Source organism: Microvirga arsenatis (assembly GCF_009910705.1).
GTDB lineage: Bacteria > Pseudomonadota > Alphaproteobacteria > Rhizobiales > Beijerinckiaceae > Microvirga > Microvirga arsenatis.
Genome location: NZ_JAAAXJ010000006.1, coordinates 112384 through 227726, shown reverse-complemented (window position 1 = coordinate 227726; position 115343 = coordinate 112384). Strand labels below are relative to the sequence as shown.

Here is a 115343-nt window from a genome sequence, read left to right as displayed (position 1 = left end):
AGCCATTCACTGAATTCTCAACTGCTGCGAGAGGTGTTCCAACTCACACCTGCCGAGCTGCGAGTGGCCTCAAGCCTGTTCCTGGGGATGGATACCCAGCAGATAGCAGCACAACACCAGGTTGGCACACAAACGGTGCGCTTTCACCTCAAATCCATCTTTGCCAAAACAGATACCAGCCACCAAGCCCAGCTTGTCAGTTTGATGGCTCGCTTTGCAGCACACCACCTATGATACGTTTACCAGATGTCGAATGCGTCGGAACTGGCCTCTACTCTCTCCTGAGTGTCAGCATGGCTTAGGTGTATAGCTACTGACCTATGAGATATTGCGAGCCACGATGCACTTTACTCCCTGGTGCATCACAATCTGGATTTGCGTAGCAACATGCAGGCCGGGAAGAGCTTGAGGTGAGCGCTCGTCCCAGCGGCGGCGATGGCATGCAGCCTGTCCCACCACCCCAATTCTTCTCCATGCATGAGAGCGTTGCTTATTTTCCCTCGGACAGCCCTGATTGATGAGGGCTAAGTCTGCGTTCTCGCGATGGTGAACTGCAGGGATCAGCCCAACCGCACCGCCTCGATAGGGCTAAGGGTGGCGTGCATGGCTTAACCGAACATGAGGCGGCTGCATATTTACCGTACACATGTACTAAGACCCTATATAGGCTTAGCAATTTGCCCTGATATCACCATAGGTTAATCAGAATATTATATACCACTTAAAGTGGAAATTTCTTCCAAAGGAGATTTTTGTTGCGCAAGCTTGTTCTTCAATGGTAGATTTAAACATAATAACAGAGCGGGCGGGCCATAGAGCTTAAATTCGATGCTCTACCGATAACTGCCGCATCTGAACGGGAGGATTTCGTGGGGGCTTCAACGGTCGGAACATCGCCGCTTCAGGAATTCCGAATGCTGATCGGCGGCGAATGGTGCGTGTCGTCTTCCAGCGCCTGGTTCGAAACCAAGGATCCCTACAACGGCAAACCGTGGGCCCGGTTGCCCCGAGGCAATGCTGACGATGTCGACCGGGCTGTTCGCGCCGCCCATGCAGCCTTCACATCGGGTCCATGGTCGAAGATGATCGCCAGCGACCGCGGACGGCTGATGTATCGCCTAGCTGATCTGATTGAGCAGAACGCCGAGCGCTTGGCTGATCTTGAAGTCCGCGACAACGGCAAGCTCAAAGTCGAGATGCTGGGACAGATGCGCTACATCCCGCGTTGGTTCCAGTACTATGGCGGACTTGCCGACAAGATCGAAGGCGCCGTAACGCCAATCGACAAGGGCGACATGCTTCACTACATCCGCTACGAGCCTGTGGGGGTGGTCGGGGCGATCACGCCATGGAACTCGCCCCTGCTCCTGACAGTCTGGAAACTCGCGCCGGCGCTTGCAGCCGGCAACACGGTCGTTATCAAGCCTTCGGAGCATGCTTCCGTCTCGATGCTGGCCTTCCTCGAACTCTTCGAGGAAGCAGGGTTCCCTCCCGGAGTGGTCAATGTGGTCACCGGTTTCGGGCATGAGGCGGGTGCTGCACTAGCAGAGCATCCGCTGGTGGACCGCATCGCCTTCACCGGATCCGATGTGGGAGGGCGGCTGGTCTCTCGCGCCGCGGCGGAAAGCTTCAAACGCGTGTCGCTGGAGCTCGGCGGCAAGTCCCCCCACATCATCTTCGAGGATGCCGATCTCGAAGCGGCGGTGAAGGGTGTCATTTCAGGCATCTTTGCCGCGGCGGGACAGACCTGCATGGCAGGCTCGCGCCTCCTCGTTCATGAGAACATCCATGACAGCTTCGTCGAGAAGCTGGTGGAGCGGATGAGGCAGGCACGTCTTGGCGACCCGCGCAGCGATACGACCGATGTCGGCCCCATCGCAACCGAGCCGCAACTGGCAAAGACTCTTGAATACATCCAGATCGCCCGTTCCGAGGGTGCAGTTTGCGCGCTCGGCGGACGGCGGCCGGACACAGACGGACTCAAGGATGGCTGGTTCGTCGAGCCCACCATCTTCACCGGCGTCGACAATTCAATGCGGATTGCGAGGGAAGAGGTGTTCGGCCCGGTTCTCTCGGTCATGAAGTTCCGGACAGACGATGAGGCCGTGGCTCTTGCCAATGACACCCCCTATGGGCTCGCGGCAGGTCTCTGGAGCCAAAGCCTGGAGCGGGCGATCACGATCCCGCGCCGACTGCGCGCCGGCACAGTTTGGGTTAACGCCTATCGCGTCGTCAGTTACATGGCGCCGTTCGGCGGCTTCAAGTCCTCTGGGATTGGGCGCGAAAACGGCAAGGCTGCAATCTACGAGTATCTGGAAGCGAAGAGCGTCTTCATCAATCCAAAATCGCGAATCTCCAACCCCTTCACCCTGCAATAGAGGCGAGAAGGCCCACGGCAGGAAGGCCGGAGAGCTGTAGCTGAGTAATCAGCCGGAACATGGCAGGCAGTTCCGGTGCCGAATGGAAAGAACATCCGCAGCTTGCCGCACATGTGGGAGGAAGACATGAATAACAAGTGGAAGACACTGCTTGGTGCCGCCTTTCTGACGACTGTCATGCCCCTAGCTGCAGTCGCACAGGGGGGACCGCTGCGGATCCTGGTGCTCGACGATATGTCCGGCATCTTTGCGGCGAATGGAGGTCCTGGCACTCTGATGGCCGTTCAGATGGCCGTGGAGGATGCAGGCGGCAAGGTGCTGGGCCGCCCGATCGAGGTCCTTCATGCGGATCACCAGAACAAGCCTGATGTGGGCTCGGCTCAAGCTCAACGTTACATCCAGGAATATGGCATTCGCGCCATGACTTTAGGAGGCTCGAGTGCGGTCGGGCTTGCCGCTCAGGCGCGTGCTGCTGAGGCGAAAGTGTTTACGCTCGCCAGCGGCGCCTATGCGCCCAACTTCTCGGAAGCACAATGCTCGCCTTACGGGTTCCAGTTCGCTCCATCCACTCAGGAGCTGTCACGCGCCGTAACCTCGCGCATCGTTGGGGAGGGCAAGAAGACCTGGTACATGATCGCGGCCGATTACGTTTTCGGTCACACCCTGATCGCCGACGCCACCAAGTCGATCCAGGCCTCCGGTGGGAAGGTGATCGGGCAGACCTTGCATCCGTTGAACTCGAACGACATGGCCTCGGCCCTGCTGACGGCGCAGGGCTCGGGTGCCGATGTCATTGGCCTTGCCAATGCCGGCACCGATCTTGAAACCACCGTAAAGCAGGCAGGGCAGTTCGGCCTCGGCGACAAGCTCGCTGCGATGATGGTCTACGAGAACAACATCGAGGCACTGACCCTCGCGGCCTCTAAGGGCATGCGCATGTCGGTCTCGACCTATTGGGACCTGAACGACAAGACGCGCGCGCTGGCCAAGAGAATGATGGCGAGGAACGGCGGCAAGACTCCGACCATGGGCCATATGGGCGCTTACGGCGCGGTCACTCACTATCTGGAAGCAGTGAAGGCAGCAGGCACGGACGACCCGGACAAGGTGGCGGCAAAGATGCGGGAGCTCCCCATCACCACTGGCATCTGGGAGAATCCGCGCATCCAGGCTAATGGCCGGGTGACCTATGACATGCTGCTGGTCGAAGTGAAGACACCTGCCGAGTCGAAGGGTCCCAACGATCTCTACAAGATCGTCGCCAAGATTCCGGCTGATGGCCTGTTCCGCACTGCCAAGGAAAGCGGCTGCCCGTTCGTGAAGTGATCGCGACCGGCAGGATCGTCTCACCCTGCTTCTAAACGAACCGCGTGGACCTGCTCCCCTGAGCAGGTCCACCAAGAGCGGAGACTTGCCATGAGACTCTATGTCAGCCCGACATCTCCTTATGCACGTCTTGCATGCGTCATGTGCCTCGAGGCTCGCCTTGAGGGGTTGGAGATCGTCATTCTGGATCCCTGGCAAAATCCTCCAGAGCTATTGAATCATAATCCTGCCTGCCGGGTGCCGGCTCTCGTCGTGGATGACGGCGACGGGAACGATCCGCTGGCAATCACCGAGTCGCTCCTCATAGCGGATTTCGCAGCCCGCCGCTCCGGCGAGTCGGACCGCCTGTGGTTCAAGGATGACAGTGAGCGCCAGATCGGGGGGATCTGCCTCGGCATCATCGATGCCGCTGCCGCTATCATGGCAGGACGGATGGTGACATCGGGCTCGGTGAACGAAATCGCTTTTGACTCATCACTCGTTGCCCGCCGGCGGCAAGCGGCCATTCAGCGGAGCCTCGACCGTATGGAAGCCCTCCTCGGCGCACGCGACGAGGCGTTGGGAGCCCAGCCGGGTATCGCAGCCTTCCTTCCAGTGATCGTTGTCGAATATCTGCAGATGCGGTTCGGGAGCGCCTTCGAATCCGCTGATCGTTCGCAACTGGCTTCCCTTGTTGCAACCCTGCGGGATCGCCCGGCTCTTGCCAGCACCCGGCCGCTTTTTACCAAATTCATTCCATATGACGGAGCGGCGGCCCAATGAGCATTGTTCTAGAAGCCCGGCAGGTCAGCAAGAACTTTGGCGGGTTCCATGCCGTCAGGAATGTCAATCTAAGAGTGCAGGAGGGCAACATTCATGCCCTCATCGGTCCAAACGGCGCCGGTAAGACTACTCTTTTCGGGCTTCTGACGCGGTTCCACTCCGCCAGTTCGGGCAGTATCTTTCTTAAGGGAGAGGACATTACGGCGAAGGGGCCTGCCGAGGTTGCATTGCGTGGGCTTTGCCGCTCGTTCCAAATCTCCTCCATCTTCCCAGGTCTAACGCTGCGCGACAACGTACGTGTCGCCCTTCAACGCCGCTATGGATCGAGCCATCAGTTCTGGCTGCCCTCACGCGTGCTTTCCCGCTTCGACGATGAAGCCGAGCAGCTGCTGGACCTAGTCGGCTTGACGTCTCTGGCGCAGCGACTTTGCTCCGAAGTCTCCTATGGCCGCAAGCGTGCTCTCGAGATCGCCACCACTCTGGCCATGCAGCCGAAGGTGTTGCTTCTCGACGAACCGATTGCCGGCATGGCCGCAGGAGACGTCCCGATGATCGTCGAGCTGATCCGTAGCGTCGCGAAGGATCGCACCGTGGTCATGGTCGAGCACAACCTGTCGGTTGTCGAGAGTCTCTGCGACAAGGTCACCGTTCTGGTGCGCGGCGAGGTGATGGCGGAAGGCACCTACAGAGAAATCCGCGACAATCCCGCCGTGCGTGAGGCCTATATAGGAGCCGGCTATGAGGTATGAACCTCTGTTGTGGATCGAGAACCTCCAAGGCTGGTATGGCGAGAGCCACATCCTCCATGGCGTCAACCTAGCCGTTCCACGCGGCCAGACCATCGCCATTCTGGGAAGGAATGGCGTGGGAAAGACCACGACCCTACGCGGGATCGTGGGCCTTCTGACCCGGACGACGGGCTCCATCCGGATGAACGGCAAAGAATTGATCGGCATGCCTCGCCACCGGATCGCCTATACGGGGATCGGCTACGTCCCTGAGGAACGAGGCATCTATGCGTCGCTCTCGGTTCAGGAAAACCTCGATCTGCTGCCGAAGATCAGCAACCGCGGCATGAGCCTGGAGAGGATCTTCGACCTCTTTCCCAACCTGAAGGAGCGGCGCCGCGCCGCGGGGGGAACATTGTCGGGCGGCGAGCAGCAGATGCTTTCCATCGCTCGCGTCCTGCGGGCAGGGCCTGAATTGCTGGTACTTGATGAACCGACCGAGGGATTGTCACCTGTGGTCGTTCAGCAGATCGGCCGCGTCCTGAAAGCGTTGAAGCAAGATGGCCTGACGATGTTGCTGGTCGAGCAGAACTTCCATTTCGCTCGCCACCTGGCCGATCATTTCTACCTTATGGAGGAAGGGAGAGTGGTGGACGACTTTCCTGCTTATCACCTCGAAGCTCGCCTTGAAACCGTCTCCAGCCTGATCGGAGTATAGGCCGTGACGATGATCTTCGGCGTTCCTCTCGTTGCGCTGGCTTCCCAGCTTGTGATCGGCCTATTCAATGGTGCCTTCTACGCCCTTCTCAGCCTCGGTCTGGGCGTGATCTTCGGCCTGCTCCGGGTGGTCAATTTCACGCATGGGGCTTTCTACACGGTCGGCGCGTTTGCAGCCTTTCTTCTGACGACACGTGCGGGTTTCAGCTTTTGGGCTTGCCTTCTGATGGCCCCAGCAATCGTCGCACTTCTCGCCGCTGTGCTGGAACGCGCACTCTTGAGGAAGCTCTATGGCCTGGACGCTCTCTACGGGCTGTTGCTGACCTTCGGCATTGCGCTACTCATTGAAGGTACGCTTCAGCTCTTCTTCGGCGTGGCTGGTCAGCCCTACCAGGTTCCGGCTATCCTCAGCGGCACGAGCAATCTCGGCTTCATGTTCCTGCCGCACTACCGAGCTTTTGCCATCGGGATTTCGCTTCTGATCTGCCTGCTGACCTGGCTGGTCATCGAGTATACCTCACTTGGCGCCAAGCTCCGCGCAGCAACCGAGAACAGTCGTCTGCTTGAGGTCTTCGGTGTCAATGTTCCGCTTCTGCTGACATGCACCTATGCCTTTGGCGGCGCTCTTGCAGGATTTGCGGGCGTCGTTGCCGCGCCGGTGTTCCAAGTCAGCCCTTTGATGGGAGCCAACCTCATCATCGTTGTCTTCGCGGTCGTCATCATCGGCGGCCTTGGGTCGATCACCGGCGCCATCGTCAGCGGGCTGATGCTGGGCACGCTGGAAGCCCTGGCCAAAGTCTACTGGCCGCCATCCGCTAACCTCGTGCCATTCGCTATCATGGCCGTGGTGCTTTTCCTGCGTCCACGCGGCCTCTTCGGCAAAGGGGAGTGACGAAAATGGTTTTCAAAGCCCGATCCCTTTCACTGCCGGAGCGCAGTCGGTTCAAGGTACCACTTCTGCCGATCGGAATTGCGCTCCTGGCTGTGGCTCCCTTGCTGCTCTATCCCGTCTTCCTGATGAAGCTGCTGTGCTTCGGCCTCTTTGCAGCGGCCGTCAATCTGGTTCTAGGCTATGGCGGGATGGTGGCTTTCGGTCACGCCACATTCTTCGGAGGAGCAGCCTATGTCACCGCCCATGCCTTCAAGGAATGGGGGTTCGGTGCAGGTTCGGGGCTCATGATCGGTGTCGCCTTCGCCCTGGTGACCGGCTTCCTTATGGGCCTTATCGCCATTCGCCGGCAAGGCTTCTACTTTGCCATGACGACTCTCGCATTGTCGCAGATGGCTTATTTTGCCTTCTTCCAAGCTCCCTTCACACATGCTGAGGATGGGATTCAGCGTGTGCCTCGTCCCAACTTCCTGGGAGTCATCTCTCTCTCCGACAACATGTCCCTCTATTATTTCGTCGTCATCGTGTTCCTGCTCGGCATGCTGGCGATCTGGCGGGTCATTCACTCACCGTTCGGCGCCTCGCTCACAGCCATCCGTGAGAACGAGACACGCGCTCTCTCGCTTGGGTATCAGGTGAACCGGTACAAGCTGACTGTCTTCGTGATCTCGGCAGCTCTCTCAGGGCTTGCCGGCTCGCTTAAGGTCCTTGTCTTCCAGATTGCGACGCTGACCGACGTTTCCTGGCAGATGTCGGGTGAAGTGATCCTCATGACGCTTCTGGGAGGTGTCGGCACCTTCCTGGGGCCAATCATTGGCGCAGCGCTCGTGCTGACGATCCAGAATTACATGGCGTCCACAGCAGTGCCGGTCACGATCTTCATAGGGGCGGCCTTCATCATCTGCGTCATGCTCTTCCGCAAAGGCATCGTGGGGGAGATCGACAGCTTCATGCGACGCGAGCGGGTCAGCGGCTGGAGCGGGGAGGAGAAGGTGGAACTGCAATGAGTGCCTCGAAGCCCATTGCCGGAGGTCTTCCGCTGGAGGGCCTGAGAGTTCTGGAGATTGGCCACTACATCGCGGCACCGTTCGCAACCCGCGTCCTGGCTGACTTGGGCGCCGAAGTCATCAAGGTTGAGCCTCCGGTTTCCGGTGACCCGGTTCGCCAGTGGGGGCTGGCCCGTGACGGACATGCCTATTGGTGGTCGGTTCATGGCCGGAACAAGAAATGCGTTACCCTCAACCTCAAATCCAAGGAAGGGCGTGCTCTCCTTGAGGAGTTGGTGGCCCGCTCCGACGCACTGGTCGAGAATCTGCGGCCCGGACAGTTGCGCCGTCTCGGATTTGACGATGACCGGTTGCTGGAGCTTCGCCCGAACATGGTCATATGCCACGTTTCCGGTTACGGCCTCACTGGCCCGCTGGCTGACCGGGCGTGTTTCGGAGCCATAGGCGAAGCACTCGGTGGGCTGCGGTATCTGTCGAACCATACACCCGGCACCACGGATCTTCCTCCCGTGCGCGTCGGCGTCAGCATCGGCGACTCAATCGCTGGTCTTTATGCGGTTATCGCAGTTCTTGCGGGGCTCTGGTCCAGAGCCCCCCATGGCAGAGTGGCGGATGTCGCGCTGACAGAGGCAGTTCTAAGCATCATGGAGGGCGTCCTGCCGGAATATGGCGGTACCGGCACGGTGCGTGAGCCCTCAGGAGGCCGCATCAGTACCGCCGCGCCGACGAATGCCTTCCCCACGGCGGACGGCGGCTGGGTGCTGATCGCTGCCAACTCGGATGCGCTGTTCCGCATCTTATGTAAAGTCATGGAGCGTCCGGAGCTGGCAGACGACCCGCAATACCGTGACAATCCTGCCCGTTGCCGGAACGTTGATGCCCTCGAGGCTGAGATTGCAGCATGGACCCGTCGGCATGATGCGAAATCTCTAGAGAGCCGCTTGGCTGAGGCCGATATTCCATCGAGCCGCGTCTATACGGCTGCCGACATCGCAGAGGATCTGCAGTTCAACACCCGTAAAATGGTGCAGTGGGTGGATGACCCACGGCTGGGCAAGGTGCTTCACCCTGGGAGCGTGCCCATGTTCGGAGCCTCTTCGCGCCAAGTTCGCTGGGCTGGACCTGATGTCGGAGAGCACAACCGAGAGGTCTATTGCGACCTCCTGGGGCTCGATGAGGATCATCTCAATCGGCTCTCCAGCAATGGGGTGGTCTGAGCTGTGACCCACCTGCCCAAGCGCGTGTCCATCACCGAAGTCGGGTTGCGGGACGGGCTGCAGATCGAGCCCCGTATTCTTTCAACTGAGGAAAAGCTGTCACTGGCGCGCGCGCTCATAGACGCAGGTCATACCAGCCTGGAAGTCACGTCCTTCGTTTCCCCCACACGCGTTCCCCAGCTTGCGGACGCAGCCGAGCTGTTGGCAGCGTTGCGAGGAACTCCAGGCGTGGAGTTGAAAGCCCTGGTCCCGAATGTACGAGGCGCCGAGCGTGCCATCGCAGCCCAGGCTGATGTTCTCGTCTTTGTTCTCTCGGCCACCGATTCGCACGGGGCGCGGAACCTGAACCGGTCACCTCTGGAGTCGCTTTCTGAGCTCCGTGGGATTGTCGCACAAGCGCTAGCCGCAGGGATCCGCATCGATGCTTCGATTTCCGTTGCTTTCGGCTGCCCGTTCGAAGGCGATGTTCCGGTCGAGCGAGTGATCGGACTGGCAAGCGATGTTCAGCAGCTTGGCATTTCGAGAGTAACCTTTTGCGACACGACTGGCATGGCTACACCGCGCCATGTTCAGGCGCTTGCCCAGGCACTGAGAGACAAGATGCCGGATGTCGACCCTGCCTTCCACATCCATAACACCCGCGGATTGGGGCTGGTATGCGTTCTGGTCGCCCTGCAGAAGGGGATTACCCGCTTTGAAAGCAGCGTTGGCGGTTTGGGAGGGTGCCCTTTTGCTCCGAACGCGGCCGGCAATGTCTGCACCGAAGACATGGTCTACATGTTTCACGAAATGGGCATCGAAACAGGCCTTCATCTCGATCGTTTGCTGGAAGCAGCGCATCTGGCTGAACGACTGGTCGGGCACAGGCTTGAGGGGCAAGTGCTGAAGTCAGGTCCACGCTTGAGCCTTCGCGGTCATGATGCTTAGGAACAACTCAGTAGCGGCAGATGCGAGCGGATCGCCATATCTTGATATCAGCCACCCCTCTTCTGTAAAATGGGCTGCAAAATTGCCTTTCAGGTTCGAGATGAACAGTCATTCGATCAGCAACACTAGGTCATTCTCGCCCGGTCATCTCAGGTCAGGCTTGGTCTGATGCACAATCCCCCAGCGTTTGCAGATAGCGAAGAAATCAGCGACTCCGCTGACGAACTACTGTCCACTCTTGGGACACGTCTCAGGGAACTACGTCGCCAACAGAGTCTCACCCTCGAACAGTTGTCTCAGCGATCTCAGGTCAGCCGGGCGATGATCTCGAAGATCGAGCGCAGCGAGAAGATGCCGACGGTGGGGATCCTTGTTCGCATCGCGACTGGACTCAACATCAGCCTCTCTGCGCTGCTTGGCGAGCAAGCTCCCCCTGCTGCCATTCAGTTGCAGCGTGCAAATCGGAGGAACCGTTTCCGTGACCCCTCGACAGGGCTTGAGCGGGAAGCCGTTTTCTCCCCTGCGGAAGGTGATGATGTCGAACTTGTGCGACACGTTCTGCCTGGATTGCAATCGACAGGATTGCTTTCTCCCTATCCTGTCCCAACCCGTAAACTCATCTTTTCTCCAAGCGGCTCGCTTGTCGTTAAGATCGGCAACGAAACATATTGCATGGAGCCAGGGGACGCGCTGCGCTTCGATGTGACATCCACCTACAGTTTCTCAAATCCGGAAGCGACGCCGGTGAGCTATTATCTGTTCATGTCGAGGCCTGGGACTTCCGTAAAGCCAATTCCATAGCCCGATCGTCCCAAGGCAAGACACCATTGTGATCTACCTCTAGAAGTTTCCAACAGAGATCCAAGTCTCCAGGCAAGGAATATAAGCAAAAAGAAGTATAGCAAATATCATTGCTTGAGTTTCAGCATATTTGTCGCGTGTGCACGATAATTCCTTAACTAGATCATTGCAATATTCTGTGTCTCGGCGATCTCAGAGAGCTGAGATCGGCATCGATCAGACGTTTGCACTCATATATTCCGTTTTTCACTGGAGATGCGACTATGCTGGTTAGCTCGAGGGAGGCTGCAAGCAGCCTTTCTGTTGTCGAAGGTGATACGTACCCTGATCCCTCGGCAGGGCGAACATGGGTACCTTTGCCAAGGCCTCGCCGCAGGGCGCCCTCGATATCCTCGAAAACCGTCGGATTGGCAGGTGCAGAAGCATCCCTCGTATCCTCTTGCCTCACTGATTCAACAAACCAAGTGGCCTTCCTGAGCATTCCACTGAACAGCGAAGACTGCCAGCAGAGGCCCCAAGTACCTCCTCATGGGATGAAGCTGGGATTTTCCGGCGCAGGAAATCGCCTGACGTGGCTCAATATCCCAGCCGAAGGATCCCATGGCAGCGGTCACCCTACCCTCTCGTTCGAGATCGAGGTCGACCAAGAAGAGCCTGACAAGATTTCGATTGGTCTCATGGATATGGATGAGGACGGCTTCATTCGTGAGGTTCACAGGACCGCTCAGTTTCCCGCCCGCCTCCTTGCCGAACTTCTTAGCAGGCGCAAGGCTACAACGGAGGAAGCAAGGGCATGGGAAGCCTCAGGAGACGAAGAATAAAGCAGAAACTGCATCCTCATCATCTCCTCCGCCATCTCTAGCAACTCACCCGATGGTTTTAGCTGTTTGGCCTGATCAGCCAGACTGACGGAATTCGGCCGACGTCGTAAAAGGTAGCCAGCCCTGTCTAAGCGATGGCGTGCAACGAGTGCTTTTCATCACGCCTGGATAGCTGAGTCTTCCGAGCATCCATGATGAAGGCTGCGACTTCCTCGCGAGGCATTGGCTTGGCGATCAGGTAGCCTTGAGCCTGTGACGCTCCGGCGATGCGCAGCGCATTGAGTTGCTCGCTCGTCTCGACGCCCTCGGCAGTCGTGCTCATCTTCAGGTCCTTCGCAAGACCGATTGTTGCCTTGATGATTGCCCGACTGTCCGGTGAATCCATGATGCCGCGGACGAACGACTGGTCGATCTTGATCTTGTCGAACGGAAAGCTTCTGAGATAGCTCATCGACGCATAGCCGGTTCCGAAATCGTCGAGCGAGATCGATACTCCCAAGTCCTTGAGCCGTTTGAGCGTTGCAACAGCCTCCTCGGTAAGCTTGACGGACTCTGTGATTTCCAACACTAGGCGATGAGCCGGAAGGCCGGACAGGCTCAGGGCCTTCTTGACGCTGGCAAGAACATCCCGCCTCTTGAACTGAACGGGTGAAAGATTGACCGATACCTGCAGCGGAAGACCCCAGGTCATGGCCGTCGAGCAAGCCTCCTCAAGAATCCAGTCACCGATCGGCCCAATGAGGCCGGACTCTTCCGCTGCCGGAATGAACTGGAGCGGTGGGATCATGCCCTTCGCCGGGTGCCTCCACCGAATCAAGGCCTCGCAGCCCCACATTTGGTTCGTGGTCAGATCAAGGATCGGCTGATAAAATAATTCGAATTCCCTGCTCTCAAGGGCATTCTTCAGCGCATCGTCGAGTGCGCGTCTTTCTGCCCGTGTGTCTTTTATATCGGCATCATAGAGCTGATAGCTGCCGCTAGCATCCGACTTGACGGCATGAAGAGCGACGTCGGCAGCCTTCATGAGTTCGGTAGGCGTCTTGCCGTCAGCGGGTGCCATCGCAGCACCGATGGCAAGTGCGACCTCAACGTCGGCGTTGGCGGCTGTACACGGGACCTTCATTGCATCCTGAATATTCTTCGCGAGATCCGTGATCTGCTGGCGGCCCCTTACAGGTCTCTGGATGATGGCGAACTCGTCCCCTCCGATCCGAGCGATGAAGTCGCTCTTTCTCAAACGCTCGCGCAGGCGTCGAGCCACAATCTGAATGATCTCGTCGCCCGCTGCATGTCCGTAATTGTCGTTGATGTCCTTGAACTTTGCGACATCGAGAATATGCAACGCAAAGCTTGTGCTTGATCGCTGGCAGACGGCAAATGTCCGCTTCAGTTCCTCGACAAAGAGAAGCCTATTGGGAAGCTTGGTCAAAATATCATGGCGCGATAGGTAGCTCTCACTGGCAGCTCTCAATATTCCGGTCTTGACATGCCTCAGCCCCAGCAGGCTGGCGGTATCGATTGCAAGATCCATCAGATAGGCAATGAACCTGATCAGGCGAGCCTCAAGGCGTTTCCCAGCCATGATGTCCGAAACGGGCCGGCTGACAGCGACGCCCGCAGGATAGTTGGCGAGAGGATCAAGAGCGATCAATCTTTCCTGCTTATCGAGTCGGCTGACGTCACGGATGAGAGTAGAGCTGCCTTTTGCAATCATCCGTTGCAGCGGGGTATCGGGATTCCAGAGCCTGCGTCCAAGAGCTCTCTCTGGAGCCGGACCATGAGCCAGGATCATCCCGTCGCGCCGGTATATCGTGATTGCGAGCGTCCGCGTCTTAAGATGCTCGGCGACGATCTTTTGCATATGGCTGAGATCGATCGTAGACACAATCATGCCGAGGAAGCCACCATCGGCGTCCTTGATCTTTCTGGCAAGGCAGAGAACCCATTTGCCGGTTGTTCTGACCCGCATGGGCTCGCCAAGGAAGAGTATCAGCGATTCATCGGTTGACAGGGCCCGGTAGTAGGAGGTCCCTGTCAGGTAGATCGGGTCATGAATGGGACGCGGGCTCGATGTGCCGATGATCCGGCCGCGGGCATTGACCAGATCGATGCGGACGAGCGAAGGCAGAGAATGGGCTGCTCCTATGAGAACGGCCTTGGTGGCCTGAGACCCGGCGAATCCGTCGAACTCACTCGCGGTGAGGCAAGCCTGCGGTATCCTGCCTATGACGTCACATAGAACGTTCTCGATCGACTGGAAGACTCGGCTCACTTGCTGCTGCACGGCAAGCGCGAGGCTCACCAAGTCACCCTCGGCCTTGGCCAGATCGTCGTTGTGACCGCCCAGAAAGAGAAATGCCGCGCCGATCATAGCCGCAGCTGCAGTAAGGATCCCAATAACAATGATCAAATAGGCTGGCACAACGGATCTCGATCCGGTTCTTGAGCAGTGACCCCGACCAGCCTTCGCGTTAATTTATGGTTATTTCGTTAAGCTGCGTCGATATTCTGTTGATTGCAGATGGGACAACACTGTTACAGGCGCTGATCAGATCGACGGGAACAGGGTGTCTCCTTTGCTCAACAATTTCATGAGTTACAGGCTTGCCACCAGCGATCTTGAATGGCTCGTATCATGAGAACAGTGAAGCAAAACGGCGGGGGTCCGTTGAACACATGCATCCACGGCTGAGCGACCAGCGGCCGCCTCCGAGGCGTCAATGACGAACTGCCTATGCCAGTCCATGTCTTAGGAGAGCCTCCGGCGAGTAAATGATGTTGCAGACGAACTGCAGATGCCCCGTACCCGAAAGATCATAATCCTAGAGATTCGGCATTCAGATTTGCGACAGGCACTTTAGAGCTTGATCTTCCGCTAGGGAATATATCGGTATAGTATAGGTTAATTCTGCACTTCTTTCTTATTGCTCCGGAGGCCCTTGGCAGTGACCGGACATTTTGGGGCAGAGGTTTATTCAAGCCATGCTATGGCGTGGGCCAACCGCGCCGTATTGCTGATCGATGTCGTCGAGTCCGTCCGTCTCATCGAGCACGATGAGAGCGGCGTCATCTCCCGCTGGCTGGACTTCATAGAGCTGGTGAGAGCACAGATCCTCCCGCACCACGGCGGGCGCCTAGTGAAGAGTCTCGGCGACGGCATGCTCCTCGACTTCGATGACGTTCGATCTGCCGTTGCAGCGGCCCTCGAGATACAACAGGCGAGCACCTCCAGGAATGTCGAGCTTCCGCAGGAGCAACGCATACTTCTGCGCATGGGCATGGAGCTGAGCGATGTCATCATCGCGCCCGACGACGTTCTCGGGCGCGGCGTCAATCTTGCAGCGCGGCTCATGGCCTTGGCCGGCCCGGGGGAGATCGTGGTCTCTCAGAGGGTGCGTGATCGCCTGACGCCCGATCTTGACGCCGACATCGAGGATATGGGCGACTGCTTTCTCCGTCACCTGCCTCACCCGGTGAGAGCTTATCGCATTGCTCTTCCCGGTTATCGCCAGGGGTATGCTCCTGTCTCGTCTCTGGAGGACTTGGCTCCGTCCATCGCTGTGGTGCCCTTCGTGCCCATCGGAGGCACTGATCCCGGCGGCACCATTGGGGAAGTGCTCGCCGAAGAGGTCATCAGGACGCTGTCCCATTCATCGGATATAAACCTCATCTCTCGGCTCTCGACATCCGCCGTGCGCGGACGAGATTTCACTCTTCAGCAGATTGGGACCCATCTGAATGCGGATTACGTCCTGTCGGGAGTGTACCGCAGCGACGATCCACAGATCAGGCTAGATGTCGAGTTGGCCGAAACCAAGTCGGGGCGGATCCTCTGGTCCGAATACTTGAAGGCTGACCTGCGCACTCTCCTGGCCGAGGATCAGGAACTGATTGGCCATCTGGCTTCCGGCATCTGCTCGGCCGTCCTGACGCGGGAACTGCAGACGGCACGGTCTCAGCCCTTGCCGACCCTCAAGGCATATACCCTCCTCATCAGTGCCATCGCCCTGATCCATCATCTGTCACAGCCGGATTTCGAGGAAGCACGCAAGCTTCTGGAAGCGTTGGTCGAGCGCAGGTCACGCCAACCCATTCCATGGGCCTGGCTGGCGAACTGGCACGTCTTGCGAGTGCAGCAGGGCTGGTCGGCAGACCCTCAGAAGGATGCCTCTCTCGCCTTGGAATGCACGAAGCGCGCCCTCGACGCTGATCCTGAGTGCTCTCTCGCACTGGCCATCAATGGGTTCGTTCACACAAACCTGCTCAAACGGCTCGATATCGCGCAGCAATCCTACGAGAGCGCGCTTGCCTCAAATCCGAGCAATTCCTTGGCCTGGCTTCTGAAAGGCACGATGCACGCCTTCATGAGCGAGGGCCAGCAGGCGGTTGAGCATACGGAGCGGGCACTGCGACTTTCCCCCTTAGACCCCCACCGCTACTTCTACGACTCCCTCGCTGCAACCGCTTGCGTTGCGGCACGTCAGTATGAACGCGCCGTAGAGCTGGCCCACCGTTCTCTACGGGCCAATCGGAAGCACACTTCGACCTTGCGTGTCCTGACAATCGCTCAGTGGCAGTTGGGCCTACACGACGAGGCACGCCAGACAGCCAAGGAACTGCTCAAGCTCGAACCGGGCTTGACGGTCAACGGCTGGCTCTCGCGTTCACCCGCCGCCCCCTATCCGATCGGACACGAGAGCGCAGAGGCCTTGCGGCAGGCTGGGGTGCCGATTCGATGAGTTTACTGCAGCGGTGAGGGTCTTATGGCATTCGAGTCATATACAGGCGGCCTCGGGGGGCTCGGCGGTTTAGGAGGTCTTGGAGGCCTCGGAGGTCTGGGCGGGCTGGGCGGCCTGGGAGGACTTGGAGGACTTGGAGGACTTGGAGGCTTGGGTGGTCTCGGCGGTCTTGCAGGCATGAACTCGCCCGCTTCAGCCGAAGCACTGATCCGCACCCGTGACGGGATCGTTGGAAGCTGGGCGCCTCCGGGCGCCACGCCCCGCCCGCTCGATCCCGATCATCCCGCCAATCTGGAACGTTGGGAGCCTTGGGTTCGAGCAAGCATCATCGACTTCGAACTCCTCTCGAAACTGGGATTCAGCAAGCCCGCAGCCGGCAGCATGGCGCTATCCCACCTCGACACCACCGGAGCTCAGATCGCCTACCGCCCTTTGGTGACGATCACCCGCCCAACCGAGAACATGTTCAAGAAGCAACTCGTCTTCTTGGATCGGTATGCGGATCTCCGAGGTGATCGCGCATCTGAAATCCTGTCGCAGACGGGAGGAGCTCTTACCTTCCTGTCCTCGATCGCCTTCCTGCACCCATCTCGGACGCCATGGACCTTCGAACTCCTGGCTGCGGCACTCCGTTTGGCAAATTTCGCAGAGATGCGCCTCAAGCATGCATTCGCCTGTCGGCGCCCCAACGAGTTCTCACCGCAGGTGCAGCCGATGATTCTCACGCCGTCACATGGCAGCTATCCAAGCGGACATGCGACGGAGTCGTTCATGGCAGCCTTGGTCCTGTGGGGCTTGCTGCGGGCGTCTCGAAGCCTGCCCCCCAATCCGGTATCGCCCAACCCACCCTATGGACATACGAGTTGGGGCACGCAGCTGATGCGGGTGGCAGCCCGCGTGGCCGTCAACAGAACGATAGCCGGTGTGCATTTTCCCATCGATAGCGCGGCCGGTGCCTTTCTCGGGCTGACGCTTGGACAGTATTTTCTGAATCTCTGCCGCAACACGGGGTCCTACCAGGCCTTCACGTTCGACAGCGCACAGTTTCCGGACCCTACTGCGGGAGGAGCTCCCCCCAATGACGGAGATTTCTACTGGTCTGAATTGTTTGACGAGACGGTTCCCGGGCCCAAACAGCCCCTGCCCGGCTACATCGCCAGCGTCGGCGCCCAGGTACAGTCCCCCAGTCCTTCCCTGGTTTGGCTCTGGGGCAAAGCCAAGAGCGAATGGGTCTGAACTGAAGCATCCAATCAAGTTCGCGAGAGTTCTCGATGCCCGCTGATGAACCTACTGACGAACGGGAGCCCGACGTTCTCGATCCATACATCGACTGGGCGTTTGGGCCAGGACGATCCTACTACTTCAATCCTGAACAGCCATCCGATTGGATCCCAGCCCTCATCATGCTGAACGGGATCGACGCGAGGGACTTTGCGTCTGGCATTCTGTTCATCGACAGCGAGGAAGATCGGAAAAGGTGGCAGCATCTGGTTCGCGTGCCATCTCTTTACACCGAATCTCCTGCCGCAGATTTTGCTTCCCCCTATTGCACCGCCATGATTCTGGAAGACTTCTTCCCGATCCTTAAGAAGAATGCAAAGCTTCGCAGTCTCATCAGCGACATCAGCCTTGGTCTCCCCTTGGATCAGGAGACTTTCTCTCCTGATGCGCAGTCCGCATCCTCGCGAGAGAGGCAGCCATGAATGCGTCATCGGCACCGACACCAGTCGTCGTTGGAGTGATCGATGACGGTCTATGCTTTGCTCATGAGCGCTTCAGGAAAGTTGTCAATCATCAAGTCGAAACCCGCGTAGAGAATTGCTGGATCCAGGATGGCACTCCCAAGGGAGCGCCGCCGCCAGTACCCTATGGCCGTGAACTTCGAAAGGCAGAGATCGATCTTCTCCTGGTTGAGTGCACGCGGGCCGGTGCTGTCGACGAAGACCTCATCTATCGCAAGGCAGGACTGATCGACTTCCGACAATACGGCCATAAGTCCGCCGCTTGGAGAGCCTCCCATGGGACACATGTCATGGATTTGGCCTGTGGGTTCGAACCGGGGCAAGCGCAACCTGAAAACATCATCATATGCGTCCAGCTTCCGACACGAGTAACGGCGGCGACCTCCGGCGCAGGGCTTTACCCCTATGTGTTCGATGCAATCACGTACATCCTGGCCTGCACTGCAGCAATCTCAAAGGAACGTGGGTTGCCGCACCTGCCGGTGGTCATCAATCTGAGCTACGGCCGGCTGGCAGGACCTCACGATGGAACGCTGAACTTGGAGCGCGCGATCGACAACATCGTCGCAAAGTGCGCTGCCCGGGGCGTTTCGCTTCAAGTGACACTTCCCGCAGGAAACAGCTATCTGTCGCGGTGTCATGCTCAGCTTTCCTTCCAGCGCAGAGGCCAAACCAGGACGCTCCGTTGGCGAGTCCTGCCAGACGACCAGACGCCAAGCTTTATCGAGATCTGGATGCCAGCCCGCAACGCCGGATCTGTCGACAGCCGCATACAGATAAGGATCACGTCTCCGACCGGCGAAAGTCGCACTATAGACGAGACGATTGGGGCCGTGCGATGGGGGCCCGGAAATCGGGTTTATGCAAAGGCGTCATATTCGATAGCGCCAGCCTCCCAGCGCGGCATATTCATGATCGCGTTGGCACCGACATTCCACCTCGACCCCAGCAAGCCACTTGCGCCCTGTGGAACTTGGACTCTGGAAATCAAGAACTTGATGCTGAGTCGCAAAGACATTCCTCAGGCCTGGATCCAAAGGGATGACTCACTTTATGGCTTTCCCACCAAAGGTCGGCAGTCACACTTCGATGAACCCTGCTATGAGCGTTATGATCATGCTGGACGTGATAACGAGGTGGACGACCCTGGTTGTGTGGTGCGGCGAGAAGGAACCGTCAATGGCATAGCGACAGGCGAGTATCCGATCGTCATTGGAGGCTACTTGAGGGACGAGATGGTCGCCGCGAAATATTCTGCCGCCGGAGTAGCGGGATCGATGGGCTCCACGCCGCGAAGCCCCGATGCAGTGGCTGTCAGCGAGGACTCGCGCGTGCGGCGCGGCATCCTCGCGGCAGGGACGCGCAGTGGATCTGTTGTGGCCATAGGCGGAACCAGCACTGCAGCGCCTCAGGTTGCGAGGTGGTGCGCACTTGAACTCGCTTCCGGAAACCTGGGGAATCGGGCAAGCGTGCAGGCTAAGGCGACGCAGGATGAAGCCAACCATCCTGCGGGAACTCCTGCCGCTCCCTCGCACCAGCGCAGCGGCAAAGGACGCCTGGATCTTCCTTCGTCTCATCCCCGGACGAGGTGATCGCGCCGGCGCTCCAGAAGCCAGTCGCAACTGGGCTCACTTGAGACGTTGAAGCTTTACTATTGCTCGACTGCTCTCGATCGCAGCTAGCAGGCTGCGCCTAGGACTCTGGTCCTTGCGCCTGACCCAAGCATCACTTGCCGCTCAAAGCGTGTTCAAAGGCGAGCTGAAGGGCCAAAAGGATCATCCTCCCTATTTTCCATCGATGCTGCATGAAGAAGCCACATTACGGATCAGTGATAGGTCGCTGTCCGTAGAAGGCATTCCTTCCAAGTCATCAACGCCACGAGCATTTCGTCAATCGGGAACCGACAAGCGTTGCGACAATCATAGACCAAGGATTTTCTTATGACTTGGCAAACCACCCACAATCCCCTCAAGTCCCGCTTCGGGGAGTCTGTTCAGCACACATTCAAGAGTAGGTGGTGCTGGAGTGCGGCTGGTGCATTGTTGGCTACAGGCATGACTGTGATCATGTTGCCTGGCTTGGCAGATGGGCAACGTATGACGGAGGGTGAGCGCCAGGTGCGGGATGTTGAACTCCAGGTAACGACGGAACCTCGACGGTCTGAGGCAGCTTCATCCCTGTTGTACCCCGCATTTCAGGCTGCATGGCAGAGCTTGCCTTTGCTTGCACTGGAGAGTTCCCCCGATGGCCTTCATGAGGGCGAGGTGAAAGCCGCGGCGCTGGAAGCGGCCATGGAACGTGAAAGAGATCGAGCAGATCTGGCTCAGCGTCAGATTTCGGAGTTGCAAGAGCAGCTTACAGGCTTGAGAGAACGACAGGTCCTTGCAGCCGAGCAGGCTGAAAATGCGCGCTTCAAAGCTGCCCGCCTGGAGGAGGAAGTCGCAAGCTTGAGGGTGAGCGCCGAAAAGGCTCAGCGAACTGCAGAGAGGGAAAAGGAAAAAGCGTCCTCGGCCCTTGAGGAACTGAGAGCAGCAAACGATGGGATCATTTTTCAGCGGCAATGGGCAGCCGCTAAGGAGGCTCGGCAGGTGGAAACTGCTAGCCTGGCAATTGCTGAGGCAAAACAGGAGCTCGAAACCCTGAGAGCGAGCCTCAGGGAGGCTCAGGAAACAGCGGACCGGGAAAAGAGAAATGTGGCTTCCGCCCTCGAGAGACTAGCTGCAGTCAATGCTCGACTTGCCACCCCGGCCGACGCCATCAAGATGAACTCCAATGCTGATGATCAAACACTGCCTCGGACTTCAACTCGGCCGGCACTCGAAAGGCGCGAGCTCCCGACAGCAACTGGCTCCCTGGGTCGCCCGTTATCCGATCCAGGGCGTGCACTTCCGTCAGGTCGAACCAGTGACGGAGTTCGAGTGTCTCCGCAGAAGAGTAGGATCAAGATCTCTGTCCCAATTGAGAAAGCATCGCCTCGAGCCTCGGATCAGAGTTCGAAGCCGGAGGTTAGTGCGACAGGTTCACTGTCTCCCGTTAGGAAGCAGCGTGTTGCTTCTGCGCCTGCAAGAGAAGGAAAGCTAGAGCGACAAGCGTCAAGCCAGGTACCCCGAATTTCAGGCAACGTGGGTTCTAGGCCTAGCCAGCGACAGCGAGTGATCACCCACGACATCTTCATCATTGATAGTCCCAGTCCGCTCAACTTGCCACGAGCTCTGCTGCCTGATGCCGACCTATGGTGAATTGAGCGCTCGGATTCAAAGGTGGCAGTGCGTTTGGTCATACAGGCAGTCCGGAAGCCGCACGGGCTGGCAAGTTCTGACAAAAGGGGCTCAATAAGTGCAAGCACATCTCTGTATCCATAAATGGCTTTAGGAGAAATCATGCGCCCAACATCATTCATCTCCATTGCTGTGGTAGCATTGCTTGCGATCAATCCCTGCTTTGCTAAAGGCGGAGAAGGCAATGGCAAGGGTGGCGAGCACGGTAATAGCGGCGGGAATGACAAAGGCGGGGAAAAGGGTGGCCGCGGCAATGGAGAAGGTAAGGAGGGAGAGCCTGGACAAAGTGAGCGCGGCAGTGATGAAGGAGGAGGCAGAGGAGGCAGAAACGGAGATGGCGGAAGCCCGGGCAGCCGCAGTTCCGCAGATGGGGGTCGAGGCAATCACGGAAATAGCGGTGAGAAGAGCAATGGAGGCTCCGCTGCGGGTGGTCCGAGCCATGAAAGCAGAGCTAACGGCCTGAATGGCTCTGCAGCACGCGAGCCCCCTAGCAGCAGCCTTGGAACGCCTGGGAGAGCATCCTCGACCGCAAGTAACCCTGTGGGCTATCCGGGCAGTCCGCGAGCAGGCACAATTGGGATGATCGGCAGCATCTCAAGACCGGCTTCCCTTTCACCGTCCACGCAGGGAAACTCTACAAGATTGGGTCTACCCTCCACGTTGATCCCACATTTTGAAGCATCTGGTACGGAGACGGCGAGCACGGTTCAACCTTTTACCCCTCGGGGAAGGCTCTCGAGCCCCATCGTTCAGGTCTGTCGCTCTTCCATCATGACAGCGGCGCTTCCATACGGCGCAATCGGAGTGAACGCCGTGGAAACTGGCCGGGCGAGCAGAACAAGAGGTGGCGGGCTTGCAGCTATATTGAAGGTACAGGTTATCTACTCGCGAGGCGTCATCCGTCAGGCCCGCCAATCACAGGTGCGATGCCATCTCAACGCGGCTGGATTGGTTATAGCACTCCAATAGGTGCACATTCAGGGACTTGAACTTGCTCGGCTGTTCAATCTCAGCCATGGCACTTGCAGGGCGCTCACCGCCCGCTTCTAAATCTTTTACATTTCCTCATATCTTCTTTGCGGCTGGCTATGCGCCTCGGCCCTTAAGCTATGCTATGCCAAGCTGAGGGTGAAGCTTTATGGAATTGCCCCTGCCTCAGCGTGTACGGCCTGCCTTAACACATTTGGCACAGGAGTTGCCCTCGCGAGAGACAGCAACCGTGTCGACCCATCTTAGGATGCTGCAACTTAATAACTCGATCCTGGCTCTCGGGTGAGATTGAAAGCAAAATACAAGGATTGGTTAAGGATATATATGTCACTTCAGCCAGTATTTATTACCTAACGTTACCTTATTAACGATTATCTTACCCATAGAGGCGAACACGATAAGCAGGATAATTCACTGGTGTATAGTTCCGGCAAGTCTCATCAACAGCCCGCGATAATCTCGCGATCTCTGATATGACTAGGAGTATCCACGCCCGGGGGGGAGCATGGCACTCGTTCTGATCGTTGATGACCGGAGTACAAATCGTAACATCTTCTCCCGCTTGGCCTTGTCGATCGAGGAAGGCATTACCGTGAAGGCTCTTAGCCGGCCGGTCGAGGCTTTGACCTGGCTTGAGAGCAACGATCCCGATCTGATTGTCACCGACTATCGAATGCCGGAGCTCGACGGCGCGGCCTTTACGCAGCACGTGCGCAACAGCATCAACGGTACCGATGTTCCGATCATCGTAATCACTGCCTATGATGATAGAACCTTCCGTCTTCGTGCCTTGGAGGCAGGTGCTACCGATTTCATCAGTTCACCCGTCGATCACTGTGAGTTCGTGACGCGAGCAAGAAACCTGCTCAAGCTCTCCCGCCACCAGCGTTATATCAAGGACAGGGCAATCCTGCTGGAACAGGAGCTTCGTCGCAAGGAGCGCTCCCACGAGGAGTTGATCCGTAGCAGTCAGGAGGCTCTCGCGCAGGTGATCGATACGATTCCTGCAATGGTCAGCGCGACTGATCGTGAAGGGCGAGCAATCTTCGTCAACGCTCACTACGCCAGTTTTGCCGATGCCGACCCCACGAGCCTGCTCGGGCAAAAACTGGCCGACGTCCTCATAAGCAACAAGCGAGACTACGCCGATAAGGTTGATCAGGCTCTCTTTGAAAAGCCTAGAGCTCAGGTTGCGTTCGAGGAGGATCTCGTCGATCAGAGCGGCACCCGTCGCATGTTCCTGACAACAAAGACACCTATGCGGGACACAAGCGGCAGTGTCACCAGCATCCTGACGACCTCAATCGATATCACCGAGCGGAAGCAGGCTGAAGCTGTCCTTCGGCATATCGCATATCACGATCCTCTGACGGATCTTCCTAACCGAAGAATGCTCCACGAGCGTGTGCAGTTCGAACTGACTGTCAGGAAAGAACCCTTTGCTCTTCACCTTGTTGATCTTGACCGGTTCAAATCCGTCAATGACGCTTTCGGTCACTCGAGTGGCGACAGGTTGCTGCTGCAGGTAACCAGCAGATTGATCGAAGCGGCAACTGAGAAAAACATGGTTGCACGCATCTCTGGCGACGAGTTCATCATCCTGCAGTCCAGCATCGACGGATCTCATTCTGCAGAAGCTTTCGCTCAGGACGTGATTGCCAGGCTGTCTACTCCCTTCATCATCGATGGGCATGAGATCGTGATCGGCTGCACGATCGGAATCGCACTGTGCCCCAACGATGACGCCGATGCCGAGAAGCTGCTCAAGTTCGCCGACTTGGCAATGTACCGCGCCAAGGCTGCCGGCCGCAACACTTTCAGATTCTACTCCCCCGAGATGAACGCTACGGCGCAGCCCAATCTTATCCTCGAGACGGATCTGCGCAAGGCAGTGAGCCGTGAGCAACTCGTACTTCACTATCAACCGCAGATCGACCTCCGGACAGGCCAGATGGTCGGCGCCGAAGCCCTGTTGCGCTGGTCCAAGCCGGGCGTGGGGCTGGTGTCCCCTGCGGTCTTCCTGCCCTTGGCAGAGGAAAGCGGCCTAATCGTCGAGATCGGCGCTTGGGTCCTAGGGGAAGCCTGCTCCCAGGCAATGGTCTGGCGTGAGCGCGGTCTGCCCCCCATGCGCATCGCCGTCAATCTCTCACCGGTTCAGTTCCTGCGCCAGGATCTGGTCCAGTTAGTCGCCGATACACTAGCAAAGACCGGTCTTGAGCCGGACCAACTCGAGCTTGAGCTGACGGAGAGCAGTCTCCTCGACGATATAGGACGAACGACAGAGACCCTGAACCGCCTCAAGAAGCTTGGCGTCAAGGTGTCGGTTGACGACTTCGGGATCGGCTATTCCTCGCTAACCTATGTCAAGAATTTTCCTGTCGATAGGCTGAAGATCGACCGGTCATTCATTTCAAGCCTGACAACCAACAGTCGGGACGATGCAATCGTCAGGGCCATCAGTGGCCTTGCAGGAAGTTTGGGCGTCAAGATGATCGCGGAGGGTGTGGAGACACCGCAGCAACTGGAGTGGCTCAAGGCCATAGGCTGCCATGAGGCACAAGGCTACCTGTTCAGCCGCCCCGTTCCTGCCAAGGACTTCGAGGATCTCCTTAAAGCGCCCGGAATCCTAACGATTTGAGTCAGCATCGTTCAAAGAAGGCCATCAACCAATATGAGCACCCTCTTGCAGCGGTTGAAGAAGAGCCCCGACCGCGAATACGAGATGAGCTTCAACCGGATTGCCTTCTTTCTGGTGATCTGCAGCTACACTCTTTTGGCCGCTCCACCAAACGCGACGCAAGCCCTGACGAGCATGGCGGCGTTCGGTGTGGTGTCTGTATTGGTTGCAGCCCACATAATCGTTCACCCTCAGAGAACCAAAGTGCGCCGTTTGGTGGCAATGGCGAGCGATCTGAGCACGACTTCGCTCCAACTCCACTTTGGCGGTGAGATATCTTCAGTATTCTTTCCTCTCTATCTTTGGATCACCTTTGGCAATGGGTTTCGATTTGGCATCTGGTATCTGCGGGTAGCAACCCTCATTTCTGTAGCTTGCTTCACTGCGGTCATCATCACAACGCCGTTCTGGCGCAATGAGCTTCATCTTTCGATCAGTCTTCTTCTGAGCCTGATCGTACTGCCTACCTACACGGGCACATTGATCCGAAGCCTCTCACAGGCCAAGGCTCAGGCTGAGGCGGCCAACCAGGCGAAGAGCCGGTTTCTAGCCAGCGTCAGTCACGAACTTCGAACGCCCCTCAATGCCATCATCGGCATGTCCGAGTTGTTGAGAATGACCAGGCTCGATGGCGAACAGCAAGGAATCGCTCAGACGATCCAGGCTGCGGGAAGCTCTTTGCTGAGACAGATCAACAGCATTCTGGACCTGTCCCGGATTGAGGCGGGTCAGATGCCAATGACGACGGTTGACTTCCATCTGATGGAGCTCTTGTCGACAACTCGGTCCATGGTTTTGGCACAAGCGCGTGCAAAAGGCCTTCGTATAGCCCTCCATGTTCCACCCTGGACACCTCTCGAACTGAACGGCCATCATCATCACATCCAGGAGATTCTGCTCAACCTCCTCGATAACGCGATCAAATTCACTGACCATGGTACCGTTACGCTTACAGCATCCATTGACGCGACGGTTCCAGAAACCGCCATGCGCTTCGAAGTTTCCGACACCGGAATCGGCATATCTCCCTCTGCAATCGACCATATTTTCGAAAGCTTCACTCAAGCGGACGAAACGATCATCAACAGGTATGGGGGCACGGGTCTCGGCCTGACGATCTGCCGTCAGCTGGTCGAAAATCTCGGCGGCAAGATCGGAGTGGACAGCCAAGTCGGCCAGGGAAGCACGTTCTGGTTCACATTGCCGATGCACGTTCTGGACCCGGTAGCCCTCCACTCTGGAATTGCTCATGTTCCTCACACGGTTCTGATGTGCGGTGAGAGCGGCGCTTCGGAGAGACTGGCCGACAGTCTTGTCAAATTCGGCAATATCGTGAAGCTTCCCACCTACGATAGCATCGCGAATTGGGTCGACGCCCACCCCGGCAGCATTGTAACTGTCATCATGACAGAGGCAGTTCCACCAGATCTCCTTGAGCAGAATGACCTTACTCGCGAAGGAGTAGCAGCAATTTGGATCGATCCGTCAACGAGCCGGATGATCCCGCCTCTACAGGCCCGGAGAAGCTTCGTCAGCACCCTTCCTTCTGACTTCACGCAGCAGGAGGCAGAGGCAGCGTGCCTCGTCGCAACCGCGCAACTCGGATTGCTGAAATCCAAGAGTAAGGAAGTTTCTGAGGACGATCTCGCCAGCACTTCCTTGAGGGGCCTCAAGATCCTTCTCGCTGATGACAATCGCACAAACCGCCTCGTCATCACGAAGATCCTCGAGCGCGGTGGTCATGTGGTGCATGCTGTGACGAATGGAGAGGAGGCAATCGACGCGCTTGATGGCGACTCTTTTGACCTCGTCATCATGGATGTCAACATGCCGGTGATGACAGGGCTGGAAGCTGCCAAGCTGATCCGTTTTGGCGAGGGGTCCGGATCACGCATGCCGATCATAGCCCTTACAGCCGACGCGACCGCGGATATGGCCGCCCGTGTCGCCGAAGCCGGCATCGATGCATGCCTGACCAAACCGGTCTATCCGGCAGTACTTCTCAAGCGTATTGAGGAACTCCTCCTTCGCGATCAATCCACCCTGCCATCTGAAGCGGATAGGCTTGAGCTGAGCGGCGCACCCTTCGTTGGAGTTTCGGCCCCCTTCCTCGTGGCAGGCTCAGAGAAGGTGCTTGATGGGAAGGTTCTTCAAGGCTTGGAAAATCTCGGCGGCAAAGCTTTTATATCGACTTTGCTCGATGAGTTCACCAGCGACGCGGAGACGCTCCTGATGGATCTGATCAAATCTGCTACCGAAATGGATGTGTATGCATTCCGGAGTGATCTTCATGCTCTCCAAAGCACCGCAGCCAATATAGGAGCAAAGGCAGTCTATCAGCTCTGTCTGGATTGGCGCGGGACAACCAGTGATGAGCTCGCCGAATATGGCCTCAAACGTGTTGAGCAGTTGGCAAACGAGGTCGAGCAAGCCCAGAACGCCTTGCGTCATTTCTGCTCCGTACAGCCCGCCCCTGTACATTGAGAAGCGGCATCCATCTCGATCTAGCCCATCCGAGCGGAAGGTTGGCCCGAAGGACAGGCTGCTTCAGGATCATGAGATATGCCGTACCACGACCTCGCCTAGCTGGTTCTTTCGAGGATAACCTGGGTATCCGAAACCATTGCGGCGGCAAGCCGACGGTCTTGGGCGGCTGTCAGACGCAGCATCTTGCGCAGATCCGGCTCACCCAATCCCAGGGTGGCGTCGACCCAGATGTCGACGATGTCGCGCAGCTCGTCATAGGTGATGGGATTTACCCGCCGACGTGCACGGTACATCGCTGTGTGGGCATTGTGCTTGCGGCTGTTGCGCTCGATGTACTCCCTGACGACATTCTCGCCATCTCCATCATCAGCCAGAATGTCGACAACGCCGAGCTGATGAAGTTCTTCCGCTGTATAAACCTTGCCGCTCATGATCAGCTTCTCTGCAGCAGCAGTGCCGATCTTCCGGGACAGGAAGCTGTAGGCTCCCATTCCCGGCATCAGGTTGAACAGCACCTCCGGCAGCCCCATCTTCGCATTCTTCTCTGCAACTAGCAGATCAAACGACAAAGCGCATTCAAGCCCTCCGCCGAGAGCGTCACCCTGCACAAGGCCGATTGTGACCACAGGCGCATAGAATGCGGTTGCATTTCCATAGATGACATCGATGCAGGCATAGGCATAAGCCTGCAAGCTTGCTCTATCCCTGGCGCGGATCCGGTCAGCGAAATGGGCAAGGTCGCCGCCCAGGTTGTAGATTCCTGGCGTCGATGATCCGAAGACGACGTATTCGATCGCTTGACGCGGATGATCTTTCGTCTCTCTGGTGATCTGCCGAATGGACTCCTGCATGAAAAGCATGTCCCTCAGAAGATCCATCGTGAAGATTGGGCGCACACTCGGGCGCATGGCTGCCCAATAGGTCCTATTCTGGAAGTCGAGCTTCACATTGATGTTCGGCAGGCGAAGATGCTGTGCACCTGCTGCCGTCTGAGACGGCGTCTGATTTTCAGGAAGCACAAGCTTGGGATCGAAGACGCTCTTCGGCTCAAGGAGAATATAGTTGTCGGATCGTGCTGTGGCACTGAGCATGATCTTGTCCCTGCAAACCGAATAGAACAGGCGGCGAGTTCGGATCATTCACGCCGCTGCCTCTTTATTCAGGCTTCAGCGGCTCTTTTCAACTGAGATTAACGTTCCGTAAACCTAATTGGAATCGATGGTTAACAGAGGATCTGCGATCTTGAAGGCACATTTTTCAGACAATGCTCCTCGTGACGCCTTGTTGAAGGATGTCCCGGCTTTGATCCCGCCATTGAAAGTTCAATAAATTCCTCAGCCTTCATAATTCTCTAGGAGTTTACGAATAGACTGATCAGGGCTTTGAAATTGGCTATGCATATCGTTGTTGTCGATCCCAGCCGTGTGGCGCTGAAAGTTATCTCAAGTGTCCTCGCATCGCGAGGTCACATTGTTTCTTGCTTTACCGACTCCCAGCACGCCCTCGATTTCGTCAGTACCCATGAAGAGGTGAACGGGCTCATCACGAGCCTTGAGGTTCTTCCGATCAGCGGGCTGGAACTCTGCTGGTCGGCCCGGTTGCTGGCTCAGGCTCATAGAAGCCTGTACATCATCGCTATGTCGTCAATGCGGAATTCCCGCAAACTGTCCGAGGCTCTCGACAGTGGAGCGGACGATTTCATCTCGAAGCCTCCTATTCCGGAAGAGCTTCATGCAAGGTTGAGAGCGGCTGAGCGCCTGACCTTCATGCACAACGAGTTGATCAAGCTTGCCGAAACTGACCCTCTAACGGGTCTCTTCAACCGACGCGCGCTCTTTGAGCGCCTGCAACACAGCATCGGCAAGCAGCCCTGCCTCGCGCATGTTTCCTTCATCATGTTCGATATCGATCACTTCAAGTCCATCAATGATCGCTATGGCCACGATGTCGGCGACCTAGCCCTGAAGGCGGCGGCACAGGAATCCGTGCAGGACGGGCTCATCGTCGGCCGCTTGGGCGGGGAGGAGTTCGGCATTCTGTGTCCCCGAATGGATCGGATGGGAGCCTACAGACTTGCAGATGACCTGCGTCTTCGAATGGCAGATCTTCAGATCAGAGCCGCTCAAGTGGGAGAAATCCGACTCACCTGCAGCTTCGGCGTCAGCGAATGGAAGGAGGGAGAGAGCATCGATGCACTCGTCAAGCGCGCAGACTTGGCTCTCTACCAAGCCAAATCAGCCGGACGAAATCGTGTTGTTCTCATGTAGATGGAGATGACAGACCAATCTGTCGAAGCGCACTTAGCAGAGTTGCATTCGTATTGCAGGCATCCCTCCGACTGAGGGCGTCTTAGCGACGAAGATGCCGAGCACCCTCATTTCTCAAAACGATACCTAATTTCGCGATCTCCATCTTCGACCTAACGGCTCTCTTCTCCCTCCGGCAACTCGCCGATTTAGAGCCTGAAACTCGAGTTCGGACGCCAGCTTTGCTTGGCAGACCTGATTGCCTGGACGAGTCGCTACGAGCATAAGACTTTCTCGATTGGATCCGCTGCCCTGTCGTTTCTTCTCCGGATACCGTCAGGAGGTGAACGCTTGGCGACCCCGGAGGCCGGCCCCGTCGGGGGTTTGAAGCAAGCCTATCCATTGGGCTCGCAACGCATATTGTGGGAACCGCCCCCTTGCTGAGACTGAGTGCGTCTGCATAGATTACAGCATGCACAAGAAATGAATCACATCGCCACCTTGAAAAGAAGAATGGGGAGACTCATCGGTGGAGTACGATCTGGTGATCAAGGGAGGAAGCGTCGCGACCACCGAGGGCGTGTTGGCCATGGACGTGGCCATTCATGACGGTACGATCGTTGCGCTCGGACGAAGCCTGCAAGGACGCCGTTCCATCAATGCCGTCGACCGCCTCGTTCTCCCGGGTGGGGTCGACGCCCATTGCCACATCGAGCAGCTCTCCGGCGGCGGCCTGATGAATGCCGATACCTTCGAAACGGCAACCCGGTCGGCAGCTTTCGGCGGGACGACGACGGTTGTCTCGTTTGCAGCGCAGCATCGAGGCGATAGACTCCGGGATGTGGTCGAGAGCTATACCGGACTTGCGGCCGCGGGCGCGGTGACGGATTATGCCTTCCATCTGTGGATTTCCGATCCCACGCCAGAGGCGCTGGAGGCGGACCTGCCCCGCCTCATCGAGGCCGGCCACCGGTCAATCAAGATCTTCATGACCTACGATCGGGTCCGCCTGCTCGACGAGCAGATTCTCGATGTGATGATGGTCGCGCGCAAGCACGGAGCCCTGGTCTGCGCGCATGCCGAGAATCACGGCATGATTAGGTGGATGTCGGACCGGCTCGTGTCACGGGGTTATAAAGCACCAAAGTTTCACGGGGTCAGTCATCCGCGGGTATGCGAGATTGAGGCTTTCGAGCGTCTCATCCGCTTCTCACAGCTCCTCGATCAGCCCATCATGCTGTTCCATGTGTCTACGGCAGAGGGCGCGGCCGTCATCCGGCGAGCGCGTGGGGAAGGTATCAAGGTCTTTGCCGAAACCTGCCCGCAATACCTGTTCCTGACCGCGGGCGATCTGGACCGCCCAGGTCTTGAAGGCGCCAAGTGGATGTGCAGCCCCCCTCCCCGCACCGTATCCGATCAGGAGGCCTTGTGGCGTGCCCTCGAACTCGGCGACCTTCAGGTCGTCTCCTCGGACCATGCTCCCTACCGCTTCGATGAGAGCGGCAAGCTCTCTGCGGGTCCCGATCCGGATTTCAAGCAGATTGCTAACGGGCTTCCAGGCCTTGAGACGCGCCTGCCGCTGCTGTTCGACGCGATGGTGAGCAAGGGTCGGTCGAGCCTCGAGAAATTTGTCGAGCTGACGTCAACGGCCCCGGCAAAGATCTATGGGCTTTACCCCCGCAAGGGCGCGATCGCGATTGGAGCGGATGCCGACATCGCCATCTGGAACCCGGATCGGGAGGTCACGCTGACCGACGACGGGCTGCATGACAATGTCGGCTACAACCCCTTCGCAGGACGGATAGTGAAGGGCTGGCCCGAGATCGTTCTGCGACGGGGCGACATCGTCGTCGCAGACGGAGCGCTCCAGGCAGTACCGGGTTCGGGACAACTGCTGCTGCGCGACTGCGCCGCATCCATGCGCCCGACCGGCAGGCTGAGCCCTGAATTCGATCCGGCCACCAATTTCGGCGCCCAGCTCCTGTGATTTGCACGTTCCAAATCTCATGGTCTCGGGAGCCAGCCATCCTTAACCTCCTCCGCATGGAACCGACCGATCATGGCTGATGCAATCACCGTCATCCGCAAGGCAGCCTGGGTGGTCGCCTGGGATGAAGGCACTTCCCAGCATGTCTACATGCGGGATGCCGACGTCGCCTTCTCACACGCCGGCATCCTCTTTGTGGGTTCTGAATATGAGGGACATGCCGACGAGGTGATTGCCGGCGCCTCGGTCATGGCGATGCCCGGTCTGGTAAACATCCATTGCCATTCGGGTGACGAGCCCATTGCCAAGGGGTTGTTCGAGGATGTTGGAACCGCAGCTCTCTGGGGCAACGCCCTTTACGAATACTCTGCCCTGATCGACTCGGACCCGGATGCCAAGGCTGCGTGCCAGACCGTCATGTTGGGCGATCTGATGCGCAGCGGTGTGACGACGCACCTCGATATCGCTTCGCCTCATTCCAGGTGGCTGACGCTGGCGGCGGAAAGCGGGCTGAGGGCTTACCTTGCCCCCGGTTTCCGGGAGGCGCGGTGGCGGATGGTCGGCAGCTACCGGCTCGATTTCGACTGGGACACGGCTCGAGGGCGAGAGCGCTACGCCGAAGCCCTGGCCTTTGTCGAGCAGGCTCGGGCCCATCCCAGCGGGCGCATCGATGGCGTCATTGCTCCGTCGCAGATTGAGACCTGCTCCGAGGAGTTGATCCAGGAATCTGTGGCACAGGCCCGCAGCCGCGGCATGCGAGTTACCATCCATGCGGCGCAAACCATGGCCGAGCACGAGGAGCTTCTCCGACGGACAGGAGAGACTGCTCCGGCCATGCTGGAGCGTCTCGAGGTGCTCGGGCCGGACCTGATCCTCGGGCATTGCATCTTTCTCGATCACCATTCCTGGACCCGGCAGCGCAGCCGTGACGATCTGATGCGGCTTGCGCAGAGCGGTACGTCGGTGGCCCACTGTCCGGTGACCTTCGCCCGCAGCGGTATGACGCTCGAGAGCCTCGGCGCCTATCGGCGTGCCGGCGTCAATGTCGGCATCGGCACCGACAGCTATCCTTTCAATATGCTCGAGGAGATGCGGGAGGCTCTCATCTGCTCCCGCGTTACGGGACGCAGCGTCTTCGATCTTGATACGGGCGGCTTGTTTTCCGCCGCGACCACAGGCGGAGCGAAGGCCCTCGGCCGCAAGGACATCGGACGTCTGACCCCAGGCGCCAAGGCCGATCTCGTTCTCGTCGATCTCAGCCACCCTGCCATGCAGCCGATCCATGACCCTCTGCGCAACCTGATCCATTGCGCCGCCGAGCGCGCTGTCCGTGACGTCTATGTGGACGGCCGCCAAGTGATGAAGGACCGCCGCGTCGTGAACCTGGATTATGACGGCGCGGTTCGGGAACTGCAGGATGCCCAGAAGCGGGCCTGCGAGCGAGCCGAGCGCGACGACCCGCAAGGCCGCTCCCTCTCCACCCTGGCGCCCTTTTCGCTGCCGTTGGCAGCACGAGGATGAGACGATCATGGGATCAACGGTCTACGTCATCAACCCCAACTCCTCTCAAACCGTTACGGCCTCGATCGACAAGGCAGTGGCTCCCTTGAGGAGCGCCGATGGCCCGGACATCGCATGCCTCTCCCTTGAGGAGGGACCGCCGGGCATCCAATCGCAGCGTGATGTAGACGGTGTCATTGGTCCCATGCTGCGGAAGGCTGCCGAACTGGAGGAAGACGCGGGTGCTTTCGTCATCGCGTGCTTCTCGGATCCCGGCCTCCACGCGCTCCGCGAGCAGAGCCGTCGCCGCGTCTTCGGGATTGCGGAATGCGGGGTCCTGACGGCGCTCACCCTCGGGCAAAGATTCGGGGTGATTGCCATCCTGCCGACATCAATTCCGAGGCATCTCCGCTACTTTGGCGCGATGGGAGTCATGGATCGTTTCGCAGCCGATCTGCCGATCGGTCTCGGCGTGGCGGAACTGTCCGACGAGACGCGGACCCTCAGCCGCATGATCGAAGTGGGGCGCACATTGAAGACCAGCCATGGAGCCGACGTTCTCGTGATGGGCTGTGCCGGCATGGCCAGGTACCGTGCTGCCCTTGAGGAAGCTGTCGGGATCCCGGTCGTCGAGCCGACGCAGGCCGCGGTTGCCATGGCTGTCGGCCATGTCCGCCTCTCGCAGGATTCGGCTGCCTAAAGACCTTGACCGTTCACCCGTCCATCTCACCCGCTCTCAGGGAGCCCGAAATGTCCAATGCCGCTGCCAAGACGACCCTTTTCAGGAACTGCGACTGGGTTGTCGCGTGGGACGAGGCCGCTCGATCACATGTCTACCTTCGCAACGCCGACTTCGTGATCCGGGGCCCGGACATCCTTCATGTTGGAGAGGGCTACTCTGGAACGGCCGACGTCGAGGTCGATGCAAGCCGGATGATGATCATCCCCGGCTTCGTGAACATTCACAGCCATCCCGGTCACGAGCCCGGCTGGAAGGGAATGCTGGAGGAACTGGGCAGCCCGCGCCTTGGTCAGAGCTCCCTCTACGAGTTCATGCCGGTCTTCCAGATCGGCCCCGAATACACCCGGCCGGCGCTGCGCGTTGCGGCCTCGGAGCTGTTGAAAAGCGGCGTGACGACCATCTGCGATCTCGGCAGGCCCCGCGAGACCTGGGCCGACGAATATGCGGAGACGGGCATCCGAGCGGTGCTCTGGGGCATGTTCCGATCCGGCCCCTGGAAGACGACCAACGGCCATTCGGTCGACTACGATCTCGATCCCGCGACGGGAGACCGCCTGCTGCGCGACGCGATCGCCATCGCCGATGCAGCCTCCAAGCACCCGAGCGGCCGCATCACGGGTTTCATCGGTCCTGCTCAGATCGATACCTGTACGGAAGGACAGATCCGTGACGCTCTGGATGCCGCACGCGAACGGAACCAGCCGATCCAGATCCACGCTGCCCAGAGCGTCGTGGAATTCCAGGAAATCATGCGCCGCTACGGCTGCACGCCCATCGAGTGGCTGGACAAGATCGGTGCCCTTGGACCCGATACGATCATCGGGCATTGCATCTTCCTGAACGATCATCCCTGGCTTCATTGGCCGCATGCCAACGACTTCGAGCGCCTGCGCGACAGCGGCGCCCAGGTCGCCCACTGCCCCGTGGTGTTTGCCCGCCGCGGCATCGCCCTGAATACCCTCAGCCGCTACATGAATGCCAGCATCCGCTGCGGGATCGGCACCGACAGCTTCCCCCACAACATGCTCGATGAGCTCCGCATGGCCTGCTATGCGGGCCGCATCATCGCCGGCAGCTTCACGGCCGCCACTACGAGGGATGCGTTCATGGCCGCCACTGCCGTCGGCGCCGACATGATCCGCCGCCCCGATCTGGGACGCCTCGCCCCCGGCTGCAAGGCGGACTTCTCGGTGGTCGATATGAGCAACCCCTATATGCAGCCCGACTATGAACCCATCCGCAGCCTCGTCTATTCGGCCAATGATCGTGCCATCAGGGACGTCTATGTGGACGGCCGCCAGGTGGTTCGCGGCGGAGAGGTGCTGGATTTCGACATCGGGGAGGACATCGAGATGCTGCGCCGAGGTCAGGCCGAGGCGATTGCGGCAGCGCCCCAGCGCGATTGGGCCGGCCGCAGTCTCGAGCAGTTGAGCCCGCGCGTGTTTCCCATGCGCAGTTGATCTGCGTGCGGGCTCCGGCCATCCCTGTTCCGATTAGGTTCGCGAAACACAAAGGCCCCGAGCTTTCTCGGGGCCTTTTGCTTTCCCGCCCTCTCTCCTCAGGTCGCCCTGGATCAGCGAGCCGTCTCTCCATGGCGGTCGAACACGACCTCGCCGCCGCGGATCGTCAGATCGCAGCGGGTGTCGTGCAGGATCTCCTCCGGAGAGGCCGTCAGAAGATCGCGCGAGAACACGGCAACGTCCCCCGCGAGGCCGGGAACGAGGCGGCCCCATTCATGCTCCGCCTTGTTCACATAGGCGCCGAACTCGGTGAATGCGGTGATCGCCTGCTCGATGGACACCACCTCCTGCTCGTCCATGACGGTGCCATGGGATGTCTTGCGGGTCAGCATTGCATAGAAATTCGGAAAGGGATTGATGTCGCAGACGGGAGCATCGCTGCCGGCCGCGGGCTTGAAGCCGAGATCGATCCAGGTTCTGAGCGGGTAGGACGGCTTGGCCCGCTCCTCACCGACGACGGACACATACAGGTCGCCGAAATCGTAGATGAAGACGGGCTGCGGCACCGGCTGCACGCCCAGACGCTTCATGCGTGCGTTCTGGTCGGCTCTGGCATAACCGGCATGCTCGATCCGGTGGCGTCGATCGGGATCCGGCATGGCCTCCAAAGCAAGTTCGAAGGCGTTGAGGGTCTGCTCGATGGCGGCATCGCCGATGGCATGAACCGCGAGCTGGTAGCCTCTCGCATGGTAATCGTGCACGAGATCGTTCATCTCGTTGTCGTGCAGGAGCATGAGGCCTGTCGTCTCGGGCTCTCCCACATAGGGCTTCGTCATGGCGGCTGTCCGCCCGCCGGCGCTGCCGTCGGTAAAGATCTTCACCGGCCCGACGCGCAGCATGGAATCGCCCACACCCGTAACCACGCCATCGGCATAGGCCTGTTCCACGATTCCACCTGGCCCGCCGAGCAGGCACTGGGTCGTCCGCACCGGCAGCCGCCGGAGACGCTGGGCGGTGCGATAGGCTGCAACCTCCCGATAACCTGCGCGCATGCCGACGCCCGCATCCATCACACTGGTAATTCCATAGGACAGGCACGCGCGGCCGGCATCGTCGATGGCCTGGACGAGTTCCTCATCGGTGGGCTCCGGCAGCACCGCCTTCAAGCGGTCGCGGCCGGTCTCCGCGAGCAGCCCGGTCAAGCGCCCGTCCCGCTGCTCGATTGCCCCTCCCTGAGGAACCGGCGTCGATTCATCGATCCCCGCGAGCCTGAGCGCCATGGAGTTGCAGATCGTCACATGGCCGCAGGCCCTGACGATGGCAACCGGGTGATGGGGTGCGACGGCATCGAGCTCCTCCCGAAGGGGGTGGCGCCCGACGTCGAGCTCGAACTGGTCGTAGCCTCGCCCCTGGACCCACTGGCCGGGCGGCGTGGCCGAGGCGCGCTGCCTCACCTTCTCGAGGAGGGCATCAAGCGTCGGTGCGGATGCAGGGCGCACGTCCACATGACCCATGATGACGCCGTAAGGCAGAAGATGCATATGAGAGTCGCACAGTCCCGGCGTTGCAAGCCGCCCGGCCAGGTCGATCACGCGGGTGGACGGGCCGATCAGCGGCTCCATCTCGGAAGCGCTTCCTGCCGCCAGCACCTGACCAGACCAAAGGGCGATGGCTTCCGTGACATGTTCTGAAAAACCACAGAAGACTCGTCCGTTTGTAAGAACGATATCGGCTTTTGGCAGGATGGGCATGAACGACTCGCGCAACGAAAAGCACTCGCAGCGGATGCTGCGTGCGAAGAATGGCGAGTTTGCATCCCTTTTACCCGGTCAGCAAGCAATCAGATGCATGATGGTGGGAAACTCTGCCCTTGAAACGCTGGCGGCTTCAGGTCTAGCTTTGGCATGTAGCGGCCGGATAAGGCGCACGGAAAGAGGGAATACAATGACACAGTCCAGATCTTTGACACGCTGGCTCGCGGTTGGCCTCGTCGCCGGTGTTGCCGCCATCTCGGCCAGCCCGGCATCGGCGCAGGCAACGCTCGATACCGTCAAGAAGCGCGGCAAGATCCTTTGCGGCGTATCGCCGGTTGCTCCCGGCTTCTCCTATGCCGACGACAAGGGCGTCCGCCGCGGCTTCGACGTGGATATCTGCCGCGCCGTCTCGGCCGCGATCTTCGCCGACCCTGACAAGGTCGAGTATGTCCCGCTCAACACCAACGTGCGCTTCCAGGCCGTTCAGTCCGGCGAGGTGGACATCCTGTCCCGCCAGAACACCTGGAGCTTCACGCGCGACGCGTCCCTCGGTCTCGATTTCGGCCCGGTGGTATTCTACGACGGCCAGGGCCTGATGGCTCCGGCGAAGCTGAACGTGAAGAACGCCAGCGAGCTGGCCGATGCTGCAATCTGCCTGCTGCCGGGCACCACGACGCTCCAGAACCTGGAAGACTTCTTCCGGCCTAAGAACATCAAGTACGAATCCGTCGTGTTCGAAAATTCGGACGAGTGGCGAAACGCCTTCTTCAGCGGGCGGTGCGACGCCATCACGACCGACCGGTCGGACCTGGCCTCCGTGCGCGCCATCGCCAACGATCCCTCGCAATACGTGGTTCTCCCTGAGACCATCTCGAAGGAGCCTCTCGCCCCGGCGATCCGTCAGAACGATCCCAACTGGCGCGACATCATGAACTGGTCGGTCTATGCGCTGATCGCCGCCGAGGAGAAGGGCATCACCCAGGCCAATGTGGATGCGCAGCTCAAGAGCGAAGATCCCGAGATCCAGCGCATGCTCGGCGTGAACGGCGACTTCGGCAAGATGCTCGGCCTCGACAACAAATGGGCCTACAACATCATCAAGTCCGTCGGCAATTACGGCGAAGTCTTCGACCGCAACCTCGGTCCCAAGACCCGGCTGGGCCTGTCGCGCGGGCCGAACGAGCTCTGGACCAAGGGCGGCCTGCTCTACTCCCCGCCGTTCCGGTAATCTGGGACCAGCGGGCGGCCTTGCGGCCGCCCGTTCCGTTCTCGGCGTCTCCGGAAAGGATCATCATGCGTGCTGAATCGCTGAGCGGGACGAGGCTCCTCTATAATCTTCGCTTCCGGGCCATCCTGTATCAGGTGCTCGCCGTCGGCAGCATCGTCCTTCTGGGGCTTTACCTCTTCTCGAATGTCTCGCAGAAGCTGGAAGAGCAGAACATCGCCACGGGCTTTGCCTTCCTGGGACGCGAGGCAGGGTTCGTCATCAGCCAGACCCTGATCGACTACAAGCCCACGGACACCTACGGTCGCGCCATCCTGGCCGGCATCGTGAACACAATCTGGGTGTCGGCATGGAGCGTGGTGCTTGCGACAATCATCGGTCTCTTCGTCGGCATCGCACGCCTCTCGCGCAATCCTCTCCTGTCCCTGCTCGCCTTCCTCTATGTGGAGGCACTGCGCAATGTTCCCCTCCTGCTCTACCTCTTCCTTTGGTATGCGCTGATCGTCACCGGCCTGCCGGGCGTTCGCGAGGCATGGGAGATCCTTCCCCATGTCTTCCTGAGCAACAGCGGCCTGACGGTACCGGCCCTGACGTGGACCGGCGCCCACTCGATCGTTCTCGTCGCACTCGCCCTCGGCGGCGCCCTCGCGCTTGCCGTGCACCGCCGGGCAACGGCCGAGCGCATCAGAACCGGGCGGGACAAAACGACCTGGCCTTTGGTGGCTCTCGCCCTTCTGTTGCCGCCCGTCGTCGCGATCCTGGTCGTTCAGCCCGAGCTGACGATCAGCATTCCCGAAAAGGGGCGTTTCCGCCTCACAGGCGGAGCCCAGCTCAGGCCGGAGTTCACAGCCCTTCTCGTCGGCCTCGCCCTCTCCGCCTCCGCCGGCATTGCCGAGATCGTTCGAAGCGGCATCCTGTCGGTCCGCAAGGGACAATGGGAGGCAGCGCGCGCGCTGGGCCTGAAGGACGGCCTGACCATGCGCCTCGTCGTCCTGCCTCAAGCCCTTCGTGTCATCATCCCCCCTCTCACCAGCAGCTACTTGAGTCTCTTCAAGAATTCGTCCCTTGCCATCGCCATCGGTTATCCGGATCTGGTCATGGTCTCCAACACGACCATGAACCAGACGGGGCAGGCCATCGAGGGCATCGCGATCTTCATGCTCGTCTATCTCGGCCTGTCGATCGCGATCTCCTTGTTCATGAACTGGTACAACAGCCGTGTCGCGCTGAAGGAGCGCTAGGCCATGACGACCGCGACCGACATTGCCGAAGCCCAGTTGAAGATGCCGCTTCGGCGCGATCCGAGCGTGGGGCACCGCCTGCTCCACCGCACGCTGAAGCCACTGGTCGGAACTCCCGTCAATGCCGTGGTCACGTTGGCCTGCCTGTGGATCATCTGGCTTGCCGCCAAGGGAGCCTATGGCTGGCTCGTGACCCGGGCCGTCACGGAAGGAGGAGCCCAGGCCTGCAAGGTGGGACAAGGAGCCTGCTGGCCCTTCTATGAAGCCAAACTCCGCTTCATGATCTTCGGCGTCTATCCGTATGAGGAGCATTGGCGGGTCCTCCTCGCCATGGCTCTCTTCCTCGGCTCCATGGCGATCACGATGATTCCGCGATTTTGGAGCAGAAAGCTTCTGGTCCTGTGGGGCGTCACGATCGTCGCGTCGGCCGTGCTGATCGGAGGCGGCGTATTCGGCCTTTCCTATGTTCCGACGACACAATGGAGCGGCCTGCCCCTCTCCTTCCTGCTTTCGGCGGTGGGGCTTGCCCTCGGCTTCCCGCTCGGCGTCCTGCTGGCCCTGGCCCGCTCGTCCAAGCTCCCGGCCATCCGTGTGATCGCCATCGTCTTCATCGAGGTCATTCGGGGCGTCCCCCTCATCAGCATCCTGTTCATGGCCTCGGTCATGCTGCCCCTTTTCATGCCGAGCGGCATCACGGTCGACAAGCTTCTGCGGGCGCAGATCGCCATCATCATCTTCGCTGCCGCCTATATCGCGGAAGCCGTGCGCGGCGGCCTTCAGGCCATTCCGCGCGGGCAGCACGAGGCAGCGAGCGCCATGGGCCTGCATTACTGGCAGTCCATGCGCCTCATCGTACTCCCCCAGGCCCTGAAGATTGCGATTCCACCGCTGGTGAACATCTCCATCGGATTCTTCCAGGACACGACGCTGGTTACGATCATCGGCCTTCTGGACTTCCTCTCCACCGTGCGCACGGCGATGACGGACCCGAACTGGGTGGGTATTGCCGTGCTGGAAGGCTACGTCTTCGCGGCTGCCGTGTTCCTGCTGTTCTCCTACGGGATGGGCGCCTACAGCCGGTTCCTGGAGCGACGCATGCGCCTGGGGCACGACTAGCAGTCCGGCGCCCCGCTTGGCTTGAGCTCAGAGCTCTCAGTGAAAAGGCGCCTTCACAGGCGCCTCTTCGATCACTTCCAGGCTGAGTTCCAGAGGGGCATTCACTTCAGGCTGCGCCAACCGCGCGGCGCTCCTTGGCAAGATCCATCGCCTGATAGGCCCAGTAGGTGAGCTGCGCCGCGGCAACGCCGAAGGGACCGCCGTTCCAGGCGAGGCCAAAAGGCTCGTACAAGCGGTAGCGGTCGCTCTGACCGAGGATCCCCTCTGCAATCACCCGCCCACCGATGGCTGTGGTATTCATGCCCCGGCCGCCGAATCCGAAGACATACCAGACGCCTGGCTGGAGCCGGCCGATCAGCGGCATCAGATGGCGCGCATAGGCCATGAGCCCCGACCAGGCTGTCTCGACGCGCACGCCCCTGAGCTGCGGATAGGTGGCGACCATGGTCCTCTGCATCATCCCGGCGAGGCGGCGCGGCTCGCTCGTGCGCGTCGTGATCCGCCCGCCCCAGAGTAGCCGCGTTCCTTCGTCGACAAGGCGGTAGTAGTCCCCGGCACGGCGATTGTCGCTGATCGCCATCGGCGTACGCACCGCCTCCGCAAGCCGCTCCGGTGCGGCCTCGGTCAGCAGCACATAGGTTGCGATGGGCAGGATGCTTCGGCGCAGGCGCGGCACGAGATCATCCGTGTAACCGCCTCCTGCCAGGACCACCTCGCGCGCCCTCACCTCTCCGCGGGCGGTGCGGCAGATTTTCTCCGCTCCGTCGAGGTCGCACCCGAGGACTCGCGATCCTTCGAAGATCCGTCCGCCCCGTTCCTCGATGGCCTTCGCAAGGGACCGAGCATAGTTGAGGGGATGGAAGTGGAAGCATGCCGGGTCGTGAAGCGCTTGGTGGTATTTCGTCGAGCGCAGGACGGCTCGAACGGCCTCCGTCGGCATCACTTCGAGGCGATAGCCGAACTCCCGTTCCATCATCTCGCAGTGCTGCTTCAGCCCGTCGGGATCATGATACCGCAGCACGCTGAGCTTGCCGTAGACGCGCTTGTTGTCGCTCATGCCCAGTGCGTCGATGTTCTCCTCGACGATCCGCACGCCCTCCATCGAAAGCCGGTGCAACTCCCGCGCTCTCTCCGGGCCCACCATCCGCGTGATATTGGCATGGCTCGTCGCATAGCCTGGGCCGACGAAGCCCCCGTTGCGGCCGGATGCGCCCCAGCCGACCCGCTGCGCCTCGAGAACCGCCACCGAGCGGCCCGACCGCGCAAGATCGAGAGCAGCCGTGAGGCCCGCAAGGCCGCCTCCGACAATCGCCACATCGGCCTTGACCTGACCCTCCAGCACGGAGCGCTGCGCACCGTCGCTGAGAGTGCGGGCGTAGTAGGTATCTCCGTAGTCAATCATGAATGCCCCCGATCCCTATCGATGGTCCGAGCGTAGCGTGCCGGGTCCCGGCCATAAAGGTCACCTGAGCATCCCCGCAACGATCAATCCCCGTCCGGCATGCCGCCTTGAACTCCAGCCCATCACAGACTCAATGAAGAATGTCGGCCATCGCCCGATCGAGAACCTCCAGCAGCAGATCCGCGTGCTCCCGGCCGAAGATCATCGGCGGACGCAGCTTGATGACGTTGTCATGCGGTCCATCCGTCCCCATGAGAACACCGAGTTCCTTGGCCCTGTTGGAAATCTTGGATGCGATGTCTCCCGCATGCTCCTTGGTCGAGCGGTCGCGCACCATCTCGATCCCGAGGAACAGCCCCCGCCCGCGCACGTCGCCGACGGCCGGATACTTCTCCTGCAGGCGCCGCATGCCTTGGAGGAGGTAGGCTCCCTGATCGGAGGCGTTGGCGAGCAGGCCCTCCTGCTCGATGGTGTCGAGAACCGCAAGCCCGGCGGCACAGGAGACAGGGTTTCCGCCGAAGGTGTTGAAATACTCCATGCCGTTGGCAAAAGCCGTTGCGATCTCGCGGCGCACCGCGACGACGGCGAGCGGATGACCGTTGCCGATGGGCTTGCCCATGGTGACGATGTCCGGAACGACGCCATGTTCCTCGAACGCCCACATGGCGCTTCCGACGCGGCCGAACCCGACCTGCACCTCGTCGGCGATGGCGATCCCGCCCGCGGCGCGGACATGGGAATAGACATCCTTCAGGTATCCCGGGGGCAGGAAGATCTGTCCAGCCACGCTCGGGATGGTTTCCGCGATGAAGGCTGCGGGAACACGGCCCGACGCAGCCATGTCGGCAATGATCCTGCCTGCCTCGCCGGCATAGTGACCACCGATCTCCTCAGGCGTCCCGGCGATGGGGGCGCGGTAGATCTCGGGAATCGGAAGCTCGTGAGTGAAATCCGGGCGCCCGCGCCCTCCCTTCCGCTTATACTTGTAGGGGCTGATGTCGATGAGAGCCTGGGTATGGCCATGATAGGCCCAGTCCAGAACCACCACGTCGTTGCGGCCGGTATAGGTTCGCGCCATGCGCAGGGCCAGATCGTTCGCCTCGCTGCCGGTGCAGACGACGAAGAAGGTGTCGAGTTCCTTTGGCAGGGTCCGGGAGAGCCTCTCCGTATAGTCGATGATCGTGTCGTGCAGGTAGCGCGTGTTGGTGTTGAGAAGCGCCGCCTGCCGGGCGATGGCCTGCACCACGTTCGGATGGCAGTGTCCAAGATGGGCGACGTTGTTGTAGCAGTCGAGATAGGCACGTCCCGTGTCGTCGATGAGCCAGACGCCCTCGCCGCGCACCATCTTCAGCGGCGTGCTGTAAGACAAGCTGACGTTGCGCCCCAGCCGCTCGCGCCGCTTCTCGATCAGCTCCTCCCTCGTGCGGCCGGTGCGCTCGAAGGCTTCGATGGTCAGGCCTGCGAAATCGTAGGGGCGGGGATAGAGGTCGGCCCAGACATCGACATAGGCTTCCTCGCCGACGCCGGGGATGATGCTCACATCCTCGTAACGGGTCGTGCTGAGCTGCAGGTGGACGTGGGGCACCCAGCCGCCGTTTTCCGCGTAATCGCCGAGCCGCGCGACGAAGGCCCCGGCATCCAGCCGCTCGCCGACGCGGCGCTCCCGGACGGAGGCATGGTCGAGATGCCCCCAGAGCGTCCAGAAGCGCAGGCCCGGCTCGGGCTCGTGCTCGAGCAGGATCAGCCCGCCGTAATCCTGCGGCTCCGGGTTGATCGTAGCGGCGACCACGGTCGCGGCCAGAGGCGTGAACATCTCCGTTCCTGCCGGAGCGAAGATGTCGAGGCCGAGATGGACGTTGCGGCGCGTCCCTTCCGCCAGCACGGACTCGAAGAACGGCGCGGTGTAGATGATGCGCCGCTCTCCCCACGGACCGAGGCCGAGGCTAAAGCCATGCCTGCGCACGAGTTCGGCATAGGCGCGGTCTGCGGCCTCGTGATCCTGGGCCGCGCTGGCAGCAGCCAGCGGCTCGTCAGGGCTGCCGAGGTCCAGGACGTGCTTGGCCTGGCGCACAGGGTGCGGGTTCATGAGGGGCGCCAGGTTCCGCCGGTTGGCGGACAGCCACTCCCGGATCCGGCGTGCTCCCGGTGCGGCCTCGAGGCCGCAGGCCTGGCGCAGGATCCCGGTTGCGATGCGATGGTCGACCGCGGAGAGCTTCCGGAGCAGATCCCAGGCGGGCTTTTCGCTCACGAAGAGATAGGGGTCGTCGGCCGCGCCCATGCGGCGGGCTGCCGACATGGTGACGCTGATGGCGAGGCGCGCCATGACCAGATCCAGGATCACGGCGAATTCCGCATCCTGGAGGGGATGCTCGGCGTGATAGCCGGCGACGATCCGGGCCGCCGCCTCGATGGGGCTCCCCTCCTCCAGCATCGCATAGGTGCAGGCGACGGCGATCTCGGCCGCGATGGGCGAGTGCACGGCATCCCCGAAGTCGATGAGCCCGTTCACCCGCCCATCGGCGACAAGCACGTTCCAGTCATTGGCATCGTTGTGGATGACGCCGGAGCGCAGATGCTTCAGGGACGGCGCGACGCGGCTGTCGTAGATGTCGAGGGCCTTCTCCACGAGACGGCGCTGCTCGGGGTCGGTCACCGCATGCAGGCGCCCGCGGGCCAGGGGCGTCGAGCGGATCTCCCAATCGAAGGAGCGGTGCGCTCCGGGATGGCCGAAGCCGGCAAGGGCCCGGTCGAGTCGGCCGAGCAGGCTCCCAAGGCCGCGCAGGACCTCGGCCGTCTTTGCCTCTTGGGCGAGAGGGTGGCCCGGAAGATAGGTGACGAGGCGCAGAGCATGCTGCCCCGCCGCGCCGTCGATCAGCACGTAGTCCCGCCCGCCTGCGCCGGGCACGATTCGGGGCACGGCAAGATCCGGGTCGCAGTCCTCCAGATGGCGCAGGAGAGCGGTCTGAAACTCGATGGCCAGGAGGGGCTCTGCCGCATTCATGATCTTGAACGTCAGGGCCTGCCCTCCCGCCGTCATGACCCGGAAGTTCTGATCCCGCTCGCTCGGCAGGGGGCTCAGTTCACCCTCGACGCCGAAATGTGACCGCAGGAACTCGCGTGCTTCGGCATCCGAGAAGGCGGGACGGGGGTTGTCGAGAATGGTCACGGCGGCATTCCGGCTTGTGGCTTTCCCGGAATCTGGCATCGAGGCGGGGACGGCCGCACCTGCCATTGTGGCGGCTCGGCCGCCATTTCGGCGGCTCAGGCCGGCTTCTCGTCCTTGAGCACCATCGCCGTCGTGACGTCCGCCACATCCGGCATGAGGGCGATCTCGTCCCGGGCCGCGTTGAGGGCGGACATGGCAGCCGCTTCGATCTCCACCACAAGGTCCACATCGCCGCTGACGGAAAGGCAGCGGCGAACGGCCGGAAGGGCCGTGATGCGCGAGACCGCCTCACGCGCCGGGGTCCGCCGGAGGCGGATCATGAGCAGGGCCCGGACCGCTTCCCCTGCCTGAGGGTCCGGCCGCACGTCCGCCTTGTAGCCGCGGATGATGCCTTCCGCCTCCAGGCGGGCGATCCGCTCGCGAACGGAGCTGCGCGCCAAGCCGACCTTGCCGGCCAGAGTCTTGAGGGGGAGCCGGGCATTCTGCTGAAGAAGGCGAAGGATCTGAAGGTTCTTCTCGTCCATGGATCCCGACGCCCAGAGCCGTCCTGAAGGGAAGAGCCCAGTTAAATAACTTCTACGAGCTGCACAATCGCCCGCTCGCGCACCACGGCACTTTTCTGGGCAGGCGGAGGCGCGGAGCGCTTGTTACCATACGTAATCTCTTGCCTTCGCCTTCCTGAGAGCAAACGCCCCGAAAGCTCCTCCCGCAAAAGCGGTAGCGCGGGAACCGCGGCTGCGTTCCTTGGCTTAACAATTGACCGAGATTTCTGCCTCATCCGTGGCTTTCGGCAAGGCAGGAGGTCCGGTCATCGGGAGCAATGCCTTCGGGACAGGAGAGCGGGCATGCTGGTGCCTCTGAAGCTCACGCAGAAGCTGCTGCTGGTTGCCGGGATGGCCCTGCTTGCGATGCTGTCAGCCCAGGACGGGGCCCTCGCCCAGCCGGAAGCCTGCGAGAGGTACAGAGCGGAACTTGCATCCCTGAACCGCAGCGGCGCCTCAACGCGCATGGCGGAAGCCAATGCGGCCCGGCAACGTGCGGAAATCGAGCGCTTGGCAGGCTATTACCGGGCGATCGGCTGCGGCCAGGGAGGCTTTCTCTTCCAGACACCTCCGGCCTGTGGACCCATTGCCGGACAGATCCGCTCCTTGCAGGCAAGCTACCAGGCGCTGCTCAACCAGTCGGCCGATGCCGACGCCGTGAATGAACGCCGGCGCCAGCTCAGGGCCGCCGTCGCCAGGGCCTGCGATGATTTCGCGAGGCCGGAATCCATGCCCTCAACGGGCTTCAAAGGCGGAGGGCAGCTCGTATGCGTCAGGTCCTGCGACGGCGGCTACTTCCCCCTGGACAGCCGGCCGGCAGGAAGAAACAGCGTTGTGTCCCTGTGCAGAGCCTTGTGCCCCAATGCGGAGGTCATGGTCTTTCACGCTCCGAGGGAAGGAAACATCGAAGAGGCCGTCTCAGATACAGGCGAACCGTACATGAGGCTGCCGAACGCGCTGCGCTATCGGAAAGCCTATGATCCGAGCTGCTCCTGCAAGAAGCCCGACGAGACCTGGGCGCGGGCATTGCGCAAGGCCGAAGGCATGATCGAGCGCAGGAAGGGCGACGTCATCGTGACGGAGGCCATGTCGCAGCAGATGGCGAACGCGATGTTGAGGAGACCGAAAGCGAGGCGGGATAGGCTGGAAGGAGGTGTCACCGAAGCATCGCTAACAAAGCCTTCGTCCGTTCCCGATCCGGAGGTCACCGGCACCATCGGGACGTCCTCTCCTCCTGCCGGTCACACCAAGCCCATCCGGATCATTGCGCCCGACATCATCCCCGTTCCCTTGCCGTAGGACCACAGCTTCAGTCGGAATCCTGCCCAGGAAAGGTATCGACTTAAGGAAGAGAGTTCCAAACGGCCCAGCTGAAACGAATGGGCTTAAATGTTGTTGTCCCCTCGCGTCAGGTCGATCCCAAATGTGAGTCAGCGATGCGTCGTTTACCAGTAGCAGTGTTCGTTCTCGGAGTTCTTGCATCGGCCGGCGCGTCGGCGGAGCCCGGAGCGTGGGCTTCCACCCCAGAGGGCAAGGCCCGGTGGGATGCATGTTACCGCGAAACACGTTTGATTCATCGCACCTACAGCTTCTCGTTGCCGGATTACCGCAGGACGATCAAAACAGCCCGCAGGGCGCAGATGAGAGACTGCATGACGCGAGAGACCCCTCCTGCCCCCGTGAGGGTTGCCGTTCCGACCGACAGGAATCCGGAGACATCTCTGGCAAGCTGGGCGCGCAATCCTTAAGGCTGCCAGCCTCCGCTAGACGATGAACAGATCCTTGTGCGTCAGCAACGTTCCGGCTTTAAGCCGCGCGAACTCGATAGCGCCCTTGGAGCCTGATCCATCGGGATCATAGGCCAGGATGCCGGTCTTCCTGTCATAGAGCACATAGTCGTTCTTATCCTTCGCTCTCAGGCCATCGACAAAGAGGTCCTTTTTCAATGGAGCCGGCTGGCTCGGCTTTCCTTTGCCGAGCGCGGTGAAGATCCGATCGTCGAGCCAGATCGAGTCGCTTCCGGCGCTGAAATCCTGGATCCTGTCGAAATTGACGCTCCGATCCGTCTTGGATGTTCCGAGCTTGGTGTCGAACACGAAGACGTCCTTTCCCCCACCGCCGTGAAGAACGTCGTTGCCATAGCCGCTGTAGAAGATGTCCGGGCTGGCCTTGCCGTTCAGGATGTTCTTCCCGGCATCCCCCTTGATCGGCGCAGCCCCCGATTTCTGGGAGATTGCCTTGGCGCTGTGGGAAAAGGACAGGGCATAGAACGATACCTGCCCATAACCTGTGCCCTGGGTTTCATTGACCCCCAGGTAGGCGCCGGCCTTGAAGTAGAAGGCGTCGGACTGCCAGACGCTGTTGATCTTGGAGACGGACTTGTAGATCTGGCCGTCGGCGTAGACCGTCACCTCGAGATTGTCGCCCTTGGCGTTGATCGTGTAGGAGAAGCGCTCGTCGAGCGACACGCTCGGCTGCTGGCCCGAGGCGTTGACGAAGTAGAACTTCTGCTCGGTGTTGTTGGAGCCGGCCTGGTCGTTGGCGAAGTAGAGCTTGCCGTTCTCCCAGTACAGACGCACCAGCTCGTCGTCCTTGCCGTGGATCTGGCCGACGACGATGCGACCCGGCTTGCCGTTGAACTTGATCGGCGCGTGGTCGATCTCGAGGGTTGCGGACATGACGCCCCCCTGCGCCAGTGTCCAGGCGGCCTTCGCCGTACCTTTCATCTCGCGCAGCTCGGAGCGGGCATAGGAGGAGCCGCTGGTGGTGGCGCCCTCCACCGGAGCGACGAAGGTCATCGCGCCGTCGGGACCGGTGAAGAAATACTTGGAATGCTTGTAGCCGGATAGGTTCTTCACCTCGATGGCCCTGCCGGCGAAACCGCCGCCCGTGTCGATGGGAAGGCCGATCTTCCAGTTTGCCAGGTTGAAGTTGCGGCTGGGAGCTGCGCGAGGATCGAGAGGCATGGGAACGACACCGGAGCTGACTGAAAGCAGCTTAAGGCATCAAGATTGCTTGAGCCTGATTTCCCGTTCGGAAGGTTAATGCTCTGCCTCGAACCGGCATCACTTCCGTCTTGTCATCCGTACGCTGCTCTCCGTCTCCACCACGTCCGGCAGCTTGCGGATGGCGAGCAGCACCGTATCGAGCTCGCTCATCGTGCGGACACGGATGTCGACGATCAGATCGAAGCGCCCGCTTAAGGTATGAATGGAGGTCACAGCCTCCATTCTCCTGATGGCATTGATGGTGGGGGCGCTGTCCTTGGCCGTGAGCCGCACCAGCACGAAGGCTTCGATCAGCCTTTCGGCCTCTCCGGTTCCCAGTTCGACCGTGAATCGGCGGATGATGCCGAGATCGACGAGCCTCTCGATCCGGCTTTGGACCGTCGCCCGGGAGATCCGAAGCTTCCGCGCCATGTCGGCAGCCGGGCGGCGGGCATTGTCCGCGAGCAGCAGGAGCAGGTCTTCGTCGAGCCGATCGAGCATGTGAGCATATCGCCAATCTGAGCAGTCATTCTGCTGAATAAGTGGGCTACCTGTTTACAGAAGGATGCTTTCTGCTGCCACCAGGTGATGCCAAGCTGGCGGCCTTCATCGGGAAGAAAGCCAAGACGCCATGAAAGTCACCGTCTGCCAGATCGACTGCCGCCCTGATCGCCTCGATGAGGCCTTGGAGGGCCTCGCCGCCCACATGGCAAGGGAGAAGTCGGACTTCCTGCTCCTTCCGGAGATGTGCTTCAGCGAGTGGCTCGCGGCCGATCCGGTGCCGGACGGCAACCGCTGGCAGGAGGCGGTGGCCTCGCACGAACGTTACATCGCGCGCCTGTCCGCCCTGAACGCCAAGGCCGCCATGGGCACTCGGCCCATCGTCCTGCCCCACGGCAGCCGGCGGAACCAGGCTTATGTCTGGACGGAGGCCACGGGCGCCGTTCCCGTTCACGAGAAATACTACCTCCCGGACGAGGAGAGCTATTACGAGCACCGCTGGTACGAGCGCGGCGAGCGCGCCTTCGACATCGCCCGGGTGCTGGACATGCGGGTCGGCGTTCAGATCTGCACGGAGATGTGGTTCTTCGAATGGGCGCGCCACTATGCGGCGGGCCGCGCCGATCTCCTGTGCGTTCCCCGTGCGACGCCGCACGGCTCCACCCGCAAGTGGCTGGCCGGCGGCCAGGCGGCGGCGGTCTGCTCGGGCGCCTATTGCCTGTCCTCGAACCTCTGGGCGCCGGAAGGATACAAGGCCAATTGCGGCGGGCTCGGCTGGGTGGTGGACCCGGAGGGCAACGTGCTGGCCGAGACCACCCCGGAGGCGCCCTACGCCACCGTGGAGATCGACCTCGCCTTCGCGCGCGCCAGCAAGAGCACCTATCCGCGTTACGTGCCGGAATAGCCGGGCAGCCCCTTCCGGAATGTGGACGCTGCCGCGCCCTTTCACTGCGATGCGGTGAACCCTGTAAGCTTCGACAGGGCGCCGAGGCTCTCCGCAAGCTCGCTCTGCCGGAACGGCTTGGTCAGCCTCGGAAGATCGAGGCTGATGCCCTCGTCCTCGGCATAGCCGGAGATGATCAGGACCGGCATCGCGGGCCGCCTTGCCTTCAGAAGCCGGGCGAGGTCCGTGCCGGTCAAGCCAGGCATCAGGTGATCGGTGAGGACCACGTCGGGCTCCAGTCCGCCCTCGATGAGCGCCAGCGCCTCCTCGGCCGACGATGTCTCGACCACCGCGTAACCCAGATCCGAGAGCATGTCCGCCGTGCTTGCCCGCACGATGGGCTCGTCGTCGACGAGCAGGGCCGTTCCTGCCGCGGCAAGGGGCACCGCGTCCGGCGCCCTGTCCAGCTGATGACCCGTCTGTGTCGCCACCGGCAGCCACAGCTCGACGCTCGTTCCCATGCCGGGCTTGCTCCGGATCGTGAGCGCCCCGCCAAGCTGGGCGGCGAGGCCATGCACCATCGAAAGGCCAAGGCCTGTGCCTTTGCCGATCCCTTTCGTGGAGAAGAACGGCTCGATGGCCCGTGCCAGCGTCGTCTCGTCCATGCCGATCCCCGTGTCGGAAATCGACAGCCGCACATAGCGGCCGCCCGGCAGATTCGAACGATGCCCTTCCTGCAGCATCTCCTCCGCCGCGGCAATCGTGAGCTGGCCCCCATCGGGCATGGCATCGCGCGCATTCACGGCCAGGTTCAGAATCGCCATTTCGAGCTGGTTGGGGTCGGCCTTGACCGGCGGCAGATCCTTCTTGACGTCGACCACCACCTTCACCCGCGGACCCGAGGTGCTGGCCACGAGGTCCGCCATGCCTCCGACGAGCTGCGGCAGGTCGACGGCCATGGGCTGCAGCGGCTGGCGGCGTGCGAATGCCAGGAGGCGCTGCACCAGCGTCTTGGCGCGCTCGGCCGACTGGAGCGCTCCGTCGACCAGCCGCCGCAGACGCTCATCCGCGACCCGGCGCTGGAGCATGTCGAGACCGCCGATGATCGGGGTCAGCAGGTTGTTGAAGTCGTGCGCCACACCACCCGTGAGTTGGCCCATGCTCTCCAGCTTCTGGCTCTGGCGCAGCGCCTCCTGCACCTGCTCGAGTTCTGCCCGGCGCTGCTTCTCCTCGGTGACGTCTCGGCCGTAGGCATAAACGAGGTCGCCCTCGACGGCCGTGTGCCAGGAGATCCAGCGATAGCCTCCATCCTTGTGGCGGTAGCGGTTCTCGAAGTCGGTGAGGTCGCGTCCGGCGGATGCGTCGTCGAGGCCGCCCTGCGTCAGATCCGTATCGTCGGGCCAGATGAAGTCGAGATAGCTCTTGCCCACCACCTCCTCCGGCGTATGGCCGAGGACGCGTTCCCATGCCGGGCTGATGGCGCGGAAGATCCCGTCGGAACCCACCACCACGAGAAGATCGCGCGAGTTGCGCCAGACCCGGTCGCGCTCGGCCGTGGCTTCGGCAACCCGCTGCTCCAACGTCTCATTGAGCCGGCGCAGCTTCCTCCGGCTCTCCACGAGCGCGGCTTCAGTCCGCTTGCGATCGGTGATGTCGATCGATGTCCCGATCAGCCCAATGACCTCCCCGGCCCTGTTCCGAAGCGGCGCTTTGGTTGACAACCAGATTGCGGGCGTACCGTCGGGTCTGCGAACCTCTTCCTCGATCTGCTCCGATACGCCGGCTTCCATGATGCGCCGGTCGTTGGCCATGACGATTTCGGCCTGGACCTTGTCGTCGAGGAACTCTGCATCCGTCCGACCAAGATATTCCTCCGGCGGCTTGCCGATGAGTTCGGTCGTCCCGTGATTGGCCATGAGCATGCGGCCCTCGCGGTCCTTGGCATAGACCACGCCCGGCACCGCTTCGATGAAGGTGTGCAGCAACGCCGTTGCCCGGTCGCGCTCGGCCTCCGCCGCCCGTCGCTCCTCGATGTCGAGCAGCACGCCCGGGAAGCGCACGGGGGATCCATCGTCCGCGAGCTCGACGCGCCCGTTTGCCTCGATCCAGCGGAAACCGCCATCGTGCTGCCGCACCCGGTACTCGCAGCGGTAGGGCCCACCGCGGCCCAGGGCTTCGGCGACCGCGCCCGCCACACGGGACCGATCCTCCTCATGGATCGAGGTCATCACCTGCTCGAGCGGCAGGCCGATGCGGCAGAGTTCCGGATCCAGGCCGAAGGACCGGGCAAAGCGCTCGTCGGCGGTGAACCGATCACCCGGCACATCCCAGACCCAGGTACCGACGATCGCGCCGGCATCCAGCGCAAGCTGGATGCGCTCGGAGGATTCCCGCAGCCTCGCCTCGATCTGCTTGCGCTCGGTGATGTCGCGGGCAAGCCCCAGGATGCCGATCACCGTTCCGTCGGGCGAGCGAAGCGGGACCTTGGCGCTCAGGAAGGTGCGCTCCTCGTTGCGGGTGCTGTCATGCACCACCTCCTCGTTGTCCAGGGCAGCGCCGTCGCGGAGGATACGCTCGTCCTCCGCATCGTAGAACAGGGCGCGTTCTTCCGGCAGCAGGTCGCGATTGCGCAGTCCAGGCAGCTCCTTGCGGGATCGGCCGATCACCCGGGCTGCGGCGGAGTTGACGAGCACAAAACGCCCGTCCTCGTCTTTGGTCCAGATCGGATCGGGGGCGGTTTCGATCAGAAGCTCCAGCAAGGTCGCCGTCCGGCGCGCCTCGGCCTCGCTTGCGCGCAGCCGCTCCTCGGCATGCCGCTGCTCGGTGACGTCGGCGTCGTAGCCGACCATCCGGACTGCTTGGCCGCTCTCGTCGCGAACGACCCTCCCGCGGGTCGATGTCCATCGGATTGAGCCGTCGGGCTTCAGCATCCGGAACTCGGCGGCGTAGTCGGCATCGCCCATCAACGCACGCTTGAGTGCCGCCTCGACTTCGAGTCGATCGTCGGGATGCACAAGCTGGAGAAAGTCCTGGAATGTGCCGCCGAAGCCCTGTTCCCTCAGCCCGGTTGCATCCAGCAGACTGTCGGACCAGGTCACCCTCCCGGAGGGAATGTCCCATTCCCAGGCTGCGAGGCCACCGGCGGCGAAGGCGAGCCGCAGTCGCTCCTCGCTCCCGCGTACCTGCAACTCAGTCCGGCGGATCTCGGAGAGATCCGCGAAGGTGACGGCGAAGCCGTCTCCGACCTTGGCTGCGATGACGCGGATGAAGACGTCCACGCCTTCATGCCGGTATGTGAACTCGCTCGTCCAGGGCCTGCCGGTCTCGACCACGCGGGCATAGGCGTCGAACAGCCCCTCGTCGCGGTTGGCGGGCATCTCCTCGAGCAGACGGCGGCCGACGAACCAGTCCCGCGGCTTGCCAACGATCCGCTCGGCGGCCTCGTTGGCATAGACCCAGCGGAAATCCACGAGCTGGTTGCTCCCGTCCCGTACGGCCTCAAGCACCATGAAGCCGTCGATGGAGGTCTCCTGCACCGCCCGGAAGCGTGCCTCGCTCTCGCGCAGGCGCCGCTCAGCCAGAACTTGGCGCGTGGTCTCGGTGCAGGCGCAGAACAGGCCGGCGACAGCTCCAGTCTCATCGCGCACGGGCGAGTAGAAGAACGAGAAGTGGGTTTCTTCCGGATAGCCGCGACGGTGCATGGTGAGTTCGATCTCGTCCATCTGCACGGGCTCGCCTTGATAGGCCTGCTCGACGATCGGCACGAGATCGGCTCGGATCTCATGCCATACCTCGAGAAAGTCGCGGCCCAGGGCGGAGGGATGCTTGTTGGCGAGAATCTCGCTGTAGGGATCGTTGTAGAGCAGCGTGCGAGTCGCACCCCAGGCGACGAACATCGGCTGGTTCGAGCCCAGCATGATGCTGACCAGGGTCTTGAGGGCTTGCGGCCAGCCCTCCGGTGGCCCGAGGGGGGTTGCGGACCACCGGTGCGCACGCATGAGCGCGCCCGCGGCGCCTCCGCCGGACAGGAAGCTGAGAACCGACGGTGACCGGCCGGAAGCCTTCTCGGAAGACGGCGGGAGCGAGTGTCTCATGGAGAAGGCGCACCAGGGTTGATGGCGGCGAAGGGTTGCCTCCGAGCCTTAGATCGGGCCGCGCCGCTGCAAGTCAACGCTTAGCTGCCGACTTTCCAGGAGGATCCGGCAGGTCAGGTTGCTCCGGGTTCAGAACGGGGTCCGCATGAGAGCCCCGTTCTGCCGTCTCCTTCAGGTCCAATGAACCCTGTTCGCCTCGACCTGAAGGGGATCGATCCCCTGAACAGGATCGGGCGCAGGCTGGCTGAGGTCCGCAGCCGCTTGCGCTTCAGACCCCGGAGCGCCGTCGGCGTCGATCTGCTCCGTCCATGAGCCGGCCTCGCTGGCGCCGGCCTCCTGCGTGTCGTCGGACATCAGGACGAGGTAGTCCATTCCGGCGTCGCTCTGCGTCTGCTGAGAGGAGGCTGCGGCTGCCGAGGCACGGGCTGGAGCGGGGGGTGGCTCCGCCTCGTCCACGATGACGTCGACGCTTCTTTGCGTGGAGGCCGCTCCCTCGCTGTCGAACAGCGTCACCGCGATCGTGCGGGAGCCTGCCGCAAGACCGGAGGTATGGCCGCTCTCGAGCACCAGGGATTGCAGAACCGCCGCATAGGTCTCCGGAGGGGCCTGGCCGCTCAGGGTCAGCGTGCCTGCCGCAAAACCGCCGCCGACAACCTCAATTCCCGTATCGCCGACCATCATGCGCCCATTCTCGACATGAAGGGTGTAGCCGTCGAGGTCGAGGCTGTCGCCGGGCTGCCCCCCCGACAGGGTGATCGTCGCCCCGCCGAGCCGGGCGCTGTCCCGGTCGTCCGCCTCCACGAGGCTGAACGCGTCGGCCTGGCGAGCTCCTGCATCCACGGGGCTTGCACCGGTGACAGCGAGATCGGGCGCATCGTTCACCGCGTTTGCGGTCACCGTGAACGAGCGCGTGGTCGTCGCCGACTGCCCGCCGGTCTCCGTGCCGGTGGCACGAAGCGTCAGATGCAGCGTGCCGTTCCAATCGGGCGCCGGTGTCAGCGCCAGATGCGGCAGGTCGGCGGAGTTTACGCTCCAGCTGCCGTCCGGCTGGCGGGTGCCATGGGAGAGCGTAGCGCCCGAGGGCACCCCGAGGATCGCCAGCGACAGAACCTCCGAGCCGTCGGTGTCCGCCAGCACGGCCGAGAGTTCGAGCGGGATCGGCTGGTCCTCCCGGCCTGCCGCATCATGCACGGTCACCACCGGCGCATCCGCCACCGCCGTGACCACCACATTGTGCGTGCCTGTCACCACGCGACTCGCGCTCGTCCCGGCGCCGCTGTCCGTCACGGTGGCCGTGAGCGTCAGGGTGAAGTCATTGTCGCTGTTGGCAGCCGGCTGCAGCAGCACCCGTCCTGCCTGCAGATCCGCGGTGGCCACCTGCCACACCCCCGGCGCGGTTTGCGTGCCGTGGCTCAGGCTCGCGCCCGCCGGCACGCCCGACACCTGGGTGAAGGCCGACCAGGCCTCCGAGCCGTCCAGGTCCTGCAGGGTGAAGGTGGGCTTGATCAGGATCGGCGTGTCCTCCGCCCCCGTGCTCGACCCGCTGGTAGTGGCCGCATCGACGACTGGGTTGACGCTCACCGTGAAGGTTGCGGCCGTACGGGCGCTGCCGCCGGTGCTCTCGGTGGCGATGCCGGTGAGCGTGAGAGCATACTGGCCCGAGAAGTTGGCGGGCGGGGTGAGGGTCAGCCCGGTGAGCTGGGCGGGGGTGAGCAGCCAGGAGCCGTCCGCCTGCTTGGTGCCGGCCGAGAGGCTGGCGCCTGAGGGCAAACCGCTGAGCACGAAGCTCAGGCTCTCCGAACCGTCCGTGTCGCGCAGCGCCCCGCCCAGGCCGGCAAGGCTCACCGCCTGGTCCTCCGAGCCCTGCAAGTCGCGAACAACCACATCGGGCGCATCCGCCACGGCTCCCACCTGCAGGCGCAGGGTGGTTTCGGCAGTAGCGGTACCTCCGGTGGCGCCCTCACGAGAGATGGCCCGCAGGGTCAGCTCGAACGATCCGGAGAAGTTCTGCGGCGGCGTGATGGCCACGTGCGGCAGATCGGCAGGATCGACGCTCCAGCTGCCGTCCGCCTGGCGGGTGCCATGGGAGAGCGTGGCGCCTGCCGGCACCCCGAGGATCGCCAGCGACAGAACCTCCGAGCCGTCGCGGTCGGTCAGGGCAGCGGCGAGACTTAAGGGAATCGGCTGGTCCTCGAGGCCGGTGGTGTCGCGCGCGCTCACCACGGGGGCATCCGCCTCCGCCGTCACCTGCACCTGGAACGTGGCGCGCGTTGTCGACACCGAGCCGTTGGAGGTCTCGCGGGCATGCGCCAGCAGGGTCAGGGAGACGGAGCCGCTCCAGTCGGCGGGCGGGGTCAGCGTGAGGCCGGAGAGCTGGGAGGGGGTAAGGGTCCAGGAGCCGTCGCCGTTGTTGAGCCCGGCGGAAAGACGCGCCCCCTCCGGCAGGCCGGTGAGCACCACCGAGAGCACCTCAGAGCCATCCCTGTCAACGAGAGCCGCCGACAGGTTGAGCGCCACCGGCCGGTCCTCCTGCCCTGTAGCGTCGTGGACGACGACATCCGGCGCATCGGCCGCAGCCGTCACTCGAACGGACACCCGCTCGGAGGTGCTGCGGGTGTCTCCGTTGCTCACCTCCCGCACGGTTGCGGTCACCGTCACGTCGAAGGTGCCGAACCTGTCGGCAGGCGGGATCAGGCGCACGTCCGACAGGCGAGCCGGATCGACCGACCAGGTGCCGTTTCCGTTGTCCGTGACGCCGGCGCCTTCGATGCGCGCTCCTGCCGGAAGGCCTGAGAGCAGCACGGCGGTCACGGTCTCGCTGCCGTCACCGTCCCCGGGCCGGATGTTGAGGTTGAGCGCCACCGCCGCATCCTCTGCCGCCGTGGCAGGTGCAGCACTGATGACAGCGCTGTCGGCCACCGCCGTCACAGCGATGTCGAGCTGCTGCATCGTGGTCGCCTCGTCGCCTGTTGCCTCCGTGGAAACGGCGGTCACTGTTAGGGAGATCGTGCCAGAGTAATTGGCAGGCGGTACCAAGCTGACGCCATCGAGCTGATCCGGCTGCAGCACCCAGGCGCCTGTCGCGGGATCCCGCACACCCGCCGTGAGGCGCGCGCCAGCGGGCACGCCGTCGATCCGGATGCCTAGAGTTTCACGGCCGCCATCGTTGTTGGCGAGATCCGCGCTGATCGCGAGGGGCACCGCCCGATCCTCGAGGGTAGCCGCATCCGAAACCTCCAGGACGGGCTCTTGGGCGGCCGGAGCAGTCCCGGGCCCGGTTCCCGATCCGTCCCCTCCCCCGGTTCCGCCGCCTGCAGGCGCCGTCACTGTCACCGGGAGCATCTCGGTTCGAACAGCCTGGTCGCCCTCCCGCTCGGTGGCCACCGCCGTGACCGTCAGGGTGAAGCTGCCGCTGAAGCCCGCGGGTGGGCGGATCTGCAGGGTGGGGAGGGAGGCGACCGGCACCAGCCACACGCCGTTGCCGGCGGGAATGCCGGCCGAGAGGGAGGCGCCCTGCGGCACGTCCCTGATCCAGATCGTCAGCGATTCGGATCCATCGGTGTCCGACGGTGCCGCCGTGACATCCAGCGGGATCCACCCGTCGTCCGCGCTGGTGCTGTTATGACCTGATCCGGTCGACGGGTCGGGAATGAGAACCGGATTATCCGCATCTCCTGCCGGATCGACCACCATCCGGCCGCCGATCGTCGTCAGCACGCCGCCGGAATCCTCCACCGTCATGCGCACCGTGAGGGTCGCCGCTTGGTCGCTGTCATGCGGCATGGTCAGGGTGACGCCTTCCATGCGGCTCGAGGGAACGCGGTAGAGGCCATCCGGACCGGCATTCACCACGCTGTTGTCGGCAAGCCTCAAGACTGCGCCCGGAGGGATGCCGCCGATGAGGATGTCGCCCACCACCTTTTCGGACCCGTCGCGGTCCGCCAGGCCCGGATCGAGGCGCAGCGGGATCGGCTGATCCTCCGCTCCGCGCATGGAGCCCCAGTTGCCGGACGTTCCGTCGAGCCCGCCCACGGCGGGCGCGTCGAGGACGGCGCCCACGGTGACCGGGAAGGTGACCCGGGTGGAGGCCTGATCGCCGCCGTTGCGCTCCTGCGAGACGGCGGTGACGGTGAGGTTGATCGTGCCGGCAAAATCGGCCGGAGGCGTCAGCACCACCGTTCTGGCTTCTTCGGCAGTCAGCGACCAGACGCCCGGGCCCCGATAGGTGCCGGCGGACAGGTTGGCGCCCTCCGGCAGGCCGGAGATGACGAAGCTGAGCGTCTCCGAACCGTCGGCATCCGGCAGGGTCGCCGCCAGGTTCAGCGGAATGCCGGTGTCTTCCGATCCGCTCGCGCTCGCCACCGTCATGACGGGAGCGTCCGCGTCGGCCCGGACGGTGACCGGCAGGGTCATCGGGGTGCTCTCGGCGCGGCTGCCGTTCGGCTCTGCCGAGATGGCGGTGACCCGCAGCGTGAAATCAGCGTCGGAGTTGGGCGGCGGCGTGACCGTCAGGGTGCTGATCGCCCCAGGCTGCACGAGCACGGAGCCGTCGGGCTCACGCGTCAGCACGAGGCCGCCGGCCCTCACCACCGCGCCGTCCGGCACGTCCATGAGCCTGATGGCAACGAGGCTCTCGGAATTGTCGCGATCGGTCGTCCAGGCGCTCACATTGAGCGGAATGGCGTGGTCCTCGTCGCCCACGGCAGGGCTGACACGCAGCCCCGGCGCATCGGCGACGCCTTCCACCTGCACCTGGAAGTTTACGGTCGTCGTCCGCTGCGCCCCGCCATTGGTCTCTCGCGAGGTGGCTTGCAGGGTCAGGTTGATCGGGCCGGAGAAATCGCGCGCCGGCGTAAGCGAAACATTCGGCAGATCGGCGGGCTGAACGACCCAGTTCCCGTTCGAAAGACGCGTTCCGTGCGAGAGCATTGCACCGGCAGGAACGCCGAGAATCGTGACCGTGAGCGTCTCCGACCCGTCCGTATCCGTCAAAGCAGCGGACAGGTTGAGCCGGATCGCCGTGTCCTCGTTGCCGGCAACGTTGGCGGCAGTAGCGACAGGCGCATCCGCAACGGCATTCACCGTAACCCTGCTGGTGCCGGTCACCGTGCGGCTCACGCTCGTGCCGTTGCCGGTGTCCGTCTGGGTGGCCGTGAATGTCAGGGTGAAGTCGTTGTCGCTGTTCTGCGGCGGACGGATCGCAATCCGCTGCCCGATGAGATCGGACGTGGGCACCTGCCACGTGCCGGGCGAGACCTCGACCATGCGGGTGCTGCCCTTGAGCACCGCTCCGGCCGGAACGCCCGATATGAGCGTGAACTCCGACCAGGTCTCCGAGCCGTCCCGGTCATTGAGGGTGAAGGTCGGGCGCAGCGTGATGTCCGTGTCTTCCGATCCGGAGACATTGCCGCCGATGCTGCTGGTGTCGAGCACCGGATTGAGGCGAACGTTGAACTCGCCGCTGGTGCGGGCGGTCGGCTTCCCATCCGACGCCTCCGTTGCAACCGCCGTCAGCTTCAGGGGCAGGCTGCCCGAGAAGTTGGCGGGCGGGGTGAGGGTCAGCCCGGTGAGCTGGGCGGGGGTGAGCAGCCAGGAGCCGTCCGCCTGCTTGGTGCCGGCCGAGAGGCTGGCGCCTGAGGGCAAACCGCTGAGCACGAAGCTCAGGCTCTCCGAACCGTCCGTGTCGCGCAGCGCCCCGCCCAGGCCGGCAAGGCTCACCGCCTGGTCCTCCGAGCCCTGGAAGTCGCGAACAACCACATCGGGCGCATCCGCCACGGCCTGAACATGCACCCGGAACGGGGTTTCACGGGAGGCGACGGAGCCGTTCGCGCTTTCCCGCGACGTCACATGCAGGCTGAGGTCGAGATTGCCGGAGAAGTTGCCGGGCGAGGTGAGCGACAGACGCGGCAGATCGGCCGGATCGACGCTCCAGCTCCCATCGGCCTGACGCGTGCCGTGGGACAGCGAGAAGCCGGCCGGCACGCCGGTGATGCTCGCCGACAGCGCTTCCGAGCCGTCCGTGTCGCTCAAGGCCGCCGACAGGGCGAGCGGGATCGGGTTATCCTCGAGACCGCTGACGTTGCCGGCGCTCGTCACGGGCGCATCGGCCACCGCCTCGACCTCGACCCGGAGCGAGGCCTCCGTGACGGCGCTCCCGCCCGTCGCCTCCCGGGAGGTTGCCCGCACGCGCAGATCGATCGGGCCGGAAAAGTCCCGCGGCGGGGTGATCGTCAGATGCGGCAGGTCGGCCGGGGACACACTCCAGCTGCCGTCCGGCTGACGCGAGCCATGGGACAGCGCGGCGCCTGCCGGCACGCCGAGGATCGCCACCGACAGCATCTCGGAGCCGTCCGTGTCGGTGAGCGCGGCGGAGACGTTGACGGGAATGGCGCTGTCCTCGCGGCCTGCAGCATCGGCTACGTGCAGCGACGGCGTGTCGGCCACCGCCTCGACCTCGACCGTGAGCGTGGCCTCCGTGGTGGCGGTCTGTCCTGTGGCTTCCCGGGAGGTTGCCCGCACGCGCAGATCGATCGGGCCGGAGAAGTTGTGGGGTGGGGTGAGTGCAAGATGCGGCAGGTCGGCCGGATCGATGCTCCAGCTGCCGTCGGCCTGCCTGCTGCCGTGCGAGAGCGCGGCGCCTGCCGGCACGCCGAAGATGCTGATCGCGAGCGTCTCGGACCCATCGGCATCGGTGAGCGCGGCGGAGAGGTTCAGGGCAATCGCCTCGTCCTCGCGGCCTGCAGCATCGGCCGACTGCAGCGACGGCGCATCCGCCGCCCCCTCCACCTGTACCCTGAAGGTTGACCGGGTGGTGGCCACCGAGCCGTTCGACGTCTCGCGGGCATGCGCCAGCACGGTGATGCTGACGGCGCCGCTCCAGTCGGCGGGCGGGGTCAGGGTGAGGCCGGAGAGCTGGGCGGGGGTGAGGGTCCAGGAGCCGTCGCCGTTGTTGAGCCCGGCGGAAAGACGCGCCCCCTCCGGCAGGCCGGAGATGACGATGGAGAGCACCTCCGACCCATCCCTGTCGACGAGAGCCGCCGAGAGATCGAGCGCCACCGGCCGATCCTCCTGACCCGCCGCATCGTGCGCCTGCAGAACAGGCGCATCCGCCACAGCCTCAACCCGAACACGGAAGTCGGCGCGACTGGACGCCGTCGAACCCTCGGATGTTTCTGCCTCAATGGCCAAGTCGATTTGTCCCGAGAAATTCCTGGGCGGAAGCAAGGAAAGATGCGGCAGATCGGCCGGATCGACGCTCCAGCTTCCATCGGCCTGGCGCATGCCATGAGAGAGGGAAGCCCCCTCTGGCATGCCGGAGATCACGATCGATAGGACCTCCGAACCGTCGGTGTCGGTCAGTGCAGCGGACAGATCGAGTGGGATCGCCTGATCCTCCAGGCCGAGCGCGTCATGTGCCCGCAGCGACGGATCATCCGCAACTCCTTGCACCTGAACCTGGATCCTCGCCTGCGTCGTGGCCGTAGACCCATTTGAGATCTCACGCGTCGTTGCCTGCAGGTCGAGATCGATCGTCCCGGAAAAGTCCCGCGGCGGTGTCAGCACAAGATGAGGGAGGTCAACCGCCGCCACGCTCCAGCTGCCATCCGGCTGGCGCGTGCCATGGGAAAGAGATGCCCCATCCGGAAGACCGAGGATGCTCACCGACAGCTTTTCAGAGCCGTCGGTGTCACTCAGGGCTGCCGAGAGGTCGAGCGGGATCGCTCGATCCTCCTGCCCGCTGGCATCCCGTGCGCTCACCACCGGCGCATCCGCCACCGCCTCCACATGGACCGTGAATGGAAGCGAACGGGTGCTCGTCGCGCCTGTCGATGTCTCTGTTGTCACCGCTTTGAGGGACAGGGCAAGCGTTCCGCTCCAATTGGGTGCGGGCATGAGGGTAAGGTTCGGCAGATCGGCGGGATCGACACTCCAGCTGCCGTCCGGCTGACGCGTGCCGTGGGACAGCGCGGCGCCTGCCGGCACGCCGAGGATCGCCACCGACAGCATCTCGGAGCCGTCCGTGTCGGTCAGGGCTGAGGATAGATTCAGGACAATAGGGGTGTCCTCGCGGCCAGCGGCGTCCGCCACCCTTAGCGACGGCGCGTCGGCCACAGCCTCCGCCTGCACCTGGAAGGTAGCGCGGGTGGTGGCCACTGAGCCGTTCGACGTCTCACGGGCGGCCGCCGTTGCCGTGAGCGTGACGGCGCCGCTCCAGTCGGCGGGCGGAGTCAGGGTGAGGTCGGAGAGCTGGGAGGGAGCAAGGGTCCAGGTGCCGTCGCCATTGTCCGTTCCAGCGGAAAGACGCGCGCCAGCAGGCAGCCCCGCCAGCACGATGGAGAGTACCTCCGACCCGTCCGTGTCGACGAGAGCAGAGGAGAGATCGAGCGGGATGGGCCGATCCTCCTGACCGGCCGCATCATGCACCTGCAGCACCGGCGCATCGGCCACGGCCTCAACCTGGACACGGAAATCGGCGCGGCGGGTGGCGGTCGATCCGTCCGAAGCCTGCGCCTCGACGGTGAGATCGATAGGTCCTGAGAAGTTCTGCGGCGGCAGCAGGGACAGGCGAGGCAGGTCGGACGGATCGACCTGCCAGCTGCCATCGGCGGCTCGGCTGCCGTGGGACAGGGAGGCACCGGCCGGCACGCCGAGAACGGCAATCGACAGAACCTCCGAGCCATCCGTGTCGGTGAGCGCAGCGGACAGATCGAGCGGGATCAGCCGATCTTCCTGCCCCATGGCATCGTGCGCGATCAGGGTCGGATCGTCGGCGACGCCCGCCACCCGCACCTGAAGAGGAGCATGGGTGGTGGCGACGGAACCGTTCGAAGTCTCGCGGGCGGTGGCGCGCACATCGAGCTGGATCGTGCCGGAGAAGTTCTGGGGCGGCGTGAGCGAAAGATTCGGCAAATCGACAGGATCGACACTCCAGCTGCCGTCCGGCTGACGCGTGCCGTGGGAGAGCGTGGCGCCTGCCGGCACGCCGAAGATCGCCACCGACAGCACCTCGGACCCGTCCGTATCCGCCAGCACGGCCGACAGGTCGAGGGAGACAGGCTGGTCCTCGAGTCCGGTGGCATCGCGTGCGCTCACCACGGGCGCGTCCGCCGCAGCCTCCACCTGCACCTGGAAGGTGGCTTGAGTGGTCGCCACCGCACCGGTCGCGCTCTCCCGCGAGCTCGCCTGCAGCGTGAGCTCGAAGTGGCCTGAGAAGTCCCTCGGCGGAGTGATGGAAAGGGCGCTCAAATCATCCGGATCGACGCTCCAGCTGCCGTCCGGCTGACGCGAGCCGCGTGAGAGCACGGCTCCGTCAGGAACCCCGAGGATTTGGACCGACAGAACCTCGGAGCCGTCCACATCCGTCAGGGCCGCCTGCAGGTTCAAGGCAATCGCCCGATCTTCGTGCCCACGCGCATCCTGCGCGCTGACGTCAGGCGCATCAGCCTCGCCGTCGACCTGCACCTGAAACGTGCTGCGAGCAGTGGCCACGGAACCATTCGACACCTCGCGCGCCGTTGCCTGCAGCGTGAGGGTGAAGCGGCCGGAATAATCCTGAGGCGCGGTCAGCGTGAGATGCGCCAGATCGGCCGGGGACACATTCCAGCTGCCGTCGGCCTGGCGCACGCCGTGAGACAGCAGCACGCCATCGGGAATCCCAAGGATGCTGACGGACAGGAGCTCGGACCCATCGCGATCGGTCAGGCCTGCGGAAAGGTCGAGGGCGATCGGCTGACCTTCGCTGGCGGTCACGTCGTGGGCGCTCGTCACGGGCGCATCGGCCACCGCCTCGACCTCGACCCGGAGCGAGGCCTCCGTGACGGCGCTCCCGCCCGTCGCCTCCCGGGAGGTTGCCCGCACGCGCAGATCGATCGGGCCGGAAAAGTCCCGCGGCGGGGTGATCGTCAGATGCGGCAGGTCGGCCGGGGACACACTCCAGCTGCCGTCCGGCTGACGCGAGCCATGGGACAGCGCGGCGCCTGCCGGCACGCCGAGGATCGCCACCGACAGCATCTCGGAGCCGTCCGTGTCGGTGAGCGCGGCGGAGACGTTGACGGGAATGGCGCTGTCCTCGCGGCCTGCAGCATCGGCTACGTGCAGCGACGGCGTGTCGGCCACCGCCTCGACCTCGACCGTGAGCGTGGCCTCCGTGGTGGCGGTCTGTCCTGTGGCTTCCCGGGAGGTTGCCCGCACGCGCAGATCGATCGGGCCGGAGAAGTTGTGGGGTGGGGTGAGTGCAAGATGCGGCAGGTCGGCCGGATCGATGCTCCAGCTGCCGTCGGCCTGCCTGCTGCCGTGCGAGAGCGCGGCGCCTGCCGGCACGCCGAAGATGCTGATCGCGAGCGTCTCGGACCCATCGGCATCGGTGAGCGCGGCGGAGAGGTTCAGGGCAATCGCCTCGTCCTCGCGGCCTGCAGCATCGGCCGACTGCAGCGACGGCGCATCCGCCGCCCCCTCCACCTGTACCCTGAAGGTTGACCGGGTGGTGGCCACCGAGCCGTTCGACGTCTCGCGGGCATGCGCCAGCACGGTGATGCTGACGGCGCCGCTCCAGTCGGCGGGCGGGGTCAGGGTGAGGCCGGAGAGCTGGGCGGGGGTGAGGGTCCAGGAGCCGTCGCCGTTGTTGAGCCCGGCGGAAAGACGCGCCCCCTCCGGCAGGCCGGAGATGACGATGGAGAGCACCTCCGACCCATCCCTGTCGACGAGAGCCGCCGAGAGATCGAGCGCCACCGGCCGATCCTCCTGACCCGCCGCATCGTGCACCTGCAGAACAGGCGCATCCGCCACAGCCTCAACCCGTACACGCAACGACATGCTGACGGTCGAGGCGGCATCGGTGGAGGTCTCGCGCGCCGTCGCCTGGATCGTGAGCTCGAACGATCCGGAGAAGTTCTGCGGCGGCGTGATCGTCAGATCCGCCAAATCGGCCGGATCGACGCTCCAGCTGCCGTCGGCCTGGCGCGTGCCGTGGGACAGGGTGGCGCCGTCCGGCACCCCGAGGATCGTCAGCGACAAAACCTCCGAACCGTCGGTGTCGGTCAGTGCAGCGGACAGATCGAGAGCAATCGCACGATCCTCCAGGCCGGCGGCGTCGGCTACCTGGAGCATGGGCGTCTCGGCCGTGCTGTCCGTGGGCTCCTCCGGCTCCGGCTGTTCGCCGACCGGGGGCGTGACCACGATCCGGTCGTCAGGATCGCTTGACGGAGATGGCGCCGCCGCCTCCCTCGCTGGTGCATCCTCCTCCGAGGGGATGTAGCTGGAGGCTTGAGGCGTCACGAGCCTTCGCTGCATCGCGCCGCTCTGATGGGCTGCGGGCACGGCGAGGGCGAGTTCCGGCGCGACGAGGTCGAGGGACAGTTCCGACGCACCGTTGGGCGCCGGGTCGAGCGGTCTCGCCGCCGGTTCGCTCGGCGTCGGCATCCGCCCCGCCTCGGTCACTGCGATGGCATGCGGAGGAAGTGCCGCGGCTCCCGTCGGCGTCCCCTGGGCCATGCCGAGTCCTGCCGCCGCCTCCGTGCCTCCGACGAGCGTGCCGCCCGCGCTGCCATCGCCGTTCGGCATCGTCCGCTGGACGGCACGAAGAGCCCGCAGGGCCTCCTCGTCCAGAACGCTGGCATCGAAGGGGATCGTGAGGTCAATCTGCTGGGTCATCGGATGCATGCTCTCAGCGTTCGTGGAAGGAGGCGGCCATGGCGGAGTAGATCGGCTTCAGCAGGTATTGCAGGACCGTCTTGTTGCCGGTGGTGATGTCCGCCTGCACGGTCATGCCCGGCACGAGCTGGGCATGCTGCGGATTGGGGCCGACATGCTGCTGGCTCAGCACGACCCGCGCGCGATAATGCGGCTGTTTCTGCTCGTCCAGGAAGGTGCCGGCCGACACGCGCTCGACGGTTCCCTCGACGGAGCCGAAGCGGGCATAGTCGAAGGCCTGCACCTTCACCTGAACCGGCTGGCCGGCCTTGATGAAGCCGATGTCGCGCGGCAGGAGGCGGACATTCGCGACCAGGGGCGCATCCTGCGGCATGATCTCGGCGACCAGACCGCCGGGCGGCACCACCGTGCCGGGGCGGTGCACCGCCAATCCGCGCAGCACGCCGGCGATCGGCGCCCGCACCATGGTGCGCTCGGCCCTGTCCTCGAGCTTGCGCACGACCTCGGCGGTCTCGGCGATCTCGAGGGCGACCCGGGCCGCTTCCTGCCGTGCATCGTCCACCGCTGCGGATTGGATCTCGACGATCCGCGCCTCCGCTTCGGCAAGGCTGCGCTGCGCGGTGGCATATTGGTTGCTCAGCCGCTCGTGCTCGGCCTTCGTGCTCATGAAGAGGCGCTGGGCCTCGAGAACGGCAAGACGTGTCGTCAGGCCGCCGCGGGCCAGCTCCTCGCGGATGCCGAGTTCCTTGGCATGCAGCGTCATCTGCTCGTGCAGGGCCGCAATCTGGCCGGACAGCGTGGTCAGCTCGCTTCGCCGCTGCGCCACCTGCTCCTGAAGCACCGCGACCCGGTCAGCCATGGCGCGCAGCCGCGAGTCCAGGGCAGCGCGCTGCGGCGCTGCGAAGACACCCTTGACGGGGGACGGCAGGGATTGCGTTTCTCCGCCGGCATCCGCCAGCGTGATCCGGCCGGAATCCCGGCGTCCGCGCAGGTCCATGGCGACCATGTTGCCATCGGCCGCGGCAGCGAGGCGCTGCGATTGCAGCTGCAGGGATTCAAGGCGCAGACGGGCCTGCGACAGTTCCGACTGCGTGGCCGCATCGTGGATGCGCAGAAGAGGCTGGCCGACCTCCACCATGTCGCCCTCCGCCACCAGCACCTCGGTGACGATGCCGCCCTCCAGATGCTGCACCGGGGCAGGCGCGACCGCGGGCGCAAGGTCGCCGACGCCGATGGCCACCTCCGGAACATGGGTCATCGCCGCCCAGGTCAGCGCTCCGGCCACCAGCAATCCCGTGCCGAGCACCAATGCGCGCTCCAGGCCGTGGACGCGCAGTTCCTCCAGCGCCAGCACGTGGCTGTCGGGCCGCGGCAGGCGGCTGGCCCGCGGCAGCACGGGCGGGCGGGCAACCGGGGTGTCGGACTTGAGATCGGCGGGTGTTGCAGGATTGCTCATCAACCACCTCTGAGCGGGTTGGCGGCGGGGACGCTCGCGAAGGCAGCTTGGGCCACCGGGCCGCCGATGGAGGCTCGCGTCGGCCGAGGACCGACGGGAGCGATCTGCGGCTCCACCTCCTCGACCTGACCGTCGCGCAGGCGCAGGACACGGTCGGCCAGCCGGATATGACTCGGGCGGTGCGTAGCCATGAGGATGGTGCAGCGGCCGCGGCGGGAGGCGATCACGTCGGTGAAGGCCTTGGCGCAGGCGTCGTCGAGCCCGGCCACAGGCTCGTCGAGGAGAAGGATCGGCGCATTGCGCAGAAGCGCGCCGGCAAGCGCGATCCGCTGCAGGATGCTGCGCGGCAGCCGGCTGCTCTGGTTGTCGCCGACGCGGGTGTCGAAGCCCTGCGGCAGGGCCTCGATGGCATCCAGAACGCAGGCCTCCGCAGCGGCCGCGCGCAGGTCTGCATCGGTGGCGCTGGGGCGGGCGAGGCGAAGGTTCTGCGCCACCGTGCCATAGAGCAGGCTCGGCGATTGCGGCACCCAGCCGATGCTGCGCCTGAGCACGGCGGGGTTGAACGAGCGCACGTCGTGCCCGTCGATCCGCACCAGCCCTCCCTGCGGGCGGTAGAGGCCGGCGACGAGCAGGAGAAGGGTGGACTTGCCGGTGCCCTCGGCTCCCGTGATGGCCACCACCTGACCGGGTTCGATGGAGAAGCTGGCGCCGGCCAGAACGGGCTCGGATTGCGGCATGTAGCGCAGGGTGACGCGGTGGAAGACGATGGCGCCCTGCTCAGGAGGCGCCATCCGCGCCTCCAGGGGCGGCGGACGCTCGGTCTCCAGCGCCATCATGCTGTCCACCTGGCGGATGGAGGCCTGCGTCTGTTCCCAGCGCGAGAGCATGACGAAGCAGGTCTGCATGGGGGCCAGCACGCGCCAGATGAGCATCATCCCGGCGATCAGCGCGCCTGCGGTCATGGCCCCCGAGAGGACGGAGAGAACGCCCATGACCACGGCTGCGAGCCCGGAGAGCGTCACGAGCGCCTGGCTCGCGGCGAGTACGAGGCCGGAGAGGGTTCCAACCCGCGCCGATGCGGCGGCGGCGGCAGCGGCAGCGGCGGTGTAGCGCTCGATCCAGCGCTCCTCCGCCCCGGTGAGCTTCAGGGTGCGCACCGCCTCGAGCGCCTCGACGGCCAGCGCCTCGCGCGCCTGGCTGCTGCGGGCCGCCTGCTCGATGGCAAGGCGCATCGGCGCCCGGGAGATCAGGAACAGGACCACGAAGCCCAAAGCCGTTCCGACCGGCACCAGCGCGATCCAGCCGCCCAGCACGATCATGAGAACCACGACCAGGAGCGTGAACGGCATGTCCAGCAGGGCCACCGCGAAACTGCCGGTGAGGAACTCGCGGATGGCGGCGAAGTCGCGCAGGCGCGACACCTGCGCCGCGGTGCCGGCGCGCTCCACGAGGGCGGTCGGCAGGGACATCAGCTGCGTGAAGACCGCATTCGGCACGAGGCGGTCGAGCCGCTCCGCGATGCGCAGCAGGGCGCGCTGGCGCATGACGCGGAACATCACCTCCATGACGACGGCACCGACGACGCCCACGACCAGCATCGGCAGCGTTTCAGGGCTGCGGCCGGCGATCACCGTGTCGAAGATGGTCATGGTGAAGGCGGGCACCGCAAGGCCGAGCAGCGCCATCAGCCCGCTCATCGAAAGAAGCGCCGGCAGATCGCCGGCGAAGCGCCGCGCGACGCTGCTGAACCAGTTTTGGCGCGGCCCCGTGGAGACCGCTTCCGCCAGCCGCACGAGGGTGCCGCGCAGCTTCCTGGGCACGCAGGGAGCGACCTCGCCGGTGGCGCCGTCGATGCGCAGGACTTGGCCGTCCTCGGTTCGGTAGATCACGGCGGCGGGCTCGCCCGGCGTCAGCAGGATGGCAGGCAGCCGCCGCGGATCCAGCCGTGCGCGGCGCAGGGGCTGCATCTCGGTGGGATAGCCGAGGATGGCCAGCGTGTTGCGCAGGTCGGTCAGGTCGATCTCGGGCTTGGCATGCGGCAGCGCCGCCAGCAGGTCGTCAGCGCTGCCGGACCATTCCATCAGCCACAGCATGACCGTCAGGCAGCGCGTCAGATCGGACGGCGCCAGAAGGTCCTCCGGCAGGTGCAGCAGGTCGCGTTGGCGTTCCCCCTGATGCAGGCTCATGACGCGGGCTCCAGTCGAGCGCTGCGGATCGCGAACACGCGGTCGGCGATGCTGAGCGTGGAGGGACGATGGGTGACGATGACAACCGTCACCTCGCCCCGCAGGCGCGCCAGCAGACGCGCCAGGCGGGCATCGCTGTCGGCATCGAGCTGGGAGGTGATGTCATCGAGGAGAAGAATGCGCGGCTCCTCGATCAGCGCGCGCACGATCGCGATGCGCTGGGCGGCGCCGCGGGGCAGCGGCGTTGCGGCGACCCCGACGGGCGTGTGCCACCCTCCCGGAAGGCTGCTGGCCACCTGATCCAGTCCGAGCTCCGTCGCAAAACGCAGGGCCGCGGCCTCGCGCTCGGGCTGATGCATGGTGAGGTTCTGCAGCAGCGTGCCGCGCACGAGCGCGGGATCGGGCGGAACCAGGGCGACGAGCCGGCGCACGGACCCGATATTGGTCTGCGCGAGGTTCTGCCCATCGATCCAGACGCTGCCGCCATTGGGGCGCAGGTCGCCCGCGATCAGGCGCAGAAGGCTGGAGCGGCCCGAGCCGTTGGAGCCGGTGATGCCGATCACCTCGCCGGCTGCAATGTCGAGGGTCACGCCGTCGAACAGCCAATCGGCATGCGAGGCGCTGCGGAAGCTCACGTCCTGCAGGCGGACCTGGCCCGCATGAACCTGCAGCGTGGGACGATCCCGCTGATGCTCCTGAGGCAGCGCGCCGATCTCGGCGACGCGCCTGCGGCTCTCCGCGAGCGACTGCAGGCGCGACCAGAGCGCCACGCCGCCGAGCAGCGGCTGCATGGTGCGCCCGACCAGCATGGTGCAGGCGCCCAGGCCGCCGACGCTGAGCTGCCCGTTCAGCACCATCTGGCACCCGTACGCGGCTACGCCGATCGTGGCCGCCTGGGCGAGGAGCAACCCTCCCTCCTGGCCAGCTGCGATGGTGCGCGCAAGCTTGCGGCGCATCTGCGCCGAGCCGCTCTGGAGGCGCTCGTAGCGGCGCTCGAGCAAGGGCTCCGTGCCCAGCACCTTCATGGCGTGGATGCAGCCCAGGGTGTCGAACAGGAAGTTGAAGCGGCGCTCCTCCGCCAGGGCCAGATCGTGCGCCGCCCGACGCACCCAGCGCCCGGTCAGCGCCGCCACCAGGGCGACGCCGGCGAGGAGGGCGAGCGGCACCAGCACCAGAGAGCCGGCGAGGTACCAGATCCCAACCAGGTAGAGCAGCGCGAACGGCAGATCGAGCATGGCCTGGAGGGCAGGGCCGGACCACGCCTCGCGCAGGGTGCCGATCGCCGACAGGCGCTCGGCGTAGTAGCCGTTGCCATGCGCCTCCAGAGCCGCGAGAGGCGCGTTCAGCAGGCGCTGCATGGCCTGGCGGTGCGCCTGGGTCTCCGAGGTTGCGGCAACCCTCGCAAGGATCTTGGCGCGCACATGCCGCATCACGGCTTCTAGAAGAATGGCGATCGCCACTGTCGTCGCCAGCACGGCCAATGTGCCGACGGCCTTGTTCGGCAGGATGCGGTCATAGACCTGCAGCAACGCCACCGGCAGCGCCAACGCCAGCAGAGTGATCAGCAGCGTGGCCTCGAGGACCGGGAACAGGAAGGCGATGCCAAACCTGCCGATCACGCCCTTGAGGGGGCTGGTCAGCCAGGGATGGGCAGGAACCGCCGATGTCCCGGGCGAGACGGCAGACGTATCCATGATCGAACCATGTAGCCTTTCGGCTTCGGGATGCGGAAAGCAGCGATTTCGCGGGGAATACCGGGCTTGCACCGGTATGGCGGGGCGGCATCATGCCTTTGGAGCGGCCTCGGCGAGGGGCTTCCAATCCGCCATGGATAGCGTGCTTCTACAGAATAGAATCTGTAGATATTCATTGAGTTGTCAACAGGACTTCTGCTGATGATCGCCGTGATATCAAAACGACGTTAACAGCACATTTTCAAATTACTGCCTGAGAGACCTGATCGTCCTCTAGGTCAGAATAACTTTGTTTCTTTGTAACTCCAGATCAGCCCCATGCCTTGATCTGCCACTTGTTTGCTTGCGAGGCTCTATCGAATTCAACCCCTTGAGCGGGTTATGTCCAAGGCGGTCAGCGGCCATCGACCGGCGATGAGCCTCAAGCTTGCGCCGTCATGTCAGGCAGGGTCTCCGGACCACCGGCCCCTCGCCCTCGCTCGAGGCCTGGCGGCAATGGCCCGAGGCTTGGCATCCCGCACAGCCCCACCCCTCCAGGCCGAACCCCGCCCCTCCCGCATCGAGAGCGGCGTTTCCGTCACCCCATGCGACGACCTCCCCTGATGCGACGGTCTCCGCAGCATCCTCGGCTCCATCCCAGGCGCTTGTCGGGTGATGAGTCACAGCCAAGATCCCTCTCCTTCGCTTGCCATGAGATGCCGGCAAGCGTGGGAAGGCTTTGATCTAACGCAAGGCTCAGGCTTTCACGCGCGGCCGGGCGAGGACGTTCCAGTAGGTCAGGGCAAAGCCGATGAAGGTGGCCGCCCAGGCAGCCCCGGCCAGATGAATCAAGGCGGTCGTCCAGTGGGGCATGAGCACGGCCAAGATGCGCGCCAGGGCGGCAACGACGATCAGGGCGTAGAGAGCCTGCGTCGTCCGCGTCGCCACGAGGGCTCTCCCCGTGTGGCCCAGGCTTGCGCGCGACATCACCGCAAGGGTCATCCCGCCCATGGCCCCGCCCGTCCAGGCGTGGATGCCGGCTCCCGCGGGGATCACCCCCAGGGCGGCCAGACCCGTCAGCACGAAGCCGAGCGGCACGAAGGCATAGGCCACGTGCAGGATGAGGACGAGGCGGTCCCGCCAGGTTCGGTCGCCCGCCCAGCGCGCCAGGTGAACCGCCTGGACGAGGCCTGCCGCGACGAGGGCCACGCCCGTCACCCGCCACTCCGGCAGGGCGATCCAAGCCAGGAGGGCAGCGCCCGCTGCTGCCGTCGAGACCATGTCGAAGGTGCCGAAAGGAGCCGGGAGGCGGCCGGGGTTCTCGCGCGCGAGCCAGTTGCGGGTGAAGCTCGGGACGATGCGCCCCCCGATCACCATCACCAGCATCATGGTCGCGGCGATGCCGATCCGGATGCCGTATTCGGCCGAGCCCTGAAAATGGGCTTCCAGGTGGAAGACGATGTTGCCGGCCGTGAGGATGCCGAGCGCCGTCAGCACCTTCAGATTGCGCCAGTTCCTCCCCTTGACGATTTCGCGCGCGATCGCCGCCGCAACCGCCATCAGGAAGGACACATCGACGAGCGCAGCGGCCTGCCATCCGATCCAGGCGGAGGTTGTGACCGCCACGCGCCCCGCAGCCCAGATCAGCACCAGCGCGAGCAGGGGCCTGCCCTGAAGCGGCATGCGGCCCGTCCAGTTCGGAACCGCCGTCAGCAGGAAGCCGGTAACGACCGCCGAGAGATAGCCGTAGAGCATCTCGTGGACATGCCAGTCGCGCGGGGCGAAGGCACTCGAGAGCGCAAGCTCCCCGTAGAACATCGGCAGCCATGTCAGGATTGCGAGTCCCGCATAGAGGGAGCCCAACAGGAAGAAGGGGCGGAAGCCGTAGGAGAGGAGCGCGGGTCCCTCGTAGGCCCGCAGACGGGGAATGGGAGCCATCATCGGCCTCCTTCATTGGCGATGAACATATCTTCGGCGACCATGCTCTTGCCGGTCGCCACGTCGGTTGCCGTGAATGCGATGGAGAGCCGGCCGTGGGCTTCGGCCGAGACGAGGACGCGCAGCTCGCGCGTGGCGTCCGGCGCCACTTCCACGAGGTCGTCGTCACCCACCACTTCGAGGGCGGCATCGGGAAGACCGGCGAGACCGATCCGGAAGAAGCGCTCCTCGCCTCCCTTGTTGTAGAGGCGGATCGTGTAGCCGTTGCGCGTCTGCCCGTTGGAGAGCGTCACCGAGACAGGGTTTCGGTCGTGGATGACGATCAGCTTGGCGTCGCTGCGCATGCCGAGGCTCACACCCATGAGCGCAGCGAGAGCCACGACGGAGAGGCCGAGCCCGATGGTCTTGGGCCGGATCACCCGGCGCCGCGGCGGCTCCTTGAGGCGGCCGCGCTCGATATTCGTCCAGGCCTCGTAGTCGATGAGCCCGCGCGGGCGCCCGAGCTTGCTCATCACGCTGTCGCAGGCATCGACGCACAGGCCGCAATTGATGCAGGCGAAGTTGGGACCCTCGCGGATGTCGATGCCGATGGGGCAGACCACCACGCATTGCGTGCAGTCGACGCAATCGCCGGCCGGCTCGCCCCTGGCCTTGAGCTCCGCAGCCTTCTTGGCCGAGCCGCGCGGCTCGCCGCGGTAGTCGCGGTAATTGACGGTGAGCGCTTCCGGATCCCAGATCGCGCCCTGCAGGCGGGGCCAGGGGCACATCCAGGTGCAGACCTGCTCGCGCGCGAATCCGGCCAGCGTATAGGTGGTGCAGGTCAGGATGCCGACCCAGCTGTAGGCGATGACGGAGGCCCGGCCCGTCGCCATTTCGAGCATCAGGGTCGGCGCATCCGCGAAGTAGAGGACGAAGGCACCGCCTGTCCCCATGGCGATCAGGATCCAGATCGCATGCTTCACGCCGATCTCCCCGATGCGGCGCGCCGTCAGCGGAGCACCCTGCTTCTTCAGCCGCTCGCGCCGGTCGCCTTCGATCCAGCGCTCGACCAGGAGGAAGAGATCGGTCCAGACCGTCTGCGGGCAGAGATAGCCGCACCAGATGCGGCCTGCGACCGCGTTGATCCAGATGAGGACGAGGGTCGCCAGCACGAGCAGGCCCGTGAGGTAATAGACCTCCTGCGGCCAGATCTCGATGAAGAAGAAGTAGAGCCTGCCGCGCTCGGCATCGAACAGCACAGCCTGCCCGGGCTGCCCCTCTCCTCTGCCCCAGCGAAGGAACGGGAGGATGTAGTAGATGGCGAGGCAGGCCGTCAGCACGAGCCATTTGATGCGCCGGTAGCGGCCGGTCACCGATTGCGGAACGACCTTCTCGGCGATCACGCCGCGCTTGGGCTTGCGCAGGTGGGCGCGTTCGGGCTTGAAGCTGATGTCGAGCGTTGCCATGGAACCGCTGCGCAATGGCAGCGCCGCCGCATGGGTCCTGCGGCGGCGCTCGGGACGAGGCCGAAGCCGTTACTTCGCGGCCGTCTGCGTGGCGAGCTTGTCGAAGAGGTTGGAGAAGATCTGCTTCGCCTTGCCCGGATGGGTCGCGGCCTTCGCCTTCTCCACATTGTCGGCATCGCCGACCACCACCAGGCCGACCATGCCCATGCCGTAATGCGGCTTGCACTTGTAGCCGTAGACGCCGGGCTTGTCGAAGGTGACCGCGATCTCCTCGTTGATCTTGCCGACGAAGCTCTTGCCGCCCTCGGGCATCATCGTGTCGATGATCTCGGCGTTGTGGCCCTTGTCGGCGGCGATGAACTTGACCGTGTCGCCGGGGTTGATCTTCACCAAGGCCGGCTCGAACACCATGACCCCGTCCGCGCCCTTGTTGAGCATCTTGACTTCGACTTCGGCAGCGCCGGCGCCGCCAGCCACGCCGAGAGCCGCCACGAGAGCACCGAGAACAATCATCTTGCGCATCTTCTTCTCCTCATGTGCGATGCGATACGGGAGCCTCACGCGGCTCTTGAGGAGACGTCATACGCCTCTGGGCGAAAGACTGTTTGACCTGAAGCAAAGAGAGCGCCGTTTCCCCTCAGGAGAAGCCCTAAGGGGTCTTCCTGAGCCACTGATCGCCTTGGAAGCGGACAAGGCTGCCTCCAGCGGTTTGAGATAGCTCAATGTCCTCCGGGCCGTGGCATTGTACCGGTTGATGTGCAGATCTCTCGGGTGAGAGGCCTGAGCCGGACCGGGATGGAACGGCCGGCCTGAGGCCGGCCCTCTTTCCCATCCGCCGATCCGTTCCTCCGTCGAGCCGGGACCCGTCACATGCCGAATCTGGACAAATCTCTGATCGCTGACCTTCCCGTCTTTGCGGGGATGACCCCCGACGATCTCGGCGACATCCTGAAAGAGGCGCAGTCCATCCGCTATCCCAAGGGGTCGAGCGTCTTTCAGCAGGACGAGGAGGCGCATTCCTTCTTCATCCTGCTTCACGGCCACCTGCGGGTGATGAAGGTCACGCCCGACGGCCAGCAGGTGGTGGTTCGCTTCGTGAACGCGGGGGATCTGTTCGGGATCGCCATGGCCATGGCGCGCAAGACCTATCCCGCGACCGCCACGGCGGTCGTCGACAGCCTGGCCCTCGTCTGGCCCTCGGCGGCATGGCCCCGTCTCGTGGCCAAGTACCCCTCGCTTGCGGTCAACACGATTCAGACCGTCGGAAGCCGCCTCGACGATGCTCATACCCGGGTGGTGGAGATCTCGACGCAGCAGGTCGAGAAACGCGTGGCCCATGCCCTGCTCCGCCTGGCTCAGCAGGCGGGGCGCAAGAGCGAGGATGGAATCCAGATCGACTTCCCGATCTCGCGGCAGGATGTTGCGGAGATGACCGGCACCACGTTGCATACGGTCAGCCGCATCCTGAGCGGATGGGAGGATCAGGACCTCGTGGAAAGCGGACGGCAGAAGATCACGATCCGCAATCCTCACAAGCTGTTCATGCTCGCCGAGCGCCCGGTGGACTGACCTCCGGCTCGAAAGCCTGCCTGCCCCTGCTATGCCCTACTGCGTCAGGAACAATCCGGCGGCGATCACGACGGACATCGTCACCGCCGTGACCGTGCCGCTCAGGCGCAGGACCCCCATGCGGTAGAGCATGATGGCGAACACGATGATGATGGGCGTCGCCATCAACAGGCCGAACTGGGCATCGGTCATTCTGCGATCTCCTCGGATCAAGCCTCCTTCCTATGCCCCTGCCGGGCGCGTGGGTCTTTGCGCCAGCGCAACGAGGAAGCCGAACCGGAAATCGCAGGCCGCCGGCCCGGTCCCTTGAACCTTGTGCCAGAGCAAAGAGCGTTCCTCCCGCTCCTGTAGGTTGCCGCCATCCGCTCCGCGCGGCCCGCGACGCTCATGCGAGGCATCACCATGTTCGGCACTCCCCAGGGCACATCCCGCCCCCGCAGCCCTCCCCGTCCTCCCGCGATGCCGCGGCCCTGGCCGCGCACCTGCCTGCCTGTCTCATCAGAAAGGATCGCGTGATGGCTGAAGTCCTCACCAAATCGGCGGCGAGAAACGTGTTCTATGGAGGCTCGTTCTTCTTCTTCGCCATCTTCGTCGGCCTCACGGCCCATAGCCACTACTACATGAACACCACCTCCACCGACGTGTCGACGCTGTCGAACGCCGTCGCCCGCGGCAAGCACGTGTGGGAGAAGAACTCCTGCATCAACTGCCACTCGATTTTGGGCGAAGGCGCCTATTTTGCGCCCGAACTCGGCAACGTGTGGGATCGCTACGGCGGCAGGGAAGACCCGGCCGCAGCCCGCGAGACGCTCAAGGCCTGGATGGCCGCACAGCCGACCGGCATCGAGGGCCGGCGGCAGATGCCGCAGTTCAACCTCTCCGACCAGGAACTCAACGATCTCGCCGACTTCCTGGAATGGACCAGCCGCATCAAGACCCAAAACTGGCCGCCCAACAAGGCCGGCTGAGAAGGGACCGTCATCATGAAATACCAGACGCAAAAGGTGGCCCTGCTCTACTTCTACGGAGCCCTGGCCCTGTTCATCGCCCAGGTCCTGTTCGGCGTCGTCGCCGGCACGATCTACGTTCTGCCCAACACGCTCTCGGAGCTTCTGCCCTTCAACGTCGTCCGCATGATCCATACCAACGCCCTGATCGTGTGGCTGCTGATCGGGTTCATGGGAGCAACCTATTACCTGGTTCCGGAGGAAACCGAGAACGAGCTCTTCAGCCCGCTCCTCGCCAAGATCCAGTTCTGGATGTTCTTCGCCGCCGCGGGCATCGCGGTGGTGGGCTACATTTTCAAGATCCACGAAGGCCGCGAGTTCCTTGAGCAGCCCTTCATCATCAAGGTCGGCATCGTCGTCGTCTGCCTGATGTTCCTGTTCAACATCACCATGACGGTGCTCAAGGGCCGCAAGACGGTCGTCACCAACATCCTGCTCTTCGGCTTGTGGGGCGTGGCGATCTTCTTCCTGTTCGCCTTCTACAATCCCATCAACCTTGCGGTCGACAAGATGTATTGGTGGTACATCGTGCACCTGTGGGTCGAGGGCGTGTGGGAGCTGATCATGGCCTCCGTGCTCGCCTTCCTGATGATCAAGCTCAACGGCATCGACCGCGAGGTGGTGGAAAAGTGGCTCTACGTCATCGTCGGCATGGCGCTGTTCTCCGGCATCCTCGGCACGGGTCACCACTTCTATTGGATCGGTGCGCCCGGCTACTGGCAGTGGATCGGCTCGCTGTTCTCCACGCTGGAGGTCGCCCCCTTCTTCACCATGGTGGTCTTCACCTTCCAGATGACCTGGAAGGCCGGCCGCAGGCACCCGAACCGCGCCGCGCTGCTGTGGTCCATCGGCTGCTCGGTGATGGCGTTCTTCGGCGCAGGCGTCTGGGGCTTCCTGCACACCCTGTCGTCGGTGAACTACTACACCCACGGCACGCAGGTCACCGCCGCCCACGGGCATCTCGCCTTCTTCGGTGCCTACGTGATGCTCAACCTCGCCATCATGGCCTATGCCATGCCGCAGATCCTGGGCCGCCAGCCCTACAACCAGATGCTGAGCATCGTGAGCTTCTGGATCATGTGCACGGCCATGTCGGTGATGACCTTCGCGCTCACCTTCGCGGGCGTCATCCAGGTGCATCTGCAGCGCGTGCTCGGCCAGTCCTACATGGACGTTCAGGACCATCTCGCCCTGTTCTACTGGATCCGCCTCGGCTCCGGCGTGTTCGTGCTGATCTCCGCGCTGATGTTCGTCTACGCGGTGTTCGTCCCCGGACGCGAGAAGACGCCCCGCCTGGCGCAGGGCCTCCAGCCTGCCGAGTAAGACCTGGCAGGGCGGCTCCCAGCCGCCCCGCTCCCCGCCATGTTTTGAGGATTGACCGATGAAACCGCTTCTCCACTCCGTTCCGCAACCGGCCGTCGAGCTGCCCTATTACGTTCCTGCCGGCAATGAATGCGATCTGTTCGAGCTCGCCTGGCGCAAGCGCCTGCCCCTGCTCCTCAAAGGCCCGACCGGATGCGGCAAGACCCGCTTCGTGGCCCACATGGCCTCTAGGCTCGGTCTGCCGCTGCACACGGTTTCCTGCCATGACGACCTTACCGCCGCCGATCTGACGGGCCGCTACCTTCTCAAGGGCGGCGATACGGTCTGGGCCGACGGCCCGCTCACCCGCGCCGTGCGCGAGGGCGGCATCTGCTATCTCGACGAGATCGTGGAAGCCCGCAAGGACGTCACCGTCGTCCTGCACCCGCTCACCGACGACCGACGCATCCTGCCCCTGGACCGCACCGGCGAGGAACTGCAGGCGCCCGATTCCTTCATGCTCGTCGTCTCCTACAATCCGGGTTACCAGACCCTGCTGAAGTCCCTGAAGCCTTCCACACGCCAGCGTTTCGTGGCCATCGAGTTCGACTTCCTGCCCATGGAGCACGAGATCGCCGTCGTTGCCGCCGAGAGCGGCCTGCCGGCCGATCGCGTGCGCCCGCTCCTGCAGCTGGCCCGCCGGCTGCGGGCTCTGAAGGGACAGGATCTCGAGGAAGGCGTCTCGACCCGGCTTCTGGTCTACTGCGCCTCCCTCATCGTCGCCGGCGTCTCGCCTGAGGAGGCCGTCACCGCCACCATGATCGAGCCCCTGACCGACGATCTCGACGTCAAGAAGGCTCTGATCGAGGTCGCCCGCGCGACCCTTCACTGATCGGGAGACACGCCATGCTCGACTTCCTGGAACTCGAGGAAACGGTCGGCCAGTTCTGGCATCGGCTCGTGGGGCGCGCGGTCACCTACCCGCGCCACCCGGAGCATGGCGTGGAGCTCGATGAGATGCGCGCCTCGCTCGCGGTGTTCTTCCGCGGGCTCGGCGGCGAGGCCGGCGTGCAGCTGGCCGGCACTGCGGCCCGCGTCTCGCCGCACCGCCTGAACTTCCTGCATCGGATCGGTGTCGCCGAGGAGCGGCTGGAGCAGCCGGGCCGGGACACTGCCACCCTCTTCCTGCCGCCGCGGATCGAGCTGTTTCCACAGCAGGCCCTGAACCGTTCCCTCTACCTGTGGCTTGCCGCCTATTTCGCCTATGTGCCGACGAGCCCGATCGCGGAAGCCGACCCGCTGCGCCGCGATCTCCTGTTGCTCAGGCGCATCCGGGAGACGGTCGCCACCGTGCTTGCTGAATGTCCCGGACTAGCCGGCACCTACGACGAACTCTGCGCCGCCATGCGCGCCGTTCGTCCACAGCGCCCGCTGCCGCGGGAGGAGAACAGGATCGAGCATATCGTCCTCTCGCTTCTCGGCGAGCGCTCTGCGTCGCCGCCTGCCCTGTGGGACGTGGCGGATATGGATGTCCTTCTGCCCGCGCGGGCTCCTGCGGGCTACCAGCCCTTCCTGCCCGTGCCGCTCTGGGGCGACACCTGGGCGCGCGAAGGCATCGGGGCCGGGCGCAACAGCGACGAGCCGGCAGGACCGAGCCATTTGGCGGCCTCCGATACGCGCAAGCGCTTCGCGGCGCGGCGCGAAGCGGACCAGACCCAGCGCAGCGACCCGTTCATCCTCAACCGCTTCGAGAAGATTCTCGCCATGGCGGAGATGGTCAACGTCAACCGTCCCTCGGACGATGACGAGGATGGGAACGCCGAGAAGGCCCTGGACGAGATGGAGGAGATCCCGCTCTCCAAGCATAAGGGCAAGCCCGCCACCAAGCTGAAATTCGACCTCGACCTGCCGCCCGAGGCTGTCGATACCGCGAGCCTGACGGCCGACCTGACCTATCCGGAGTGGGATTATACCCGCAAGGCCTATCTGCCGAGCCATTGCCGCGTGCTCGCAGCCCGCGCCTCCGATGAAGGCGAGACGTGGGAAGCCGACGACGAGGCGCGCCGCCGCATCCGCCGTGTGCGTCGCCAGTTCGAGGCCCTGAGGCCCAAGCACGAGATCCTGCGCGCCCAGCCCGACGGCGAGGAACTCGACATCGATGCGCTGGTGCGCGCCCGCAGCGATCTTCTGTCCGGCGGATGCGGCTCCGACCGCGTTCACCTCGCCAGCAGGCGCCAGGCGCACGACCTTGCCGTGACGCTCCTCGTCGACGTCTCCCTTTCCACCGATGCGTGGGTGGACAACAGGCGCGTGCTCGATGTGGAGAAGGAGGCGCTGATGGTGCTCGCGCACGGCCTGGAGGCCTGCGGCGACTCCCACTCGATCCTGACCTTCACCTCGCGCCGTCGCTCCTGGGTGCGTGTCGAGACGGTGAAGGACTTTGACGAACCTCTGAGCCAGACGGTCGTGCGCCGCATCTCGGCGCTGAAGCCCGGCTACTATACCCGCATCGGCGCAGGCATCCGCCACGCGACGGCGAAACTCGCCGAGCGCCCCAACCGGCAGCGGCTCCTGCTCGTGCTCACCGACGGAAAGCCGAACGATATCGACTATTACGAGGGGCGCTTCGGCATCGAGGACACGCGCCGCGCCGTCGTCGAGGCGCATCGCGCAGGCATCACCGTCTTCGGCGTCACCGTGGATCAGGAGGCACAATCCTACTTTCCCACCCTCTTCGGCCGCGGCGGCTATGCCATCGTGAGCCAGGTGGCGAAACTGCCTACGGCCCTGCCCGCGATCTATCGCCATCTCGTCCGCTGACATCGCGCAGAGCATCCCTTGCAGACAGCGGCCCCGAGGCGACACGGGCCGCTGTCGTTTTACGTCTCAGGTTAAGGATGAGCCTGTGGACTGCTCGTGCTGAACCGGGGCCGCTGCGCTCGAGAAGCACCCACCGAAAGCCAAGGCGAGCGAGACGGTGCGGATCGACTTCGGGGTGGGCGGATCGGGCTAGACCGAGAAGCCGTCGCGGAACGGGTGGAACAGAACCATGTCGCCCTCGCGGACCGGAGCGTGCAGGGGCTCGATCCGCACAAGTCCATCCGCCATGGCCAGCGGCTTGAGCCGGGCCGATCCGCCGCGCCCGAGGATTTCGACGGCCAGTCCGCTGCCTGTGCTGAGAATGCGCGCCGGTGCGAACTCAGTGCGCCCGAGCCGCCGCTCGAAGACATGAGCCAGCGGCAGGTGCATGCCCGAGCTGGGCTTCGGGCTGCGCCCTTCGAGAGCCGCCATGACGGCGTGTCCGAGAAGCAGCCAGGACACGAGGGCTGCGACGGGATTGCCCGGAAGGCCCAGATAGATCGAGGCGCCGATCGTTCCGACGACGGCAGGCTTTCCGGGCTTGAGCGCAATCTTGAGGGCTTCGCCCCGGCCTCCCGCCTCGATCAGAGCGGCCAGCGAGTGGTCCTCGTCTCCCACCGACACCCCGCCCGTGGTGAGAATGAGGTCGCAGCGGGACGCGAGATCGCGGAGGGTCTGCGCGATCAGGCGCGGATCGTCTCGGATGATACCGGCATCCACCACATCCGCGCCGGCCTGCAAGGCCAGCGCCATGATCATGGGACGGTTCGAATCGAAGAGCGATGCTTCCGGCAGGCTCTCTCCCTGCGCGCGCAGTTCGCTGCCCGTGGAAACGACCCCGATCCTCACCTTGCGGCGGACCGGCACGAACGTCTGGCCTTGAGCGGCGAGCAGGGCCACGTGGCGCGCATCGATGCGCTCTCCCGGCTGCAGCAGGACCTCGCCCGGAGTCACATCCTCGCCGCGGCGGCGAATGTTGTCGCCCGGGCGCACCATGCGCGTCAGGACGATCCGGTTGCCGTCGCGGATCACGTTCTCCTGCATGACGACGGCATCGACGCCGCGCGGGATCTTCGCACCCGTCAGGATCCTGAGGGCGCTTCCGGGCGGGAGAGGCCTCTCTTCGTCGCCGGCAGCCATCCGCCCCGCAACCTTGAGGGAAATGCCTGACACCAGCCCGTCGCCTGCGGCAACCGCATAGCCGTCCATGGCCGACTGATCGAAGGGCGGGAGCGGAAGAACGGACCGCACAGTCAGCGCCAGCGTCCGCCCGACGGCCGCGACGATGGGAAGCTCCTCATGGCCTTGCAGGGGCGAGGCATAGGCTGCTGCGCGCGCGCAAGCCTCCTCGATGGAGGTCAAGCCCTCGTGGGAGCAGGTGTCGATGCATACCTGATGGCTGGCGGCACCGCTCAAGGCCTTACGGTCTCCCACATCTTCTGTGCACCGCCGCGGCGCTGCTCCAGGTCGGGCAGAACCTGATCGGCGAAAGCCTTGATCGCCTGGTGCGGGCTCTGGCTCGCCGCCCGATAGATCCCGATCTCCTGGTCGAGGGCCTGAAGCTGGATTTCGGCGTAGCGCCGGCTCAGCGCGAGATAGTCGAGCGGTTCCATGTTCTCGATGATGACCTGATGCTCGAATTCCTTGACGGAGGGAAGCGGCAGGTTGCGTTCCCGTGCGAACGCTTCGATCCGCTTCAGCAGATCCTGACGGAACCCGGTCTGTGCCGCCGCATAGCTCTTGACCTCCGGCCGCGTCTCCCGGGAGGACGCCAGCGTGGCCGCCTGGCCTTGAAGGGTCGCGGAGCTGTAGGCCAGCCGGACGAACTCCTCCGGTTCGATGACCCGAGCCGGCGCGGGTGCATTGGCGCTGCCCTGCCCCTGCGCCCAGACCGCGGGAGCGGCTGCGGCAAGGAGGAGCGCCGTGAGAAGGGGCTTAAAAACCTTCATGAGCTTACTGCCATCCTGGAACGCCCGACATGTTGGGCAGGCGGTGCGCGATGCCCTTGTGGCAATCGATGCAGGTTTTCTCGCTCGTGAACAGGAAGCGCTCGTGCGCCGAGGCTGCGCGCGGGTTCTGCTTCGTCAGGTCCATCGATTCCGAGCTGTGGCAGTTGCGGCATTCGAGCGAGTCGTTCGCCTTCATGCGCTCCCACTCGCGCTCGGCCAGGTGCTTGCGCATGGACAGGAACTTCTCGCGCGTGTCGATGGAGCCGAAGATGTGTCCCCAGACCTCCTTCGACGCCTGCATCTTGCGGGCGATCTTGTCCGTCCAGTTGTGCGGCACGTGGCAATCGGGGCATGTGGCCCGAACGCCAGACCGGTTCGTGAAGTGGATCGTGCCCTTCAGCTCCTCGAAGACATTGGCCTCCATCTCGTGGCAGCTGACGCAGAACTGCTCGGTGTTCGTTGCCTCCAGGGCGGTGTTGAAGGCTCCCCAGAAGGCGACACCGGCCACGAAACCGCCCAAGGTCAGGAAGGCGAGGCTCAGATAGACAGGAGGCTTCAAGGCGGTCCGGATCAGGGAGTTGCCCCGGAACCACCCCCAGGCGCGCGCGATTCCGGCCGCCATCAGTGCCTCCCCCGCTGCGGCTGTCGCTCAGGCTCGGCCAAGGCGTCCATATCCGTGAAGATGTTTTCCACGAGGGGCTTCGCATCGGTCTGCGGCACATGGCAGGCGACGCAGACGTAACGTCGCGGTGCCAGGCCGCCGAGGGTATTGCCGACGCGGTCCTGATAATGCGTGATGCTGATCATCGGAGCCTGGCTTTCCTGAGTGAACTTGCGCGCATGGCAGGACATGCACTTGTTCGCGTTCAGGTCGACGGCATAGCCCTCGATGGAATGCGGGATCACCGGAGGCTGGTCGGGATAGTTGCGGCGCACCCGCACGTCGTTCGTGACCTGCCGCTGCATGGGCGGGGCCGGCGTTTCCTTCGTGAACGGTTCCGGGCCGCGCAGGCGCGGCGCATCCTGCGCGAAGATCGCCCCTGCTGCCAGGAACGGCACGATGCCGACCAAGCATGCGAAGATGCCGCGTCTCATTGCTGACCTCCTGCATCGGCCATCGCCGCCGCGACGACTTTGACGGCACATTTCTTGAAATCGGTCTGCTTCGAGATCGGGTCCGTCGCGTCGAGCGTGACCTTGTTGATGAGCTGGCTGGCGTCGAAGAACGGCACGAAGATCAGGCCCGGCGGCACCTTGTTGCGTCCGCGGATCTCGATGCGGCTGCGGATCTCGCCGCGCCGCGAGACCACCCTCACCTCCTGCCCCCTCCGGAGACCGCGTTTGGCCGCATCGTCCGGGTGCATGAAGACCACGGCGCCGGAGAACGCCTTGTAGAGCTCCGGAACGCGCAGGGTCATGGAGCCGGAATGCCAGTGCTCGAGAACGCGCCCTGTCACGAGCCAGAGATCGTACTCGGCATCTGGGGCCTCCGCCGGCGGCTCATAGGGCGCGCCGACGATGTTGGCCTTCTTGTCGGGGTTGCCGTAGAACTGCCACCCGCTGCCCTTCTCCACGTAAGGGTCGTGGCCCTCACGGTAGCGCCAGCGCGTCTCCTGCCCGTTCACCACAGGCCAGCGCAGGCCGCGCACCTGATGGTAGGTGTCGAAGGGCGCGTAATCGTGCCCGTGACCGGCGCCGAAGCGGGAGAATTCCTCGAACAGGCCCTTCTGGACGTAAAAGCCGTACTCCTTCGATTCCCGATTCTCGTAAGCGGGGTCGATCTCCGAGAGCGGAAACTTGTCCACGTTGCCGTTTCTGAAGAGAACATCGAAGAGGCTCTTGCCCTTGTAGTCGGGATGGGTATTCAGGATCTCGGCCGGCCAGACCTCGTCGGTGGTGAAGCGCTTGGAGAATTCCATCAGCTGCCAGAGGTCGGAGCGCGCTTCGCCAGGAGCGTTGACGAGCTGGTGCCAGAAGTGGGTGCGCCGCTCCGCATTGCCGTAGGCGCCTTCCTTCTCCACCCACATGGCCGCCGGCAGGATCAGGTCCGCTGCCATCGCGGTGACCGTCGGATAGGCATCGGAGACCACCACGAAATTGGCAGGGTTGCGGTAGCCGGGATAGGTCTCGTTGTTGGTGTTGGGCGCCGTCTGGAGGTTGTTGTTGACCATGATCCAGTAGGCGTTGAGCTTGCCGTCCTTCAGCATGCGGTCCTGCTGCACCGCGTGATATCCGACCTTGCCGGGGAGCAGCCCGTGAGGCAGCTTCCAGATTTCCTCCGCATGCTTGCGGTGCTCCGGGTTCGCCACCTGCATGTCGGCCGGCAGGCGATGGCTGAACGTGCCGACCTCGCGGGCCGTGCCGCAGGCCGAGGGCTGCCCGGTGAGCGAGAAGGGCGAGTTGCCGGGCTCGGATATCTTTCCCGTGAGCAGGTGCAGGTTGTAGACCATGTGGTTGGCCCAAACCCCGCGGACGTGCTGGTTGAAGCCCATGGTCCAAAGCGACATCACCTTGGTCTTCGGGTCGGCATAGATGCGCGCCAACGCCTCGAGCTGCTCCTTGGGCACACCCGATAGCTCCGAGGCCTTCTCGACCGTGTACTGGCTCACGAGCTTCGCATATTCCTCGAAGCTCGCTGCATGGGATACCTGCGCGTCGTTGGCATGCTGCGCCCGCTGCTCCAGTACGTGGTCGGGCCGCAGGCCGTAGCCGATATCCGTGTTGGCCAAGCGGAAGTTGCAGTGCCTTTGCACGAACTCGCGGTTCACCGCGCCATTCTGGATGATGTAGTTCGCGATGTAGTTCAGGATGGCGAGATCCGAATTCGGCTTGAAGATCACGGACATGTCGGACAGATCCGTCGTCCGGTGCTCATAGGTCGAGAGCGTCGCGATCTTCACGTGCGGGTGGCTCAAGCGGCGGTCGGTGACCCGCGTCCACAGGATCGGATGCATCTCGGCCATGTTCGAACCCCAGAGCACGAAGGCATCCGCATGCTCGAAATCGTCATAGCAGCCCATCGGCTCGTCCATGCCGAAGGTGCGGATGAAGGTTACGGCCGCCGAGGCCATGCAGTGGCGGGCATTGGGATCGAGGTTGTTGGAGCGGAAGCCGGCCCGCATCAGCTTCGATGCGGCATATCCCTCCCACATGGTCCACTGGCCCGAGCCGAACATGCCGATGGCCTCGGGGCCCTTCTCCTTGAGCACGCGCTTCCACTGCTTCGCCATCTCGTCGAAGGCACGGTCCCAGGACACGGGCTGAAATTCGCCGTCCTTGGCGAACTGCCCGTTCTTCATGCGCAGCAGGGGCTGGGTCAGGCGATCCTTGCCGTACATGATCTTCGACAGGAAGTAGCCCTTGACGCAGTTGAGGCCGCGGTTGACCTCGGCCTGCATGTCGCCATGGGTGGCGACCACGCGCCCGTCCTTCACTGCCACCATGACGCCGCAGCCCGTGCCGCAGAAGCGGCAGGGAGCCTTCGACCACTGGAGCTGGATGTCCTCGCCGGTAGGGACGTTCTGGGCATTGACTGGGAGCGCGACGTTCGCAGCCGCAGCCGCGGCCGCTGCGGCCTGGGTTTTGAGAAGGGTGCGGCGCGTGAGGTCCATGAGTTTACTCCCGCTCTTGAACAGGCTCGAAATGGTGGAAGACAAGGGTTGCGGCGAGAACGCCGTCGTGAAGCTGAATCGCGTTGATGCGCTCGACGACCTGGGCTTCGGTCTCGGTTTCCAGGGTGACGATCAGCTTGCCGGCGTCGGCGCCCCCGTGGAGTTCGGCGCCCTCAATGGAGGCGAGGCTTTCCACGATGGCCGGAACTCGATCGGGGCGGCTGTGAACCACGAGGCTCGAAATGTGGAATTCACGGCTCATGACACGCTCTCGGGAAAAGACAGCTGGACGGCATCGGCGGGACAGGCCGCGGAGCAGTCCCCGCAGCCGGTGCAGTCTGCGGCCTCGACGCGCGGACGGGCACCGCCCAGGACGAGTTCGAAGCGCACGGCTCCCGTCGGGCAGGCATCCCGACAGCTCATGCAGGCAATTCCCTGGAGGGCGAAACAAGATGAGCCGATCACGGCAACCGGCGGCTCACTGGCTCCAGGCTCCTGAACGAACCGCCCGAACAGGAATTGACGGCGTTGGGCATCCACGACCTCCGTCATCGGATCCGCTCCTCAGACCGGACCGGGGGGACCGGTGAACAGATAGTACATCCAGACGAGAAAGCCCCAGCCAGCGACCACGCCGACAGCAATGAAAGGCCAGATCAGGACTGCGAGGATGAGAAAGGTGAGCGCTTCACGCTTCTTCTGGCCGGTTTCGCTTATTTCAGACCGCATTCTAGAATGTTCCGACGTGAGCGGATGACTGAGGCAAGACTTGAGGTCCGATGCTGGTTTCACGCTTCCGTGAAGGTTCACAACAGCTCTCAATGCTACAAGCTTACGCAAGCTCCTGCCGGATAGATGATTTCGTCAGGCGACCCGGCACAACAGGGAGTTTTGCGCGGCATCATCTGGCAACAACATCGGCAAGTCTCCCTTGCACCTCATCTGTAGGGTTTCGAGCCATGGCTGGATACTCAGGAGAATTCCTAAGGGTTTCCCCTGAGTGGAACCCTGTCCGCCAGACAAAGCGAGGGCGCAGTTAGTCTTCCTCCATGATCCAGTTTGAGCGGGGTCAAAGAGACCGCTCGCCGGATCGGTATGGTCTCGATCAGTCGCGGGAGCATCCTGTTCCCGGCGCCTGCAAAGGTCCGCTTGATGTGCCCCGTCTCCGCATTCTCCTCACCGCCTCAGGCTGGCAAGACGGGCATTGTCCTCCGGATCGTCCCTTGCCGCTCCGGCGACGGCGGGCGTCGGAACGCTGGCCTGATCCGGGCGCCGGCCTCAACACCGTGGTGGCATCCGCCCTGGCGGCTGGTTTCTCCGTAGAATTCCGGAATAGCCGGAGCACCCTCGTTGGATCAGCCTTGATGAAGAACCTGAACGGGAGCCCATCTTGATCGTGTGCTCATGCAACGTCTTCTCGGACGGCGAGGTGCGAAACTGCCTCAATCCCGGGCCGGACTGCCCTCGCACGCCTGCACAGGTGTATCGGAGCCTCGGCTGCGGGGCGCAATGCGGGCGCTGCGCCACGACGATCCGCTCCATCATGGACAGGACTCTGGCTCAGAAGCATGCCTGCTCGGAGGATTGCGGAGGGAATTGCCCGCTGACGCAGCAGGCCAACATGAACGAGCCTCCGGCGCGCCAAAGATGGCAACGCCGTTCCCTTGGGTGGAGGTAGGGCATAGGAACCGCCTGCCAGCATAAGCTTTCGGGACCCGAGAACCGGGCTGGCAGGCTTCAGGCCGCGACGTTCCCGTGGGTCCTTACATACTCAAGGGTTCGTGGTCTCTTCGGGGAGGATGTGCCGCGTGGCCCACAGGGCCGCCTGCGTGCGATTGCATGCGCCGATCTTCTTCAGAATGGCCTTGACGTGAACCTTCACCGTTGCTTCGGAGAGATTGAGCCTGCGAGCGATCACCTTGTTGGGCGCCCCCTCCCTGATGCAGTTCAGGATCTGGGCCTCCCTCTGGGAGAGCTTCCGATGGTCCTGGCCTGCGCGCTCCATGATGCTTGTGACCCGCGCCTCCTGGATTTTGCTGTCCTCCGACATCTTGAGGATGACCTCGGACGGCAGGACGACCTCCCCGAGCATCACCAATTCCAGGGACTTGATCAGAACGTCATGCTGGGAGGATGACAGGCAGAAACCATCGACTCCGGCCTCCCTGGCCGACAACACGGCATCGGGCTTGAAGTGGTCTGCCAGGATGACGATCCTCGCGCCGGGGAAGCGCATCTTGAGGCAGGAGATTAGATTTGCGGGTTCAAGGGCGCTGTCGTTCCCATCGACAATGAAGAGAAGGGATACGCTGTCAAGGATCTCCGGCACCTGAGACGGGTTCCGGATCGCCTCGTGCCACACGGCAAAGTCCGTTCCTGAAAGGATGCGCTCCAATCCAAGGTGCATCAGGGAGCTGGTGCATAGGGGGACGACGAGGAACGGCTTGCCGCCGAAGGCGACATCGTGCCGGGATCCGGCTGCTTTCTGCAACAACATGAATGTCCTGCCTTCTCAAGCCGGATCGTGGCTTCCGCGATCCGGAGCCTTAAGGCTTCATCGAATGATGTAGACGATTTTGCGGGACGCGGCGTCGACAATGACGCGATGTCCGTTGACTACGGCATAGCGGTAGGTTTCGTGCTTCGGGATCGGATGAAGGGCTATGGTCTCCGGCAGGGCCTCCCCGATGGCCGCGCTGTGCGTGAGCCGTGTCGTTGCAACAGCCTCCTGCCGCGGTGATAGGTCGACTGCCAAGCTGCGCGCAGCTTCCAATACGGCGGATTGCTGGGACGCCACTGGAGGGGAGTTCGCCTGATCGGTGGCATTGGGCGCCGTCGTGGGCGTGGCGACGGTTCCCGCTGAAAAGACGAGGAAAGCCAGGTGATACGCGGCTCGCATGCTAACCCTCTATCACTAGCCATGATGAGGGGAGAACGGATCGCCTCACCCGTTTATTCCAGCAATAATGGAAAAATCGTTCTCAAGCCTCCCAGCGAAGCTCAGGAGGACGTCTCGGCAAGCGCCTCGGCTTCGGCCCCATCCACCAAAGGCTCTCCGGCGCCGATGCCTTGTAGATAGGCTGCCATGGGATCATCTCCGGAACTGGGGACGTAACCAGCATCACCAGCCGCTTTGGCAAGCGCAAAGGTGACAATCCAGTCCTGCCTGCGGCACGCCACGGCCTCTGCCGTGCCGGACGCTGCATGAAGCCTGAACTCCCGGCACAGGGACCCGTCCGCAACGCGGTAAGTGGAGATCACGCGCATGCGCCCGGCGGCAACCTGAAGTTCCTGTCCCGAGCCAACACGACTCAACCCCGCCCGGATGTCGGGATTCTCCAGCTGCGCAATGACGCCGCTGACCTCGGTATCCATCTGTCGCCCCGCGAAATAACCCAGGCCAAGGCTGACGGCAGCAACGGAGGCCGCCAGAGCGATGGCAGTCGACGGATATCCCCAGCGCGATCTTTCGGCGACGACGGAACGCGGACCAGCCGCCGGCGCTCTGTTTCCTTTTCCCTCATACGCTTCGATCCGGGCCAGAACCGCTGCGTGCAGCTCAGGCGGGACATCGGCAGCAAGCGCGCTGGAAAAGGCCGAACGCGTGAGGCGACGGCTTTGCTGGAAATCCAGGATACGCCTTGCGACGCCAGGATCTTCCGCCATCGCCCTTGCCACTGCGGTGGCAACCGGCTCGTCGAGCTCGCCATCCGCAAAGGCCATCAGGATCTCGTCGCTGAGATGCAGCTGCGACATGGGTCCACCTCCGGCATCATTCTGCAGCGCTCAGGCGGCTGCGGTCATTTCCACAAGGCGCTTGCGGGCGCGCGCAAGGCGGCTCATCACCGTCCCAACCGGCACATTCAGGATCTCGGCGGCTTCCCTGTACGAGAGATCCTCGCCGCAGACGAGGACGAGCACCTCGCGCTGCTCCTGAGGGAGGGCGTCGATGGCCTTCTGGACCTTGGACAGGACCAGGCGACTGAAGATCGGGTCCTCGCCTGCATCGCCGATCAGCTGCGTCTGCGTCGTCACATCTTCCGTCATGCCTTCAGCTCTTGTCCGTCTCAGGTGGTCGATCCAGTGATTGTGGAGAATGCGGAGCATCCATGCATCGAACCGACTTCCCGGCGCCCAGCTGTCCGCACGGGCCAGGGCCCGCTCGCACGCCCCCTGAACGAGATCGTCCGCAAGGGTCTGCGAGCGGCAGAGCACCAAAGCAAAGCGCCTCAGGCGTGGCAGAAGAGCCACCAGTTCCTGTCCTATGGCTGCCGGCATTCCTGCTCCGCAAGGCCTGATGGATTGATAACGGAGAAGCTAGTCGATTTATTCCATGCTCAAGAGGAGGTTCGCCTGCCCCCTGCTCCGTTTCGAGCTCCTGCAGACACGAAAAGGGCGGCCCGAAGGCCGCCCTCCCGATAGAGAAATTCGGATTCCTTAGCGGATGACCTGCACGATCTTGCGGGAGCCGGGCTCGACAAGGACGGGGGTGTTGTTCACGACCGTGTAGCGATAGCCCTTGACCTTGTACTCGGCAGGAACCTCATAGAAGGTCACGCCGGATTCCGGGAGAACCGCACCCACGCGCACCTCTTCCTTATAGGTGTAGGAAGGAACCTTCTGCGTGGTGACATACTGGCGGAACTCCGGCTGCTGCTGATCGGCGATGCCGCCGACGATGGCGCCCGTCACGCCACCCACGGCCGCACCGACCGGGCCGCCGACAATCGCGCCGCCCACGGCACCCGTGGCCGCGCCGGCGGCAGCGCCGCCCGACTGAGCGAAGGCCGCTGCGGGGGCAAGGGAGGCCAGAACGACGCTGGCAAGCAGGATCTTCTTCGACATGGTCTTGACTCCTCATTACAACGTTCGGGCGGAACACCCGGCCTCCCAACAACGCGCCTCCCTAAGAGTAGTTTCCGCGAAATCTGACTCTTTCGCGCTCCTGCGCAGCATTGAAATCAATATGAATGAAAGCTGAACGAGTTTTATTAGAAATATTCATCCAAGCAGCGGGCTCTTATTTGCTTGCGCGCCGCTCCGCGGACCCATTTTACCCATAGAGACGCGCAAGTCGTCATTTCCGATGCATGGGCTTTGTGGTATCTATACGCAGACCGGCATGACAGCGTTGCTCAGAAACCATCCTCATGCCTTGGCCGTTATGTTTTATTGACCATATCGACCAGCCGCCTGCGGACTCGACACGGGTGCCGGCCGCAGGCCACGAAGGGCAAGCTCGATGGCATCGAAACAACGCCCATTCCTTATTGCAGCCTCGTGCGTTGCCCTCACTCTCCCCCTCGGCCTTCGCCTCGACCTGGAATGGAACAGCCAGCTTGTGCTGACATCCTCGCCTGCTGCGGCCAAGGAGGCAGACGGAGGCGGCAAAGGCGACGGCAGGGGAGAGGGTAACGGCAATGCCGGGAACGGCGCGGGCAGTGGCAATGCCGGCAGCCCGGGCAATGGAGGAGGCAACGGGAACTCCGGCAGCGCTGCAGGCCCTGGCGGCGGCGCCAGTGCAGGAAACAACAGCGGCAACGCAGGAGGCAGTTCTGCTGGAGGCCGCGGGGACGGCCCGGGTGCCGGCAGCCCGAACAACGGCAACGGCAATGCCGGATCCAGCAACGGGAACGCATCGGGACAGGGCAGCGCATCCGGTCCCGGGCGATCGCCGGACAACGGGAGAGATTCGGCTCCAGGCCGCTCCAGGGGCTCGGACGCAAGTCACTCCCCGGCGAGCCACGGCCGAGCCTCGGGCCAGGGCGCCGGTCATTCCCGGAAGGGGTCGCAAGCCTCTCCTGCCGCCGCTCCCGGAGCCCTACCCGGATTTCTCGAACACCTGTTCCACGGCCTTCGCCCCGCGGCGCCGCTGCCGGCGAGCATTCCCGAGAAAGCGGCAGTTCGCCAGAACGCCGCCCAGGCCAAACCTTCGCCTTCGACCCCTCGGGCAAGAGCGGTCGAGAACGAGCGCAACCGTCACGACAAGGACAGAGACAGGGGCAGGGAACGGGCCGATGCGGGCCAGAGGGAGCGCGCACGAAGCCGGATCGAGGCGTCCGTCGCAGAGCCTAGGCCAGTGCCCCGCGACAGCCATGCCGCGGCCGAACCATCCCTGCCCAAGCCGGTTCGCGCGCAGCGCTCGATCGTGGCGGCGGGTCTCACTTCCGGAAACCTTGCACGCCTCAAGGCACAAGGCTTTCAAGCCCAGGCCGCAACCAAAGGCACCCTGGCGAGCGTGGTCCGGCTCGTCCCTCCGCGAGGCATGTCGCTCGCTCAGGCCAAGCGCAGGGTCCAAACGGTGGATGCAGGCGCCGCAGCCGATTTCGATCACTTCTACTACACGGACGAAGGCCCAGGCTGCACCGGGCCGGGCTGCGAGGCGGTGTCCCTGGTGGGATGGAATCTGCCCGCCTCCAGGCAATGCGGCCCGGCTCCCACAATCGGCCTGATCGACACCGGCATCGACCGCGAGCACGAGGCTCTTCGGGGGCAGGAGATCGAGGTCGTGCCGACGATCCGAAAGCCCGGCAGCTCCTCGCAGCGGGATCACGGCACCGCCGTGGCCGCGCTCCTCGTCGGCAGGGGCGGCAGCAGCAACCCGGGCCTGCTGCCCGGCGCGCGTCTCCTTACGGTGGACGCCTTCTACCGGGATCGCGGAACGGCGGACCGAACGGACGTGACGATGCTGGTGACGGCGCTGGAGGCACTGGCCGAACGGAACGTGCGCGTGGTGAACATGAGCCTGTCCGGTCCGCCCAACGAGGTGCTGAAGAAAGCCATTCAATCCGCTCAGGACAAGGGGATGATCATCATCGCTGCGGCGGGCAACAACGGGGCGGGAGCCGAGCCCTCCTACCCGGCCGGCTATCCGGGCGTGGTTGCCGTCACGGCCGTCGACCGGCGTCTCGGGGTCTATCCCAGGGCAACCCAGGGCGATTACATCGACATGGCCGCCCCCGGAGTGGAACTGTGGGTCGCCGCCCCGGGCGGAGGCGGCACGACGAAGAGCGGCACATCATACGCAGTGCCGTTCGTCTCCGCCGCGGCAGCGGTCCTGCAGGCGTCGGACCCGAAGTTAAACTCCGCACGCCTGCAGGCTATGCTCGAAAGCGGCACGCGCGATCTCGGGCAACCCGGACGCGACAAGACCTATGGAGCCGGTCTCCTGCAGGCGGCCCATCTGTGCACGCCCGAGGAGACCCCAATCGCGCAATCCGCTGCGGAGGCGAAGGTCGAAGGACCCTGAGAGGTTGCCCTCTTTCATCGCGCTCCTGCAGGCGCCCGATCGCGCGCAAGCCTCGGACAGCCTGCATCAGATGTGGAGTTCGCGGCCCAAAGTCTTGAGAGCGGCTTCCTGGAAGGCCTCGCCTTGCGTGGGATGAGAATGGATGGTTCCGGCAATGTCCTCGATGCGGGCGCCCATCTCGAGGGCGAGACCGAAAGCTGCGGAGAGCTCCGATACGCCCTGCCCGACCGCATGGATGCCCAACACCAGATGATTGTCGGCCCGCGCCACCACGCGCACGAAGCCCTCCTCCCCGAGCTTCGTCATGGCCCGGCCATTGGCCGAGAAGGGGAAATGCCCGATGCGCACCTCGCCCATCTTCTGGGCCTCCTCCGGCGTCAGGCCGACGGCAACGATCTCGGGGTCGGTGAAGCACACCGCAGGAATGGCGCGCTTGTCCCAGACGCGCCGGTGGCCGGCCACGATCTCGGCGACCATCTCGCCCTGCGCCATGGCCCGATGGGCCAGCATGGGCTCGCCCGTCACGTCGCCGATGGCATAGATCCCGCGCATCGAGGTCTGGCACCGCTCATCGATACGAATGAAGGGACCATCCATATCGAGGACCAGTTCCTCCATGCCCCAGCCCTGCGTCACCGGCCTGCGGCCGACCGTGACCAGAATCCTGTCGGCGGCCAGAGAAACCTCCGACCCGCTCTCGGTCTCGACCAGCAGCGTGCCGCCGGCTTTTGCCAACCCCTTGGCCTTCGCCCGGGTCATGACCTCGATACCGAGGGCCTGCAGCTTCTTGAGGACCGGCCGCGTCAGCTCGGCATCGTATTGCGGCAGGATGCGGGCCTGTGCCTCCACGACCGTGACCTTCGCGCCCATCTTGGCGAAGGCCGTGCCGAGTTCCAGGCCGATATAGCCGCCGCCGACCACCGCGAGCCGCTCCGGAATCTCCGTCAGGCTCAGAGCCTCCGTCGAGGAAATGACGGAGCCCCCGAACGGCAGGTTCGGCAGCTCGACAGGCGCCGATCCGGTGGCGATGACAACGTTCTCGGCGCGGATGACCTGCCGCCCGGTTTCCGTCTCCACCTCGACCGTCTTGCCGTCGCGGAAGCGGGCATGGCCGTTCACCACCTTGACCTTGGCCCGCTTGAGCAGGCTGGAGACGCCCGTGTTCAGGCGGCCGACGATGGTATCCTTCCACGCGATGGTTTGCGACAGGTCGATCTCGGGCTTCGCCGTGCGGATGCCGAGCCCGTTGCGGCCGGAGGCGAGATGCACGATCCTGTCGTATTCCTCGGCCGCATGGATGAGCGCCTTCGAAGGAATGCATCCGACATTGAGGCAGGTTCCGCCGGGCTTCTTCGCCTCGACGATGACCGTATCGATTCCGAGCTGGCCGGCGCGGATGGCGCAGACATAGCCTCCGGGGCCGGCTCCGATCACGAGGAGCTTGCAGGAAATGTCCTTCATCGGATTCACGACTCCACAAAGATCATCGCAGGCGTTTCGAGCAGGGTCTTGATGCGCTGCACGAACACGGCCGCATCCCAGCCGTCGATGATGCGATGATCGAAGCTGGATGAGAGGTTCATCATCTTGCGGGGGATGAAGGTCGATCCGTCCCAGACCGGCCGCACCATGATCTTGTTGACGCCGACGATGGCAACCTCCGGGTGGTTGATCACCGGCGTCGTGACGATGCCGCCCATGGCACCCAGGGACGTGATCGTGATGGTCGATCCGGTCAAATCCTCTCGCGTGGCCAAGCCCGCCTTCGCTGCATCCGCCAGGCGGTTGAGTTCCGCTGCGCAGCTCCACAGGTCGCGCGCCTCCGCATGCTTGACGACCGGCACCATGAGACCGGCGGCGGTCTGCGTCGCGATCCCGATGTGAACGCCGCCGTGCTGGTGGACGACTCCGGCTTCATCGTCATAGATCGCGTTCAACTGCGGCTGCTCGGCGATGGCCTTCACCATGGCGCGCATCAGGAACGGCAGCAGCGTCAGCTTCGGCCTGTCGGCCCGCTTGGTGGCGTTGAGCGACGACCGAAGCTCCTCGAGCGCCGTGACATCGACCTCTTCCACATAGGTGATGTGCGGGATGCGCGACTTGGCGACCGCCATCTTTTCCGCGATCTTGCGGCGCAGTCCAATGACCTTGACGTGCTCGACCGCCGTGTTCGGGGCGAGCCCCGGCGCCTGCACCGCCTGTCGACCGTGGGTCAGGAACGCATCCAGATCCTCATGGGTGATGCGGCCGGCGGGGCCGGTGCCAGGTACCTGCCGGAGGTCGATGCCTGCCTCGCGGGCCCTCAGCCGCACGGCGGGCGAAGCAATCGGCCGCTCGCCCTCGGAGCGCGGCACGGGCGGACGGTGCATCCTCGCGGGAGGTGCCTTCGGCGTCTCGACCGGCCGGGACGGGGCGCTTTCCGCCTGTCGCTCGACGATGGCCTCCGAGGTCTTCACAGCTCCGTCCGCCTGGGCTTCGATCGCTTCGGCACGCTGGGGAGCCCTTTTCGCCTCGCCCTTCGGAATCTCATCCGAGGAGCCGGCGCCGTCCTCGCCACCGACCTTCAGGCGGATCAGGGGCGATCCGATGGCGACCACGTCGCCGATCTCGGCGCCGAGCCATACGACCTCGCCATCGACAGGGGACGGGATCTCGACGGTCGCCTTGTCGGTCATGACCGCGGCCAGAACCGTATCCTCGCGCACGAGGTCTCCGACCTTCACGTGCCACTCGACGAGTTCGGCCTCGGCAATGCCTTCGCCGACATCGGGCATCTTGATCAGGTGCTCGCCCATGTCAGGCCTCCATCGTCTCGACCAGGGCGCGGCCGACGCGGGCCGGCCCCGGGAAGTAATCCCATTCCTGCGCATGCGGATAGGGCGTGTCCCATCCCGTGACCCGAGCCACCGGCGCCTCCAAGTGGAAGAAGCAGTTTTCCTGGACAAGGGCGGCGAGTTCCGCGCCGAAGCCCGACGTGAGGGTTGCCTCATGCACGACCACGCAGCGCCCGGTTTTCCGCACGGATGCGGCAATCGTTTCCAGATCCAGCGGAATGAGGGTGCGCAGATCGATGATTTCCGCATCGATGCCGGTCTCGGCTGCCGCCGCCTGGGCGACATAGACCATCGTGCCGTAGGCGAGGACGGTCATGGCTGCCCCCTCGCGCACGACCGATGCCTTGCCGAGTGGCAGGGTGAAGTGACCGCTCGGCACTTCGCTCAGTTCATGCTTGGACCAGGGTGTGACGGGACGGTCGTGATGGCCGTCGAAGGGACCGTTGTAGAGGCGCTTCGGCTCCAGGAAGATCACCGGGTCCGGATCCTCGATGGCCGCGATCAGGAGTCCCTTGGCATCATAGGGGTTCGACGGCACCACCGTCTTCAACCCGGCCACGTGGGTGAACAGGGCCTCCGGGCTCTGGCTGTGGGTCTGCCCCCCGAAGATGCCGCCGCCGGTCGGCATCCTGATGACGATGGGGCAGGTGAACTCGCCGTTCGAGCGGTAGCGCAGCCTGGCAGCCTCGGACACGATCTGGTCGTAGGCCGGGTACATGTAATCGGCGAACTGGATCTCGATGCAAGGGTGAAGGCCGTAGGCCGCCATGCCGATGGCGGTTCCCACGATGCCGGACTCGCTGATGGGGGCATCGAAGCAACGTGTCTTGCCGTATTTCTGCTGCAGGCCCGCCGTGCAGCGGAACACGCCGCCGAAATAGCCGACATCCTCGCCGAACACGACCACGCGCTCGTCGCGCGCCATCATCACGTCCATGGCGTCCCGGATGGCTTCGATCATCGTCATGCGCGGCATGGCTCAGACCCCCGCCTGCTGGCGCTGCCGGCGCAGATGCGGCGGCATTTCGGCATAGACTCCGTCGAACATGTCGCGAGCGGAGGGCTTGCCGCCCGCATGCAGCGTGCCGTAGCTCTCCGCCTCCTTCTGGGCGGCGATCACCGTGTCGAGAATTTCAGCCTCCGCCTGTTTGTGCCGCTCCTCGGACCAGGCGCCCCGCGCGATCAGGTGGTTCTTCAGGCGGATGATCGGATCGCCGAGGGGCCAGGCGTCGGATTCCGTCTTGGGGCGGTAGGCCGAGGGATCGTCGGAGGTCGAATGCGCTCCGGCCCTGTAGGTCACGTACTCGACGAGCGTCGGTCCGAGGTTGCGGCGCGCGCGCTCGATGGCCCATTTCGCAACCGCATAGACGGCGAGGTAATCGTTGCCGTCCACCCGCAGGGACGGAATGCCGAAGCCAAGCCCGCGCGCGGCGAACGTGCCCGAGCCGCCGCGGGCAATGCCCTGGAAGGTGGAGATCGCCCATTGATTGTTGACGATGTTGAGCACCACCGGCGCCTTGTAGGTCGATGCAAAGACCAGGGCCGCGTGAAAGTCGGACTCCGCCGTCGAGCCGTCGCCGATCCAGGCGGCCGCAATCTTGCTGTCCTTGCTGATCGCCGACGCCATCGCCCAGCCCACCGCCTGAACGTATTGCGTGGCGAGGTTGCCCGAGATCGTGAAGAAGCCGTGCTCCTTGGATGAGTACATGACGGGCAGCTGGCGCCCTTTGAGCGGATCGCGCGAATTGGAATAGACCTGGCACATCATGTCGACCATGGAATATCCACCGGCAATCAGCAGACCGGCCTGCCGATAGGTCGGGAAATTCATGTCGCCGGGCGAGAGCGCCTTGCGGAAGGCGCAGCTGATCGCCTCCTCGCCGAGGTGCTGCATGTAGAAGGACGTCTTGCCCTGGCGCTGCGCGATCAGCATGCGCGCATCGAAGGTGCGCAGCGTCATCATGTGGCGCATGCCCTCGATGAGTTCCTCGTCGCTCAGGAGCCCGGACCAGGGCCCCACCGCCTCGCCCGCGCGGTTGAGGACGCGGATGATCGAGAAGGCGAGGTCGCGGATGGATTCCGGATCCACGTCGACCTCGGGCCTGGGAACGGCCCCGGCCTTCGGGATTTTCACATTCGAGAAGTCGGGGGTTCCTCCGGGGCGCACGGCTGGTTCGGGGACATGAAGTGTCAGCGGTCCGTAAGCAGTCATGATCGTTTGTTCTCCTGCCCCTATGATCTAGGGACGAAACACCGTCAGGCCATAGGCCAAGCTGCTACAGGATCGCCGGCGCCGCGTCAGCCGGTGCGGCTCCCGACAGGACGGGAACAGGGTATTCCGCAGGTGCTTTTCCACCTCTTTTAGGAGGTCCCCCGGCCCGCGCCGCTCAGGAATCGACGAAGGCGTCCTCGTGCTCGGCCGAGAACCGCCCCAGTTCGTCCATGACCGCTTCCAGGTGAGCCTCCATGGCCCTGCGCGCCGCTCCCGGATCTCGACCCTCGATCGCACGGAAGATCTCCAGATGCTCGGAGAGGGTGACGGCATGGCGACGGGGCGAGGAGAGGAGCCGGCGCACCCGGTCGATGTTGGCGCGCGAGGCATCGATCACGGCAGCGACCCGGGGCAGGCCCAATCCCTCGACCAGGAGGGTGTGGAAATCGAGGTCCAGGGCATAGAAGCCCGGCCGGTCCCCCCGGGAGACGGCCGCCTCCTGCTCCGCGAGGTTGCGGCGAAGCGCCTCAAGGGCGTCTGTCGGCAGCAACTCGGCAGCCTTCTCCGCCACCATGCCTTCCAGAGCCTGGCGGATCAGCATGGATTCCCTGATCTCGGGCAAGCGGATGCGCGCAGCCCGGCTGCCGCGCTGGGGCAGGATCTCCACGAGGCCCTCTGCCGCCAGGCGGCCCAGCGCCTCGGATACCGGGAAGCGGGACACCCCCAGCGCCGTGCAGACGGCACCCTTATCGATGAATTCGCCGGGCTCAAAATCGAGGGCAACGATGGCGGACCGGAGGGATCGCTCCACCTGCTCGGTCGTGTTCCCCCGTGCGCCCCGCTCCAGGGGGGCGAGGAATGGATATCTTTTTCTCTTGTCGAGCGCTTCCATTTGCCTAACATGTTAGTTGATCCGACGGGCTGGCGCCACCGGCTTGTCGCGCTCTTGAGCGGGCGGAGGCTCGCTGCACCACGCAACCGGCCAGAGAGCCGGGCTTTCTCGGAGGAACGCCTATGCCATCCCTGACACGCCGCCTTGCCTTCGGCCTTATCGCTGCCGCAGCCGCCACGCTTCCCGCCTTCCCCGCCAGTGCCCAGACGAAGCTGAAGTGGGCGCATGTGTACGAGACTTCCGAACCTTATCACAAGTGGGCGCTTTGGGCCGGCGAGGAGCTCAAGAAGCGGACCAACGGCAAGTACGCCATCGAAGTGTTCCCGGCCTCCTCCCTGGGCAAGGAAAGCGACATCAACGAGGGCCTCTCCCTCGGAACCGTCGACATCATCTATACCGGCCAGCTCTTCGCCGGCCGCGCTCACGGTCCGCTCGCCATCGGCGGCGCGCCCTACATGTTCCGCGACTTCGGCCACTGGAATGCCTTCCGCAAGTCGGACCTCTTCAGGGAGCTCGGCCAGGGATACGAGAAGAAGACGGGTCACCGGGTGGTGAGCCTCACCTATTACGGCGAGCGCCACGTGACCGCCAACAGGGACATCACCAAGCCCGAGGACATGAAAGGGCTGAAGATCCGGGTGCCGGATGCTCCGCTCTACACCATGTTCCCCAGATCCGTCGGCGCCAACCCCACGCCGATCGCCTTTGCGGAAGTCTATCTCGCCCTCTCGCAGGGAGTGGTCGACGCCCAGGAGAACCCTCTCGTCACGATTCAGGCCAAGAAGTTCCACGAGGTCCAGAAGAACATCGTGCTCACCGGCCATATCACCGATGCCCTGCTGACCATCGTGTCCGGCGGCACGATGAAGCGCCTGTCGGCGGACGAGCAGAAGGTTCTGAGCGAAGTCCTGCAGGAGGCGGCCGACAAGTGCACGGACGATATCGCGAAGATGGAGAAGGAACTGGTCGAGTGGTTCAAGGGCCAGGGCAAGAACGTCGTGACCGTCGACCGCACGCCTTTCCGGGAAGCGGTGGTGAAGGCGCACATGGGTCCGGACGCAACTTGGGACAAGGCGGTCTACGATCGTCTGCAATCGGTCAAGGCAGCCACGAACTGATGCATGCCTGAGACCCTCTCCCCGGATGGGGAGAGGGTCTTCCGTCAATGCGCAAAAAGCGAGAGCGAATGTCCGTCATGCATAACACCCAGGCTCCTGCCCTGAGGCCAGGGACAGATCATGCCACCGGCTCGGAGGACCTCCAGCAGGAAATGGATGTCTTGTTCGAGCAATGGCAGGAGGAGGAGGCCAAGGTCGATCTCTCCGATCTGCGCTGGACGGATGCTCTTGTCTTCGCGATCTTCTGGATCCTGTTCGGCGTCGTCTTCCTGCAGTTCTTCACCCGCTATGTTCTGAACAACTCGCTCGGCTGGACGGAGGAGATCGCCCGCTATCTCCTGATCCTCGTCACCTTCGTCGGATCGATCACGGCCATGCGCAAGGGCTCGCACATCGCCGTGGAGGCTCTTCTCGTCTACCTGCCGCGGGAGGCCAGGCACTGGACCCTCGTCGCCGTAGACGGACTCGTTGCGCTCTTCTGCGGGGCCATGGCCTGGTATGCCTATCAGCTGGGCGCCCTGGCCCCAGGCTACATGGTCTCCATCGATATCCCGAAAGGCTACATGTACTGGGCCGTGGCTGGGGCTCTCGCAGGCATCACCGTTCATGCGACCTTGCGCTTCCTGCGACGCCTGCGGCGTCAGGAGGACGATGCGCCTCATGGCCTCACCATCGACTGATTGCGGAGACCTTCATGCTCATTACCCTGATGCTTGTCGCGCTCCTGATCATGATCGTGATCGGCGTACCGATTGCAGTTGCGCTCGCCGGCTCCTCGCTGCTCTTTCTTCTCGCCGGCAACCTGACGGGAGAGGTCACGACGCCGGTCATCACCGTCATCCATCGCATGGTGAACGGCGTCGACTCCTTTCCTCTGCTTGCCGTGCCGTTCTTCATCATGGCCGGCAACCTGATGAACTCCGCCGGGATCACCAAGCAGATCTACGATTTCGCCGTCGCCGCCGTCGGCTGGCTGAGGGGCGGCCTCGGGCACGTGAACGTGGCAGGATCCGTGATCTTCGCGGGAATGTCGGGAACGGCAGTGGCGGATGCGGGAGGCCTCGGCACGATCGAGATCAAAGCCATGCGCGATCATGGCTATGACACGAAATTCGCCGTGGGCCTGACGGCGGCCTCCTCGACGATCGGGCCGATCATTCCCCCTTCCCTGCCTCTGGTCATCTACGGCGTCGTCGCCAACGCCTCGATCAACGCCCTCTTCGTTGCCGGCATCATTCCGGGCCTGATCATGGCGCTCTTCATGTCCGCCACGGTGGCGCTCTATGCTCACCGGTACGGGATCGGCCGCGATGCGCGCTTCGAACTCGGCCGCCTTGGGCGCTCGTTCCTCAATGCGTTCCTTCCTCTCCTCACACCTGCGATCATCATCGGCGGCATGAGCTTCGGCCTGTTCACGCCGACGGAAGCGGCGGTTTTTGCCTGCGCTTACGCGCTCCTGCTCTCCACCGTGATCCACCGAACCTTCAACCTGGTTCTCGCAGCCCGCGGGCAGCGGCCGCGCTACTCCGTGCTGAGCCTGCGCCAGTTCGTGCGGGTGACCATGGATACGATCGAGACCACCGCCGTCGTCCTTCTCATCGTGGCGGGCGCTTCGATCTTCGGCTGGGTGCTCACCACCACCCGCACCACGGATGCCTTGGGCGAATGGATCATCGCCTATGCGGCCGATCCGATCACCTTCCTGATCCTGGTCAACGTGTTCCTCCTGATCGTCGGCTGCTTCATGGAAACCATTGCGGCCATCACGATCCTGACCCCCGTGCTGCTGCCGGTGGCCCTGAAGCTCGGGATCGATCCGGTGCATTTCGGCCTCATCATGGTGCTGAACCTGATGATCGGGCTCCTGACGCCACCGGTCGGCATGGTGCTCTATGTGCTGACCCGGGTGGCCAAGATCTCGTTCGAGGACTGCATGAGGGCCTGTGCCCCCTGGCTGGTCCCGCTCCTCATCGTCCTCGGGATCATCACCTTCATCCCGCAGACTGTCCTGTGGCTGCCGCAGTTCCTCAAGGAACTCGGCTATCTCTAAGAAGAACAAGAATGACCATGAACACACCTCGCACCATCCGCCTTTCCCCCGATGATAACGTGGTCATCGCCATCGATCTCGTCAGCCAGGGGGCGAATGCCGCCGGATTGACGGCCCGCGAGCGCATCCTGCGCGGCCATAAGATGGCCATCGAGCCCATCCGGGAGGGGGAGCCGATCCGGAAGTTCGGTCAGATCATCGGCTTCGCCAAAGCCCACATCGCTCCCGGCGAGTGGGTGCACGAGCACAATGTCGGCCTGCACGACTTCGAGCGCGATTACGCATTCTGCGCCGAGGCAAGGGACGACGACCTGCTTCCGCCCGAACTGCGCGCGACCTTCCAGGGCTATCGGCGCGCTTCGGGCAAGACGGGCACCCGGAACTACATCGGCATTCTCACCTCCGTGAACTGCTCGGCCTCCGTGGCCCGGTTCGCCGCGGCGGAGGTGGAGCGCTCCGGCATCCTGCTTCAATACCCCAACATCGACGGCATCGTCGCCATCGTGCACGGGACCGGCTGCGGCCATGCAGCCTATGGCGAGGGGTTCGACATTCTGCGCCGGACGCAGTGGGGCTATGCAAGCCATCCGAACTTCGCAGGCGTGATCATGGTGGGCCTCGGCTGCGAGGTGTTTCAGATCGGGCGCATGAAGCAGGAATACGGCCTGACCGAAACGGAAACGTTCCGTACCCTGACGATCCAGGAAACCGGAGGGACCCGGCGGACGGTGCAGGCGATCGTCGATGCGGTGAAGGACATGCTGCCGATCGCCGCGAAGACGCAGCGCGAGACCCGACCCGCGTCGGAACTGGTGCTGGCGCTGCAATGCGGCGGCTCCGACGGCTATTCCGGTCTCACCGCGAACCCGGCTCTGGGCGTGGCCTCCGATCTGCTCGTCCGCCACGGCGGCACCTCCATCCTGTCCGAGACGCCCGAGATCTACGGTGCGGAACACCTGCTCACGAGGCGCGCCGCAACCCGGGAGATCGGGGAAAAGCTCGTCTCGCGCATCCGGTGGTGGGAGGCATACACCGCCCGCAACGGTGGCGAGATGAACAACAATCCATCCCCCGGCAACAAGGCGGGCGGCCTCACGACGATTCTCGAAAAATCCCTCGGCGCTTCAGCCAAGGGCGGGCGCTCCACCTTGAGAGCCGTCTACGAGTATGCCGAACCGGTCAAGGAGCATGGCTTCGTCTATATGGACACACCAGGCTACGACCCTGTCGCAGCAACGGGGCAGGTGGCCGGCGGCGCCAACCTGATCGCCTTCACCACCGGACGCGGGTCCGCTTTCGGCTGCAAGCCGGCCCCCTCCCTCAAGCTGGCGACCAACTCGGACATCTACCGGCGCATGATCGACGACATGGACATCAATTGCGGCGATATCCTCGACGGCACTTCTCTGGAGGATAAGGGCGAGGAGATATTCCAGACCCTTCTTCGCGTCGCATCGGGCGAGCACACGAAGTCCGAACAGCTGGGCTACGGCGATCTGGAATTCGTCCCCTGGCAGGTGGGAGCAGTCATGTGAGGAGCGGCCATGGCCGCTCTTGGATTGCCATCTTGCCGCAGGGGAATATGGTTAACCTCCTGTTAACCATATCTGGCTGATGATGCCCGAGTTGATCCAGCCAAGGATCAACACTCTCCCAAAAGCAAGCGGGGCACGGATGTACTGTCTCGCTTTGCTTTGGGATGCAGTGCCAGGGGCACGCCACCTCCCTCACATGTTTCCTTTACAGGCTCCGCGGGCGCTCTCTTAAACGGAAGTGAATCGGCCTGCTCGACTCACTCAGGTTTCGGAGACGGGACTGCGCCGGCATGTTCCAGCGGCGCACATCATGGATTCCGGGGCGCCTTCGGTCGTCGATGCGGCGCGAAAAGACGAAAATCTTACTTTGAAGCTCTTTCAAAGAGGCGAATTCAGCATCCTTCTCAAGGGCGTAGCGGCTGTTTTAGAAAGCCTCTGATTTTCATCTAACCTCTTGATAAAGCTTATCTCTTTCCGATATCCAGTCCTCATCGTCCGCAGGATCGCACTCTGCCACGGGCCGGTATGGCCGCCGAGGGATTCCGCGATCGCGACGTCCTTTTCGAAGTCTCTTGGTCAGGCTGCCTTCGCGGCCACCCGCAACCACGAGGGAGGAGTTCATGGGGATGAGCACCTGGAACGAGCCTGGAGCGACGGCAGGAAGCGTGTGGGCGTGCCTTGCACTCCTTCTTCCCTTCAGCGGAACGGCCCTCGCCCAGGAGAGCCCTGCCGCTTCGGGCTCGCTGCGCATCGAGCTGAACAAGATCGAGGCATCCGGAGAGAACTGCCGCACGTACTTTCTCATCGACAACCAGAAGGGCGAAAGCTGGCGTTCGCTGAAGCTCGATCTGTTTGCTCTCGATGCTGATGGCGTCGCCGCCAAGCGGCTGGCGGTGGAGGTAGGCCCGGTGCCCGGCCGCAAGACGCTCATCAAGCTCTTCGACTTCCCTGGACTGAGCTGCAGCCGCTTCGGTCGTGTCCTGCTCAATGACGTTCTGGCCTGCGATGGCGTAGTCAGCTCGCGCGAGGAATGCCTATCCGGCATCGACACGGCCTCGCGCGTCGGCACCGTGTCTTTCGTGAAGTGAGATTGCGATCATGAATGGCATTGCCCCTGCGACGACGCACGACCTATCCTTTATGAGCCTGTTCCTGCAGGCGGACCCCATCGTGAAAGGCGTCATGATCCTGCTCGTCCTGGCCTCCCTCGGCTGCTGGACGATCATCATCGAGAAGGCCATGCGCTCCAGGAGCATTCGCCGTCAGGCACGCCTTTTCGAGGTCGCGGCCCAGAGGGGCGAGCGGCTTCAGCCCGATGCTTCGAGCCTTGTCGGACAGATCGTGGCAGCAGGACACGAGGCTTGGCGAGATCAGGATCCGTCGGAGAGCCGCGCCGAGCGGCGGGAGCGCATCGAGCGCGCCATGCGGCTGGCCCTTTCGGGCAACATGCGACAGCTCCAGATTGGCCTCCCCTTCCTTGCGACCATCGGCTCGGCTGCCCCCTTCATCGGCTTGTTCGGAACGGTGTGGGGCATCATGAACTCGTTCTCGGCCATTGCGGCGAGCCAGGATACCAGCCTCTCCGTCGTCGCTCCCGGCATCGCGGAAGCCCTGTTTGCCACGGCTATCGGCCTTGTGGCGGCCATTCCGGCGGTGATCGCCTACAACAAGCTCACCACCGATCTCGCACGCCTTCAACAATCCTTCATCGCAGGGATTGCCGCGCTCGGCGACCGTCTGGCACGGGACCGCACGCCTCACCTCCGAGCGGAGGCGGCCGAGTAATGGGCATGGGACCGATCCGGTCGCAGGATGCTGACGACGAGTTCGGCGCCGCGCCCCTTTCCGAGATCAACGTCACGCCGCTGGTCGACGTCATGCTGGTGCTGCTCATCATCTTCATGGTGGCAGCCCCCCTGATGACCGTCGGATTGCCCGTGCAATTGCCCAAGACGGCAGCGCCGAAACTGGCCCAGCCGAAGCAGCCGGTCGTGATCAGCATCGACAGGCAAGGTCAGCCGTTCCTCGAGAAGGAGCCGCTGACGCCGGATGCGATGATGCCTCGGCTCAGGACGCTTGCGGGAGAAGACCCGTCTCGGGTTGTGCTGGTTCGCGGCGACAGGGACGTGCCCTACGGCCGGATCGTTGAGATCATGGGACAGGTCAGCGCTGCGGGGTTCAGCAAGGTCTCGCTCGTCGCCCAAGCACCGAGCGGAATGCCGGCTCACTAGGACCTGCAGCAAGCCTGATGTCCGCTCACAGCATGAGATCGCTGCAGGAGCCGAGCCGGCTCGGAACCGCCTTCATCGCGGCGCTGCTTCTGCACGTGTCGGCGCTGACGGCCATGACATTCTGGCCGCACGCGAAGGATAGCCTGCCCGGCGAGCAGGAGATCACCATCGATCTCGCCCCCGCGATGGAGGAGGTGGCGTCCGTTGCGCCGGCCGAAATCTCCGCCGTGGAGGCGCCGCCGGTCGAGCCGGCGCCGGTGCCGCTGGAGCCTGAGAACGTCGAGCCTCCACTGGAGGAAGTGACGGCAGAGCAGCCTCAGGATGTCGCCGAACTTCCCGAGCCGCAGAAAGCGACGGAAGCGCCTCCCGTCAAAGCGGAGATGGCGCCGGAGCCTGAGCCTGTCGTGGCTCTTCCGCCCCCCGAAACGGTGGTCGCAAAGTCCATCCAGGAGCCCCCGCCTTCGAATCCTAAGCCGAAACCCGAGAGGAAGCCGCTACCGCCCAACCCGGTGGAGCGCAAGCCTCCTCCACGCCGGACCGCCGCCCAGCAGGCGCAGCCCCCGTCCGAGGCGCGCCAGGGGCAGGCTTCGTCCTCGCGCGAGAACATGGAAGGAGCCGCGGCTGCGGCCGACCCGAGCGCGCTCAACCGTTATCGAGCAGCTCTCTATGCCGCCGTGAGAAGCCGTCTGCGCTATCCGCCATCGGCAGAGAGCCAGGGCATTTCCGGCACTGCGGAGATACGGTTCACCCTGGACCGCTCAGGACAGGTTCTCAACGTTTCTCTGGTGCGCAGCACCGGCAACCCCCTCCTGGACCAGGCGGCGCTGGCGACGGCGCGCCCCGGCTCGTCCCTCCCGGCCGCGCCGGCTTCTGTGCCGCAGCAGCAATTCACCGTCACGGCGCCGCTACGCTTCAACCCGCGCTAGATGTCCCCGCATTCGCCTTGCTTGACGCCTGTGGGATCAGGACTAACCTGTGCGCAACGAGCGCCTCCTTCGCGATCCTGCTTGCGCCTGAGGGAGATCGATAAGACCTCGTCTTCGACAGGGAGAAACGTTATGGCCGAGAAGGCTTTCGCCTCGACAGGCGATATGTCCGACAAGAACGTGTCGTTCACCGAGATCGGGCCTGATCTCTACGCCTACACGGCTCAGGGCGATCCCAATTCCGGCATCATCGTCGGGGACGACGGCTGCATAGTCATCGACGCGCAGGCCACTCCGATGATGGCCGAGGATGTGATCGCCCGCGTGCGATCCGTGACGGACAAGCCGATCAAGTATGTGGTGCTCTCGCACTATCACGCGGTGAGAGTGCTTGGCGCCTCGGCCTACAAGGCGCAGGGCATCATTGCATCCAATGCCACCTACGACCTGATCGTGGAGCGCGGCGAACAGGACAAGGCTTCCGAGATCGGGCGGTTCCCGCGGCTGTTCCGCGGCGAGAACAGCATTCCGGAGGGGCTGACCTGGCCGACGGTGACCTTCGAGAGCGGAATGTCCGTGTTTCTCGGCAAGCGCGAGGTGAAGCTGTTTCATCTGGGCGCGGGGCACACTGCCGGGGATATCGTGGCCTGGGTGCCGGATGCGGAGGTGATGTTCACGGGCGATCTCGTGGAATACCACTCCGCCTGCTATTGCGGCGATGCCTACCTGCGCGAATGGCCGCTCACCCTCGATGCCGTCCGAGACTTCCAGCCCCGCGCCGTGGTGCCGGGCCGGGGCGATGCGCTTGTCGGCCAGGCGATGGTGAACGAGGCCGTCGCCATGACGCGGGACTTCGTCAACACCCTCTACGCCGCCGCGGAACTGTCCGTCGCGCGCGGGCGCTCGCTGAAGGATGCTTTCGCCGCCACCCGCGAGGCCATGGATCCGAAGTTCGGCTCCTTCGCCATCTACGAGCATTGCCTGCCTTTCAACGTATCGCGGGCCTTCGACGAAGCCTCCGGCATCGACCACCCGGTCATCTGGACGGCGGAGCGGGACCGCGAGATGTGGGCGGCCCTCCAGGTCTAGGCCCCGATGAGGCAGACGTCATGAGCACCCGCAGGACCCTCTACCAGTTCGGCTACCGGCGGTGCCCGGATCAGGATCGTCCCTCCCCTGCCCGTCACCCCGTCGTCGTCGTGGGCGCCGGTCCCGTAGGGCTGTGCGCCGCCATCGACCTGGCGCAGCGCGGCGTGCCGGTAGTTCTTCTGGACGATGCCGACCGCATCGGCGAAGGATCGCGCGGCATCTGCTACGCCAAGCGGACGCTCGAGATCCTTGATCGGCTCGGCGTTGCGCAACCCTGCCTCGAGAAGGGCGTGACCTGGAAGATCGGCAAGGTTTTTCAGGGCAACGACCTGCTCTACGCCTTCGATCTCCTGCCCGAGGGCGGGCACAAGATGCCGGCCTTCATCAACCTTCAGCAATACTACCTGGAGCACGCGCTGGTGGCGCGCGCGGCGGAGATGCCCAACCTGGATCTGCGCTGGCGCAACAAGGTCGTTGGCCTGAGCCACCGCAATGAGGGCGTCACACTGACGGTGGATACGCCGGACGGACCGTACGATCTCGAAGCGGAATGGGTGGTGGCGGCGGATGGAGCGCGCTCGCCTCTTCGCGGCATGCTCAACCTCTCCTTCCAGGGTGAGGTCTTCGAGGACCGCTTCCTGATCGCCGATGTGAAGATGAAGGGAGACTTCCCACCCGAACGCTGGTTCTGGTTCGATCCTCCCTTCCACGAGGGTCATTCCGCTCTCCTGCACAAGCAGCCGGACGATGTCTGGCGCATCGACCTGCAGCTCGGGCCACATGCGGATGCGGAGGCCGAGCAGAAGCCGGAGCGCGTCCTCCCTCGTCTGCGGCAGATGCTCGGGCATGACAGCTTCTCGCTCGAATGGGTCTCCGTCTACCGCTTCCAGTGCCGCCGCCTGGAGCGCTTCGTCCATGGCCGGGTGATGTTTGCCGGCGATGCCGCTCATCAGGTGTCGCCTTTCGGCGCGCGAGGGGCGAATTCCGGCATCCAGGATGCGGAAAACCTCGCCTGGAAGCTGGCGCTCGTCATCAAGGGCGCCGCGCCGGAGAGCCTCATCGACACCTATGATCTTGAGCGCTCCGCGGCGGCGGACGAGAATATCGGGCACTCGACGCGCTCGACCGACTTCATCGCGCCGCGCACGGCACAGGAGCTGCGCTTCCGCAATGCGGCCCTGGCGCTTGCGCGCCACGCCTCCTTCGCCAAGCGCATGGTGAACTCGGGCCGGCTGTCAATGCCCTCCACCTACGAGACGCCGCTCTCAACGCCTGATCGGGACACTTGGTCCGGCTCTCTCAGGCTCGGTGCGCCCCTGCCGGATGCGCCCATGCGCGCTCAGGACGGACGCCCCGTTTGGCTGCTGGAAGCCCTAGGCGGAGAGGAGACGATCCTGCACGTGCCGAATGGGGACTCCCGCCCTGAAGGATCCCGCGTGCTCGTCATCGGGGAGGATCTCATGGACGAGCACGGCCATTTCGCGGAGCGCTTCGACGCCACGCCCGGCAGCACCTACCTGGTACGTCCGGACCAGCACCTCGCAGCGCGCTGGCGGCAGGCCGCGCCGGATCTCGTCAAGAGAGCATCGCTTCGCCTGAGAGGAGTCGACGCATGACCGCGCTCGTGTCCGAGAGCCGCTTTCCCGATCCGGATCGCGCCTACCGCGCCCTCATCGACGCTCATCGCGGATTATCGGATCAAGACAGCGCGGCGCTCAACAGCAGCCTCGTGCTGATCCTTGCCAACCATATCGGCGATCAGGGCGTGCTGGAGGAGGCCATCGCCTTGGCGAAGCAGAGCCTGGAACGGTCGAGCCCGGACCGATCCTGAAGCCAGCCGCCTAGGCGATCCCGAGATAGGCTGCCTTCACCTGAGGGTCGGCGAGGAGTGCGGAGCCTGCACCGCTATAGGCCACCTTCCCGGTTTCCAGCACATAGCCGCGGTCCGCGATCGCCAGGGCGGCGCTGGCGTTCTGCTCCACGAGGAGGACCGTGATGCCATCCTTCCGGAGCGCGACGATGGCGTCGAGAATCTGGTCCACGAGAAGCGGGGACAATCCGAGCGACGGCTCGTCGAGGAGCAGAAGCTTCGGACGTCCCATAAGCGCGCGCCCGATGGCAAGCATCTGCTGCTGGCCGCCGGAGAGGCCGCCTGCCAGGAGGTGGCGCTTCTCGGCCAGAATCGGGAACATGGCGAAGACGCGGTCGCGATCCCGTTCCACCTCCTTGTCGCGACGCCGGTAGGCGCCGAGCCGCAGGTTGTCCTCGACGGTGAGAGGGCCGAAAACCTGCCGGCCTTCCGGGGACTGGGTGATGCCGATTTCCACCCTCTGATGCGGCGCAAGGCGGTCGATGCGCTGCCCGTTGAAGCGGATTTCGCCGCCGGTGATCGGCTGCACGCCGGAGATGACCCGCAGCAGCGTCGTCTTGCCGGCGCCGTTCGAGCCGACGAGCGCCACCACCTCGCCGGTGCGCACTTCGAGGCTGATGCCTTTGAGCACCTCGATCCGGCCATAGGCGCTGCGTAGGTTTTCGACCTCAAGCACGGGCGGCCTCCCTTGCGCCGTGCTGTCCCAAATAAGCCTCAAGGACCTTCGGGTCATCGCGCACCTCCCGCGGTGTTCCCTCGGCGAGAGGCCTGCCTCGATCGAGAACCAGGATCCTGTCCGAGATCTTCATCACCAGCTTCATGTCATGCTCGACGAGAACGACTGCGACGCCCCTGTCGGCGACCTGCCGGATAAGGTGGTCGATCTCCTCGGTCTCGACCGCATTGCAACCCGCCGCGGGCTCGTCGAGCAGCAGCACGCGGGGCTCCGCCGCCAGGGCGCGGGCAATCTCGAGGCGCTTGCAGGCGCCGTAGGGCAGCGAGCCGGCGGGAACATCGGCAACATCCTTCAGGCCCACATAGGCCAGAAGGTCGAGCGCCGCCGCCCGCGTCTCACGATTCTGGTGCGTGACGGAGGGCAGCCGGAACAGCGCAGGAAACAGGCTGCACTTCTCCCGCAGATGGCGCCCGACCATCACGTTCTCGCAGGCCGTCATGCGCTGGAAGATCTGGAGGTTCTGGAAGGTGCGCGAGAGGCCCCGCGCCGCCAGCCTGTGGGGAGCCATTCCCGTCACGTCCTCGCCGGCCAGATGGATCGTGCCGCGGCCTGCCGTGTAGACCCCGGAGACGATATTGAAGAGCGTGGTCTTTCCGGCGCCGTTCGGGCCGATGATCGACAGGATCTGCCCCGGGCTGACCGAAAAACTCACGCCGTCGACGGCTTTCACGCCACCGAAGGAGATGCCCACGTCCGCTGCCTTGAGGATGCTCATGAGCGTGCCTTCCGGAGAAAGAGGCTGGAGAGGGTCGGCACGATGCCGCTGCGCATGAAGATCATCGATACGATGATGATGAGGCCGAGGAGGAGATGCTCGTATTCGTGGAACACCGTCAGGACCTGCGGCAGGGTGATCAGGACGGCCGCACCCACGATGCTGCCGACCACAGACCCGAGGCCGCCGAGGACCACGATGGTGACGAGCTCGACGGAATGGAGGAAGCCTGCCTGGTCCGGATTGATAAATCCGTTCATGAAGGCGAGAGCCGATCCGGCAAGCGACGCATAGACAGCGGCGATGACGAAGGCCTGCAGCTTGAAACGCGCCACATCGACGCCGACGACCTGCGCAGCCACCTCGCTGTCGTGCAGGGCGCGGAACGCACGCCCCGTGGGCGTATCGTCGAGGTTGAGGGCGATCCAGGTACCGATAAGCAGAAGCCCCCCCGTCACCCAATACCAGGTGTAGGACCCGCTGACGCGCCAGCCGAACAGGGTCAGTCTTTCGACCGGCATGCCGTCCGGTCCGCCGGTCCAGCGGCTCTCGGTGGTGATCACGAGCGCCACCAGAACGCCGAGGCCGAGGGTGGCGATGGCGAGATAATGACCCTTGAGCCGCAGGATCGGACGTCCGACGAGGAAGGCGAGCAGAGCCGAAAGACCGGCTCCGAGGAGAAGCGCCGCCCATGAGGGGATGCCCAGATGCACCGGCCCGATGGCGACGGCATAGGCGCCGATGCCGAAGAAAGCCGCATGACCGAGGCTGACCTGACCGGCTTGGCCCATGAGGATGTTGAGGCCGATCGCCGCCAGTGCGGACACCCATACGAGGGATGCCACACGGAAGTAGTAGCTCGACGGAAAGACGAAGGGGAGGATGCCGATCACGACCGCCAGCACGGCAAGGGTCAAGAAGCGCTGGTTCATCAGGGCTCGCATGCTCAAACCCTCTCGACGACGCGCCGTCCGAACAGGCCTTGGGGAGCCGCGAACAGGACGATGAGGATCACGAGGAAAGCAAACGCATCCTTGTAGGTCGAGCTCAGGTAGCCTGCACCGAAGGCTTCGAGCAGACCGAGCAGGAGTCCGCCGACAACCGCTCCGACGGGATTGCCCATGCCCCCGAGCATGGCGGCGGCAAAGCCCTTCAACGCCAGCAGCGTGCCGACATCGTAACTTGTGAGGGTGATCGGCGTGACGAGGATGCCGGCGATGGCGCCGATGGCGGCCGAGCCGCCGAAGGCCAAGGCCATGATGGTGGTCGTGTTGATGCCGACCAAACGCGCGGCCAAACGATTGGCAGCGGTGGCGAGAACCGCCTTGCCGAGAAGCGTATGCTCGAGGAAGACGTAGAGGGCCAGCACGACGACCGCAGCTCCGCCGAGAACCCAGAAGCTCTGCGGCTGGATCGCAGCCCCCAGAAGGTCGACCGGAGTGTCGCCGGTAAAGGCCGGCAGCTTGTGAAACTGCTTGTCGAAGACAATGGCTGCGAGGCCGCGAAGCAGGATCGATGCACCGATGGTGATGATGATCAGCGTCACGGCCGATGCACCTCGGGCAGGCTCGATGGCGAGGCGGTGAAGAAGCAGCCCGATGACCATTGCCACGACGATGGCGACGAGGGCCGCCAGCGGCAGAGGGACGCCCAGCGCCGAAGCGAACACCGTGACCATGCCGCCCAGCATGACGAACTCGCCCTGGGCGAAATTCACCACGCCGGAGGCGTTGTAGATCAGGGTGAAGCCGAGCGCGACCAGCGCATAGACGGCTCCCACCGTCAATCCGGAGATGAGGAACTGAAGAAACTCGGCCATGACGCTTGCTGCCCCGGATCTTGAGGCGATGGGCGGAAAGCCGCTTGCCCGCTTTCCGCCCGCCGCATTTGCTGCAGGTGTCAGCTGCCCGAAGCCACGAGGCTCCAGTCGCCGTTCTTGATCTCGAGCATGCGGAAAGCCGAGAGGTCGAGACCCAGGTGATCGGTGGCCGACATGTTCACGATGCCGCCCGTTCCTACGAAGCCCTTGGTCTTCTCGATCTCGTCGCGGATCTTCTGGGAATCCGTGGAGTTCGCCCGCTTCATGGCCTCGACCAGGATGAACAGGCCGTCATAGGCGTGCCCCCCGAAGGTGGAGACCGGCTGCTTCGTCGCGCTCTCGTAGGTCTGCTTGTACTCCGTCACCACCTTCTTCTGCGGATCGCTCTCAGGCAGCTTGTCGCCGACGAGAAGGGCTGCCGCCGGCAGCCGCACGCCTTCGGCCGCAGCGCCTGCAAGCTCGATGAAGCTCTTCGAGGCGACGCCGTGGCTCTGGTAGAACGGAATGTTGTTCATGCCAAGCTGGGCATAGTTGCGGGTCACGATGGCCGGGCCCTGGCCGAAGCCGGGATTGACCACGGCCTGCACGCCGGCGGTGTTCTTGATCTTCGTGAGCTGGGCGGTCATGTCGCTGTCGCGCGGACCATAGGTCTCGTCGCTGACGATCTGCATGCCGTAGGTAGGGGCAACCTTCAGGCACTGCGCCCGCATGGAGGCGCCGAAGCCGTCCGTGCCCGAGATCATTCCGATCTTGGTGAGATTGCGCCGCTTGAGATCCTCGAAGATCTTTTCGCAGGCCATCTTGTCGGTGTGCGGCGTCTTGAACACGAACTTGCGCACCGGGTCGATCACCTCGATGGCGCCGGCAAGCGAGATGAAGGGAACCTTGGCATCTTCGAAGACCGGGACCATTGCCATCGTGGTGCCGGTGGTCGTGCCGCCGACCATGGCGATCACCTTGTCGTCTTCGATGAGGCGGGTCGCGAAGGTGCGCGCCTTGTTGGCATCGCCGCCATCGTCGTAGATCACGAGCTCGATCTTCTTGCCGGCGACGCCGCCTGCAGCGTTGATCTTGTCGACGTAGAGGCGAAG

At 63.5% G+C, this 115343-nt stretch carries 89 protein-coding genes (2 of these 89 only partly in view); 49 read left to right on the top strand and 40 right to left on the bottom strand.

All coding sequences use genetic code 11. The annotated features are described in order from the left end of the window. The 12 genes from GR303_RS13770 to GR303_RS13715 all read left to right on the top strand — a co-directional run. A protein-coding gene (locus GR303_RS13770; protein ID WP_161722819.1) for a helix-turn-helix transcriptional regulator crosses the window boundary here: on the top strand, positions 1–234 show its end. Its footprint begins 858 nt before the window's first position; the window shows 234 of its 1092 coding nt (coding positions 859–1092); its start codon lies off the left edge, out of view; the stop codon is at positions 232–234. A gap of 680 nt (positions 235–914) precedes the next feature. Then, complete coding sequence (locus GR303_RS13765; protein ID WP_161722818.1) at positions 915–2378, top strand: aldehyde dehydrogenase; 1464 nt, start codon at positions 915–917, stop codon at positions 2376–2378. Between the two features lie 75 nt (positions 2379–2453). After that, positions 2454–3704, top strand: a complete 1251-nt coding sequence (locus GR303_RS13760; RefSeq protein ID WP_343038427.1) for an ABC transporter substrate-binding protein — start codon at positions 2454–2456, stop codon at positions 3702–3704. Positions 3705–3794: 90 nt separating this feature from the next. Then, on the top strand, positions 3795–4466 hold the full coding sequence (locus GR303_RS13755) for a glutathione S-transferase family protein (RefSeq protein ID WP_161722817.1): 672 nt from the start codon (positions 3795–3797) through the stop codon (positions 4464–4466). Next, positions 4463–5215: an ABC transporter ATP-binding protein gene (locus GR303_RS13750; RefSeq protein WP_161722816.1), complete on the top strand. Its 753-nt coding sequence runs from the start codon at positions 4463–4465 to the stop codon at positions 5213–5215. The genes GR303_RS13755 and GR303_RS13750 overlap by 4 nt, the downstream gene beginning before the upstream one ends. Further along, complete coding sequence (locus GR303_RS13745) at positions 5205–5912, top strand: ABC transporter ATP-binding protein (protein ID WP_161722815.1); 708 nt, start codon at positions 5205–5207, stop codon at positions 5910–5912. Before GR303_RS13750 ends, GR303_RS13745 begins: the two co-directional genes overlap by 11 nt. A 3-nt stretch (positions 5913–5915) precedes the next feature. Further along, on the top strand, positions 5916–6803 hold the full coding sequence (locus GR303_RS13740; protein ID WP_161722814.1) for an ABC transporter permease subunit: 888 nt from the start codon (positions 5916–5918) through the stop codon (positions 6801–6803). A gap of 5 nt (positions 6804–6808) precedes the next feature. After that, a complete protein-coding gene (locus GR303_RS13735) occupies positions 6809–7807 on the top strand; it encodes a branched-chain amino acid ABC transporter permease (protein WP_161722813.1) in 999 nt (332 codons plus the stop codon). After that, positions 7804–9024: a CaiB/BaiF CoA transferase family protein gene (locus tag GR303_RS13730; RefSeq protein WP_161722812.1), complete on the top strand. Its 1221-nt coding sequence runs from the start codon at positions 7804–7806 to the stop codon at positions 9022–9024. Before GR303_RS13735 ends, GR303_RS13730 begins: the two co-directional genes overlap by 4 nt. 3 nt (positions 9025–9027) lie before the next feature. Next, the gene (locus GR303_RS13725; RefSeq protein ID WP_161722811.1) at positions 9028–9951 is read left to right on the top strand and encodes a hydroxymethylglutaryl-CoA lyase; all 924 of its coding nucleotides are present in this window, start codon (positions 9028–9030) and stop codon (positions 9949–9951) included. 168 nt (positions 9952–10119) lie between these two features. After that, complete coding sequence (locus GR303_RS13720; RefSeq protein WP_161722810.1) at positions 10120–10752, top strand: helix-turn-helix domain-containing protein; 633 nt, start codon at positions 10120–10122, stop codon at positions 10750–10752. 533 nt (positions 10753–11285) lie between these two features. Next, a complete protein-coding gene (locus GR303_RS13715) occupies positions 11286–11573 on the top strand; it encodes a hypothetical protein (protein WP_161722809.1) in 288 nt (95 codons plus the stop codon). Between the two features lie 127 nt (positions 11574–11700). On the opposite strand, the gene GR303_RS13710 is transcribed toward GR303_RS13715, so the two are convergent. Then, positions 11701–13995 carry a putative bifunctional diguanylate cyclase/phosphodiesterase gene (locus GR303_RS13710; RefSeq protein WP_161722808.1) on the bottom strand — a complete coding sequence of 765 codons (2295 nt, stop codon included), beginning with the start codon at positions 13993–13995 and terminating at the stop codon, positions 11701–11703. 523 nt (positions 13996–14518) lie between these two features. On the opposite strand from GR303_RS13710, the gene GR303_RS13705 reads away from it, so the two are divergent. The 9 genes from GR303_RS13705 to GR303_RS13665 all read left to right on the top strand — a co-directional run bounded on the left by GR303_RS13705 (position 14519) and on the right by GR303_RS13665 (position 27483). Beyond that, positions 14519–16312, top strand: coding sequence for an adenylate/guanylate cyclase domain-containing protein (locus GR303_RS13705; RefSeq protein ID WP_343038434.1), 1794 nt, complete (start codon positions 14519–14521; stop codon positions 16310–16312). A 150-nt stretch (positions 16313–16462) separates the two neighbouring features. Further along, a complete protein-coding gene (locus GR303_RS13700) occupies positions 16463–17548 on the top strand; it encodes a phosphatase PAP2 family protein (RefSeq protein WP_161722807.1) in 1086 nt (361 codons plus the stop codon). A 35-nt stretch (positions 17549–17583) separates the two neighbouring features. Further along, a complete protein-coding gene (locus GR303_RS13695; protein ID WP_161722806.1) occupies positions 17584–18015 on the top strand; it encodes a hypothetical protein in 432 nt (143 codons plus the stop codon). Beyond that, complete coding sequence (locus GR303_RS13690) at positions 18012–19646, top strand: S8/S53 family peptidase (protein WP_161722805.1); 1635 nt, start codon at positions 18012–18014, stop codon at positions 19644–19646. The genes GR303_RS13695 and GR303_RS13690 overlap by 4 nt, the downstream gene beginning before the upstream one ends. Positions 19647–19761: 115 nt before the next feature. Beyond that, the gene (locus GR303_RS13685; RefSeq protein ID WP_161722804.1) at positions 19762–19998 is read left to right on the top strand and encodes a hypothetical protein; all 237 of its coding nucleotides are present in this window, start codon (positions 19762–19764) and stop codon (positions 19996–19998) included. 110 nt (positions 19999–20108) lie between these two features. Further along, entirely contained in the window at positions 20109–21293 is a 1185-nt protein-coding gene (locus tag GR303_RS13680; protein ID WP_161722803.1) for a hypothetical protein, read from the top strand. A gap of 223 nt (positions 21294–21516) precedes the next feature. Next, complete coding sequence (locus tag GR303_RS13675) at positions 21517–21795, top strand: hypothetical protein (protein ID WP_161722802.1); 279 nt, start codon at positions 21517–21519, stop codon at positions 21793–21795. A 1032-nt stretch (positions 21796–22827) separates the two neighbouring features. Further along, positions 22828–24960: a GGDEF/EAL domain-containing response regulator gene (locus GR303_RS13670; protein WP_161722801.1), complete on the top strand. Its 2133-nt coding sequence runs from the start codon at positions 22828–22830 to the stop codon at positions 24958–24960. Positions 24961–24993: 33 nt separating this feature from the next. Further along, a complete protein-coding gene (locus tag GR303_RS13665; protein ID WP_161722800.1) occupies positions 24994–27483 on the top strand; it encodes an ATP-binding protein in 2490 nt (829 codons plus the stop codon). A gap of 98 nt (positions 27484–27581) precedes the next feature. Here GR303_RS13665 and GR303_RS13660 read toward each other — a convergent pair whose 3' ends face one another. Further along, on the bottom strand, positions 27582–28577 hold the full coding sequence (locus GR303_RS13660; protein ID WP_161722799.1) for a crotonase/enoyl-CoA hydratase family protein: 996 nt from the start codon (positions 28575–28577) through the stop codon (positions 27582–27584). Positions 28578–28880: 303 nt separating this feature from the next. Between GR303_RS13660 and GR303_RS13655 the strand changes: the two genes are divergently transcribed. From GR303_RS13655 to GR303_RS13635, 5 genes are all read left to right on the top strand, one after another. Then, positions 28881–29753, top strand: coding sequence for a GGDEF domain-containing response regulator (locus tag GR303_RS13655; protein ID WP_161722798.1), 873 nt, complete (start codon positions 28881–28883; stop codon positions 29751–29753). Positions 29754–30261: 508 nt separating this feature from the next. After that, positions 30262–31719, top strand: a complete 1458-nt coding sequence (gene hydA, locus GR303_RS13650; RefSeq protein ID WP_161722797.1) for a dihydropyrimidinase — start codon at positions 30262–30264, stop codon at positions 31717–31719. A gap of 72 nt (positions 31720–31791) precedes the next feature. After that, on the top strand, positions 31792–33240 hold the full coding sequence (locus GR303_RS13645) for an amidohydrolase family protein (protein WP_161722796.1): 1449 nt from the start codon (positions 31792–31794) through the stop codon (positions 33238–33240). Positions 33241–33247: 7 nt separating this feature from the next. Beyond that, on the top strand, positions 33248–33919 hold the full coding sequence (locus GR303_RS13640; RefSeq protein WP_161722795.1) for an aspartate/glutamate racemase family protein: 672 nt from the start codon (positions 33248–33250) through the stop codon (positions 33917–33919). Between the two features lie 50 nt (positions 33920–33969). After that, the gene (locus GR303_RS13635; RefSeq protein WP_161722794.1) at positions 33970–35421 is read left to right on the top strand and encodes an amidohydrolase family protein; all 1452 of its coding nucleotides are present in this window, start codon (positions 33970–33972) and stop codon (positions 35419–35421) included. Between the two features lie 113 nt (positions 35422–35534). On the opposite strand, the gene GR303_RS13630 is transcribed toward GR303_RS13635, so the two are convergent. Next, positions 35535–37172, bottom strand: coding sequence for an amidohydrolase (locus tag GR303_RS13630; RefSeq protein WP_161722793.1), 1638 nt, complete (start codon positions 37170–37172; stop codon positions 35535–35537). A gap of 193 nt (positions 37173–37365) precedes the next feature. Between GR303_RS13630 and GR303_RS13625 the strand changes: the two genes are divergently transcribed. From GR303_RS13625 to GR303_RS13615, 3 genes are all read left to right on the top strand, one after another. Next, positions 37366–38403 (top strand): amino acid ABC transporter substrate-binding protein, encoded by a 1038-nt coding sequence (locus GR303_RS13625; RefSeq protein WP_161722792.1) that lies wholly within the window; start codon positions 37366–37368, stop codon positions 38401–38403. A 65-nt stretch (positions 38404–38468) separates the two neighbouring features. Continuing rightward, positions 38469–39641: an amino acid ABC transporter permease gene (locus tag GR303_RS13620; RefSeq protein ID WP_161722791.1), complete on the top strand. Its 1173-nt coding sequence runs from the start codon at positions 38469–38471 to the stop codon at positions 39639–39641. Between the two features lie 3 nt (positions 39642–39644). Further along, entirely contained in the window at positions 39645–40757 is a 1113-nt protein-coding gene (locus tag GR303_RS13615) for an amino acid ABC transporter permease (protein WP_161722790.1), read from the top strand. Positions 40758–40863: 106 nt separating this feature from the next. Here GR303_RS13615 and GR303_RS13610 read toward each other — a convergent pair whose 3' ends face one another. From GR303_RS13610 to GR303_RS13600, 3 genes are all read right to left on the bottom strand, one after another. Next, positions 40864–42156: an NAD(P)/FAD-dependent oxidoreductase gene (locus tag GR303_RS13610; RefSeq protein WP_343038433.1), complete on the bottom strand. Its 1293-nt coding sequence runs from the start codon at positions 42154–42156 to the stop codon at positions 40864–40866. A gap of 133 nt (positions 42157–42289) precedes the next feature. Beyond that, positions 42290–45325 (bottom strand): aminotransferase class III-fold pyridoxal phosphate-dependent enzyme, encoded by a 3036-nt coding sequence (locus GR303_RS13605; protein WP_161722788.1) that lies wholly within the window; start codon positions 45323–45325, stop codon positions 42290–42292. A 95-nt stretch (positions 45326–45420) separates the two neighbouring features. Then, positions 45421–45849 carry an Lrp/AsnC family transcriptional regulator gene (locus GR303_RS13600; RefSeq protein ID WP_161722787.1) on the bottom strand — a complete coding sequence of 143 codons (429 nt, stop codon included), beginning with the start codon at positions 45847–45849 and terminating at the stop codon, positions 45421–45423. A gap of 321 nt (positions 45850–46170) precedes the next feature. Here GR303_RS13600 and GR303_RS13595 point away from each other — a divergent pair, with 321 nt between their 5' ends. After that, on the top strand, positions 46171–47166 hold the full coding sequence (locus tag GR303_RS13595; RefSeq protein ID WP_161722786.1) for a DUF2865 domain-containing protein: 996 nt from the start codon (positions 46171–46173) through the stop codon (positions 47164–47166). A 464-nt stretch (positions 47167–47630) separates the two neighbouring features. On the opposite strand, the gene GR303_RS13590 is transcribed toward GR303_RS13595, so the two are convergent. Beyond that, on the bottom strand, positions 47631–48833 hold the full coding sequence (locus GR303_RS13590) for a polysaccharide lyase family 7 protein (RefSeq protein WP_161722785.1): 1203 nt from the start codon (positions 48831–48833) through the stop codon (positions 47631–47633). Positions 48834–48932: 99 nt separating this feature from the next. Beyond that, positions 48933–49355: an Lrp/AsnC family transcriptional regulator gene (locus tag GR303_RS13585; protein ID WP_161722784.1), complete on the bottom strand. Its 423-nt coding sequence runs from the start codon at positions 49353–49355 to the stop codon at positions 48933–48935. A 130-nt stretch (positions 49356–49485) separates the two neighbouring features. Here GR303_RS13585 and GR303_RS13580 point away from each other — a divergent pair, with 130 nt between their 5' ends. After that, entirely contained in the window at positions 49486–50259 is a 774-nt protein-coding gene (locus GR303_RS13580; protein WP_161722783.1) for a carbon-nitrogen hydrolase family protein, read from the top strand. A gap of 41 nt (positions 50260–50300) precedes the next feature. Here the strand turns inward: GR303_RS13580 and GR303_RS13575 are convergent, their stop codons facing one another. From GR303_RS13575 to GR303_RS13540, 8 genes are all read right to left on the bottom strand, one after another. Next, the gene (locus GR303_RS13575; protein ID WP_161722782.1) at positions 50301–54332 is read right to left on the bottom strand and encodes a hybrid sensor histidine kinase/response regulator; all 4032 of its coding nucleotides are present in this window, start codon (positions 54330–54332) and stop codon (positions 50301–50303) included. 171 nt (positions 54333–54503) lie between these two features. Further along, positions 54504–65981 (bottom strand): Ig-like domain-containing protein, encoded by an 11478-nt coding sequence (locus GR303_RS13570; protein ID WP_161722781.1) that lies wholly within the window; start codon positions 65979–65981, stop codon positions 54504–54506. A gap of 13 nt (positions 65982–65994) precedes the next feature. Next, positions 65995–67437, bottom strand: a complete 1443-nt coding sequence (locus GR303_RS13565) for an HlyD family type I secretion periplasmic adaptor subunit (RefSeq protein ID WP_161722780.1) — start codon at positions 67435–67437, stop codon at positions 65995–65997. Beyond that, positions 67437–69623 (bottom strand): peptidase domain-containing ABC transporter, encoded by a 2187-nt coding sequence (locus GR303_RS13560; RefSeq protein ID WP_161722779.1) that lies wholly within the window; start codon positions 69621–69623, stop codon positions 67437–67439. The genes GR303_RS13565 and GR303_RS13560 overlap by 1 nt, the downstream gene beginning before the upstream one ends. After that, a complete protein-coding gene (locus GR303_RS13555; protein WP_161722778.1) occupies positions 69620–71317 on the bottom strand; it encodes a peptidase domain-containing ABC transporter in 1698 nt (565 codons plus the stop codon). The genes GR303_RS13560 and GR303_RS13555 overlap by 4 nt, the downstream gene beginning before the upstream one ends. A 735-nt stretch (positions 71318–72052) precedes the next feature. Next, positions 72053–73234 (bottom strand): NnrS family protein, encoded by a 1182-nt coding sequence (locus GR303_RS13550; protein ID WP_161722777.1) that lies wholly within the window; start codon positions 73232–73234, stop codon positions 72053–72055. Further along, positions 73234–74679 carry a cytochrome c oxidase accessory protein CcoG gene (gene ccoG / locus GR303_RS13545; protein WP_161722776.1) on the bottom strand — a complete coding sequence of 482 codons (1446 nt, stop codon included), beginning with the start codon at positions 74677–74679 and terminating at the stop codon, positions 73234–73236. The genes GR303_RS13550 and ccoG overlap by 1 nt, the downstream gene beginning before the upstream one ends. A 69-nt stretch (positions 74680–74748) precedes the next feature. Beyond that, the gene (locus GR303_RS13540) at positions 74749–75201 is read right to left on the bottom strand and encodes a pseudoazurin (RefSeq protein WP_161722775.1); all 453 of its coding nucleotides are present in this window, start codon (positions 75199–75201) and stop codon (positions 74749–74751) included. A 348-nt stretch (positions 75202–75549) separates the two neighbouring features. Between GR303_RS13540 and GR303_RS13535 the strand changes: the two genes are divergently transcribed. Further along, entirely contained in the window at positions 75550–76248 is a 699-nt protein-coding gene (locus GR303_RS13535; RefSeq protein ID WP_161722774.1) for a Crp/Fnr family transcriptional regulator, read from the top strand. A 36-nt stretch (positions 76249–76284) separates the two neighbouring features. On the opposite strand, the gene GR303_RS24350 is transcribed toward GR303_RS13535, so the two are convergent. Continuing rightward, a complete protein-coding gene (locus GR303_RS24350; RefSeq protein WP_201752045.1) occupies positions 76285–76440 on the bottom strand; it encodes a hypothetical protein in 156 nt (51 codons plus the stop codon). Between the two features lie 323 nt (positions 76441–76763). Here GR303_RS24350 and GR303_RS13530 point away from each other — a divergent pair, with 323 nt between their 5' ends. Genes GR303_RS13530 through GR303_RS13515 form a run of 4 tightly spaced genes read left to right on the top strand, consistent with a single transcriptional unit; the run spans position 76764 to position 81377 of the window. Further along, complete coding sequence (locus GR303_RS13530) at positions 76764–77216, top strand: c-type cytochrome (RefSeq protein ID WP_161722773.1); 453 nt, start codon at positions 76764–76766, stop codon at positions 77214–77216. Between the two features lie 15 nt (positions 77217–77231). After that, positions 77232–78578: a cbb3-type cytochrome c oxidase subunit I gene (locus GR303_RS13525; RefSeq protein ID WP_161722772.1), complete on the top strand. Its 1347-nt coding sequence runs from the start codon at positions 77232–77234 to the stop codon at positions 78576–78578. Positions 78579–78636: 58 nt separating this feature from the next. Continuing rightward, complete coding sequence (locus tag GR303_RS13520) at positions 78637–79449, top strand: CbbQ/NirQ/NorQ/GpvN family protein (protein ID WP_161722771.1); 813 nt, start codon at positions 78637–78639, stop codon at positions 79447–79449. Between the two features lie 14 nt (positions 79450–79463). Further along, the gene (locus GR303_RS13515) at positions 79464–81377 is read left to right on the top strand and encodes a nitric oxide reductase activation protein NorD (protein WP_161722770.1); all 1914 of its coding nucleotides are present in this window, start codon (positions 79464–79466) and stop codon (positions 81375–81377) included. Between the two features lie 189 nt (positions 81378–81566). Here the strand turns inward: GR303_RS13515 and GR303_RS13510 are convergent, their stop codons facing one another. Genes GR303_RS13510 through GR303_RS13475 form a run of 8 tightly spaced genes read right to left on the bottom strand, consistent with a single transcriptional unit; the run spans position 81567 to position 87705 of the window. Then, positions 81567–82832, bottom strand: a complete 1266-nt coding sequence (locus GR303_RS13510) for a molybdopterin molybdotransferase MoeA (protein ID WP_201752044.1) — start codon at positions 82830–82832, stop codon at positions 81567–81569. Continuing rightward, a complete protein-coding gene (locus tag GR303_RS13505) occupies positions 82829–83365 on the bottom strand; it encodes a DUF4142 domain-containing protein (RefSeq protein ID WP_161722769.1) in 537 nt (178 codons plus the stop codon). Before GR303_RS13505 ends, GR303_RS13510 begins: the two co-directional genes overlap by 4 nt. 4 nt (positions 83366–83369) lie before the next feature. Then, a complete protein-coding gene (locus tag GR303_RS13500) occupies positions 83370–83987 on the bottom strand; it encodes a NapC/NirT family cytochrome c (protein WP_161722768.1) in 618 nt (205 codons plus the stop codon). Then, positions 83987–84460 (bottom strand): nitrate reductase cytochrome c-type subunit, encoded by a 474-nt coding sequence (locus GR303_RS13495; RefSeq protein ID WP_161722767.1) that lies wholly within the window; start codon positions 84458–84460, stop codon positions 83987–83989. The genes GR303_RS13500 and GR303_RS13495 overlap by 1 nt, the downstream gene beginning before the upstream one ends. Continuing rightward, on the bottom strand, positions 84457–86976 hold the full coding sequence (gene napA, locus GR303_RS13490; protein WP_161722766.1) for a periplasmic nitrate reductase subunit alpha: 2520 nt from the start codon (positions 86974–86976) through the stop codon (positions 84457–84459). The genes GR303_RS13495 and napA overlap by 4 nt, the downstream gene beginning before the upstream one ends. A 4-nt stretch (positions 86977–86980) precedes the next feature. Next, positions 86981–87238 carry a chaperone NapD gene (locus tag GR303_RS13485; RefSeq protein ID WP_161722765.1) on the bottom strand — a complete coding sequence of 86 codons (258 nt, stop codon included), beginning with the start codon at positions 87236–87238 and terminating at the stop codon, positions 86981–86983. Next, positions 87235–87528 carry a 4Fe-4S dicluster domain-containing protein gene (locus GR303_RS13480; protein WP_161722764.1) on the bottom strand — a complete coding sequence of 98 codons (294 nt, stop codon included), beginning with the start codon at positions 87526–87528 and terminating at the stop codon, positions 87235–87237. Before GR303_RS13480 ends, GR303_RS13485 begins: the two co-directional genes overlap by 4 nt. A 12-nt stretch (positions 87529–87540) precedes the next feature. Further along, positions 87541–87705, bottom strand: coding sequence for a periplasmic nitrate reductase, NapE protein (locus GR303_RS13475; RefSeq protein ID WP_161722763.1), 165 nt, complete (start codon positions 87703–87705; stop codon positions 87541–87543). 667 nt (positions 87706–88372) lie between these two features. On the opposite strand from GR303_RS13475, the gene GR303_RS13470 reads away from it, so the two are divergent. Then, entirely contained in the window at positions 88373–88654 is a 282-nt protein-coding gene (locus GR303_RS13470; protein WP_425487103.1) for a (2Fe-2S)-binding protein, read from the top strand. Between the two features lie 93 nt (positions 88655–88747). Here the strand turns inward: GR303_RS13470 and GR303_RS13465 are convergent, their stop codons facing one another. The 5 genes from GR303_RS13465 to GR303_RS13445 form a co-directional block, all read right to left on the bottom strand. Continuing rightward, positions 88748–89473 (bottom strand): LuxR C-terminal-related transcriptional regulator, encoded by a 726-nt coding sequence (locus GR303_RS13465; protein WP_161722761.1) that lies wholly within the window; start codon positions 89471–89473, stop codon positions 88748–88750. A 57-nt stretch (positions 89474–89530) separates the two neighbouring features. Continuing rightward, the gene (locus GR303_RS13460; protein ID WP_161722760.1) at positions 89531–89875 is read right to left on the bottom strand and encodes a DUF1236 domain-containing protein; all 345 of its coding nucleotides are present in this window, start codon (positions 89873–89875) and stop codon (positions 89531–89533) included. Between the two features lie 101 nt (positions 89876–89976). Next, the gene (locus GR303_RS13455; RefSeq protein WP_161722759.1) at positions 89977–90732 is read right to left on the bottom strand and encodes an anti-sigma factor family protein; all 756 of its coding nucleotides are present in this window, start codon (positions 90730–90732) and stop codon (positions 89977–89979) included. Between the two features lie 30 nt (positions 90733–90762). After that, positions 90763–91254 carry an RNA polymerase sigma factor gene (locus GR303_RS13450; protein WP_161722758.1) on the bottom strand — a complete coding sequence of 164 codons (492 nt, stop codon included), beginning with the start codon at positions 91252–91254 and terminating at the stop codon, positions 90763–90765. A gap of 159 nt (positions 91255–91413) precedes the next feature. Next, on the bottom strand, positions 91414–91821 hold the full coding sequence (locus tag GR303_RS13445) for a DUF1236 domain-containing protein (protein WP_161722757.1): 408 nt from the start codon (positions 91819–91821) through the stop codon (positions 91414–91416). Between the two features lie 1234 nt (positions 91822–93055). On the opposite strand from GR303_RS13445, the gene GR303_RS13440 reads away from it, so the two are divergent. Then, positions 93056–94225, top strand: a complete 1170-nt coding sequence (locus tag GR303_RS13440; RefSeq protein WP_161722756.1) for a S8 family serine peptidase — start codon at positions 93056–93058, stop codon at positions 94223–94225. A gap of 66 nt (positions 94226–94291) precedes the next feature. Here GR303_RS13440 and lpdA read toward each other — a convergent pair whose 3' ends face one another. The 5 genes from lpdA to GR303_RS13415 all read right to left on the bottom strand — a co-directional run bounded on the left by lpdA (position 94292) and on the right by GR303_RS13415 (position 100082). Continuing rightward, on the bottom strand, positions 94292–95686 hold the full coding sequence (gene lpdA, locus GR303_RS13435; RefSeq protein ID WP_161722755.1) for a dihydrolipoyl dehydrogenase: 1395 nt from the start codon (positions 95684–95686) through the stop codon (positions 94292–94294). Positions 95687–95691: 5 nt separating this feature from the next. Beyond that, positions 95692–97020, bottom strand: coding sequence for a dihydrolipoamide acetyltransferase family protein (locus GR303_RS13430; RefSeq protein ID WP_161722754.1), 1329 nt, complete (start codon positions 97018–97020; stop codon positions 95692–95694). Position 97021: 1 nt separating this feature from the next. Next, positions 97022–98035, bottom strand: coding sequence for an alpha-ketoacid dehydrogenase subunit beta (locus GR303_RS13425; protein WP_161722753.1), 1014 nt, complete (start codon positions 98033–98035; stop codon positions 97022–97024). A 3-nt stretch (positions 98036–98038) separates the two neighbouring features. Then, on the bottom strand, positions 98039–99271 hold the full coding sequence (locus GR303_RS13420; RefSeq protein ID WP_161722752.1) for a 3-methyl-2-oxobutanoate dehydrogenase (2-methylpropanoyl-transferring) subunit alpha: 1233 nt from the start codon (positions 99269–99271) through the stop codon (positions 98039–98041). A 175-nt stretch (positions 99272–99446) separates the two neighbouring features. Beyond that, positions 99447–100082 carry an FCD domain-containing protein gene (locus GR303_RS13415; RefSeq protein WP_161747582.1) on the bottom strand — a complete coding sequence of 212 codons (636 nt, stop codon included), beginning with the start codon at positions 100080–100082 and terminating at the stop codon, positions 99447–99449. A 203-nt stretch (positions 100083–100285) separates the two neighbouring features. Between GR303_RS13415 and GR303_RS13410 the strand changes: the two genes are divergently transcribed. The 11 genes from GR303_RS13410 to GR303_RS13360 all read left to right on the top strand — a co-directional run bounded on the left by GR303_RS13410 (position 100286) and on the right by GR303_RS13360 (position 110943). Further along, positions 100286–101281: a sialic acid TRAP transporter substrate-binding protein SiaP gene (locus GR303_RS13410; RefSeq protein WP_161722750.1), complete on the top strand. Its 996-nt coding sequence runs from the start codon at positions 100286–100288 to the stop codon at positions 101279–101281. Positions 101282–101349: 68 nt separating this feature from the next. After that, a complete protein-coding gene (locus GR303_RS13405; RefSeq protein ID WP_161722749.1) occupies positions 101350–101961 on the top strand; it encodes a TRAP transporter small permease in 612 nt (203 codons plus the stop codon). Positions 101962–101975: 14 nt separating this feature from the next. Further along, positions 101976–103331, top strand: a complete 1356-nt coding sequence (locus tag GR303_RS13400; RefSeq protein WP_161722748.1) for a TRAP transporter large permease — start codon at positions 101976–101978, stop codon at positions 103329–103331. 17 nt (positions 103332–103348) lie between these two features. Beyond that, positions 103349–104866 carry a UxaA family hydrolase gene (locus tag GR303_RS13395; protein ID WP_161722747.1) on the top strand — a complete coding sequence of 506 codons (1518 nt, stop codon included), beginning with the start codon at positions 103349–103351 and terminating at the stop codon, positions 104864–104866. 626 nt (positions 104867–105492) lie between these two features. After that, positions 105493–105954, top strand: a complete 462-nt coding sequence (locus GR303_RS13390; protein WP_246205510.1) for a Tat pathway signal protein — start codon at positions 105493–105495, stop codon at positions 105952–105954. 10 nt (positions 105955–105964) lie between these two features. Continuing rightward, entirely contained in the window at positions 105965–106651 is a 687-nt protein-coding gene (locus tag GR303_RS13385) for a MotA/TolQ/ExbB proton channel family protein (protein ID WP_161722745.1), read from the top strand. Beyond that, entirely contained in the window at positions 106651–107097 is a 447-nt protein-coding gene (locus GR303_RS13380) for an ExbD/TolR family protein (protein ID WP_161722744.1), read from the top strand. The genes GR303_RS13385 and GR303_RS13380 overlap by 1 nt, the downstream gene beginning before the upstream one ends. Before the next feature lie 32 nt (positions 107098–107129). Then, positions 107130–108023 (top strand): TonB family protein, encoded by an 894-nt coding sequence (locus GR303_RS13375; protein WP_246205508.1) that lies wholly within the window; start codon positions 107130–107132, stop codon positions 108021–108023. Positions 108024–108155: 132 nt separating this feature from the next. Further along, on the top strand, positions 108156–109112 hold the full coding sequence (locus GR303_RS13370) for an MBL fold metallo-hydrolase (RefSeq protein WP_161722742.1): 957 nt from the start codon (positions 108156–108158) through the stop codon (positions 109110–109112). 20 nt (positions 109113–109132) lie between these two features. After that, positions 109133–110728, top strand: coding sequence for an FAD-dependent oxidoreductase (locus GR303_RS13365; RefSeq protein ID WP_161722741.1), 1596 nt, complete (start codon positions 109133–109135; stop codon positions 110726–110728). After that, complete coding sequence (locus GR303_RS13360; protein WP_161722740.1) at positions 110725–110943, top strand: DUF2783 domain-containing protein; 219 nt, start codon at positions 110725–110727, stop codon at positions 110941–110943. Before GR303_RS13365 ends, GR303_RS13360 begins: the two co-directional genes overlap by 4 nt. Before the next feature lie 10 nt (positions 110944–110953). Here GR303_RS13360 and GR303_RS13355 read toward each other — a convergent pair whose 3' ends face one another. The 5 genes from GR303_RS13355 to GR303_RS13335 all read right to left on the bottom strand — a co-directional run. Next, positions 110954–111658, bottom strand: coding sequence for an ATP-binding cassette domain-containing protein (locus GR303_RS13355; protein ID WP_161722739.1), 705 nt, complete (start codon positions 111656–111658; stop codon positions 110954–110956). Continuing rightward, on the bottom strand, positions 111651–112433 hold the full coding sequence (locus GR303_RS13350) for an ABC transporter ATP-binding protein (protein WP_161722738.1): 783 nt from the start codon (positions 112431–112433) through the stop codon (positions 111651–111653). Before GR303_RS13350 ends, GR303_RS13355 begins: the two co-directional genes overlap by 8 nt. Further along, complete coding sequence (locus GR303_RS13345) at positions 112430–113377, bottom strand: branched-chain amino acid ABC transporter permease (protein ID WP_161722737.1); 948 nt, start codon at positions 113375–113377, stop codon at positions 112430–112432. The genes GR303_RS13350 and GR303_RS13345 overlap by 4 nt, the downstream gene beginning before the upstream one ends. A gap of 2 nt (positions 113378–113379) precedes the next feature. Then, complete coding sequence (locus tag GR303_RS13340) at positions 113380–114252, bottom strand: branched-chain amino acid ABC transporter permease (protein WP_161722736.1); 873 nt, start codon at positions 114250–114252, stop codon at positions 113380–113382. Positions 114253–114332: 80 nt separating this feature from the next. Continuing rightward, a protein-coding gene (locus tag GR303_RS13335) for an ABC transporter substrate-binding protein (protein ID WP_246205531.1) crosses the window boundary here: on the bottom strand, positions 114333–115343 show its 3' portion. It continues 111 nt past the right edge of the window; 1011 of the gene's 1122 nt are visible here — the last part of the coding sequence; its start codon lies off the right edge, out of view — the gene reads right to left on this strand; it ends in the stop codon at positions 114333–114335.

What these genes read in the sequence shown, in the direction of transcription:
- GR303_RS13765 (WP_161722818.1), top strand. Translation starts at nt 915, where the DNA reads ATGCTGATCGGCGGCGAATGGTGCGTGTCGTCTTCCAGCGCCTGGTTC.
- GR303_RS13755 (WP_161722817.1), top strand. Translation starts at nt 3,795, where the DNA reads ATGAGACTCTATGTCAGCCCGACATCTCCTTATGCACGTCTTGCATGC.
- GR303_RS13750 (WP_161722816.1), top strand. Translation starts at nt 4,463, where the DNA reads ATGAGCATTGTTCTAGAAGCCCGGCAGGTCAGCAAGAACTTTGGCGGG.
- GR303_RS13745 (WP_161722815.1), top strand. Translation starts at nt 5,205, where the DNA reads ATGAGGTATGAACCTCTGTTGTGGATCGAGAACCTCCAAGGCTGGTAT.
- GR303_RS13735 (WP_161722813.1), top strand. Translation starts at nt 6,809, where the DNA reads ATGGTTTTCAAAGCCCGATCCCTTTCACTGCCGGAGCGCAGTCGGTTC.
- GR303_RS13730 (WP_161722812.1), top strand. Translation starts at nt 7,804, where the DNA reads ATGAGTGCCTCGAAGCCCATTGCCGGAGGTCTTCCGCTGGAGGGCCTG.
- GR303_RS13720 (WP_161722810.1), top strand. Translation starts at nt 10,120, where the DNA reads ATGCACAATCCCCCAGCGTTTGCAGATAGCGAAGAAATCAGCGACTCC.
- GR303_RS13715 (WP_161722809.1), top strand. Translation starts at nt 11,286, where the DNA reads ATGAAGCTGGGATTTTCCGGCGCAGGAAATCGCCTGACGTGGCTCAAT.
- GR303_RS13695 (WP_161722806.1), top strand. Translation starts at nt 17,584, where the DNA reads ATGCCCGCTGATGAACCTACTGACGAACGGGAGCCCGACGTTCTCGAT.
- GR303_RS13690 (WP_161722805.1), top strand. Translation starts at nt 18,012, where the DNA reads ATGAATGCGTCATCGGCACCGACACCAGTCGTCGTTGGAGTGATCGAT.
- GR303_RS13680 (WP_161722803.1), top strand. Translation starts at nt 20,109, where the DNA reads ATGACTGTGATCATGTTGCCTGGCTTGGCAGATGGGCAACGTATGACG.
- GR303_RS13675 (WP_161722802.1), top strand. Translation starts at nt 21,517, where the DNA reads ATGGCAAGGGTGGCGAGCACGGTAATAGCGGCGGGAATGACAAAGGCG.
- GR303_RS13670 (WP_161722801.1), top strand. Translation starts at nt 22,828, where the DNA reads ATGGCACTCGTTCTGATCGTTGATGACCGGAGTACAAATCGTAACATC.
- GR303_RS13665 (WP_161722800.1), top strand. Translation starts at nt 24,994, where the DNA reads ATGAGCACCCTCTTGCAGCGGTTGAAGAAGAGCCCCGACCGCGAATAC.
- GR303_RS13660 (WP_161722799.1), bottom strand. Translation starts at nt 28,577, where the DNA reads ATGCTCAGTGCCACAGCACGATCCGACAACTATATTCTCCTTGAGCCG.
- GR303_RS13655 (WP_161722798.1), top strand. Translation starts at nt 28,881, where the DNA reads ATGCATATCGTTGTTGTCGATCCCAGCCGTGTGGCGCTGAAAGTTATC.
- GR303_RS13645 (WP_161722796.1), top strand. Translation starts at nt 31,792, where the DNA reads ATGGCTGATGCAATCACCGTCATCCGCAAGGCAGCCTGGGTGGTCGCC.
- GR303_RS13640 (WP_161722795.1), top strand. Translation starts at nt 33,248, where the DNA reads ATGGGATCAACGGTCTACGTCATCAACCCCAACTCCTCTCAAACCGTT.
- GR303_RS13635 (WP_161722794.1), top strand. Translation starts at nt 33,970, where the DNA reads ATGTCCAATGCCGCTGCCAAGACGACCCTTTTCAGGAACTGCGACTGG.
- GR303_RS13630 (WP_161722793.1), bottom strand. Translation starts at nt 37,172, where the DNA reads ATGCCCATCCTGCCAAAAGCCGATATCGTTCTTACAAACGGACGAGTC.
- GR303_RS13625 (WP_161722792.1), top strand. Translation starts at nt 37,366, where the DNA reads ATGACACAGTCCAGATCTTTGACACGCTGGCTCGCGGTTGGCCTCGTC.
- GR303_RS13620 (WP_161722791.1), top strand. Translation starts at nt 38,469, where the DNA reads ATGCGTGCTGAATCGCTGAGCGGGACGAGGCTCCTCTATAATCTTCGC.
- GR303_RS13615 (WP_161722790.1), top strand. Translation starts at nt 39,645, where the DNA reads ATGACGACCGCGACCGACATTGCCGAAGCCCAGTTGAAGATGCCGCTT.
- GR303_RS13600 (WP_161722787.1), bottom strand. Translation starts at nt 45,849, where the DNA reads ATGGACGAGAAGAACCTTCAGATCCTTCGCCTTCTTCAGCAGAATGCC.
- GR303_RS13595 (WP_161722786.1), top strand. Translation starts at nt 46,171, where the DNA reads ATGCTGGTGCCTCTGAAGCTCACGCAGAAGCTGCTGCTGGTTGCCGGG.
- GR303_RS13590 (WP_161722785.1), bottom strand. Translation starts at nt 48,833, where the DNA reads ATGCCTCTCGATCCTCGCGCAGCTCCCAGCCGCAACTTCAACCTGGCA.
- GR303_RS13585 (WP_161722784.1), bottom strand. Translation starts at nt 49,355, where the DNA reads ATGCTCGATCGGCTCGACGAAGACCTGCTCCTGCTGCTCGCGGACAAT.
- GR303_RS13580 (WP_161722783.1), top strand. Translation starts at nt 49,486, where the DNA reads ATGAAAGTCACCGTCTGCCAGATCGACTGCCGCCCTGATCGCCTCGAT.
- GR303_RS13575 (WP_161722782.1), bottom strand. Translation starts at nt 54,332, where the DNA reads ATGAGACACTCGCTCCCGCCGTCTTCCGAGAAGGCTTCCGGCCGGTCA.
- GR303_RS13570 (WP_161722781.1), bottom strand. Translation starts at nt 65,981, where the DNA reads ATGACCCAGCAGATTGACCTCACGATCCCCTTCGATGCCAGCGTTCTG.
- GR303_RS13565 (WP_161722780.1), bottom strand. Translation starts at nt 67,437, where the DNA reads ATGAGCAATCCTGCAACACCCGCCGATCTCAAGTCCGACACCCCGGTT.
- GR303_RS13560 (WP_161722779.1), bottom strand. Translation starts at nt 69,623, where the DNA reads ATGAGCCTGCATCAGGGGGAACGCCAACGCGACCTGCTGCACCTGCCG.
- GR303_RS13555 (WP_161722778.1), bottom strand. Translation starts at nt 71,317, where the DNA reads ATGGATACGTCTGCCGTCTCGCCCGGGACATCGGCGGTTCCTGCCCAT.
- GR303_RS13550 (WP_161722777.1), bottom strand. Translation starts at nt 73,234, where the DNA reads ATGGCTCCCATTCCCCGTCTGCGGGCCTACGAGGGACCCGCGCTCCTC.
- ccoG (WP_161722776.1), bottom strand. Translation starts at nt 74,679, where the DNA reads ATGGCAACGCTCGACATCAGCTTCAAGCCCGAACGCGCCCACCTGCGC.
- GR303_RS13540 (WP_161722775.1), bottom strand. Translation starts at nt 75,201, where the DNA reads ATGCGCAAGATGATTGTTCTCGGTGCTCTCGTGGCGGCTCTCGGCGTG.
- GR303_RS13535 (WP_161722774.1), top strand. Translation starts at nt 75,550, where the DNA reads ATGCCGAATCTGGACAAATCTCTGATCGCTGACCTTCCCGTCTTTGCG.
- GR303_RS24350 (WP_201752045.1), bottom strand. Translation starts at nt 76,440, where the DNA reads ATGACCGATGCCCAGTTCGGCCTGTTGATGGCGACGCCCATCATCATC.
- GR303_RS13530 (WP_161722773.1), top strand. Translation starts at nt 76,764, where the DNA reads ATGGCTGAAGTCCTCACCAAATCGGCGGCGAGAAACGTGTTCTATGGA.
- GR303_RS13525 (WP_161722772.1), top strand. Translation starts at nt 77,232, where the DNA reads ATGAAATACCAGACGCAAAAGGTGGCCCTGCTCTACTTCTACGGAGCC.
- GR303_RS13520 (WP_161722771.1), top strand. Translation starts at nt 78,637, where the DNA reads ATGAAACCGCTTCTCCACTCCGTTCCGCAACCGGCCGTCGAGCTGCCC.
- GR303_RS13515 (WP_161722770.1), top strand. Translation starts at nt 79,464, where the DNA reads ATGCTCGACTTCCTGGAACTCGAGGAAACGGTCGGCCAGTTCTGGCAT.
- GR303_RS13505 (WP_161722769.1), bottom strand. Translation starts at nt 83,365, where the DNA reads ATGAAGGTTTTTAAGCCCCTTCTCACGGCGCTCCTCCTTGCCGCAGCC.
- GR303_RS13500 (WP_161722768.1), bottom strand. Translation starts at nt 83,987, where the DNA reads ATGGCGGCCGGAATCGCGCGCGCCTGGGGGTGGTTCCGGGGCAACTCC.
- GR303_RS13495 (WP_161722767.1), bottom strand. Translation starts at nt 84,460, where the DNA reads ATGAGACGCGGCATCTTCGCATGCTTGGTCGGCATCGTGCCGTTCCTG.
- napA (WP_161722766.1), bottom strand. Translation starts at nt 86,976, where the DNA reads ATGGACCTCACGCGCCGCACCCTTCTCAAAACCCAGGCCGCAGCGGCC.
- GR303_RS13485 (WP_161722765.1), bottom strand. Translation starts at nt 87,238, where the DNA reads ATGAGCCGTGAATTCCACATTTCGAGCCTCGTGGTTCACAGCCGCCCC.
- GR303_RS13480 (WP_161722764.1), bottom strand. Translation starts at nt 87,528, where the DNA reads ATGACGGAGGTCGTGGATGCCCAACGCCGTCAATTCCTGTTCGGGCGG.
- GR303_RS13475 (WP_161722763.1), bottom strand. Translation starts at nt 87,705, where the DNA reads ATGCGGTCTGAAATAAGCGAAACCGGCCAGAAGAAGCGTGAAGCGCTC.
- GR303_RS13465 (WP_161722761.1), bottom strand. Translation starts at nt 89,473, where the DNA reads ATGTTGTTGCAGAAAGCAGCCGGATCCCGGCACGATGTCGCCTTCGGC.
- GR303_RS13460 (WP_161722760.1), bottom strand. Translation starts at nt 89,875, where the DNA reads ATGCGAGCCGCGTATCACCTGGCTTTCCTCGTCTTTTCAGCGGGAACC.
- GR303_RS13455 (WP_161722759.1), bottom strand. Translation starts at nt 90,732, where the DNA reads ATGTCGCAGCTGCATCTCAGCGACGAGATCCTGATGGCCTTTGCGGAT.
- GR303_RS13450 (WP_161722758.1), bottom strand. Translation starts at nt 91,254, where the DNA reads ATGCCGGCAGCCATAGGACAGGAACTGGTGGCTCTTCTGCCACGCCTG.
- GR303_RS13445 (WP_161722757.1), bottom strand. Translation starts at nt 91,821, where the DNA reads ATGTCGAAGAAGATCCTGCTTGCCAGCGTCGTTCTGGCCTCCCTTGCC.
- lpdA (WP_161722755.1), bottom strand. Translation starts at nt 95,686, where the DNA reads ATGAAGGACATTTCCTGCAAGCTCCTCGTGATCGGAGCCGGCCCCGGA.
- GR303_RS13430 (WP_161722754.1), bottom strand. Translation starts at nt 97,020, where the DNA reads ATGGGCGAGCACCTGATCAAGATGCCCGATGTCGGCGAAGGCATTGCC.
- GR303_RS13425 (WP_161722753.1), bottom strand. Translation starts at nt 98,035, where the DNA reads ATGCCGCGCATGACGATGATCGAAGCCATCCGGGACGCCATGGACGTG.
- GR303_RS13420 (WP_161722752.1), bottom strand. Translation starts at nt 99,271, where the DNA reads ATGACTGCTTACGGACCGCTGACACTTCATGTCCCCGAACCAGCCGTG.
- GR303_RS13410 (WP_161722750.1), top strand. Translation starts at nt 100,286, where the DNA reads ATGCCATCCCTGACACGCCGCCTTGCCTTCGGCCTTATCGCTGCCGCA.
- GR303_RS13405 (WP_161722749.1), top strand. Translation starts at nt 101,350, where the DNA reads ATGTCCGTCATGCATAACACCCAGGCTCCTGCCCTGAGGCCAGGGACA.
- GR303_RS13400 (WP_161722748.1), top strand. Translation starts at nt 101,976, where the DNA reads ATGCTCATTACCCTGATGCTTGTCGCGCTCCTGATCATGATCGTGATC.
- GR303_RS13395 (WP_161722747.1), top strand. Translation starts at nt 103,349, where the DNA reads ATGAACACACCTCGCACCATCCGCCTTTCCCCCGATGATAACGTGGTC.
- GR303_RS13390 (WP_246205510.1), top strand. Translation starts at nt 105,493, where the DNA reads ATGAGCACCTGGAACGAGCCTGGAGCGACGGCAGGAAGCGTGTGGGCG.
- GR303_RS13385 (WP_161722745.1), top strand. Translation starts at nt 105,965, where the DNA reads ATGAATGGCATTGCCCCTGCGACGACGCACGACCTATCCTTTATGAGC.
- GR303_RS13380 (WP_161722744.1), top strand. Translation starts at nt 106,651, where the DNA reads ATGGGCATGGGACCGATCCGGTCGCAGGATGCTGACGACGAGTTCGGC.
- GR303_RS13375 (WP_246205508.1), top strand. Translation starts at nt 107,130, where the DNA reads ATGAGATCGCTGCAGGAGCCGAGCCGGCTCGGAACCGCCTTCATCGCG.
- GR303_RS13370 (WP_161722742.1), top strand. Translation starts at nt 108,156, where the DNA reads ATGGCCGAGAAGGCTTTCGCCTCGACAGGCGATATGTCCGACAAGAAC.
- GR303_RS13365 (WP_161722741.1), top strand. Translation starts at nt 109,133, where the DNA reads ATGAGCACCCGCAGGACCCTCTACCAGTTCGGCTACCGGCGGTGCCCG.
- GR303_RS13360 (WP_161722740.1), top strand. Translation starts at nt 110,725, where the DNA reads ATGACCGCGCTCGTGTCCGAGAGCCGCTTTCCCGATCCGGATCGCGCC.
- GR303_RS13350 (WP_161722738.1), bottom strand. Translation starts at nt 112,433, where the DNA reads ATGAGCATCCTCAAGGCAGCGGACGTGGGCATCTCCTTCGGTGGCGTG.
- GR303_RS13345 (WP_161722737.1), bottom strand. Translation starts at nt 113,377, where the DNA reads ATGCGAGCCCTGATGAACCAGCGCTTCTTGACCCTTGCCGTGCTGGCG.
- GR303_RS13340 (WP_161722736.1), bottom strand. Translation starts at nt 114,252, where the DNA reads ATGGCCGAGTTTCTTCAGTTCCTCATCTCCGGATTGACGGTGGGAGCC.